The organism is Psychrobacillus psychrodurans (assembly GCF_050209195.1).
In the GTDB taxonomy this organism is placed as follows: domain Bacteria; phylum Bacillota; class Bacilli; order Bacillales_A; family Planococcaceae; genus Psychrobacillus; species Psychrobacillus psychrodurans.
In genome coordinates this window covers 2938779-3054121 of sequence record NZ_CP189791.1, presented here as the reverse complement: position 1 = coordinate 3054121, position 115343 = coordinate 2938779, and the positions used below count along the sequence as shown (strand labels likewise).

117 protein-coding genes (2 of these 117 cut by a window edge) are annotated in these 115343 nt (G+C 36.0%); 96 read left to right on the top strand and 21 right to left on the bottom strand.

What is annotated here, in order from left to right:
• The 7 genes from queG to ACQCPR_RS15010 all read left to right on the top strand — a co-directional run.
• Positions 1–141 carry the final stretch of a tRNA epoxyqueuosine(34) reductase QueG gene (gene queG, locus ACQCPR_RS15040; RefSeq protein ID WP_427137428.1) on the top strand. It extends 999 nt beyond the left edge of the window, so the window shows 141 of its 1140 coding nt (coding positions 1000–1140); the start codon falls outside the window, past its left edge; the stop codon is at positions 139–141.
• A gap of 12 nt (positions 142–153) precedes the next feature.
• The gene (trmL, locus tag ACQCPR_RS15035; RefSeq protein ID WP_090570269.1) at positions 154–627 is read left to right on the top strand and encodes a tRNA (uridine(34)/cytosine(34)/5-carboxymethylaminomethyluridine(34)-2'-O)-methyltransferase TrmL; all 474 of its coding nucleotides are present in this window, start codon (positions 154–156) and stop codon (positions 625–627) included.
• A 424-nt stretch (positions 628–1051) separates the two neighbouring features.
• Positions 1052–1234 carry a hypothetical protein gene (locus tag ACQCPR_RS15030; protein ID WP_090570266.1) on the top strand — a complete coding sequence of 61 codons (183 nt, stop codon included), beginning with the start codon at positions 1052–1054 and terminating at the stop codon, positions 1232–1234.
• Positions 1235–1265: 31 nt separating this feature from the next.
• Positions 1266–2105: an aldo/keto reductase gene (locus ACQCPR_RS15025; RefSeq protein WP_427137427.1), complete on the top strand. Its 840-nt coding sequence runs from the start codon at positions 1266–1268 to the stop codon at positions 2103–2105.
• A gap of 300 nt (positions 2106–2405) precedes the next feature.
• Positions 2406–2681 (top strand): hypothetical protein, encoded by a 276-nt coding sequence (locus ACQCPR_RS15020; RefSeq protein ID WP_090570260.1) that lies wholly within the window; start codon positions 2406–2408, stop codon positions 2679–2681.
• 66 nt (positions 2682–2747) lie between these two features.
• Positions 2748–3296 carry an NUDIX hydrolase gene (locus ACQCPR_RS15015; RefSeq protein ID WP_427137426.1) on the top strand — a complete coding sequence of 183 codons (549 nt, stop codon included), beginning with the start codon at positions 2748–2750 and terminating at the stop codon, positions 3294–3296.
• A 609-nt stretch (positions 3297–3905) separates the two neighbouring features.
• The gene (locus ACQCPR_RS15010; RefSeq protein WP_427137425.1) at positions 3906–4388 is read left to right on the top strand and encodes an NUDIX hydrolase; all 483 of its coding nucleotides are present in this window, start codon (positions 3906–3908) and stop codon (positions 4386–4388) included.
• A gap of 170 nt (positions 4389–4558) precedes the next feature.
• Here ACQCPR_RS15010 and ACQCPR_RS15005 read toward each other — a convergent pair whose 3' ends face one another.
• From ACQCPR_RS15005 to ACQCPR_RS14995, 3 genes are read right to left on the bottom strand one after another with little or no spacing between them, the layout of a single operon-like run.
• Complete coding sequence (locus ACQCPR_RS15005) at positions 4559–5407, bottom strand: RluA family pseudouridine synthase (protein ID WP_427137424.1); 849 nt, start codon at positions 5405–5407, stop codon at positions 4559–4561.
• A gap of 55 nt (positions 5408–5462) precedes the next feature.
• Positions 5463–5933, bottom strand: a complete 471-nt coding sequence (locus ACQCPR_RS15000; protein WP_427137423.1) for a thioredoxin family protein — start codon at positions 5931–5933, stop codon at positions 5463–5465.
• Between the two features lies 1 nt (position 5934).
• Entirely contained in the window at positions 5935–6360 is a 426-nt protein-coding gene (locus ACQCPR_RS14995) for a disulfide oxidoreductase (RefSeq protein WP_090570240.1), read from the bottom strand.
• Positions 6361–6489: 129 nt separating this feature from the next.
• Between ACQCPR_RS14995 and ACQCPR_RS14990 the strand changes: the two genes are divergently transcribed.
• The 4 genes from ACQCPR_RS14990 (at position 6490) to ACQCPR_RS14975 (ending at position 12100) form a co-directional block, all read left to right on the top strand.
• Entirely contained in the window at positions 6490–8031 is a 1542-nt protein-coding gene (locus ACQCPR_RS14990; RefSeq protein WP_090570238.1) for a carbon-nitrogen hydrolase family protein, read from the top strand.
• 21 nt (positions 8032–8052) lie between these two features.
• Positions 8053–9774 (top strand): phospho-sugar mutase, encoded by a 1722-nt coding sequence (locus ACQCPR_RS14985; protein WP_427137422.1) that lies wholly within the window; start codon positions 8053–8055, stop codon positions 9772–9774.
• 550 nt (positions 9775–10324) lie between these two features.
• Positions 10325–11440: a GAF domain-containing sensor histidine kinase gene (locus ACQCPR_RS14980; protein ID WP_090570232.1), complete on the top strand. Its 1116-nt coding sequence runs from the start codon at positions 10325–10327 to the stop codon at positions 11438–11440.
• 12 nt (positions 11441–11452) lie between these two features.
• Positions 11453–12100, top strand: coding sequence for a response regulator (locus ACQCPR_RS14975; protein WP_090570229.1), 648 nt, complete (start codon positions 11453–11455; stop codon positions 12098–12100).
• Positions 12101–12210: 110 nt separating this feature from the next.
• Here ACQCPR_RS14975 and ACQCPR_RS14970 read toward each other — a convergent pair whose 3' ends face one another.
• Both ACQCPR_RS14970 and ACQCPR_RS14965 read right to left on the bottom strand, forming a co-directional pair.
• The gene (locus tag ACQCPR_RS14970; protein WP_427137421.1) at positions 12211–13095 is read right to left on the bottom strand and encodes a cation diffusion facilitator family transporter; all 885 of its coding nucleotides are present in this window, start codon (positions 13093–13095) and stop codon (positions 12211–12213) included.
• Between the two features lie 84 nt (positions 13096–13179).
• The gene (locus tag ACQCPR_RS14965) at positions 13180–14514 is read right to left on the bottom strand and encodes a hemolysin family protein (RefSeq protein ID WP_241598949.1); all 1335 of its coding nucleotides are present in this window, start codon (positions 14512–14514) and stop codon (positions 13180–13182) included.
• Positions 14515–14734: 220 nt separating this feature from the next.
• Here ACQCPR_RS14965 and chrA point away from each other — a divergent pair, with 220 nt between their 5' ends.
• The 4 genes from chrA (at position 14735) to ACQCPR_RS14945 (ending at position 21181) form a co-directional block, all read left to right on the top strand.
• Complete coding sequence (chrA, locus tag ACQCPR_RS14960) at positions 14735–15892, top strand: chromate efflux transporter (RefSeq protein ID WP_427137420.1); 1158 nt, start codon at positions 14735–14737, stop codon at positions 15890–15892.
• Between the two features lie 378 nt (positions 15893–16270).
• Positions 16271–18013 carry an ABC transporter ATP-binding protein gene (locus ACQCPR_RS14955; protein ID WP_427137419.1) on the top strand — a complete coding sequence of 581 codons (1743 nt, stop codon included), beginning with the start codon at positions 16271–16273 and terminating at the stop codon, positions 18011–18013.
• Positions 18010–19749 (top strand): ABC transporter ATP-binding protein, encoded by a 1740-nt coding sequence (locus tag ACQCPR_RS14950; protein ID WP_090570218.1) that lies wholly within the window; start codon positions 18010–18012, stop codon positions 19747–19749. The genes ACQCPR_RS14955 and ACQCPR_RS14950 overlap by 4 nt, the downstream gene beginning before the upstream one ends.
• Before the next feature lie 166 nt (positions 19750–19915).
• Complete coding sequence (locus ACQCPR_RS14945; RefSeq protein ID WP_427137418.1) at positions 19916–21181, top strand: MFS transporter; 1266 nt, start codon at positions 19916–19918, stop codon at positions 21179–21181.
• Between the two features lie 58 nt (positions 21182–21239).
• Here ACQCPR_RS14945 and ACQCPR_RS14940 read toward each other — a convergent pair whose 3' ends face one another.
• Positions 21240–21443, bottom strand: coding sequence for a YheE family protein (locus ACQCPR_RS14940; RefSeq protein WP_090570212.1), 204 nt, complete (start codon positions 21441–21443; stop codon positions 21240–21242).
• Between the two features lie 72 nt (positions 21444–21515).
• Between ACQCPR_RS14940 and ACQCPR_RS14935 the strand changes: the two genes are divergently transcribed.
• The 6 genes from ACQCPR_RS14935 (at position 21516) to ACQCPR_RS14910 (ending at position 26060) form a co-directional block, all read left to right on the top strand.
• The gene (locus tag ACQCPR_RS14935) at positions 21516–21905 is read left to right on the top strand and encodes a ferritin-like domain-containing protein (protein WP_090570209.1); all 390 of its coding nucleotides are present in this window, start codon (positions 21516–21518) and stop codon (positions 21903–21905) included.
• A gap of 66 nt (positions 21906–21971) precedes the next feature.
• Entirely contained in the window at positions 21972–23114 is a 1143-nt protein-coding gene (locus tag ACQCPR_RS14930; protein WP_427137417.1) for a DUF445 domain-containing protein, read from the top strand.
• Between the two features lie 19 nt (positions 23115–23133).
• Positions 23134–23478: a YlbF family regulator gene (locus ACQCPR_RS14925; protein ID WP_090570206.1), complete on the top strand. Its 345-nt coding sequence runs from the start codon at positions 23134–23136 to the stop codon at positions 23476–23478.
• Between the two features lie 382 nt (positions 23479–23860).
• The gene (locus tag ACQCPR_RS14920; protein WP_427137416.1) at positions 23861–24022 is read left to right on the top strand and encodes a hypothetical protein; all 162 of its coding nucleotides are present in this window, start codon (positions 23861–23863) and stop codon (positions 24020–24022) included.
• A gap of 61 nt (positions 24023–24083) precedes the next feature.
• Positions 24084–24863: an enoyl-CoA hydratase gene (locus ACQCPR_RS14915; protein ID WP_427137415.1), complete on the top strand. Its 780-nt coding sequence runs from the start codon at positions 24084–24086 to the stop codon at positions 24861–24863.
• Between the two features lie 351 nt (positions 24864–25214).
• Positions 25215–26060 carry an MBL fold metallo-hydrolase gene (locus tag ACQCPR_RS14910; RefSeq protein WP_427137414.1) on the top strand — a complete coding sequence of 282 codons (846 nt, stop codon included), beginning with the start codon at positions 25215–25217 and terminating at the stop codon, positions 26058–26060.
• Positions 26061–26170: 110 nt separating this feature from the next.
• On the opposite strand, the gene ACQCPR_RS14905 is transcribed toward ACQCPR_RS14910, so the two are convergent.
• On the bottom strand, positions 26171–26356 hold the full coding sequence (locus tag ACQCPR_RS14905; RefSeq protein ID WP_090570186.1) for a YhzD family protein: 186 nt from the start codon (positions 26354–26356) through the stop codon (positions 26171–26173).
• Between the two features lie 134 nt (positions 26357–26490).
• Between ACQCPR_RS14905 and ACQCPR_RS14900 the strand changes: the two genes are divergently transcribed.
• The 6 genes from ACQCPR_RS14900 to yhaM all read left to right on the top strand — a co-directional run bounded on the left by ACQCPR_RS14900 (position 26491) and on the right by yhaM (position 32176).
• Positions 26491–26706 carry a helix-turn-helix transcriptional regulator gene (locus ACQCPR_RS14900; RefSeq protein ID WP_427137413.1) on the top strand — a complete coding sequence of 72 codons (216 nt, stop codon included), beginning with the start codon at positions 26491–26493 and terminating at the stop codon, positions 26704–26706.
• Positions 26699–27010, top strand: a complete 312-nt coding sequence (locus ACQCPR_RS14895) for a hypothetical protein (protein ID WP_427137412.1) — start codon at positions 26699–26701, stop codon at positions 27008–27010. The genes ACQCPR_RS14900 and ACQCPR_RS14895 overlap by 8 nt, the downstream gene beginning before the upstream one ends.
• A gap of 17 nt (positions 27011–27027) precedes the next feature.
• Positions 27028–27222, top strand: a complete 195-nt coding sequence (locus ACQCPR_RS14890) for a hypothetical protein (RefSeq protein WP_427137411.1) — start codon at positions 27028–27030, stop codon at positions 27220–27222.
• A gap of 96 nt (positions 27223–27318) precedes the next feature.
• Entirely contained in the window at positions 27319–28530 is a 1212-nt protein-coding gene (locus tag ACQCPR_RS14885) for a metallophosphoesterase family protein (RefSeq protein WP_427137410.1), read from the top strand.
• The gene (locus ACQCPR_RS14880) at positions 28527–31241 is read left to right on the top strand and encodes an AAA family ATPase (protein ID WP_427137409.1); all 2715 of its coding nucleotides are present in this window, start codon (positions 28527–28529) and stop codon (positions 31239–31241) included. Before ACQCPR_RS14885 ends, ACQCPR_RS14880 begins: the two co-directional genes overlap by 4 nt.
• On the top strand, positions 31238–32176 hold the full coding sequence (gene yhaM, locus ACQCPR_RS14875; protein ID WP_090570168.1) for a 3'-5' exoribonuclease YhaM: 939 nt from the start codon (positions 31238–31240) through the stop codon (positions 32174–32176). Before ACQCPR_RS14880 ends, yhaM begins: the two co-directional genes overlap by 4 nt.
• A 116-nt stretch (positions 32177–32292) precedes the next feature.
• On the opposite strand, the gene ACQCPR_RS14870 is transcribed toward yhaM, so the two are convergent.
• Positions 32293–33225, bottom strand: coding sequence for a peptidylprolyl isomerase (locus ACQCPR_RS14870; protein WP_090570165.1), 933 nt, complete (start codon positions 33223–33225; stop codon positions 32293–32295).
• 140 nt (positions 33226–33365) lie between these two features.
• Here ACQCPR_RS14870 and ACQCPR_RS14865 point away from each other — a divergent pair, with 140 nt between their 5' ends.
• A complete protein-coding gene (locus ACQCPR_RS14865) occupies positions 33366–33473 on the top strand; it encodes a YjcZ family sporulation protein (RefSeq protein WP_093496580.1) in 108 nt (35 codons plus the stop codon).
• A gap of 116 nt (positions 33474–33589) precedes the next feature.
• On the opposite strand, the gene ACQCPR_RS14860 is transcribed toward ACQCPR_RS14865, so the two are convergent.
• From ACQCPR_RS14860 to ACQCPR_RS14835, 6 genes are all read right to left on the bottom strand, one after another.
• Complete coding sequence (locus ACQCPR_RS14860; RefSeq protein WP_093496579.1) at positions 33590–33775, bottom strand: hypothetical protein; 186 nt, start codon at positions 33773–33775, stop codon at positions 33590–33592.
• Between the two features lie 70 nt (positions 33776–33845).
• The gene (locus ACQCPR_RS14855; RefSeq protein ID WP_090570157.1) at positions 33846–34391 is read right to left on the bottom strand and encodes a DUF3267 domain-containing protein; all 546 of its coding nucleotides are present in this window, start codon (positions 34389–34391) and stop codon (positions 33846–33848) included.
• Between the two features lie 114 nt (positions 34392–34505).
• On the bottom strand, positions 34506–35042 hold the full coding sequence (locus ACQCPR_RS14850; RefSeq protein ID WP_090570154.1) for an HTH-type transcriptional regulator Hpr: 537 nt from the start codon (positions 35040–35042) through the stop codon (positions 34506–34508).
• 935 nt (positions 35043–35977) lie between these two features.
• Positions 35978–36349: a YtxH domain-containing protein gene (locus ACQCPR_RS14845; RefSeq protein ID WP_090570151.1), complete on the bottom strand. Its 372-nt coding sequence runs from the start codon at positions 36347–36349 to the stop codon at positions 35978–35980.
• 111 nt (positions 36350–36460) lie between these two features.
• On the bottom strand, positions 36461–36985 hold the full coding sequence (locus tag ACQCPR_RS14840; protein ID WP_427137408.1) for a tryptophan transporter: 525 nt from the start codon (positions 36983–36985) through the stop codon (positions 36461–36463).
• A gap of 120 nt (positions 36986–37105) precedes the next feature.
• A complete protein-coding gene (locus tag ACQCPR_RS14835) occupies positions 37106–37531 on the bottom strand; it encodes an HIT family protein (protein ID WP_427137407.1) in 426 nt (141 codons plus the stop codon).
• Between the two features lie 122 nt (positions 37532–37653).
• Here ACQCPR_RS14835 and ACQCPR_RS14830 point away from each other — a divergent pair, with 122 nt between their 5' ends.
• Complete coding sequence (locus ACQCPR_RS14830) at positions 37654–38403, top strand: ABC transporter ATP-binding protein (protein WP_090570141.1); 750 nt, start codon at positions 37654–37656, stop codon at positions 38401–38403.
• On the top strand, positions 38387–39583 hold the full coding sequence (locus tag ACQCPR_RS14825) for an ABC transporter permease (protein WP_427137406.1): 1197 nt from the start codon (positions 38387–38389) through the stop codon (positions 39581–39583). Before ACQCPR_RS14830 ends, ACQCPR_RS14825 begins: the two co-directional genes overlap by 17 nt.
• A 19-nt stretch (positions 39584–39602) precedes the next feature.
• On the opposite strand, the gene ACQCPR_RS14820 is transcribed toward ACQCPR_RS14825, so the two are convergent.
• Positions 39603–40097 (bottom strand): antibiotic biosynthesis monooxygenase family protein, encoded by a 495-nt coding sequence (locus ACQCPR_RS14820; protein ID WP_427137405.1) that lies wholly within the window; start codon positions 40095–40097, stop codon positions 39603–39605.
• Between the two features lie 197 nt (positions 40098–40294).
• Between ACQCPR_RS14820 and hemE the strand changes: the two genes are divergently transcribed.
• The 20 genes from hemE to ACQCPR_RS14720 all read left to right on the top strand — a co-directional run bounded on the left by hemE (position 40295) and on the right by ACQCPR_RS14720 (position 59933).
• On the top strand, positions 40295–41347 hold the full coding sequence (gene hemE / locus ACQCPR_RS14815) for a uroporphyrinogen decarboxylase (RefSeq protein WP_090570133.1): 1053 nt from the start codon (positions 40295–40297) through the stop codon (positions 41345–41347).
• Positions 41348–41364: 17 nt separating this feature from the next.
• The gene (gene hemH, locus ACQCPR_RS14810; RefSeq protein WP_427137404.1) at positions 41365–42294 is read left to right on the top strand and encodes a ferrochelatase; all 930 of its coding nucleotides are present in this window, start codon (positions 41365–41367) and stop codon (positions 42292–42294) included.
• 771 nt (positions 42295–43065) lie between these two features.
• Positions 43066–44001 (top strand): YncE family protein, encoded by a 936-nt coding sequence (locus tag ACQCPR_RS14805; protein WP_427137403.1) that lies wholly within the window; start codon positions 43066–43068, stop codon positions 43999–44001.
• A complete protein-coding gene (locus ACQCPR_RS14800; protein WP_427137402.1) occupies positions 44001–44675 on the top strand; it encodes a response regulator transcription factor in 675 nt (224 codons plus the stop codon). The genes ACQCPR_RS14805 and ACQCPR_RS14800 overlap by 1 nt, the downstream gene beginning before the upstream one ends.
• Positions 44672–46066: a sensor histidine kinase gene (locus ACQCPR_RS14795; protein WP_427137401.1), complete on the top strand. Its 1395-nt coding sequence runs from the start codon at positions 44672–44674 to the stop codon at positions 46064–46066. The genes ACQCPR_RS14800 and ACQCPR_RS14795 overlap by 4 nt, the downstream gene beginning before the upstream one ends.
• A complete protein-coding gene (locus tag ACQCPR_RS14790) occupies positions 46063–46530 on the top strand; it encodes a FixH family protein (protein ID WP_427137400.1) in 468 nt (155 codons plus the stop codon). The genes ACQCPR_RS14795 and ACQCPR_RS14790 overlap by 4 nt, the downstream gene beginning before the upstream one ends.
• 91 nt (positions 46531–46621) lie before the next feature.
• A complete protein-coding gene (locus tag ACQCPR_RS14785) occupies positions 46622–47191 on the top strand; it encodes a TetR/AcrR family transcriptional regulator (RefSeq protein ID WP_090570117.1) in 570 nt (189 codons plus the stop codon).
• 66 nt (positions 47192–47257) lie between these two features.
• Entirely contained in the window at positions 47258–49447 is a 2190-nt protein-coding gene (locus ACQCPR_RS14780; protein WP_090570114.1) for a YhgE/Pip domain-containing protein, read from the top strand.
• Positions 49448–49956: 509 nt separating this feature from the next.
• Positions 49957–50517, top strand: coding sequence for an AAA family ATPase (locus tag ACQCPR_RS14775; protein ID WP_090570107.1), 561 nt, complete (start codon positions 49957–49959; stop codon positions 50515–50517).
• Between the two features lie 205 nt (positions 50518–50722).
• Positions 50723–51142, top strand: a complete 420-nt coding sequence (locus tag ACQCPR_RS14770; protein WP_090570104.1) for a hypothetical protein — start codon at positions 50723–50725, stop codon at positions 51140–51142.
• A 283-nt stretch (positions 51143–51425) separates the two neighbouring features.
• Positions 51426–51851, top strand: coding sequence for a 3-hydroxyacyl-ACP dehydratase FabZ (fabZ, locus tag ACQCPR_RS14765; protein ID WP_427137399.1), 426 nt, complete (start codon positions 51426–51428; stop codon positions 51849–51851).
• A gap of 158 nt (positions 51852–52009) precedes the next feature.
• A complete protein-coding gene (locus tag ACQCPR_RS14760; protein WP_427137398.1) occupies positions 52010–52447 on the top strand; it encodes a VOC family protein in 438 nt (145 codons plus the stop codon).
• Positions 52448–52662: 215 nt separating this feature from the next.
• Positions 52663–53535, top strand: a complete 873-nt coding sequence (locus tag ACQCPR_RS14755; protein WP_427137397.1) for an AraC family transcriptional regulator — start codon at positions 52663–52665, stop codon at positions 53533–53535.
• Between the two features lie 160 nt (positions 53536–53695).
• A complete protein-coding gene (locus ACQCPR_RS14750) occupies positions 53696–53980 on the top strand; it encodes a hypothetical protein (protein WP_427137396.1) in 285 nt (94 codons plus the stop codon).
• 564 nt (positions 53981–54544) lie between these two features.
• A complete protein-coding gene (gene ltrA, locus ACQCPR_RS14745) occupies positions 54545–55873 on the top strand; it encodes a group II intron reverse transcriptase/maturase (protein ID WP_427137395.1) in 1329 nt (442 codons plus the stop codon).
• A gap of 268 nt (positions 55874–56141) precedes the next feature.
• The gene (locus ACQCPR_RS14740; protein ID WP_427137394.1) at positions 56142–57005 is read left to right on the top strand and encodes a class I SAM-dependent methyltransferase; all 864 of its coding nucleotides are present in this window, start codon (positions 56142–56144) and stop codon (positions 57003–57005) included.
• Positions 57006–57161: 156 nt separating this feature from the next.
• Entirely contained in the window at positions 57162–58067 is a 906-nt protein-coding gene (locus ACQCPR_RS14735) for an NAD(P)/FAD-dependent oxidoreductase (RefSeq protein ID WP_427137393.1), read from the top strand.
• Positions 58068–58326: 259 nt separating this feature from the next.
• Positions 58327–58965 carry a nitroreductase family protein gene (locus ACQCPR_RS14730; protein ID WP_427137392.1) on the top strand — a complete coding sequence of 213 codons (639 nt, stop codon included), beginning with the start codon at positions 58327–58329 and terminating at the stop codon, positions 58963–58965.
• 163 nt (positions 58966–59128) lie between these two features.
• The gene (locus ACQCPR_RS14725) at positions 59129–59557 is read left to right on the top strand and encodes a MarR family winged helix-turn-helix transcriptional regulator (RefSeq protein WP_090566597.1); all 429 of its coding nucleotides are present in this window, start codon (positions 59129–59131) and stop codon (positions 59555–59557) included.
• A 79-nt stretch (positions 59558–59636) separates the two neighbouring features.
• Positions 59637–59933 (top strand): putative quinol monooxygenase, encoded by a 297-nt coding sequence (locus tag ACQCPR_RS14720; RefSeq protein WP_427137391.1) that lies wholly within the window; start codon positions 59637–59639, stop codon positions 59931–59933.
• A gap of 124 nt (positions 59934–60057) precedes the next feature.
• On the opposite strand, the gene yhfH is transcribed toward ACQCPR_RS14720, so the two are convergent.
• Positions 60058–60183, bottom strand: a complete 126-nt coding sequence (gene yhfH / locus ACQCPR_RS14715; RefSeq protein ID WP_093496558.1) for a protein YhfH — start codon at positions 60181–60183, stop codon at positions 60058–60060.
• 122 nt (positions 60184–60305) lie between these two features.
• On the opposite strand from yhfH, the gene ACQCPR_RS14710 reads away from it, so the two are divergent.
• The 7 genes from ACQCPR_RS14710 (at position 60306) to ACQCPR_RS14680 (ending at position 69682) form a co-directional block, all read left to right on the top strand.
• Positions 60306–61298: a lipoate--protein ligase gene (locus ACQCPR_RS14710; RefSeq protein WP_427137390.1), complete on the top strand. Its 993-nt coding sequence runs from the start codon at positions 60306–60308 to the stop codon at positions 61296–61298.
• Between the two features lie 81 nt (positions 61299–61379).
• Entirely contained in the window at positions 61380–62084 is a 705-nt protein-coding gene (locus ACQCPR_RS14705) for a response regulator (RefSeq protein WP_427137389.1), read from the top strand.
• A gap of 1 nt (position 62085) precedes the next feature.
• Complete coding sequence (locus tag ACQCPR_RS14700) at positions 62086–63132, top strand: sensor histidine kinase (protein ID WP_427137388.1); 1047 nt, start codon at positions 62086–62088, stop codon at positions 63130–63132.
• Entirely contained in the window at positions 63092–63862 is a 771-nt protein-coding gene (locus tag ACQCPR_RS14695) for an ABC transporter ATP-binding protein (protein ID WP_427137387.1), read from the top strand. The genes ACQCPR_RS14700 and ACQCPR_RS14695 overlap by 41 nt, the downstream gene beginning before the upstream one ends.
• Positions 63837–65768, top strand: a complete 1932-nt coding sequence (locus ACQCPR_RS14690) for an FtsX-like permease family protein (protein ID WP_241598980.1) — start codon at positions 63837–63839, stop codon at positions 65766–65768. The genes ACQCPR_RS14695 and ACQCPR_RS14690 overlap by 26 nt, the downstream gene beginning before the upstream one ends.
• A 254-nt stretch (positions 65769–66022) precedes the next feature.
• Complete coding sequence (locus ACQCPR_RS14685) at positions 66023–67570, top strand: fatty acid--CoA ligase family protein (RefSeq protein WP_427137386.1); 1548 nt, start codon at positions 66023–66025, stop codon at positions 67568–67570.
• A 132-nt stretch (positions 67571–67702) separates the two neighbouring features.
• Positions 67703–69682, top strand: coding sequence for a S9 family peptidase (locus tag ACQCPR_RS14680; RefSeq protein ID WP_427137385.1), 1980 nt, complete (start codon positions 67703–67705; stop codon positions 69680–69682).
• A gap of 90 nt (positions 69683–69772) precedes the next feature.
• Here ACQCPR_RS14680 and ACQCPR_RS14675 read toward each other — a convergent pair whose 3' ends face one another.
• Positions 69773–71125 (bottom strand): amino acid permease, encoded by a 1353-nt coding sequence (locus tag ACQCPR_RS14675; protein WP_427137384.1) that lies wholly within the window; start codon positions 71123–71125, stop codon positions 69773–69775.
• A gap of 133 nt (positions 71126–71258) precedes the next feature.
• Here ACQCPR_RS14675 and ACQCPR_RS14670 point away from each other — a divergent pair, with 133 nt between their 5' ends.
• From ACQCPR_RS14670 to ACQCPR_RS14585, 18 genes are all read left to right on the top strand, one after another.
• A complete protein-coding gene (locus ACQCPR_RS14670; protein WP_427137383.1) occupies positions 71259–71786 on the top strand; it encodes a GNAT family N-acetyltransferase in 528 nt (175 codons plus the stop codon).
• Positions 71783–72502 carry an ABC transporter ATP-binding protein gene (locus ACQCPR_RS14665; protein ID WP_427137382.1) on the top strand — a complete coding sequence of 240 codons (720 nt, stop codon included), beginning with the start codon at positions 71783–71785 and terminating at the stop codon, positions 72500–72502. The genes ACQCPR_RS14670 and ACQCPR_RS14665 overlap by 4 nt, the downstream gene beginning before the upstream one ends.
• On the top strand, positions 72499–73251 hold the full coding sequence (locus ACQCPR_RS14660) for an ABC transporter permease (protein ID WP_427137381.1): 753 nt from the start codon (positions 72499–72501) through the stop codon (positions 73249–73251). The genes ACQCPR_RS14665 and ACQCPR_RS14660 overlap by 4 nt, the downstream gene beginning before the upstream one ends.
• Before the next feature lie 6 nt (positions 73252–73257).
• A complete protein-coding gene (locus tag ACQCPR_RS14655) occupies positions 73258–74010 on the top strand; it encodes a hypothetical protein (protein WP_427137380.1) in 753 nt (250 codons plus the stop codon).
• Positions 74011–74572: 562 nt separating this feature from the next.
• Entirely contained in the window at positions 74573–75487 is a 915-nt protein-coding gene (locus ACQCPR_RS14650; protein ID WP_427137379.1) for a tetratricopeptide repeat protein, read from the top strand.
• A 132-nt stretch (positions 75488–75619) separates the two neighbouring features.
• Positions 75620–75976: a putative zinc-binding protein gene (locus ACQCPR_RS14645; protein ID WP_427137378.1), complete on the top strand. Its 357-nt coding sequence runs from the start codon at positions 75620–75622 to the stop codon at positions 75974–75976.
• A 389-nt stretch (positions 75977–76365) separates the two neighbouring features.
• Entirely contained in the window at positions 76366–76866 is a 501-nt protein-coding gene (locus ACQCPR_RS14640; RefSeq protein WP_427137377.1) for a GNAT family N-acetyltransferase, read from the top strand.
• A 133-nt stretch (positions 76867–76999) separates the two neighbouring features.
• Entirely contained in the window at positions 77000–78844 is a 1845-nt protein-coding gene (locus tag ACQCPR_RS14635) for an SLC13 family permease (RefSeq protein WP_427137376.1), read from the top strand.
• Positions 78845–79182: 338 nt separating this feature from the next.
• Positions 79183–80157: a DUF4822 domain-containing protein gene (locus tag ACQCPR_RS14630; protein ID WP_427137375.1), complete on the top strand. Its 975-nt coding sequence runs from the start codon at positions 79183–79185 to the stop codon at positions 80155–80157.
• Between the two features lie 113 nt (positions 80158–80270).
• Entirely contained in the window at positions 80271–81764 is a 1494-nt protein-coding gene (locus tag ACQCPR_RS14625; RefSeq protein WP_427137374.1) for an ATP-binding protein, read from the top strand.
• Positions 81742–82431, top strand: a complete 690-nt coding sequence (locus tag ACQCPR_RS14620) for a response regulator transcription factor (protein ID WP_241598999.1) — start codon at positions 81742–81744, stop codon at positions 82429–82431. The genes ACQCPR_RS14625 and ACQCPR_RS14620 overlap by 23 nt, the downstream gene beginning before the upstream one ends.
• A gap of 38 nt (positions 82432–82469) precedes the next feature.
• Positions 82470–83174, top strand: a complete 705-nt coding sequence (locus ACQCPR_RS14615; protein WP_427138956.1) for an ankyrin repeat domain-containing protein — start codon at positions 82470–82472, stop codon at positions 83172–83174.
• A 137-nt stretch (positions 83175–83311) separates the two neighbouring features.
• Positions 83312–84529 (top strand): amidohydrolase family protein, encoded by a 1218-nt coding sequence (locus tag ACQCPR_RS14610; RefSeq protein WP_427137373.1) that lies wholly within the window; start codon positions 83312–83314, stop codon positions 84527–84529.
• Positions 84530–84891: 362 nt separating this feature from the next.
• Entirely contained in the window at positions 84892–85530 is a 639-nt protein-coding gene (locus ACQCPR_RS14605) for a class I SAM-dependent DNA methyltransferase (protein WP_427137372.1), read from the top strand.
• 12 nt (positions 85531–85542) lie between these two features.
• On the top strand, positions 85543–86013 hold the full coding sequence (locus ACQCPR_RS14600) for an S-ribosylhomocysteine lyase (protein WP_090566672.1): 471 nt from the start codon (positions 85543–85545) through the stop codon (positions 86011–86013).
• The gene (locus ACQCPR_RS14595) at positions 86013–86942 is read left to right on the top strand and encodes a PLP-dependent cysteine synthase family protein (RefSeq protein WP_427137371.1); all 930 of its coding nucleotides are present in this window, start codon (positions 86013–86015) and stop codon (positions 86940–86942) included. Before ACQCPR_RS14600 ends, ACQCPR_RS14595 begins: the two co-directional genes overlap by 1 nt.
• Before the next feature lie 2 nt (positions 86943–86944).
• Positions 86945–88078, top strand: coding sequence for a bifunctional cystathionine gamma-lyase/homocysteine desulfhydrase (locus ACQCPR_RS14590; protein ID WP_427137370.1), 1134 nt, complete (start codon positions 86945–86947; stop codon positions 88076–88078).
• A gap of 634 nt (positions 88079–88712) precedes the next feature.
• Positions 88713–89552 (top strand): DUF2268 domain-containing protein, encoded by an 840-nt coding sequence (locus ACQCPR_RS14585; RefSeq protein ID WP_090566681.1) that lies wholly within the window; start codon positions 88713–88715, stop codon positions 89550–89552.
• Between the two features lie 98 nt (positions 89553–89650).
• Here the strand turns inward: ACQCPR_RS14585 and ACQCPR_RS14580 are convergent, their stop codons facing one another.
• Positions 89651–90529 (bottom strand): LysR family transcriptional regulator, encoded by an 879-nt coding sequence (locus ACQCPR_RS14580; protein WP_241599013.1) that lies wholly within the window; start codon positions 90527–90529, stop codon positions 89651–89653.
• Between the two features lie 132 nt (positions 90530–90661).
• Here ACQCPR_RS14580 and ACQCPR_RS14575 point away from each other — a divergent pair, with 132 nt between their 5' ends.
• The 4 genes from ACQCPR_RS14575 to ACQCPR_RS14560 all read left to right on the top strand — a co-directional run bounded on the left by ACQCPR_RS14575 (position 90662) and on the right by ACQCPR_RS14560 (position 93942).
• A complete protein-coding gene (locus tag ACQCPR_RS14575) occupies positions 90662–91630 on the top strand; it encodes a DMT family transporter (protein ID WP_427137369.1) in 969 nt (322 codons plus the stop codon).
• A 103-nt stretch (positions 91631–91733) separates the two neighbouring features.
• A complete protein-coding gene (locus tag ACQCPR_RS14570) occupies positions 91734–92615 on the top strand; it encodes a DMT family transporter (RefSeq protein WP_090566689.1) in 882 nt (293 codons plus the stop codon).
• Between the two features lie 280 nt (positions 92616–92895).
• Entirely contained in the window at positions 92896–93216 is a 321-nt protein-coding gene (locus ACQCPR_RS14565; RefSeq protein WP_090566692.1) for a DUF378 domain-containing protein, read from the top strand.
• Between the two features lie 564 nt (positions 93217–93780).
• A complete protein-coding gene (locus ACQCPR_RS14560) occupies positions 93781–93942 on the top strand; it encodes a putative holin-like toxin (RefSeq protein WP_416235946.1) in 162 nt (53 codons plus the stop codon).
• Between the two features lie 213 nt (positions 93943–94155).
• Here ACQCPR_RS14560 and ACQCPR_RS14555 read toward each other — a convergent pair whose 3' ends face one another.
• Positions 94156–94932 (bottom strand): enoyl-CoA hydratase-related protein, encoded by a 777-nt coding sequence (locus ACQCPR_RS14555; protein ID WP_241599018.1) that lies wholly within the window; start codon positions 94930–94932, stop codon positions 94156–94158.
• 158 nt (positions 94933–95090) lie between these two features.
• Between ACQCPR_RS14555 and ACQCPR_RS14550 the strand changes: the two genes are divergently transcribed.
• Together ACQCPR_RS14550 and ACQCPR_RS14545 are read left to right on the top strand one after the other, a co-directional pair.
• Positions 95091–96320: an EAL and HDOD domain-containing protein gene (locus ACQCPR_RS14550; RefSeq protein ID WP_427137368.1), complete on the top strand. Its 1230-nt coding sequence runs from the start codon at positions 95091–95093 to the stop codon at positions 96318–96320.
• A gap of 216 nt (positions 96321–96536) precedes the next feature.
• The gene (locus ACQCPR_RS14545; RefSeq protein ID WP_090566701.1) at positions 96537–96902 is read left to right on the top strand and encodes a hypothetical protein; all 366 of its coding nucleotides are present in this window, start codon (positions 96537–96539) and stop codon (positions 96900–96902) included.
• Here the strand turns inward: ACQCPR_RS14545 and ACQCPR_RS14540 are convergent.
• On the bottom strand, positions 96899–97438 hold the full coding sequence (locus tag ACQCPR_RS14540) for a competence protein ComK (RefSeq protein ID WP_241599022.1): 540 nt from the start codon (positions 97436–97438) through the stop codon (positions 96899–96901). The genes ACQCPR_RS14545 and ACQCPR_RS14540 overlap by 4 nt on opposite strands.
• Positions 97439–97616: 178 nt before the next feature.
• On the opposite strand from ACQCPR_RS14540, the gene ACQCPR_RS14535 reads away from it, so the two are divergent.
• The 5 genes from ACQCPR_RS14535 (at position 97617) to ACQCPR_RS14515 (ending at position 105764) form a co-directional block, all read left to right on the top strand.
• Positions 97617–97853 (top strand): IDEAL domain-containing protein, encoded by a 237-nt coding sequence (locus ACQCPR_RS14535; RefSeq protein ID WP_090566707.1) that lies wholly within the window; start codon positions 97617–97619, stop codon positions 97851–97853.
• A gap of 141 nt (positions 97854–97994) precedes the next feature.
• Positions 97995–99569, top strand: a complete 1575-nt coding sequence (locus ACQCPR_RS14530; protein ID WP_427137367.1) for a M14 family zinc carboxypeptidase — start codon at positions 97995–97997, stop codon at positions 99567–99569.
• Between the two features lie 128 nt (positions 99570–99697).
• Entirely contained in the window at positions 99698–101680 is a 1983-nt protein-coding gene (gene uvrB / locus ACQCPR_RS14525; protein ID WP_090566712.1) for an excinuclease ABC subunit UvrB, read from the top strand.
• Between the two features lie 6 nt (positions 101681–101686).
• On the top strand, positions 101687–104578 hold the full coding sequence (gene uvrA / locus ACQCPR_RS14520; RefSeq protein WP_090566715.1) for an excinuclease ABC subunit UvrA: 2892 nt from the start codon (positions 101687–101689) through the stop codon (positions 104576–104578).
• A gap of 82 nt (positions 104579–104660) precedes the next feature.
• On the top strand, positions 104661–105764 hold the full coding sequence (locus ACQCPR_RS14515) for a DUF4097 family beta strand repeat-containing protein (RefSeq protein WP_090566718.1): 1104 nt from the start codon (positions 104661–104663) through the stop codon (positions 105762–105764).
• Between the two features lie 537 nt (positions 105765–106301).
• Here the strand turns inward: ACQCPR_RS14515 and ACQCPR_RS14510 are convergent.
• A complete protein-coding gene (locus ACQCPR_RS14510; RefSeq protein WP_427137366.1) occupies positions 106302–106853 on the bottom strand; it encodes an N-acetylmuramoyl-L-alanine amidase in 552 nt (183 codons plus the stop codon).
• Between the two features lie 122 nt (positions 106854–106975).
• On the opposite strand from ACQCPR_RS14510, the gene hprK reads away from it, so the two are divergent.
• The 10 genes from hprK to hisA all read left to right on the top strand — a co-directional run.
• Positions 106976–107911: an HPr(Ser) kinase/phosphatase gene (gene hprK / locus ACQCPR_RS14505; RefSeq protein WP_093495018.1), complete on the top strand. Its 936-nt coding sequence runs from the start codon at positions 106976–106978 to the stop codon at positions 107909–107911.
• 23 nt (positions 107912–107934) lie between these two features.
• Positions 107935–108744, top strand: coding sequence for a prolipoprotein diacylglyceryl transferase (gene lgt, locus ACQCPR_RS14500; RefSeq protein ID WP_427137365.1), 810 nt, complete (start codon positions 107935–107937; stop codon positions 108742–108744).
• 15 nt (positions 108745–108759) lie between these two features.
• Positions 108760–109698 carry a nucleoside recognition domain-containing protein gene (locus tag ACQCPR_RS14495; protein ID WP_427137364.1) on the top strand — a complete coding sequence of 313 codons (939 nt, stop codon included), beginning with the start codon at positions 108760–108762 and terminating at the stop codon, positions 109696–109698.
• On the top strand, positions 109695–110345 hold the full coding sequence (ppaX, locus tag ACQCPR_RS14490) for a pyrophosphatase PpaX (protein WP_427137363.1): 651 nt from the start codon (positions 109695–109697) through the stop codon (positions 110343–110345). Before ACQCPR_RS14495 ends, ppaX begins: the two co-directional genes overlap by 4 nt.
• The gene (locus tag ACQCPR_RS14485) at positions 110342–110851 is read left to right on the top strand and encodes an acyltransferase (RefSeq protein ID WP_427137362.1); all 510 of its coding nucleotides are present in this window, start codon (positions 110342–110344) and stop codon (positions 110849–110851) included. The genes ppaX and ACQCPR_RS14485 overlap by 4 nt, the downstream gene beginning before the upstream one ends.
• 621 nt (positions 110852–111472) lie before the next feature.
• The gene (locus ACQCPR_RS14480; RefSeq protein WP_427137361.1) at positions 111473–112651 is read left to right on the top strand and encodes an ATP phosphoribosyltransferase regulatory subunit; all 1179 of its coding nucleotides are present in this window, start codon (positions 111473–111475) and stop codon (positions 112649–112651) included.
• Positions 112644–113273 (top strand): ATP phosphoribosyltransferase, encoded by a 630-nt coding sequence (gene hisG, locus ACQCPR_RS14475; protein WP_427137360.1) that lies wholly within the window; start codon positions 112644–112646, stop codon positions 113271–113273. The genes ACQCPR_RS14480 and hisG overlap by 8 nt, the downstream gene beginning before the upstream one ends.
• 8 nt (positions 113274–113281) lie before the next feature.
• The gene (hisD, locus tag ACQCPR_RS14470) at positions 113282–114565 is read left to right on the top strand and encodes a histidinol dehydrogenase (protein WP_090566743.1); all 1284 of its coding nucleotides are present in this window, start codon (positions 113282–113284) and stop codon (positions 114563–114565) included.
• Positions 114562–115158 (top strand): imidazoleglycerol-phosphate dehydratase HisB, encoded by a 597-nt coding sequence (gene hisB, locus ACQCPR_RS14465; RefSeq protein WP_090566745.1) that lies wholly within the window; start codon positions 114562–114564, stop codon positions 115156–115158. The genes hisD and hisB overlap by 4 nt, the downstream gene beginning before the upstream one ends.
• Positions 115159–115173: 15 nt before the next feature.
• Positions 115174–115343 carry the beginning of a 1-(5-phosphoribosyl)-5-[(5-phosphoribosylamino)methylideneamino]imidazole-4-carboxamide isomerase gene (gene hisA, locus ACQCPR_RS14460; protein WP_090566748.1) on the top strand. Its footprint extends 571 nt past the window's final position, so the window shows 170 of its 741 coding nt (coding positions 1–170); its start codon is at positions 115174–115176; its stop codon lies beyond the right edge, outside the window.

Sequence of the window (115343 nt, the reverse complement as noted above, 5' to 3'; positions counted from 1 at the left end):
GGTACAGCTGCATGGGCTATAGGTAAAATAAATTCAAAAGAAGGCTTACTTGCCCTTAAAAAAGCTGAACAGCATGAACAAGTTGAAGAAGTTTTAAAAGAGATTCGAAAAGGATTAGAGTACTATACAATTGAGAACTAGGAAGTGGAGTAATTGAGTATTAATGTTGTTTTATATCAACCAGAAATACCAGCTAATACTGGGAATATAGCTAGAACTTGTGCGGGAACAGGTGTTAAATTACATTTAATCCGACCTTTAGGCTTTTCAACAGATGATAAAATGCTAAAGAGAGCCGGACTAGATTATTGGGAACATGTAGATATTACCTATTATGATGGACTAGATGAATTTTTTGCTGCACATCCATCTGGAGAGTATTATTTAATCACTAAGTTTGGAGCTAAGCCACACACTACTTTCGACTTTAGTGATTCGGAAAAAGATCACTTCTTTATTTTTGGACGTGAGACAAAAGGTTTGCCACGTGAGTTTATCGACGCACACCCGGACCGTGCTTTACGTATTCCTATGAATGATAATATTCGTTCGCTAAATTTATCAAACACAGCTGCGATACTAATCTACGAGGCATTACGTCAACAGAATTATCCAAATTTACACTAGAAAAGCGCAAGTGCCTATGTTTTGGAAGTCAGTCTAAGATCTCGACATCGTGTCGCGACGACTGACTGTGCCTTTATCCGACATTCTGAAACGACTCGAGGGGCGAGGCACTGTAGCTAGACAGATAAAAAAACGGACGATGTCATAAAAGACTCGTCCGTTTTAAATAGATTATTTTTCAGATGCACCTGGTTTGTCGTCGTATCCAGCTTTGAAAATTGCAGCAAGGAACGAAATACAAACACCAAGAATAAGGATTAATTTCATATGGAGTGCCTCCTCTTTAGTATTCTGCACCTAGTATACCCTAAATTGTTTGAAAAAGAAATAATGCGAAAAAATGAAATTTGACAAAAATCGTTCAATTGAATGTTGCAACCTTTCGAATATTCTACTAACATTAAGAAAAGGAGTGATTTTTGGAATGAATGAATTCAAAAATGGTCCAGAGAACGGTTCAATGGCAACTAACATGGAAGAAGTAAAGCAATTAGGAAAACAGATGGATAGAATGAGGGACAATAAAGAGCTAGAAGAAGATAATCGTGTATCTGATCCTGCTCAATCTGAAGTCACTTCTTCCATGAAGAAAAGAGAAAACGACTGATTTATATCAGTCGTTTTCCTCATAAGAAAGGATGAGAAAATTGACTTTAAATATACATTCAACGAAACAATTAGCAAACGGAATTGAGATGCCAAGACTTGGTTTAGGTGTTTATAAAATGACAGAACCAGATATTGCTATTCAAGCAATTACAGCTGCATTGGATTATGGTTATCGTCATATTGATACGGCAAGTTTGTACGCCAACGAAAAAGAAGTAGGAGATGCCATCCGAGCATCAAATGTTCCGCGAAAAGACATATTCATTACAACAAAAGTATGGAACACAGATCAAGGTTACGATCAAACACTCAGAGCATTCGAAAAATCTTTAGAGTTATTAGGAATGGACTACGTAGATTTATATTTAACTCATTGGCCAGTAAAAGAAACTTTTGTAGATACATATCGCGCGATAGAACGTCTATATGATGAAAAGCTAATACGTGCTACTGGAGTAGCGAATCATCATGCACATCATTTAGAGGCAATTGCTGCAAAAGCAAACATTAAACCAATGGTCAACCAAATTGAATGTCATCCACGACTAACTCAGTTTGATCTACGTGAGTATTGTGAAGAGCAGGGAATCGCGATAACTTCGTGGTCACCACTAGCAAGAGGTCGAATACTAGAAGAGCCAACATTGAAACGGATTAGTACAAAACACAGTAAATCGACTGCTCAAACAATTATAAGATGGCATCTGCAACATGATTTAATCGTTATACCTAAATCAGAAAATCCATCTAGAATCGCTGAGAATATGGATGTATATGGCTTTGAGTTATCCTTCGAGGATATGAAAAATATTGATGCGCTGAATTTAAATGAGCGGACTGGTAAAGATCCAGATAATTTTAGTTTCTAATCCCGTTTCAGTGTGCGCTCTCCAGACACGTGACAGAACCTCCTTGAATTAGTAAACTACAGCTCACATATATAGCCTTTGTCCCAATGTATACTCCAAGCAGATTCGACTTTCTTGCTATTCCCACTACTCACAGCAACTAATAAATCAATAATCAACTAGCACGGTAGTTTTTCTTCCCTTAAGAAGGTAAACTATCGTGTTTTTTTATTATTGGAAAATATTACTCTTTAATGAAACCTATTACATATTTTGACGTATTAGTAATATAGTTTAATAAATATTAGATGAGGTCCCTTGATGAATATATTTTTTGAAAAGACTAATAAGAAAAAAAGTAGTACACCATTCATAATACTAAAACTGTTATTGCTAGGCTTGATGATTGCAATGTTAGTAATGGCCATTATAAACGGTATTGATATTTTCTATGTGAAGTTAGTGTTCGTGTTTGTAGGAATTAATTCCATCTTAGAAGGAATAGAAAGTTATCTACAGAAAGAAAGTAAGAAAATTATAGGAAGAGAAATAGTATTAGGGGTTTTGTATATCCTATTCGCAATTATTCTGCATTGATGAACGGCAATTGGTTAGGAATCATTTCTAACGAATGATGAAATAAAGCATTAGAAGGTGATAAATATGAAACAATGGAAAATGTTAAAGTCTGAATATGTTCATAAAAGCCCTTATGGAAATATTAGAAAAGATACATGTGAGCTCCCAAATGGGAATGTGATCAATGATTATTTTGTAAATGAATATTCCGATTGGGTGAATGCAGTTGTGCTTACAAAAGAAAACCAAATGGTGCTTGTCGAACAATATAGACATGCTGGAAATGATAATTACTTTGAAATTCCAGCAGGAAAAAAAGAAAACAATGAGACAGACGAAGAAGGCATTATTAGAGAAATTAAAGAAGAAACTGGCTATGTTTCACATCTGAAACCTATTTTGTTAGGTGAATTTATGATAAATCCCGCCACACAAAATAACAAAATTAAAACCTTTCTTTTACAAGATGCAGTTAAACAATATGAACAAGATTTAGATGAAACCGAACAGATAAATATAAAGCTGATTGATTTTGAGTTATTAGGATTGCTAATAAAAACGAATGAGATTAAAACGCAGTTGTTCACTGCTAGTGCTTATTTTATGGCCAAAAACTTTTTGTCCGAAAGCTGATAAGAGTTTGATTTTCAAGTGAAATAACTTTGAGGAGTGATTATTATTTCTAGTTCAACGATATTGATTTTTTGTGTAATTGCTGGTGTATGTATCTTTGTCAATATTGTTCTTTGGGTTGTTTATAAGAATGAACCTAAGACTGATAAGGGATTTGCATTTCCTTATTTTCAGTTGAGCTATAGAAGAAGAATGCTTCGCACGCTATGGTCACTTCCAATTTACATCGTATGTTTCTTTATTATATCCCGATATCCATTATGGCCCACTAATATAGTCATTGTATTCTTCAGCATTTGTATTATCGGAGAAGTTATCCAATTTTACTATAACTTCAATAAATGGAACAAATATGAGAGGCATGCCTCAAGAGAAGAATTATGATGGATGAACAGGATCGTTTTGAAGTCAGTTTTCGCAATCCCATTGTTCGTATGTGGTTTTATATTGTACTTCCAACAGGGATTATTTCAGCTGTTTTATTTTTAGTTTTACCAAGGGAAACGCATGACGTTATTAGAATTGGGGGTTACATTATACTATGTGGCTTTTATATTTGGACTTTCATTTATAAAAGAAAGGGCAGAAATAAAAAGGGGGGTAAGTAGAATGATAATGCCTACGCATATTGTAGCAGTTGGGGGAATTGTTGAAAATGAGCAAGGAGAAATTCTTTTAGTAAAAACGCAGCATGGAGGATGGGTCTATCCTGGTGGACAAGTGGAAGTTGGAGAAAATCTAATAGATGCGTTAGTTCGAGAAGTAAAAGAAGAAAGTGGAATTGATATTGAAGTAGGTCACTTAATAGGAACCTATTCAAATACAGGAATCTATAAATGGTATGACGAAGTTACAGATGTGCCTACTAAAGTAATGTTCGATTTTGTAGGTAAGCCTATTGGTGGAGTGTTAAGTACCTCCGAGGAAACTTCTGAGAGTTGTTGGGTTAAGAAGGAGAGAGTACTAGAATTCATTACTGCCCCTGCTGTTAGAGCACGATACGAGGCATATGAAAGCTTTAGTGGCAAGATAAAATATATGGAGTATGTAACAAATCCTAAGTTTGAAGTGAAAATGGATAAAAATATTTAGATTGATTGGTTAAAAAAAGCAGATGAGAAATTCTCATTTCTCATCTGTTTTTTTCGATTACGCAACATTCCACAAATTATCTGCAACGTTGAGAGGCTGTAACGCAACATTCAATAGCCTTTTTGCATTGTCCCACAAATAATCTTCCGTTATTCTATTCCTACTATCTTTTATCTTTTATCTTCGACAACTAGCACTTCGCCTGTTATTGGGTGGTTAAATTGAACTTTAAATGCATGTAGCTCATACATTTTAGTAGGTGTTTTTTTAGCTCCATATAGTTCGTCCCCTACAATTGGATGTCCTAAGTGAGCTAAGTGGACACGGATTTGGTGAGTCCGTCCAGTTTCTAAAATTGCATGTATTTTCGTGAACTGTTCATGCTTTCCTGCAACTTCATAATGAGTGATCGCATTTTGCCCAGATGGTGATACTCTTTTTCGAGTTGGATGGTGACGGTCGTTTCCAATAGCTGCTCGAATAGTACCATGCTGATTTTTTACTTGGCCTTCTACTATTGCTTCATAGGTGCGGACGATTGTTTTATTTTCCAACATTCGATCAAGCATACCTTTGACAAATGGATTTTTTGCAATGACGATTAATCCCTTAGTGCCTTCATCGATGCGATGTACATGTTCTCCGTAATGATGACCTTTACTGTGTAAATAATTTGTTACGGTGTTCATAAAGGTATGATTTTGACCTTCTTCGTTTGGATGCGTGGATACACCACGTGGTTTAGAGGCAATTAGTAAATACTCATCCTCATACGCCACATACAAAGGGATTTGATCGGAAAGAAGATAGTTAGAGGATTCTCCTTCCCATTTAATGACAAGTACATCCCCTTTTTTGTTCGGAAGTTTCCATTGAAGAAGTTCTTCGTTCTTATTGCTCACGGCCTTTTGCATACGTAGTTCATGTATTAACTTTTTACCTAGCTTCCACTTTTCTTGGAAAAGACTGTCGATCGTTAAACCATCCTCTTGGATAGTATAAGTGAATGTATGAATCATTAATTTTCCCGCTCCTTTAAAAAAAGGGCCTGTCTACTCGACATGACCCTTTTGGTTATTTTAAAACGACTTCATCAAAGAACTCTTGAATCTGTTCATTAGAAATGGCACCTTCTACTCTTACAACCTCTTTGCCATCTTCAAAATAAATCATTGTTGGTGTTGCTTGGATAAGGTAGTCATTCCATCCTTTTTCATATTCAAGTACATTATATTTGACGATTTCAATGTCATTTTTTTCAGCAAGTGGAGATAGACGTGGTGTCATTTCTTGGCAATGTACACATTCTGGGCTGAAGAAATAAGCTGTAACAGGTTCCCCCGTAGCAATCTTTTTCTCCAAGTCTTCTGGTAAAATAATGTTCTGATAGTTTGGGTCATCGATAAGATCGATGGTAGATTGCTTTAAGTTGTCGGTATCGTATGGGTTATTAGCTAACGCATCCTTGTTTTTCTGAGAGTTTAAAACAAAGATTAATACAAAGATTGCAATAATAACACCACCAAAAATAAGTAGTTTCTTCAAGTTATTTTTCCTCCTTGATGTTTCTCCATACAATAACACTTGTAATTGCGATTAAAATAAATGCAACTAGAGCTAAAAATGGAATTGTTATAAAGCCTGCATAGTTTATATATTCCCCTGTACAAGCAACTCTCCCACAAGCTGGTGCCGATTCTTGCATGAAAGTCAGTTTTTGAATGCTATAATGATAGGCAGAAATACATCCACCGATCACAGAGAATACAAGTGAGGTTACTGCGATTTTCGGATTCTTTTGAACGTATGCAACTCCTAATATTAGCACAAGTGGATACATGAGTATACGTTGGTACCAACATAGATCACAGGGTTCGTACCCTCTTATCTCTGAAAAATAGAGGGAACCTAACGTTGCAGTTAAAGCAACGGTCCACATAAATAATAGTAGATTTTCTATTTTTTTTGTCATATGAACTCCTTTAAATTACTTTGAACTCAAATTAAAGTATAAGGCTTCTTTAATTACATGTAAAATATTTTATCTGAAGTGAAAAGAGCTATATAATGAAAGTTACTTAATAAAAGAGGAGCCGATAAAATGACAGAGGAATTTGATTTATCTCAGTTTGAACAAAGCATGATTATAAGACAAATGTCTTTTTCTGATATAGAGTCAATTTTAGAAATTCAGCGTTTATGTTTTCCGGGTATGGATCCATGGAAAGTTGCCCATTTACGTAGTCACTTAACTATTTTCCCAGAAGGGCAGTTAGTTGCTGAGCTAGACGGAAAAGTAATTGGTTCTTGTTCAAGTCTTATTATTAATTTTGATGAGTATGATGACCGCCATTCCTGGTCGGATGTGACAGATGCAGGATATATTACAAACCATAATCCCGAAGGATATAACTTATACGGGATCGAGGTAATGGTACACCCAGAATATAGAAGAATGAAGGTTGGTCAACGTTTATATGAGGGTAGAAAAGATATTGCAAGACAATTCAATTTAAAATCAATAATTATTGGAGGGCGTATTCCAAACTATCATAAATTTGCGGATGAAATGTCACCAAGGGAATACGTGACGTCTGTTTCTCGCCATAAAATATATGATCCAGTTTTAACATTCCAATTAATGAATGGCTTTACATTGATGCGTATTAATCCTAATTATCTACCAGATGACAGAGCATCTGCCAAATATGCGACACTGATGGAGTGGAATAATGTTGATTATATCCCACTTTCGAAACGTCATTTCAAAACGAGCTATCCTGTAAGAATTTGTGCTGTGCAGTATATGATGCGTAAAATTAATTCATTTGAAGAGTTTGCTAACCAATGTGAATATTTTGTTGATGTGGCGTCCGATGCTCAATCTGATTTTGTTGTGTTTCCGGAAATCTTTACTACACAGCTAATGTCTTTCTTGAATGAACCATCACCAAGTCAGGCGGTTCGTAAATTGACGGAGTACACTCCGCAATATATGGAGTTGTTTTCAGATTTATCGATCCGTTACAACATTAATATTATTGCTGGCTCTCACTTTGTGGAAGAAGAAAATGAGGAAATATATAATATCGCTTATTTATTCCACCGAGATGGTGCAATTGATAAGCAATATAAAATCCATATTACACCGAACGAACGCAAATGGTGGGGAATTAGTGCAGGTGACTCCGTTCAAGTATTTGATACGGATTGTGGTAAAATTGCGATTCAAATTTGTTATGATATAGAGTTTCCAGAGCTTGCACGTATTGCAACAGATATGGGTGCGAATATTATTTTCTCACCATTTTGTACAGAGGATCGTCAAGGTTACCTGCGTGTTCGTTATTGTGCACAAGCACGGGCAATTGAAAATCAAATCTATACAGTTATTTCAGGGACAGTTGGAAACTTACCGCAAACAGAAAATATGGATATTCAATATGCACAATCTGCTATTTTCGCACCATCTGACTTTGAATTTGCCCGAGATGGCATCGTAGGGGAAACTGAGCCGAATGTAGAAATGGTTTTAATAGGAGATGTAGATTTAGAAATCTTACGACGTCAACGTCAAGACGGGACGGTCAAACAATTAAAAGATAGACGTCATGATATATATAGTGTCAATTATAAAAAATGATAGAGAGGGGTTAACAAGCGAATGCGATATAGACAACTATTTGACCAATGGAATAACTTCTCAGAGCTAGAGTCAAATTGGAAGGAGGATCTTCAACTCCTAACAAAAGATGAAAGAAAAATGGAAGATGCATTCTACCGCGACTTAGAGTTCGGAACTGGCGGGATGCGAGGGGAGATCGGTGCTGGTACTAATCGTATAAATACGTATACTGTTCGTAAAGCGACCACTGGACTTGCTTCTTATATTAAAGGGGCTGGAGCAGAAGCGATGGAGCGTGGAGTAGTTATTGCATATGATAGTCGTAGGTACTCTCCCGAATTTGCGCTGGAAGCAGCTAATACACTAGCATCTAATGGTATAAAAGCTTATCTATTCAATGAACCTAGAACTACACCCCAGCTTTCATTTTCAGTAAGACATTTACATGCATTCATGGGAATAGTCATTACTGCAAGTCATAATCCTCCTGAATATAATGGGTACAAGGTTTATGGCGAGGATGGAGCACAGTTAAATCTAGAAGACGCCGAAGTAGTTATCCAACACGTAAATGATGCGGGAGATGCAATCCATATCGATCAACGAAATCCAGATAAAAAATTAGTAATTCAGTTAGATGAGATAATGGATCAAGCATATATGGATGCGTTAAAAACAGTTCAGGAAAATGGAGAATTCGCATCATCTTCTGACTTGAAAGTAGTATTCACTCCTTTACATGGAGCATCTGGAAAAACGGTTAAGAGAATATTAAGTGAGGTTGGCTACGAGCATATCTCCTATGTAGAGGAACAAATGGAGCCAAATGGAGATTTCCCAACAGTGGAATCTCCAAATCCAGAAGAGCAAAGTGCTTTTGAATACGCTATTCAATATGGAGAGAAAAATGGTGCTGATATTCTAATAGCAGTCGATCCAGATGGTGATCGCGTAGGTATTGCTGTCAAAACTGCTTCTAATTATGAGCTTTTAACGGGCAATCAAACAGGGGCAATATTAATCGAATATCTCTTGTCACAGCGTAAAGCAAAAGGGAATATACCTGCTAATGGGCGGGTATTTAAAACCATTGTTACTTCTGATTTAGGACGGGTAATAGCCGAATATTACGGCGTTAGTACAGAAGATGTATTAACTGGTTTCAAATTTATCGGTGAAAAGATTAAGAAATATGAAGAGACCAAAGAGTTTGAGTTTTTATTTGGATATGAAGAAAGTTATGGTTATTTGATAAAAAACTTTGCACGTGACAAAGATGCAGTACAAAGTGTGCTTGCGATAATAGAAGCTGCTTCCTATTATAAAAAACAAGGTAAGACTCTACTCGACGTATTATCTCAGTTATATGAAAGACATGGTTTCTATTTGGAAGGACTCAGATCTGTTACGAAAAAAGGAGTAAGTGGAGCGAATTCAATTCAAAACTTACTTGAGCAGGTTCGTGTAAACAGAATTACGGAGGTTGCCGGAATTACTGTTCTTTCCCAAGAGGATTACTTGCACTCAGTTAGAACATTCACAGATGGCCGAGAAACAGAGGAAATATTCCTGCCAAAATCAAACGTTATTAAGTACTTCCTAGCAGACGGCTCATGGGTTTGTGTGAGACCAAGCGGAACAGAGCCAAAAGTTAAATATTATTTCGGAGTGCTTAGTGGGTCAGAAGCAGAAAGTTCCAAAAAACTAAAAGCTTTACAAGATGATTTTTCATTGAAGATGAATCGTTATTTAGAAGAATAATAGAGAAACAGGAAAAGTGAACTTGCTTTTCCTGTTTTTTTTCAAAAGAAAATATATATAAATGTAGAGTGAGCACTGGGTTCATGGGGCTTAAAGAACGAATAATCCTGTGATTTCCGTTTCATGTTTGTAAACTCTGTTGAATTGGTCATTCTAAATCCAACGCTAGATGAAGACAGTAAAAATTCTATGTACTAGAGTCCATTTCAACACTACTTATTTTCAAATAAATTATGAATTAGTAAATAATATTGTATTCAATTATCCGTTTACTTCAAGTGGACATTGTTAATTGGAGCGCAGGGCGGCGACTCCAGTGGGAAAGCGTTAGGTGAAGACCCCGCAGCGGAGCGAGGAGGCTGAGGCAACGCCCACGGAAAGCGTCCGCCCGGAGCGGAAATAGATGGCATTTCTAGATTTCTGTTCTTAAACGTACCGATGCTTTACTTTCCTGTTTTTTCGGTCAAAAGTATGATATCGAGACCCTACAGTGAATTGTGGATTAGTGATAATATGGAATTAGATGAATTACATACTTGGAGGAGTTTACATGCTATCAAATGAACTCTCGAACATTGAATTACTAAAAGAAATAGCAGAATTATTAAATGAAGAAACTGAAATGGAAAAAATGCTACAAGGTGCCTTGCATAAACTATTAGAAGGTACATTATTTGAAACGGGTTGGATATTTTTTATTGATGAAAAAGGTAAGCAACAGCTAATTGCACATGAAAATTTGCCGAATGCATTAAAGCAAAATGACTGTAGACATTTGCAGAAAGGTGGATGCTGGTGTGTTTCAAGATTTCAAAATGGGGAGCTAAAAAAGGCATCAAATATTATAGAGTGTAAAAGAATTGTCAACGCAAGAAAAATGAGTAATGAAGATAGTGGCGGTATTACTCATCATGCAACAGTTCCGTTACAATCAGGGCAAGAAAGCTTCGGGCTATTAAATGTAGCGACACCGAATACTATACGGTTCTCAGAGGGAGAGCTTGCGTTACTAGAATCTGTAGCCTTTCAAATCGGGTCAGCTATAAAGCGAATCTTCCTTACTAAACAGGAGCAGCAGGTAGCTCTTGTACAGGAGCGTAACAGACTTGCACGAGATTTACATGACTCGGTTAACCAATTGTTATTCTCTGTAACCCTGACTGCTCGCGGAGGAGTAGAAATGACGGAACAGCAGGAAATAAAAGATACCTTTAAAGAAATACAGTATTTAACGCAGGAAGCACTTACAGAAATGCGTGCACTCATATGGCAACTACGTCCAAAAGGATTGGAATCAGGTATTATCGAAGGTCTTAAAGGATATGGAGATATTTTAGGACTTTCATTGACAGTGAAGGTAAAGGGAGTTATTAATCTCCCTGCAATTATTGAAGAAACACTATTTCGAATTGCTCAGGAAGCACTTAATAATGTTCGAAAGCATTCTGGTGTACTTCAAGCAGAACTATATTTAACGGTTACTCCTACGGATGTTTTATTAGTTGTGAAAGATGAAGGGTGTGGTTTCCATATGAAAGAGCCTAAAAAACTACATTCAATCGGTTTACAAAGCATGAAAGATAGAGCAAATTTTGTTGATGGAACGGTTGATTGGGTAACGGAGTGGGAAAAAGGAACAGAAATATTAGTGCGGTTACCTTATTAGGAGGGAATAGTTATGATACGAGTACTAATTGCAGATGACCATCACGTTGTAAGAAGAGGATTAATGTTTTTTCTAAAAACGCAGAAGGATATGGATATTGTAGGCGAGGCTACAAACGGGAAAGAAGCTGTGCAGCTAACAGCAAATTTGAAGCCCGATGTCATATTGATGGATCTAGTCATGCCAGTAATGGACGGAATAGAAGCAACGAAACGCATTAAGGCTACAGACCCAGAGATTCAAATACTAATGCTTACTAGTTTCTCAGATAGAGATCATGTGATACCTGCCTTAAAAGCTGGAGCAGCGGGATATCAGCTAAAGGATATAGAACCAGATGACCTTGCCGATGCAATTCGAAAGCTAATGCGAGGTGAAAATACGTTACACCCGGAGGCAACAACGCAGTTAGAAAAAGAGTGGGAGCCAGTTGTACCTAATCCTCACGAGGAGCATCCGTTAACTCCTAGGGAGCAGGATGTATTATCTGAATTGACAAAAGGAAAAAGTAATAGAGAAATAGCATCCTCATTGTTTGTAACCGAAAAAACAGTTAAAACGCATATTTCCAATATATTCGCCAAACTGCATGTTCAGGATCGTACACAAGCCGCCCTTTATGCAGTAAAACATGGTTTAACAGAACCAAGCGGACAGTAAAAAACACGGAGAATCGCAATGACCATGCGATCCACCGTGTTTTTTTGTTAGTTCGATTCGTTGCGCATATATTACAGAAATTCGCGTGGAAATAAAACTCACAAATCTTCTTAACCATCACTAAGCCTGTCCATATTTGGTTCAATATGCACTAGGATAACGGAAAATGGCTTTACCTTCATTATACGTTGTTCTATTTCCTCTGTAATACGATGGCTATTCACAACATTTAAATTTGGATCTACTGTTACAGTGAGATCGACAAACATCAAATTTCCATGCATTCTCGCTTTAAAATCCGTTAGTTCATCAACACCCTCGACGAGTCTTACTATTGTAGACAAAGATTCGGCTTCCTCTACATTAAAGCCATCAGATAATGTGTAGGCAGCGTCATGAAAAATGGTATAGGCCGTATAGATAATGATTACTCCGACTAATAGGGCAGTTATTCCATCTAAAATTGGAAACCCTAAAATAGATCCGACTATACCAATGGTTGCACCGATACTAACTAATGCATCTGACCGATTGTCATAGGCTGCAGCTTTTAAAGCAGCACTGTTTATACGATTTCCTAGCTGTAAATTATATCTATAGACAACATACATAATAATGGCACTAACTAATCCAACAACAGCAGTTAGAAGTGAAGGAGTTTCTTCGATAGGGTTAGCAAGATGTTGAATTGCTTGAATAAGTACTTGGATTCCGATAAAAGCCATGATGAACGCAGCTACAAGCGAAGCAATAGTTTCAGCACGTAAATGTCCATATTGATGATGACTATCGGGTGGTTTTTGAGAAATACGCAGTCCGATTAATATAGCGACAGAGGCAATAATATCTGTAAAATTATTTAGGCCATCTGCTTTTAAGGCCTCTGAAGATCCGATGATACCAATGGTTAGCTTAAGTGTACTCAACAGTAGATAAATACTAATACTTATCCAGGCACCTTTTTCCCCTTCACGTAAGTTTGTATATAGCTCCACAAAGTTTCCTCTTTTCAACAATTATAGACATAGGAAAACGACCCTCAAATGAGAGTCGTTTTATTATGAGCTATAATGATTTTGTTATTCAACTATAGGTTCTAGTTCTTCAACTGGAGGAGCAGATTTAATAATCTCTAAGTATTGAATGTGGTGCCCGTCAACCTCTTTGATCATGAAATCATAGCCTTGTTCTTGAATTTTTTCACCTTTAATTGTTTCGTAGCTTTTCGTCATAAACCAACCACCGATAGTATCAATATCCTCTTCATCGATATCGATACCTAGTAGGTCATTAACATTTTCGATTAACATCTTGGCATCAACAATATAATGATTTTCTTCTAACTTTTGAACTTCTGGAAGTTCATCAGTATCAAATTCATCACGAATATCTCCAACGATTTCCTCGATAATATCTTCTATAGTCACAAGTCCAGAAGTACCGCCATATTCATCCATTAAGATTGCCATATGAATTCGTTCACGTTGTATCTTAAGTAATAAATCAGCAATTGGCATATTCTCAATAACCCGGATAATTGGTTGCATATAATCGCTTACGGGTGTTGTTGCATTTGTAGGATCTTTTATATATGCCGTTAATAGATTTTTCATATTAACAAGTCCAATAATATGATCTTTGTCCCCATCAGTTATTGGATATCTTGTATATTGTTCTACACCGATTAGCTGAAATACCTCATCTAACGTAAAATCTTTATCAATAGAAGTTATTTCCGTGCGTGGAACCATAATTTCTTTTGCAATGCGATCATCAAATTCGAAAATTTTATTTACGTATTTGTATTCGGCTTGATTGATCTCTCCGCCTTTAAAGCTATCAGAAAGTATCATACGAAGCTCTTCTTCGGAATGAGCAACCTCAGATTCTGAAACAGCATCTAAACCAAATACTTTAGTTGCTAGGAAACGTGCGGAGCCATTCATACCGTGAATAACTGGATACATAAGTTTATCAAAAATGATAAGCGGTTTTGCTACTGCTAATGTAATTTGTTCAGACCTTTGAATGGCAAAAGTCTTTGGTGTTAACTCTCCTACAACTACATGTATATACGTTACAAGAGAGAATGCAATAATAAATGAAAGTAAAGAGGCAACACTCTCTGGGAGCTCAAAATAATTAAATGCCGGATGTAGAATCCGTTCAATTGTCGGTTCTCCAAGCCACCCTAACCCTAAGGCTGTTATGGTGATTCCAAGCTGACAGGCAGATAGATATTCATCCAGATTGGAAACTACTTTTTTGGCATTTATCGCCTTAGTGTTCCCTTCAGCAATAAGCTGATCAATTCTTGTAGTTCTTACTTTTACAATTGCAAACTCACTCGCAACGAAAAATGCAGTGAATGCGATTAAGACAGCAAACGCTGTCAATCGTATGGCTATGTCCAAATAATTACTTTGTCCCTAACCCAAATGAGGGGTAAGACAAAGTGTACACCTCCTGTTTTCTAAAAAATAGTTTATACGTTTAATAATAAAATATAAAAAAAGAAATTACAAATCTTTCTACTCTATATAGAGATATTCTGTTAACAAAATTTACAAAAACTTAATATATATCATCTCATATATATTAGATAATAGAGATTAATATATTGAGGAGGTTCAGATGAAAAACAGATATATAGAAATACTAAAGGCATCAACAAAACTTGGTTTAACATCATTTGGAGGACCAGCTGCTCATATAGGATATTTTCGGGACGAGTACGTCGATAAAAGAAAATGGTTAGATGACAAATTGTATGCAGATATCGTTGCTTTGTGTCAGTTTTTACCGGGACCTGCTTCCTCTCAAGTAGGAATCTCTATTGGATTGATAAGAGGCGGATTACTGGGAGGCATTATTTCATGGATTGGATTTACTATGCCATCAGTAATACTATTAATGTTATTTGCTGCATTCATTTCAAGTTCAGGATCATTTGATAGTGGATGGATCCAAGGGTTAAAAATAGTGGCAGTTGCTGTTGTTGCACATGCCTTAATGGGCATGCAAAAATCATTAGCTCCAGATAATATAAGGATTACGATTGCAATAGGATGTGCAATACTCACGTTACTTTTTCCTACTGCAGTTGGACAAATAGCAATTATTCTTATTGCGGGCATTTTTGGTTATTTCTATTTCAAAAATGCTTCAATCGATTCCGCTCCTGAGATTAAGCTAAGCTTTGGGAAAAAGACTGGACTAATTAGTTGGATATTGTTTTTTATACTGCTTACTTTACTGCCTGTATTAAAGCCATTTGTACAATCTATATACTATACAATTTTTGATACTTATTACCGAGTTGGATCGATTGTATTTGGTGGTGGTCATGTTGTATTACCGATGCTACAAAGGGAAGTAGATGTGTCTGCGGATATGTTCCTTACTGGATATGGAGCAGCGCAAGCTGTACCTGGACCATTATTCACAATCGCTGGTTTTTTAGGACAAATAACTGCTGGTACAGGTGGAGCATTGATCGCAGTTTTTGCGATGTTCCTGCCATCATTTTTATTAGTCATTGGCACATTGCCATTTTGGTCAATTATTCGTTCTAAAAAAGGGATTCAAGCCGCTTTAAAGGGAGTTAATGCAGCTGTTGTTGGTATTCTTCTTGCAGCACTTTATGATCCGGTATTCACGAGCGCTGTGAATAGTCCTATTGATTTTGTTATTGTTTTAATTACTTTTACACTTTTAGTTGTGTTTAAATTAGCACCATACAAAGTGGTTCTCATAAGTGTTGTGTTAGGTGCAATTGTTCATTCATTATAAAAATTCGAAAAGTATTGACAATTAAAATTTCGGTATGCTACTGTTAATATACACAAAAAAATGGAAATGGAGGTATGACAAAATGATTCGTTTTAAAAATAGCGTTGTTGACTTAATAATTTTTTCATACCTACCATTAGACCGGAAATGATTTAATAGCAGACTTTTACGTATTGTATTGTCTATTATTAAGCGCATTACCTCTATATGGGTAATGCGCTTTTTTATGTCTTTTTACTTCCAATTTTTGGTGGAAAAATATGAAAAGGAGTGTTGAATATGAATATTCAACGGACAAAGCAAATTTTATTAAAGGAATCTCTTGAAGGTGGATAGCTATTAAGTAATGTGTAGAAAGAAGAAAAGAGGGGTTATACAATGTTTTCTGTTTTATTTAAATTGAAATGGTTTTTTAAAGATTATTGGAAGCGTTATACAGTAGCAGTTAGTTTGTTAATAATTGCTAGTGCATTTGAGGTTTTGCCACCTTGGTTAGTTGGTGAGGCGATCGATGCAATTACTATGGGAGAAATGACAAAAGAATCCTTAATGCAATATGTACTCTATTTTGTTGGAATAATTATTATAGGTTATGGACTTAACTTTGTTTGGCAATATCAATTATTTGGTGGTTCGATCACAATTGAGCGTATATTGCGTTCCAAGTTAAATTTAAAATTTTTGAATATGACTCCTACATTTTATGAAAAAAATCGTACGGGTGATTTAATGGCCCGTGCAACAAATGATTTGAATGCAGTAGCAACCACTGCAGGATTTGGGATTATGACATTAATTGATTCGACCATGTATATGGCTGCACTTATTCTTGCAATGGGCTTTCTAATTTCATGGAAACTTACTATTTTTGCAATATTACCAATACCTATTTTAGCTTTTATAATGCAATACCTTGGTAAGATTATTCACGAAAAATATATGGTTGCACAGGATGCGTTTGGGGATTTAAATGACCGTGTATTAGAATCGGTTGCTGGGGTTCGAGTAATTCGTGCTTATGTCCAAGAAAGAGCCGATGAACAGAACTTTGCTAATATGAGTGAAGAAGTTTATGAGAAAAATATGATTGTAGAACGAATTGATGCACTCTTTGGACCAATTACTAAAGTGGGAACTGGTATTAGTTATGTAGTTGCCCTAGGATATGGTGCTTATCTAGTATCAAAAGGTGAAATGACTGTTGGGAATTTAATCACTTTTAACGTGTACTTGGGAATGGCAATTTGGCCGATGTTTGCAATTGGTGAGTTAATCAATGTAATGCAACGTGGAAATGCATCGCTGGATCGTGTGCAAGAAACATTAAACTACGATCAAGACGTAAAAGACCCTATTTCACCAGTTCAGTTAAATAGTGTGGAATCAATTGGGTTTACGGATGTTGGATTCCAATACCCGTTGTCCCAGGTAAAAAACCTTCAAAACATTCGAGTGAAGCTACAGAAAGGTCAAACACTAGGGATTGTAGGCAAAACAGGTTCCGGTAAAACTACCTTTATGAAGCAGTTATTAAAAGAATATCCAATTGGAGCGGGGCAGCTAACAATAGGAGAAACTGCTATTTCAGCGCAAACGAAAGATCAGGTTCTCGAATGGATAGGATATGTTCCACAGGATCATGTTTTGTTTTCTAGAACGATTCGTCAAAACATTCTTTTTGGTAAAGAGGATGCGACGGAAGAAGAGTTAGAAGAAGCGATTCGTCTAGCACATTTCCAAAAGGATCTAATGAATTTACCGATGGGCTTAGAAACGTTAGTGGGAGAAAAAGGTGTATCCTTATCTGGTGGACAAAAACAACGTGTATCCATTGCTCGTGCCCTTATTAAAAATCCAGAAATTTTACTGTTAGATGATTCTCTATCTGCAGTAGATGCAAAGACGGAAGCTAAAATTATCGAAAATATTCAAAATGAACGTAGTGGAAAGACAACTATTATTACAACGCATCGATTATCGGGAATCCAACATGCTGACCATATAATCGTTTTGGATGAAGGTCTTATTGTGGAAGAAGGATCTCATGAAGAACTTTTGACACAAAATGGTTGGTACAAAGAGCAATACGATCGTCAACAGCTAGAGGGGGTGTCGTCATGAGTACAGGAAAACGACTCTACCATTATGCGTTATTTTACAAAAAGCCAATTATTCTCGGTATCCTTTTTTTAACTATTGCGGTGTTTGCTGATTTAACAGGTCCATTTATAGCTAAGAAAATTATCGATGACCATATTACTGAAGGAGCTATTAATCTTCAGCCTATATTAATGTTACTGGCAGTCTATTTTGGTTTAGCAATTGTAACAGCGGTTTTTAGATATTTTATGTTTATCAATTTACAGATTGGTGCAAATCGAGTTGTTCAGAAGCTCCGAAATGATGTTTTCGGGCATATTCAAACGTTGCCAATACAGTATTTTGACAACTTGCCTGCTGGAAAAGTTGTAGCACGTGTAACAAACGATACAGAAGCAATTCGTAATTTATATGTGCAAGTATTATCTCAATTTGCGACTAGTATTATTTCTATTGCAGGGGTTTATGTTGCTCTGTTCATCTTAAATGTACAAATGGCTTTAATGGCACTATTCGTAGTTCCAATTGTGTATATTTGGATGATCGCTTATCGAAAGTATGCCTCTAAATACAATCATGTAGTTCGTACAAAGATTGCCGATTTAAATGCTATGTTGAATGAATCTATTCAAGGGATGTCTATTATCCAAGCATTTAAACGCGAGAAGCAAATGGAACGTGAATTTGAGGAGATGAATGAGGAACATTATAGCTATCAGAAAAAGTTACTTACTTTAGACTCAGCAACTTCATTTAACTTAGTAAGTGTACTCCGTACGATTATGTTTGTTATGTTCATCTGGTATTTCGGAAGCATATCTATGGAGCCGAATGCAATCATTTCAGCTGGTATGCTTTATGCATTCGTAGATTATACGACTCGATTATTTAATCCTATTACAGGGATTGTTAACCAGTTCGCTCAGTTAGAAAGATCATTGGTTGCTGGAACCCGTGTGTTCCAATTACTTGATGAAACAGGGGAAGAAGTAAAAGATGAACGTATGAAACGATATGAAGGAAATGTGGAGTTTCAAAATGTTTCTTTTGCATATAAAGCAGATGAATATGTCTTGAAAAATTTGAACTTTGTTGCGAATAAAGGGGAAACAGTAGCGCTTGTTGGTCATACAGGATCAGGTAAAAGTTCTATTATGAACTTGTTGTTCCGCTTTTATGATCCTTCAAAAGGGAGAATCTTAATAGATGGTACAGATATAACGACATTACCAAGACAAACAATTCGAGATCATATGGGTATAGTTTTACAGGATCCTTATTTGTTTTCAGGAACGATAGAGTCAAATGTCAGCTTAAGTGATCCGCGTATTACTCGAGAGACGGTTGAGGCCGCTTTAGAGGCTGTCGGAGGAGAACGGGTGTTGAAAAATCTAGAAAAAGGCTTGGATGAACCCGTTATAGAAAAGGGGAGCACGTTATCTTCTGGTCAACGTCAGCTCGTTTCTTTCGCTAGAGCCCTTGCATTTGATCCGGCTATTTTAATTTTGGATGAAGCGACATCTAATATTGATACGGAAACGGAAGAAATTATTCAACATGCAATGGATGTATTGAAAAAAGGAAGAACTACTTTTATCATCGCTCATCGACTTTCTACTATTAAGAATGCTGATCGCATTTTAGTACTAGACCGTGGAGAAATTGTTGAAAGTGGATCTCACGACGAGTTAATACAGCTACAAGGTCGCTATGAACAAATGTATAAATTACAAGCAGGAATATCTCAGCATGTATAACACATGCGGGGATATTCCCTTTTTTGTTTAATTGGTTATCCACCAGAAAAACCAAGCCATGCGCCCAAGCGAACTGTTTATAAGTCCGGGTCAACAATTATATATTGAAATTTTCTAACGATAATCGTATATTTAGTGTATCGAAATAAAACAGAAGAGGTACAATATGATGGATTGGTTTGCAGGTTGGAAAAAAAGCATCACATCATTCAATAGAAACATCAAAATGTTCATGCTTGCAAATATACTCATTCAAGTAGGAATGGGTGTATTTTTAGTTATGTACAATTTATATATAAAGGAACTTGGGTTTCCCGAAACACTGAACGGTAAAATTATCTCTATGACATCTCTTGCTTCGGCAATAATGTTAATCCCTGCTGGATATCTAAGTGACCGGCTAGGTAGAAAAGGAATTATTATTACAGGTGCTATAGTTGCGGCTGGTACCTTATTTTACAGAAGTTTAGTTACGGGGGAACAATCACTAATTTATGCTGCATTTTTTACTGGTTTGTTTATGGCATTAGTGCAAGTGTCTGGTGTTCCTTTTCTCGCTGAAAACTCGAAAGCCAGTGAACGAATGCATCTTTTTAGTATTCATTTTTCATTTATGACCATAGCAAGTGTTGTTGGTAGTCTAGGTGGAGGAGTGTTAGCAGATGCACTTCATATAATTGGTAATATTTCTACTGTAGATTCTATTATGTACGTACTAATTATTGGAGCAATTATTTTTACGATTGGAATAGTTCCATTATTTCAGTTGAAACCAATACAAATAGAGATGGATTCGGATGAACATACAGAAGAATCAGGTGGAAATACTCCAAGTGGTTTTAGAAAAAATCTAAAGATTATTGTGTTATTTGGAGTTGCGAATCTATTAATTGGAACAGGTTCCGGTCTTGTTATCCCTTACTTGAACTTGTACTTTTCGAATAGATTCGATGCATCGAACACATATATTGGATTAATCTTGTCGTTAGGGTCTGCGATGGCTGCAGTTGCGATGCTACTTGGGCCGGCCCTTGTAAAGAAGGTAGGGAAAGTAAAGGCATTAGTGATTTTCCAGCTGCTCTCGATACCATTTTTGTTTATCACGGGTTATACCAATTCTTTAATCATTGCTTCTGTTGCCTTTTTAATGCGCCAGGCTCTCATGAATGCAGGTAATCCTATTCAAAGTGCAATTGCAATGGACTTAGTACAGGACAAATATAAGGGGCTTGCCAATTCAGTAAATCAAATGGTTTTTAATGTGGGATGGGCAAGTACTGGGGCTATATCAACGGGACTTGTCATGACATTTGGCTTTTACTGGGGATATGCTTATACATTTACGATTACAGGGATTCTTTATATTATTGCATCAACCTATTTTTATATTTTATTTGGACGAAAAAGTACCCTGGGTAAGAAACAAACATGAAAAAAGAAACATTCACGTTTGTTCTGATAAACGTGAATGTTTCTTACACAGGGACACATCAGTCATACACATGAAAAAGCATTAGTTCATGTATCATTTTTTTCACTGTTTCTTCATCTGCTGGTGTTTCACCGAGCCACTTAATCGTTCCATCCGGTTCATATTCTGCGGCGTATCTTTGTTGTTTATAAAAAAAAGATACAGACCAACCTGGAAGTTGTTTGTTTTCATAGAGTGGTTTAAAGCTAAAGTGTTGTAGCAAGGATATCAACCTTTCATGTGAGTGAATTTGTTCGCATACACTAATATAAATGATTAGTGAAGGAGCATCGAATTGTTTAATGAACAGTTAAGGCAAGCCATACTTAATGAATATCAAGATTATCATTTTTATCGTTCTATGTATAAATTGACTGATGATCCGTATTTTCAAGGTTTTATCGAACATATTTATGAGGATGAAAAAAGTCATTACGAAATGTTCCAACAACTCTATTATATGCTGACCGGTACATTTGTACAAAACTTTCCGGAACCTGTTTTATGTACAGATTTGAATGATTGCTTAAAAAATGCGATTAAAGATGAATTAGAAGCAGCGGAGCTTTATAAGGAGATGGTCTTGCAAATACCAATTCAACAAGCCTATGCACCCTTATTTGTTGCGATGCATGACGAGACCGAACATGCAATACGTCTGACTACCTTGCTGCATTTATTGTAAATTCTTTTAGTGTTTGCCTATCCTCTGCTATAATAATCTATAAGCTAGAGGAAAAAGGTGAAATTGATGGATTTTTTATGGACAATCACATTCATGGCAGTAGTCGGAGCAGCTATTGGATCAGTAACTAATCACTTTGCTATTAAGATGTTATTTAGACCACATGAGGCAAAATATATAGGCTCGTGGCGCATCCCATTCACACCTGGTCTGATCCCTAAAAGACGTGATGAGCTTGCAAAACAACTGGGTAATACTGTTATCCAGCATTTATTAACGCCTGATATCTTTAAGAAAAAATATTTTAATGAAGAAATGAAAAATAAAGCAGCTCATTTCTTAACGGAGCAACTGAACGATAAAATCTTCCAATCGGACAAAACGATAAATGATTGGTTGAAACTTGCTGGACTAGAAAGCGTGCCTACTATTGTAAAGGGTAAAATAGAAGAACAGGTGGACGTGCAATTTAGTCAATTAAAAACTAGATTTGAAAAAGAAACAATACGTCAACTTGCACCAATTGATTGGCAACAAAAAGCGGATACTAAAGTTGGGGAAATCGTTTCGTACATTCTACTTAAAGGTGAAGGTTTCTTCGAATCGGATGAAGGTAAGCAAACAGTAAAAAATCTTATTGATGATTTTCTGTCTACAAAAGGGACATTAGGTAATATGATTCAAATGTTCATGGGTGAATCTTCATCACTTGCTGGAAAAGTTCAACCGGAAATATTAAAATTCCTAAGAGCGCCAGGAACGAAAAATATGCTAGAAAAAATAGTAAGAAGTGAATGGGAGAAATTAAAGGATCGCCCACTTAATGAAATGATGGAAGGCTTTGACTTTGAGCCTATTGTTAAAAATGTTAAAGTGTATTTGACAGAGCAGTTGGCAATCGAAGAAAGATTGAATTATGGTTTCATTCATTACTTCCCAGGAGTAACTGGATGGACCGAGTCATATCTTATTCCGAAAGTGACGACATTTGCTTTCCAGGAAGCAGAAACAAAGCTAGAAGAAGTCTTGCGTAAAATGAAATTAGAAGATATGGTAAAAGAGCAGGTAGATACTTTCCCAGTATCTCGCCTAGAAGAAATTGTTCTTGGTATTTCAAAGAGAGAGTTCAAAATGATTACCATTTTAGGTGGTGTTCTTGGTGGACTTATCGGTATTATTCAAGGACTAATTGTATTCTTTACTACTTAAACTAAAGGAGCTTACTAACATGATTAACATTTATGATGACATTAACAAATTAGAAAAAACTCTACGCCAAACAGATGAATTTTCCAATGTACAGACTGCAGTAGAATCTGTAAAAGCGGATGAAGAGGCTCTAGCTTTATTCCAAAGTTTCCGTAAGGTTCAATTGTCATTACAAGAGAAGCAAATGAATGGAGAAGAAATTTCCGGAGAAGAGATTGAGTATGCACAAAAAACAGCTCAGCTCGCGCAAGGAAACGAAAAAATATTCCACATGCTTCAAGCAGAGATGGCTCTAAGTCAACTAATTGAAGAGGTAAATCGTGTTTTGATCAAGCCTGTTCAAGAACTTTATGAAGGCATCTAAGAAATAAACAAACGTAAAGAACTTTTCCTATAACAGGAGAGGTTCTTTTTTTGTTTTTTAATAAAGTATACTCAAAAGTACGTGTACACTAAGTTGTTGATAATTAATGATACCGCTATGATTTTCACTTCAGTCGGACGCTTTCCGCGGGCGTTGCCCCAGCCTCCTCGCTAAGCGGGGTTCTTCGCCTAACGCTAATCCCGCTGGAGTCGCCGACTTCCGCTACAATCAATCAAATAATATGCTGCCTTTGTGATGAACACGATGAATAAGAAAGCAGGATTAGTCATATATACTTTTCATTGCAGTCGACCTACTAATTAGAAAAAGAACTTTAAGTAGCTCTATTCTACACATTTAGGCTTTGAATTAGTAAATTACTATGGTAATTTTATCCGTTCCTCAAGTAAATCGCTATCTAGCAGAAGTAACTGGGGAAGAAGCACAAGTTAACTACAGAGTAAAGCAAGTAAAAACAGTAGAGGAGCAAGTAACCGCCATGTCAACGCAAGTAAATAGTTTTTACTTTTCAGCAGGACTTTAAAAGTTTAATGGCGAATCTAATAGAAGAATGAATGACTATTCACTTACAAAGGGGAATGTATATGTATAATACTTTATTGTTAGAAAAAGAAGGCCGTATTGCGACTTTAACAATGAATCGTCCAGAAGCAATGAATTCGATGAATGGAGTGATGATGAGAGAGTTGGCAGAAAGCCTAGAATCTCTTCAATCAGACACATCTGTTCAAGTACTAGTTATTAAAGGAGAGGGGCGCGCATTTTCTGCAGGTGGAGACATTAAAGCGATGCTAGATAAAGAGAATCCTTTTGATATTGATGAAGCGATGACTTACCTCACTCGAATTGCGAAAACTTTATATATGTTACCACAGATTACTATTGCATCAGTACACGGGGCAGCAGCGGGATTAGGATTTAGTATGGTGTTAGGCTGCGATATTATCATTGCGGAAGAAAACAGCAAGCTTGCTATGAACTTTATCGGAATTGGGCTAGTTCCGGATGGGGGTGGTCATTTCTTTCTAAAAGAAAGAGTGGGTATCCCAAAAGCAAAACAGCTTATGTGGAGCGGACAGCTTTTCACTGGAATAGAAGCACAAAAAATCGGACTTGTGGATGAAGTTGCTTCAGATGGTTTAGGATCTGCAACTGCAGCTTCCTATGCACAAAAGTTAATCCAGTCACCAATTGCTGCCATGATTGCATCAAAAGAAATTTTACACGCAACAAAATTAAAAGAACTGCAATCCGTTCTAGAAAGAGAAGCTGTTGCACAATCAGCAATGCGAAAAACGGAAGATCATCAAGAAGGTATTCGGGCTTTTGTTGAAAAGCGAAAACCAGAGTTTAAAGGTAAATAAGTAAACAAAAGTGAGAAGGTCATTAAATTGATCTTCTTTTTTTGTCAAATTTGAAATTTATCTGAGCTTGTGTCGTCTGAAGGTGTAGTTGTAGGTTATGAAGAAAAAAGGATTGAATTGGAAGTCTGTTATACCCTCTACTCTAATTATTAAAAACTGAGTTTGAAAATGTTTTTAAAATATTCTTAATATATAATTTACTATGTTATACTTTTCTTAGTAATACAAGGAGGTTTACGTCCAATGGTAAAAAAATAAGATGAGGAAATCTTAAATTATTTTATTAATTTTAGAATAAGCATGTAGATTTTCTCTTTCATAGAATTATATCTAGAATAGAGGAGAAAGAACATGTTAAATAAATTCAGTGATACTATTTATTATTTACCTAATAAAGATGATAATGAAAGACCAACATTAGGGCTTTTATGTGGTGACCAATATAGCTTAATAATAGATTCGGGTAATTCTACCCAGCATGCTAAAGACTTTTTACGAGAAATCGAAAAACTAAATGTACCACCAATTAAATATATGGTCATTACCCATGCACATTGGGATCATATCTTAGGCATGAATGAATTTGATGCAATTGTTATAACTAATAGCCTAACAAGCGAGAAGATAAAAGAATGGAATAGTTATACTTATGACGATATTTCACTTCAAAACAATGTAAATAATAACCAAATTAGTGCTATGTGTATGAAAATCATTCAAACTGACATGCCGAACAGAGACAACTGTATGTTAAAATCTCCTGAGATAGTCTTTGAAAATACACTAACTATTGATTTGGGTAATAAAGTTTGTATACTTGAAAAAATCAACAGTACTCATACAGATGACTCCACCATTATTTATATTCCTGATGAAAAGTTTATCTTTTTAGGTGATTGTGCATATGGTACAACTACAAAATCTTTATTTCATTACAAGCAATCTATATTATTAAGTATGATTAAAGACATTCAAAAATATGATGCTGAAATGTTCCTCCTTGGTCACGAATCTATTTGCGATTTAAAGGAAATGAACATCTATTGGGAAGAGTTATCAGCATCTAGTGAAGCTGTTAAATCGCCTTCTCTAGAAAATGCTTTAGAATTCTTTAGGGTAGAAAACAATAGGGAGCCAAATGAGAATGAATTGTTTTTCATAAAAGCATTTGTGAATGATCATGTGATTCAAAAATAATAATTCTATAGAACTTATAGAACCATAAAATGTAAACAAAAGCCACCTCATTTAAATCCAATGAGGTGGCTTTTTTTAGATGTTTGAAAATATGAATATGATGATCATTTTTATACATGAAATAATACTAGTTTTCCAGAGCTATTTACAAGGCGATGTGTTTTATTGGAAAATCCTTTTTCTTCAATAATTGCTTCCCCTTTTTGTTTTGCTTCATCATCATTTTCGTATTCCCAAGTTTCTTCTATAATTAGTTCACCTGTTGGTTCAAACGCAGTAAATTTGTATGGTTTCATGACCAAAACACCCCTTTATTATTCTACTATATATTATACACAAAAGATTATGAAAATAAAATGTAAAGTAAGCTTGACAATACAAAATGGAGTAAAGTATACTTTACGTAAAGTTAACTTTACAGAGAAGGAGGATGAAATTGAAAAACTACGTTCGAGATAAACGGATGTCATTTGGAATGACACAGGATGAACTCTCAGAGAAACTTGAAGTGTCTAGACAAACAATCATATCTTTAGAAAAAGGAAAATATAATCCTTCTATTAATTTGGCATTTAAGCTATCAAAACTTTTCAAATGTACGATCGAGGATATATTTATTTATGAGGAGGATGAAAAGGATGTATGAAGAATTTGATTTGTTTACATTTTTGATTGGTTTGCCACTAGGAATTATTATTACGGGTATTGTTTTTATGATCAATCGGAAAATTGGAAAGAAAAAGAGATGGTTTGATGAACGATACAATAGAATTCATGGAAGAGCGCGGTCCTATTCATGGGTAGCGACGACTATTGCAATCCTAGTTGTGTGGATGATTGTTATAGTAAAGGAAGGTCCTGGATTGACCTTTTTCCTCCTAACAGGCCTATGGGTAGTTCATATGGTTTCCTATTCAATTGGAGCAATTATTGCTAATCAAGAAAACTAAATAAGGGGGAATATAAAATGCAAAATACGAAAGTTGCACTAATTGTTTCATTATGCGCTTTAATTGTAATTCCAGGATTATTTTTGATTGTTTCGTTGATTACAGGCCAATGGAAGTTTTTCCTATTTAGTGTTCCTCCTGCTCTGTTTGCCGGATTAACTGGACTAAACTTAACTATACGGCAAATAAAAATAGAACGTAAAAGTGTATAATGATAAAGTAGGGGACTGTATACATTTAGTTGTATACAGTCTTTTCTTTATGATAAAATAAGAACAAATATTCTATTTTTGAATGGAGGGTACTTGATGGCAAGAATACGATTTCTACATGTGGCAGATTTACATTTGGATAGCCCTTTTAAAGGTATTTCCTCTATCGCTAAAAACAGATGGAAAGATATACGAGAAAGTACTTTCCAAGCATTTCAAAACATCATTAAATATGCGATTGAAAGTAAGCCAGATTTTGTTTTAATAGTCGGTGATATTTATGATGGAGAAAACCGTAGTCTTCGTGCGCAGCATTTATTTCAAAAAGGAATGGAAGCATTGGAAGCAGATAATATTCCAGTGTTTATCTGCTATGGAAACCATGATCACTTAAGTGGTAATTGGGCTCGTTTTCAATTGCCGTCAAATGTATATGTGTTCGATGAGAAAGTTGAAACCAGAACTCTACAGTTAACTGATGGATTAGTACATATCACAGGGTTTAGCTATAAAGAGCGTCATATTCAGGAACCTATGCATAGCTTCTATCCTGTTGCAAAACCAGGTGAGATTCATATAGGGATGCTCCATGGTAGTGTAGAAGGTAATAATGAGCATGATGTATATGCGCCGTTTAGAAAAAATGATTTGCTAGAGAAAGGCTATCATTATTGGGCGCTAGGTCATATCCATAAGCGCCAACTTATCCATTCAGAACCACCAATTGTTTATCCTGGAAATACCCAAAGCAGGCATCGAAATGAAAAAGGAGTGAAAGGATTTTACGATGTGTCATTGCTAAACAATCAGGCAGATCTTCAATTTATTCCTTCATCTGCTTTCATTTATGAAGAGCTTTCTATTGATTGTAGCGACATGATCCACGCTAATGAATTGATCGAATTTATTCAAAATGAGTTGATAAGGTATAGTCAAATACATGGCTCTGCGATTATAGAGCTTACTTTAAATGGGATAACAGAGGATACGATTGAACTACTACAGTCAACTAATATTGCCGACTGGCTATCATTGATACAAGAGAGCCTAGAACTTGCTAACATCTTTTTAATAGTAAAGGATTTACACATAACTTCTCCAATTGAGCAGAGCACGGAATCTGCAATGCTACTATCTGCTCTAAGTAATTGGGATACATCTGAATGGAAGCTCGCTTTAAAAGAACTTTATCAGCATACAAAAGGAAGCCGTTATCTACAGCCAATCGATCATAACTTTATCGAGGAAGTTCTAAAAGAAGCCGATTTATTAGTTTCCAGGGCTATTACAAGGGGGAATAACAATTGAAACTTGTAAAACTTCATATATATGGCTTTGGAAAACATGAGAATGTAGAAGTTGATCTGAACAATGGCATAAACGTGTTTTTTGGTGAAAATGAAGCTGGAAAGACTACCATCCAACAATTCATCTTGCATATATTTTTTGGATTTCCACAAAGGAATGCACAGTTACTTCGATATGAGCCGAAAAGTAACGCGTCCTATGGAGGTAAAATTCAAATCATAGATGATCACGGACAACCTGTAACTATTGAGAGAGTAAAGGGCAAAGCGAGTGGAGACGTTACTGTATATTATTCAGATGGTAGTCGGGGAGGAGAAAAGGAACTAGGTAATATTCTGCACTCGTATTCCCGCGCAGATTTTGAAGCTATATTCTCTTTTTCCTTACTCCAGCTACAAGGCTTCGAGAAGATGACAGAAGAAGAGTTAACGAGAACGTTGTTATCATCTGGAACGACAGGAATCGATACATTAACAATCGTCGAGAATCAGTTTTTAAAAGATATGGGCGAGCTATTTAAACCATCAGGTAGAAAGCCTCATATCAATCAAAAAATTGAAGAGCTTCGTGAATTAGAAACAACCTACAAGCATCAGTTAGAGGAAGTAGAAAAATATGAACCTTCTATTAAACGTCTTAACGAACTTGAAACAATTATTGAGGAACTAAATCAACAAGAGTTAGAGATTTCTAAGCAGTTACAAAGATATTTGGAATGGAAACAACTGAAACCATTGAAAGAAAAAGAAACCAAATTAAATCACGAGCTAGAATTAGTAAAGCATCAGCTTTTTCCCTCTGGCGGCATCCGTAGATTTGAGTTAATAAAAGATAAATTGACTCAAAATCATGTAGATATGGAGCAGTTGAAAAAAGAGGTGGATTCTTTAACAATCCAGGAAGCTAACTTAACCACTCAGCAATTAGAGGATTTACTGTCCTTTCTAAATCGAGAAGCAGAATGGCATCAGCTTCGTTCCAAAAGAATACAAATAGAAGAAGAACAAAGTAAAATATTACAAAACCAAATGCAACAGCTAGCTTTGGTAGGAGTTGACTGGGAAAAAAGCTTATCACATATAGTACAAGCAGATGTTTCAATCCAACAAGAGGACAAGCTAGTTACGATTCTTCAAACAGAAAAAAACTTGGAACTCGAGCTACAGCAGGAAATACGATTATTACAAATGAAGGAACAGGATCTTCTACAACAACAGCAAAGAGCAACAGAGTCAAAAAGAGTAAATAAAACCTCTTCGAACAAAACAGCTTATAGAATAATGTTATGCATTATTGCTGCCATTTTCTTAATCGGAATAGTTATAGGGGTTACACAATCGAACTGGATGGTTGCTCTCACTGCAATTATTATTAGTGGAATTGTATATGTAGGCTTCAGCTTGATGATGAATTCGTTAAAACAACCAAATGATGTACAAACGTATGCCGAGTTATTGAAAAAGGAGCAGGAGTCTTTACAGCAAGCCATTTCTACGTTAAAGCAAAAGGTTAAAGAAATAGAACGCAAGAAGCTGGATGTAACACAAAAAGTATCCGTTTTTTTAACTAGTTATCATATTAATGAACAATTATCACCAAGTCTATTGCCTGAACTTTTTAAGCGGCTACGGATGATTCAGGAGCAACAAATGCAACTAGACCAAATGGAAACAAAGCTCTATGAAGTACGTTTACAATTACAGGACCTGTACGAACAAGCACAGATAAAAGTCCATACTAAACTAGTTGAAGATATGCTATTTCACCAATTAAGAGAGTCCTATTTAGAAGAAAAGAAAAAATCAGAAGACCAGGAGTATAAAGAGAAAAAGATAACAGAACTCCAAAAGAGGCAGCAGGAGTTATCATTCCAACAGCAATCATTTACCGAACAAATCCACACTTTGTATAATGAGGCTAATGTAGAAACCGAAAGCGATTATTATATGGCCTATTCTATTTATGAACAAAAAGTAGAGCTAGAAAAGGAATTACATCATATTCACTTGCAGTTAGCTGGAAAACAAGTAAATCTAGATGAATTTGAAGATGTATTTGAGGACGAGTGTAAGGGGAGATTACTTCATCTTCAGCAAAAAAGAAATGTCTACAATGATGAAAAAGCTAATTTATCCTATCAAACGAAGAAATTATTAGAAGATGAAGAGCAGAGTGAACAATTACAATTAATAGAACAGAAAAAAGCAGAACTACATGAACTTGTGAAAAAATGGGCTGCTCAAAAAGTAGTCGTTGAATCGATTAAACAAATGATGAGCCAGTTAAAAGAAGAGCGACTCCCAGAAGTATTAGAAAATGCACAGTATTATTTTCAACTGCTTACAAACAAATCGTATGAACAATTGATCCTATCACCAGAAGAAAGCTTTGAAGCCGTTAAAACTTCTGGACAGCGATTTAAAATTGCAGAGCTAAGCCAAGCGACAAAAGAGCAAGCGTATATATCCTTACGTGTTGCACTAGCAGTCTCTTTACAAAGTAAAGCACCCTTTCCAATAATAATGGATGATCCATTTGTACATTTCGATCGTGTCAGACTTCAACAAGTGGTACAATTAATGGCAGAGTTACAAAAAGAACATCAACTATTGTATTTTACATGTCATGACAATATGCAGTTTGTATGGGAAGATGCATTAGTCATACAAGTAGCGACATTATTACCCAGAAAGGTAGGGATTGTGAAATGAAAGGCATTACACAATTACGAGTAGGCGATCCAGTAGATCATTACTTACTTATCAAGCAATCAACAAAAGGTGTAACAACCGTTGGGAAACCGTTTATGTCACTAATATTACAAGATAAGAGCGGAGATATTGAAGCAAAACTTTGGGATACGAACGACGAGCATGAAAAACTTTATGGTGCTAGTCAAATTGTTCGGGTTGGCGGGGAAATACAGGATTACCGTGGAAAGTTCCAATTGCGTGTAAAAAGTATTCGACCGGTAAAATCAGAAGAGCCCATTGCGATAAATGATTTAGTACCATCCTCTGAAAAACCAAAAGAAGAATTGATGGAGGAGCTTTTACAATACTTCTTTGAGATGAAAAATCCATTGATTCAACGTATTACAAGACATCTTATGAAAAAACATCAGACAGAGTTTATGACATTTCCAGCAGCGACAAAAAACCATCATGATTATGCTTCTGGACTAATCGATCATGTAGTTTCTATGTTAAAGCTAGGTAAAGCATTGTGTGATCTATATCCAACGTTAAACAAAGACCTTCTATACGCTGGAATCATCTTACACGATATTGGTAAGGTCATAGAGCTTTCCGGCCCTGTAGCAACGACGTACACAATTGAAGGGAATTTACTTGGACATATTACGATTATGGTCAACGAAATTTCTAAAGCAGCAGAAGAGTTAGAAATAGAAGGAGAAGAAGTAATGTTGTTACAACATATGGTTCTCTCTCACCACGGTAAAGAAGAGTGGGGTAGTCCAAAACGTCCTGCACTTCGGGAAGCTGAAATGCTGCATTATATAGATAATATTGATGCAAAGATGAATATGCTCAATCGTGCATTAGATAAAACAAACCCAGGTGAATTCTCTGAGCGTTTATTTCCACTTGAAAACCGTTCCTTTTATAAGCCTACATTTGAATAAGAGTAAAAAGCGTAAAGGTATAACTGCCTTTGCGCTTTTCCTTTTTGTAAGAAACTCAGTAAATAAAAAAAGTCGGTCATGACCGAAGTCACGACCAACTATTATGCTTGTCTTAATTATTTTTCATCTTCAGTTGCATCTGTTTTAGCTTCCGCATCTTCTGCAGGTGCTTCTGTGTCAGCTGCTGCTAAAAATTCATCTAATGCTGTTTTTAAATCTTTGTCTTTAATATCGATTTTAGCATCTTTCATCATTTTAGCTACTTTTGGCAACAGTGTAGTTTGGTCTGCTTTTTCTAGCTTTAATTCTTTTTCAATTTGTGCTTTTTTATCTTCATATGATTCTTCGATTGTACGTTTATCAGTTACTTCAATGATATGGTAACCAAAGCTGGATTTAATAGGTTCACTGATGACGTTTTTCTCTAAAGCAAATGCTCCCTTTAAGAAATCCTCATCCATTTGAGATGCTTTTGTAATCCAACCAAGTTCTCCACCCGTCGTTTGAGCTGGCTCTTCAATGGAGTATTCTTTTGCAACTTCTGCAAAGTCTTTACCAGAGTCAATTTCAGCTTTAACTTTTTTAGCTGTTTCTTCGTCTTTCACTACAACGTGACGAACGTTAATTTCATCTTTGGTATTTTCATATTTAGCTTTAATTTCGTCTTCTGTTACTTTAACGTCTTCTATTAAAGCTTTTTCTTGCAATAGGTTTAGTTCTAAGTATTTTTTGTATGAGTCTTCTGTATAGCCCTGTTGAGCGATCATCGCTTCAAAGTTTTCACCTAACTGTTTTTTATCAGCTTCTAATTGAGTGTTTACTTCATCTTTAGTAACTTCGTACTTATCTGCAAGTACTTTTTCAATCATTAGCAATTGGAACGCTTGATCACCGATAGATGATTTCATTTCCTCATACAAGTCATTCTGTGTAATATCTCCAACTTTTGATGTTGCAATTACTTCACTTTTGTCCGCTGAATCCTCGCTACAAGCTCCTAAAGCAAGAACAGATGCTGCAAGTGTTAATGTTAATACAGTTTTTTTCATGAAATTTTCTCTCCTAACTTCTTTGTGTTGCCAGTTGTTACTATAACATAAACGATATAAAAACAAAAATAGTTCCCGTTCATTTGCCTACCGATTATTAAAATTACCGCATAGGATACATGGAAAAGGAGGTGTTTTAAATGAGCGGACAATATAACGGTGGCGGATATAGCGGTGGATCTGGTTTTGCTTTGATCGTTGTTTTATTCATTTTATTGATCATTGTAGGCGCAGCGTTTATCTACTAATTTGACAAGTGAAACTAAGATCGCCTAAAAATCGATCTTGGTTTCACTTAATTGGTAGTGTGAAAAAAAGAAATGACCCTAAATCATGCATATGATTTGGGTCCACTTTTTTTCTCTTAAACTGTATAAACTAGCTCAACATAAAAGGAAACAAGAAGAATCGTGATCAAAATATTGATCGTGCGAAAAATCTTCGGATGTTTCTCTTCCGGAATTTCTTTTGACATTACTAAAGCATATGTCATTCGGTTAATTTGTAGCAAATAAAATGCTGAGAATAGAACTAACGTGAATATAATCATGTCTAGACTCCCTTCATATACTAACTAAGCATAACAAACAATGAGGGGGATATACAAGTGTTACATATTGTTAATAGTTTGGTTCCGCTATTAAAATTTCGTACCCTGCATCTGTTTCTTCGATTAAAGCGCGCTTTGGTGATTTACTTAAATTTTTCGCATAAATTAGATCAATTAAGCAAATTCCACAATGATAAGCAAATAAAATAGTAAAATAGTGTGCAAAAATGGGAATTGTTAAAGCTCCGATAATAAGTAATACATTAACAAATATAAATGGAGCCATTAAAATAAAAAGAAATCTACTCTTACAAATTGGTTCTATAATCCGTAAATGTAAAGTAGGGATATATCTAAATTGTTTAATAACGATGAATTTTATTTTATCACGATGACGAAACATTGGGATAAAGTGAAATAACTTATGAATTGGATAGAGTCCTAAAAATGCTATTACAAATATCCAAAAGTAATCATCTGATTTATGAGAGTTATTAATAATTCCTAATAAGGCATATGCAAATGAAAAAACTATTATAACTACTAAAGAGGATAGTATAAACAATCTCTCCAAACCATATTGTTTTCTCACATTAATTGTTTTCCAGCAGTGCAAGGTATGCAACTCCTATATATATAAATTTGATTTAGATACATAAGATAATCCTTTTTATACTAAAAAGCAACCTCTTTATTTGTAAATATTTATTAAACGCTTTCAAACCATAGATTATTCGCTTTTGGAACTGAATGTATCCTCGATATTTTTTAAAGATCTTTCGAAGATATCCATGAAATCATCCCCGTAAATATTGCGAATAACTGCAGTTACATCCATGAAATCAGGAAATTTCCCATATAGTTCTTTTATAGGAAGGGATCCTTCCAACACAGCATGCTGTGTAACATGATAATTTTCGTACATCTCTTCTAAAAGTATTTTTCCTTTTTTTGTAACGTCTACATACGTATTACGTTTATCTGTATCTCTTTTAGAGAAAGAAAGTAGACCGCGTTCTTCCAATTTTTTTGAAAAGTTAAAAGCAGTCGAGACATGCATTACTCCAAACTTTGCAATATCTGAAATAGTTGCACCTTGTAGGTGATATGATATCCATAAAATATGATGCTCATTAATATTTAAGTCATAAGGTTTTATCCATGTTTGCCAATCTTTTTCTACTGCTTTCCAAAGTGCTTTAGATAGTTGAGCTATTCGCTGACTATACAGCATTGCTTCTTTCATCGTATAAAATTGATCTGCCATGTAAACCCTGCTTTCTGTATTTAATTCTTTCAAACATTATAGCAAGAAAGTATGTTAGTGAATACCAGTTTAAATAATATTATTATATTTATAATAAAAAGTACTACTAGTCACATTGTATTGGAGAATAGAATCTTTACAATGATACTGCTGAATTTCGTTTCAGGCGGACGCTTTCCGCGGGGGGAGTGATAAGCCATCACCGTCGCTTTGCGTCGTTTGTGATGTCTTATCTGTCTCACTCATTCCGCTGGAGTCGCAGCCTTCCACTCCAATCAATTAAGTGAGTAGTACTCAATAATAAGATTTAGCATAGCTTATCGCTTAGATGATAAGAGTAGTCGAAGTTCATAAAGTGATAAAATCGACTGTTGAATTAGGGGTCTTATTCTAAAATGAAGGATGAATAAGGTGATTTCCTTTTATACTAGTGGAAATACAGCGAAATAGTAAGTGTTCACAAAATAAAGAAGAGAAATAGCGAACGAAATTGCATCTTCGAGAGCTTTCTCTAGGAATAAGAAGGTATCTTTTCTCTAGTTATCCAAAAACGTACGAACCTATTTCTAAAAGTTGAAGGTGGGTGACGGACAGAAAAAGTGAAAGTTCAATCAGTGGGGGGGGGTTAACCCCACTGATTGAAAATTGAACTCAGGCAAATAACGCTGCATCGTGCGGTAATGCCTGAGTGACCAACATCCTGTTGGCCCGAACCATTCGGGCTTTTACGGGCAGTTTTCTACTGCCAGTTTAATGCGGGGCAAACGCCATAAGATTACCGAAAAAAAGGGATGCTGGTTGGTTGTGACGTCCGTCACAACCAACCAGCATCCCTAAAAATTCACTCGTTAATCATATTAACAATAAGTCTGTCCAAAGCCCACCGAAAACGATAGAAACAGGTTTAGACCTTTAGACCGCTTGCGAATTTCGTATTAAACAGTTGCTTCTTGTTTCTTTGGTAACTTTTTTTCTAGTTCTGCCATTGCTTCTTGAATAGATGAAATTTCTGCTTGAAGCTGCGTTTGTAAAGGTGCAGTTTCATTTTTCCATTGAGCAATACTAGATTTAAGGTCTTCAATTGTACTTGGAATTACTTCTTTTGAAGAATTCGTAAGGTTGTTTATCGAATTTTTCACACTTGCTAGTTGAAGCTTTATGTCTGAGAGCTTGTCCCGAAAATCGTTGGAGGAAGCCTTAAAGGAAGATCGAACTTCCATACCTGATTTTGGAGTGGTCATAAGTACAGTAGAAGCCCCAACTAGTAGACCAGTTGCAAGACCGTAAAATAATGGTGCTAGTTTCATAAAATTCACTCCTTTGCTTATATGTATTATTCCTTGCCTTGTAATAATTAAAACATATTATTTTAGACAAAAAAAGCTTTCCTTCGAAAAGGAAAGCAGATAGTTTTTTATTTAAGCAGTAAGCGCTGTGTCAAAATTAGTCCGTTTAATCAAACTTCCAATAACCGGATAGATGATAAAGAATGCTATCGCATTGATAGCAATAGCCGGAAGTACTACAATAACGAATAATTCTTGGAAAATAGCACCTGCACCAAAAACAAAAATGGCAGTTGATAGGAAAACCGTACCAGATATGAGTGTTCCAATTCCTGTAAGGATTACTCCGACTGCTACCTTATTGGCTAATTTGTTTAATATCAATACAAGTCCTAGAAAAACAAATGCAGTTACAGCTTTATCTATGATATTTGGAACGAAACCTCCTGGAAAAGTAGAAAACAGTCCTGAAATAACTCCTGTTGTAATACCAAGCAAGAAAGTACTTTTTACATTAGGGAATAATAGTATCCCTATAAACATCATCGTAAGCATAAAATCTGGTTTCATCCCACCATTAATTCCTGGGATAATAATGTAAAGAACTGCTCCAACACCTACTAAAAGGGCCATTAAAACTAAATTCTTCGTATTCATTTTCTCATCTCTCCTCAGCTATTCTAAGCTCTGTTTTTTGTTTTCTTCTAACGTATCCTCATGATCGTTAGCAAGAAACTTATTTATGATTGTACGTTCTCTGGATCATAAAAGCAAGAACTACTTCTTCAATTTTTCATATAATTCTGCTGCTAAATTTTGAATGATCTCAGGGGTAAATGTTTTCTCTTTCGTAATCCAAGTTGGACGGAAGCCATCGGTTTGATCGTAGCGTGGGATAAAGTGTAAATGGAAATGGAATACGCTTTGCCCTGCAGGGGCACCGTTGTTGTTTAATAGGTTCATGCCTACTGGACCGAAGCTTTCTTTAAGTACGCTCGCAACTTTTGGGACAACCTTGAATAAGTTGCTGGCTTCTTCTTCGGATAAATCATAGATATTTTCTTTGTGATTTTTAGGAATAATTAGCGTGTGCCCCTTTGTTAGCGGCATTATATCCATAAAAGCATAAACATGGTCGTCTTCATAGATTTTTGCACTTGGGATAGAACCATCGACTATTTTACAAAAAATACATTCACTCATCATATACCCTCCAAATTCATCGTTATGAAAAGTTTAACATATAATAGGACAGGCTGTTGGATCATAGAAGATTTTTTGAAATTATTTTGGTAAACTTATAAATAAGAAGTGAGGTGCTAGAAATGACTGTATTAGAGGTCAAAGATGTAACAGGGGGCTATACTAGAAAGCCTGTTTTACATGATTTAAACTTTTCGATTGAAAAGGGAGAACTAGTAGGATTAATCGGATTGAATGGTGCAGGTAAAAGTACGACCATCAAACATATTATCGGGACAATGAACGCGTTGAAGGGTGAGATACTTCTAAATGGTAAAACGTTAAAAGAGGATCCAGCACAATACCGTACATCCTTTTCGTACATTCCCGAAACACCAGTCCTATATGATGAGTTGACCTTAAAGGAACATCTGGAACTAACAGCTATGGCATACAATTTAGATGAATCTGTTTTTGAAGCGAGAAAAGAGGCTCTTTTAAAAGAATTTCGTATGGAAAAAAGGTTGAATTGGTTTCCAGCTCACTTTTCTAAAGGAATGAGACAAAAGGTGATGATAATGTGTGCATTCCTTGTGAATCCAGCGTTATTCATTATCGATGAACCATTTGTAGGGCTCGATCCATTAGGTATCCAATCATTACTGGATCAAATGAAGTCAAGAAAAGATGAGGGAGCATCCGTATTAATGTCCACTCATATATTGACTACTGCGGAAAAATACTGCGATCGTATTCTTCTATTGCATAACGGGAAAATTCGTGCACAAGGGACAATGGATGATCTACGGGCGGCATTTCAAATGCCTGATGCGACACTGGATGATCTTTATATCGAAATGACGAAGGAACAGCAAAATGAACAATTTGCGTGAAGTATGGAGTAAACGTTTTTTATTTTATATAAATGAACTGCAAAAATACTTAAAGTATATTATTTCAGGGCATATTGCAATTGTTATTGTATTCGTAATAGGTGCTGCAGGGTATACGTATAGTGAATGGTTAAATACAGCTCCAAAGGATTTTCCCGCCTTTTTAGTTGTTTCCTTCATAGTCAGTATTTTAATAGCGTTAAGTACGCCAGTTACGTTGATGAAAAAAGCGGATAGTGTTTACTTTCTTCCATTAGAAACTAAACTAGGCGAATATTTGAAACATGCTCTAACTTGGACTTTCTTTTCTTCTATTGTTGTTCCGTTAGCAGCGTTAGTTGTTTCGATACCATTATTAACAAGAGTAGCGGGTTCCACATCAGGGGAAATTTTGTACTTCTTCGGTGCAATACTTATATGGAAGTATTGGAGTATACAAACTGAGTTCCAATATCGATGGGCATCCAATGGAAAAAATGTTTGGGTAGATTATTTCATGCGAATGATTTTACTCTTTGCAGGTTTGTATTTCTTGCTAAACGGTAGTTATCTATTTTTACTTGCAGTTGTTATTATTCAAGTGCTGTATTTAATAGCTTGGAAAAGGAAAAAAGCAGAAGTGCCATTTCCTTTTGATCATTTCATTGAAGTGGAGCAGGCACGTATGATGCGTTTTTATCGTTTCGCAAATTATTTTACGGATGTTCCGCATATCCAAGGTATGACGAAACGAAGAAAATGGCTTGATATTCTATACAAACTTGCACCTTATGAACAAAAAAATACACAATTTTATTTGGTTTTGCGTACGTTTATCCGTACGAATGATTATTTTTATCTGTGGATTCGTCTTACAGCGCTAGCTATTGTTGGAGCAATTTTCATACCTTTTCCAATAGTTGCGATTATTTTTACTAGTGCACTTTCATTTGCTACAGTAATACAGCTACGTCAGTCTTTATCATCAGGGTACGAGTTCCGTATGGATCTGTTGTTCCCTATCAATGAAGGAGCTCGGAAAAAAGCAATTAACCGCTTAATCCGAATTATCCAATTGATTCAGGCTATCCTTGTACTGGTCGTAATCTTAGTACAAGCTGGGGTTATAATGGATTTAATTCTTATTCCGATCATGATGATAATTGTTTCTGAATTGACTTTACGAGTTAGTAAGTTATAGCAAGAAAAAAGAGGGAGCTTTAAATAGCTTCCTCTTCTTGTGTGGATTGATAAGTGGAGATATACGGTGCGCTTGTGAATAGATTTTGCTTATCCGCAACCATACTAAAGTCTAGGTTGACTGATTTTTCCCATACTTCGTAGCTGCTTGGTCCAGACCATTCCGACAAAATAATATATGTATCGGATTTGATAGGTTTAAGAACTCTAAGAGCGATAAACCCAGGGTCATCTTGAGCGGTTGTACTTAAATTTGTATATTTATATTCAAATATGGATTTCCCTTCGTCTGAAAGGGGTATATTGTGAAGGACGAAGTAACCTTTATGAGAGAACTGACCAGCAGACTCTAGAATTTCGTATTTTCTTGGCACTTGAAAAATGGTCTTGCTAGATGTTTCATGGATAAGGATGGAGTTACCAGTCCCATGTAATAAGAAGAGCTCTTCTTTCTGGTATTTCTTTTTTATGGATTGCATAAACTCCGGTGTACCGGATGTCATATATAAATTCATTTGGATACCTCCCCTTTTCTTTTTACTATATCATTCCCATAATAGCTCTTTAAGAAACATATTACCTACCTAACTACACTGAAACAGGACAATTTTATGACAAATACACTATATGGCTATACTTTAGAAATAAGAACGTCTATAGTTGAAACGTATAGAAAATAGTACGTTTATATAATGAGAGGCAGGTTCCTTTAATGACTAAATTTAACGATACACTCCTTCGTGCAGCACGAGGAGAGCAAGTAGATCACACGCCAGTTTGGTTTATGAGGCAAGCTGGAAGATCACAACCTGAATATAGAAAAATAAAAGAAAAATACTCTTTAGAACAAATTACGCATGAACCTGAATTATGTGCTTATGTTACACGTTTACCAGTAGAAAATTATAACGTTGATGCAGCAATTCTGTATAAAGATATAGTAACACCGCTTGTTGGAATAGGCGTTGATGTAAAGATTAAAAATGGAGTTGGGCCTGTAATTTCAAATCCGATTCGTACAGTTCAAGATGTAGCAAATCTAGGTGATTTATCACCCGAAGATGATGTGCCATTTGTTTTGGATACGATAAAATTATTGACGACAGAGCAGCTGAATGTTCCATTAATCGGATTTGCAGGGGCACCATTCACTCTTGCTAGCTATATGATTGAGGGGGGACCTTCTAAAAGCTATAACAAAACGAAAGCATTCATGGTTTCTGAACCACAGGCTTGGTTTGCACTAATGGACAAGCTTGCTGATATGATTATCGTATACATCAAAGCGCAGGTTAAAGCTGGTGCGAAGGCTATTCAAATTTTTGATTCGTGGGTTGGAGCGTTAAATGTAGCGGATTACCGTATTTTCATTAAACCAGTAATGACACGTATTTTCACGGAGCTTCGTGAAACAGGCGTTCCGCTTATTACATTCGGTGTTGGAGCTAGCCACTTAGCAATGGAATGGCATGATCTTCCTGTTGATGTGGTTGGGATTGACTGGCGTTTATCAATAGAAGAAGCTCGTGCAAAAGGATTGACGAAGCCGTTGATGGGGAACTTAGATCCATCCTATCTTATTGGTGATTGGGCAGAGATTGAGAAGCGTGCGAAAATTATCGTTGAGCAGGGTGTGGCACAGCCGGGGCATATCTTTAACCTTGGTCATGGTGTGTTCCCAGAGGTTGATCCCGATACACTAAAACGTTTAACTTCATTTGTACATGACTATAGTAAAGAACTAATAGCAGCAAAATCAAACTAAATTTTTATGAGGTGAATATGATGAAAAAAACAATGGGATTATTAGTTATGGCTTACGGAACCCCATATTCAGAAGCGGATATTGAACGATACTATACACATATCAGACATGGTCGTAAACCAAGTGATGAGCAGCTAGCCGATTTAACTGGTCGTTACGAAGCAATAGGTGGGATTTCACCGCTTGCTAAAATTACTGAAAGCCAAGCAAGAGGATTATGCGACCGTTTAAATGAATTACAAGATGAAATTGAATTCAAGTTATATATAGGTTTAAAGCATATAGAACCTTTCTTAGAAGATGCAGTCGCAGAAATGCATAAAGATGGTATTACAGAAGCGGTATCTATGGTATTAGCACCACACTTCTCTACTTTCTCTATTAAATCATATAATGGTCGTATTAAAGAAGAAGCAGAAAAGCTTGGTAACCTAAAAATAACTTCTATTGAAAGCTGGTATGATGAACCGAAATTCATCCAATACTGGGGTGATAAAGTAAGTGCAGCATTCGCAGAAATGACAGAGGAGCAACGCGAAAAAGCATGCTTAATCGTATCTGCTCACTCACTTCCAGAAAAGATTAAAGAACTTGGTGATCCATATCCAGACCAATTGCAAGAAACAGCAGACTTAATTGCCAGGGCAGCAGGTGTGAAAAACTATGCAGTGGGCTGGCAAAGTGCTGGACAAACTCCTGAACCTTGGATTGGTCCAGACGTACAAGATTTAACTCGTGAATTACACGAAGAAAAAGGATATACTACATTTGTTTATACTCCAGTAGGATTCGTAGCAGAGCATTTAGAAGTTCTTTATGACAACGATTATGAATGTAAAGTAGTATGTGATGATATCGGAGCGACATATGTACGTCCTGAAATGCCAAATGCACAGGCCCAATTCATCGACGCTATGGCTGATGTTGTTTTGAAACACTTAAAATAATATATAATAAAATCAATTTTATATTGAAGTAATTAGTAGTAAAATCCGAGCACAGTTGATTTCCGCTTCAGGCGGACGCGTTCCGTGGGTACGGCTTCAATCTCCTCGTTACTGCGTTCCTGCGGGGCTTTCAGCTCGTACTGCTCCCACTGGAGTCGCCGCCTTGCGCTTCAATCAACGAGATCCACCTTAAATAAACGGGTAATATTAAAAAAATTTGTACTTTATGATGAAATAAGTAATCATTAAATAAATTGACTCAATACTAGTTAGGTTAAATGTCTTAAACATCTTTCGGTGTTTAGGACATTTTTTTAATAATCTTGTGGTGAATGCTGTCAGTCATACCCCTGGAACTGTAAGAAAAAGATTAAGAAGCTTTTCTGATAACTAGCGAAAAAACTCTTTCATATTCGTAAAGAAAGTTTAGGAAGGACAATTTTGGGATCTCTAGCGCTACTCTATAGAATAGATGTTATCTAATTTTATGTCTGCTACTCTGTTACTAATTCTAACTATAGAGTACTACTCTTTCATTGATTGAAGAGAAAGTTGGCGACTCCAGCGGGAAATGCGTTAGGTGAAGACCCGCAGCGAAGCGAGGAGGCTGAGGCAACGTCCGCGGAAAGCGTCCACCTGAAAACGGAAATCAGCACGCACTTACGTTTGTCTAGTGGAGCTATACTCGCTTGGTGAAACTCAAAAAATTGAAATCTATTTCAAACTTTTTTCACATGTTCTAGTTATAATGGAAGAAATGGGGGTGGATAGGTGAAGAAGTTATATATACTTTTGTTACTTTGCATTATTGGAGGTTGTTCAGAGGGAAGCTTTCCAGCCATCCCCTCAGATACTGATTTTGTTGCTAGCTTGAATACTCTAGGTGGAAGCATTAATTTTATATCCAAAGACGCTGAAATACTGGAGACTTGGGAGCTAGAGGAGGCTTATACTGGTTTTACATTAGTGACAGATGATTTACTTCTAGTTTATGGATATGGCGTTGAGAAAGCAGCGCTAATTGAATTGTCTACAGGTAAACAGATTGCTTCGATTGCTGTAGGTGAAGGTACTACCTACGCGTATGTATATGAAGAAAAAATTTATATAGCAAATGGCCAGAGTAATACAGTTTCTCTCTACAATACCAAAGGAAAAAAACTGCAGACTAGTTCCACTGGTAATTATCCAATGGCGATGATTTCTGATGGAAGTAATATTTTTGTTGTTAACTTTAAAGATGAGTTCCTATCTGTACTGACTATGGATTTGGAGCAAGTGGATGAATGGATGATTCCGACATCTTCTCATGGCCTTTTTTTACAGGACAATGAGCTTTGGCTAGGTGGTCATGGTGCAGGAAGTAGTCCCAATCGCACCATTAAGAGGATTAACATAAAAACCGGTGAGCTTATTGGTGAAATTGAAACTCCATTAATGCCTATCAATATGGCAAGAGCACCAAATAGGCACATTTTCAGTGTAAGTCATGGAAGTAGCATGGTATATGAAATATCAGAAACCGGTGAAGTTCTAAACTCCATGAAAGTTGGAGCAAACCCGTTTTGGATAAGTTCATTTGGAGATAATATGGTGCTTGCTGGCTATGATGATCATCAATTATATTTTATCCAATCTAATGAAATTATAAAGGAAATACAGGTCGGGAAAGGCCCATTCCAATTAATAGTAAGGGAGGTTAAATGATGCCGACAATATTAGTCGTAGATGATGAACGGGAAATGCGTAAGCTAGTTGAACTTCATCTACATCAAGCTGGTCATCATGTACTCCATGCAGATAATGGCGAAGTCGCAATAGAAATAGTGCAAACCTCTCAAGTGGATCTAATACTCCTAGATGTGATGATGCCGGGCATGAGTGGCTTTGAAGTTTGTAAGGAGATACGTATATTTTCCTCCGTACCGATTATCTTTCTAACAGCATTAGATGCTAAAACAGACTTAGTCAAAGGGTTGAAGCTTGGAGGGGATGATTATGTCATTAAACCTTTCACTGCTATCGAATTAATGGCTCGTATAAATGCTATATTTCGTAGGGCAGGTATTTATACTAAAACTGATCAATATAAAGCAGGTATTATTGAACATGATCTAATAGGTAGACAAATTTTAGTTAATCATGCAAAAATTCAATTAACATTAAAGGAATACGAACTCCTCTATATTTTTATGAAGCATGAAGGAAAAGTTTTTTCTAGGGAGCAGCTATTAGAACGAATTTGGGGACTAGATTATGAAGGTGGAACTCGTACTGTTGATACACATATTAAGACACTGCGGCTAAAGCTAGGAGAACAAGCAGCTAAATATATTGAGACTGTGTGGGGTATTGGATATCGCTTTGAGGTTTTGGAATGAAAAAGTTATCCGTAAAAATTTGGATGCTACTTCTTTTATTCATAGCAATCACGATAGTGTTCTTAGTAATATTCACTAATTTTCTATATGAGGAGCTTTATGTAGAGGATAAGGAAACTTCGATGGTAGAGATTGCAGAAAACTTGCAAAACACGTATAAGGGTGGAGCGGTTACAAATGAGTTCATCAAACAGACAGAAGACTTCAATCGTTTTTCTGACGTAGAGGTTTTTACAGTTCGGAATCCTCGGGAACTTAGCGCTTGCTTGCCATTTGATGTAGACTACGAGACCTTAATTGGACATGAGGAACGTGCCCAGCTGATTGAAGGCGAGGCGGTTATTAAGCGAGGCTATGAGAAGAGGTTTAATAGAGAAGTTGTATCCGTTATTTATCCATTAGTTGATGAAAATAGGCTAGAAGGAATTATTTATGTATATGTACCATTAACGAAAATGACGGAAATGGCTTCGAAGGATGTAATTTTTTTATTGTTAACAGTATCTTTTCTTCTACTTATTATGGCATGGGCCAGTTTGAAGACATTGCAAAAAGTGCTTGTTCCGTTAGATAAGCTTAAATTAGCAGCCAATGAAATGACAGCAGGAAAATACGAGACGCGAGTTGACATAAAATCCTCTGATGAAATTGGAGAACTCGCCAAAACCTTTAACCAAATGGCAACGTCTATTCAAGAAGAGGACGAGAAAAAAAGAGATTTCTTATCTATTGTCTCTCATGAGCTACGGACTCCAATTAGTTATATAAAAGGGTATGGGGAAGCATTTGAACAGGAGCTCGTTCCAGAGGAAAAGAATAAAGAGATTTACACACTTATTGTGCAAGAGGCAAATCGAATGCAGAAACTGACAAATGATTTACTTACTTTAGCACGTTCTGAACAGCATCAAGAAATGGACATAACACCATTAGTATTATCGGAGGTTGTACGCGAGGTATTGCAACTCGTAAAAACATTGGCTGACAAGAAGCAAATCTCTTTTACTGTTACAATAGATGAGGAAACAATTCTAAGAGCAGATGAGCAAATGACTAAACAAATATTGATCAATATTTTAGAAAATGCTATTCATTATTCTCCTGTTTCATCCACCATCGAGATAGGAAATGAAATGACAATGAGCGATACAACAATTTTTATAAAAGATCAAGGCTGTGGAATTGCACCAGAGCATTTGGCGCATATTACCGAAAGATTTTATCGTGTGAATAAGGCCAGAAGTCGTATAGATGGGGGAACTGGACTTGGCTTATCCATTGCCTCTCAACTTATCGAAATGCAAAAAGGAAAGCTAGTATTCACAAGTCAAGTAGAAAAAGGAACAACTGTTTATATAACATTACCAACTTGGGGGGATTCATTTTTATGAAGAAAACAGCATTAGCAGTTCTTGTATTTGCAACTATGACACTAGTAGGTTGTGGAGATAAAGAAGCAACTGAAGGGGCATCATCAAATCATAATGAAGGTACATTAGAAGAAGTAGTAGTAGACATTCAAACGGCTAAAACATTATCTGTAGAAGAAGTTGTATTATCTGCAAAAGTAAGCCAATCGGATGAAGCAGTAGATGATGCTACTGTTGAATTTGAGGTATGGGAATCAGGCTTACGTGAGGAAGGTCATATGGTAGAGGGAAATTTAACCGAGGATGGCGTGTATGAAGCGAATTTTTCATTTGATCATGATGGAGTCTATTATATGTTTGCACATACAAATGCAAGGGGACTTCATGTTATGCCGAAGCAGGAACTGATTGTTGGAGAACCGGATATGAGTAAAGTGATTCCGGATGAAAGTGATGATTCAATGAGTCATATGAATCATGAATAAAAGCTTGCCAAAGAAATAAGATGAGTGTATTATAATGACTAGATGACCGAAACGGTTTTCTAGTCATTTTTTTTATAGGAGTTGAATATGAATGGATCGTAGGCAGGAAATATTAGAGGCTGCGACAAAATCTTTTTCTCTTTTTGGCTATAAAGCTACTACAATGGAGCAAATAGCTAAAATAGCGAATGTTGGTAAAGGGACAATCTACACTTTTTTTGAAAATAAAGAAGTCCTTTTTCAAGAAATTGTCCTTCGTATTATTGCTGAGATGAAACAAGAAGCGACAAAAGTGATTAAAGAAGATGCTTCTTTCCAAGAAAATGCGTATGCAGCCTTGATGAAAATGCTAGAATTCCGGGATACTCATCAATTGTTTGCTAAAATTATTGCGGAAGAACAGGAATGGAGAACGCCAGCGGTAAAGCAGGTGAAGGCGCAAATAGAACAAGCCATTGTTTCTTTTATCAAACAGAAGATTGATAAGTATATGAATCTAGGAGAAGTTCGCCAGGTAAATAGTGAACTAGTTGCATATTTACTATTAAAAGGGTATTTGGCGTTTGTTAACGACTGGAATTTAACTCACGAAAAACCTTTAACAGAACAGGAAATTACAGACTTTTTTCAAGACACTATTTTCCATAGTCTCATTATTTGAGACTAATTTTTTGGAGTGAAGTGACTAATTGAACGAATTGGTCATACAGTATTAGGAGGAATATTAATGATTAAATCAGAATGGAAAAGTATTTTCACAAATAGAAAGCTACTCATTCCCATAATTGCAGTATTGTTTATACCTGTAATGTATGCAGGAATGTTCCTATGGGCATTTTGGGATCCCTATGCAAATTTAAGTGATTTACCGGTAGCAGTAGTAAATGCCGATGAGGGTGCTGAGTATAACGATACTAGTTTAACTTTAGGGGATGACCTATCAGAGAAGTTAAAAGAAAGTGGACAGTTTAAGTTTGTTTCAGTTTCAAAGGAAGAAGCAGATAAAGGATTAGTAAATGAGGATTATTATTTATTAATTGAAATTCCAGAAAACTTTTCTCAACATGCAACAACATTATTAGACGAAGAACCTCAAAAAATGGTCATTACGTATAAAGCTAATGAAGGATATAATTTCTTATCCTCTCAAATAGGGGAAACCGCAATGGACCGAATTCGTGCGGAAGTAAATAAGCAAGTTTCAGCAACTTATGCGGAACAATTATTTGATTCTATTACGAAATTGGGTGACGGATTTGCTGAGGCATCGGATGGAGCAGGCGCATTAAAAGATGGAGCAGTAGAAATAAATACTGGCGCATCTGATTTAAAAGGCTACTTAGAACAGTTGGCAAGTAGTACAATCGAACTTCGAGATGGCACTAGTACAGTTGTGGATGGTATTCAGAAAGCCGCAACTGGTTCAACCGATCTAAATAGTGGTTTATCCACACTTACAGATGGAACAAAACAATTAGCAGACGGTGTCAATCAAACTGCTACAGGTGCAGAACAATTGAACAGTGGGATTCAAACGTATACAAGTGGAGTAGCTAAACTAAATGAAAGCTATCAATTGCTAAGTGAAAAAGAAAAAGAATTAATAAATTCCTTAGCTACATTACAATCAAGTAGTGTAACTATAAATAATAGTGCAAATCAGTTATCCGAGGGTTCTACTCAGGTAACTGCTGGAATTCAAGCATTATCACAACAATTAAACCAGCTATCAGCGTCATTACCAGCTGAACAGGCAGCACAACTAACAGAAACGATGAAACAGCTAGAAACTGGTAGTTCTTCAGTATCATCAGGTTTAGAAAAGCTGGCTAATGGTACAGCAGCCCTATCAAAAGGAACTACTCAAGTAAGTAGTGGAGCAGGGCAGATTAGTGAGGGTTATAAACAAGCACAGCAGGGAATATCGCAATTGAATAATTCTTCAGGTGCATTAAAGGAAGGTTCAGCAAGCTTAGCAACAGGAACTAGTACTCTAGCTTCTAAGATGAACGAATTAGCAACAGGTGTGCAACAAGCATATGTAGGCTCCAACAATTTAGTAGCAGGTCTAAACGAATTAGCCGCTGGCTCAAGTCAGTTAAAAACAGGTACAGGAACATTAGCAGATAAATCTGGAGAGTTAGCAGATGGTTCATCTAAACTAACAGAAGGAACAGAACAATTAGCAGAAGGAACGGAAACTTTACAATCCAGCTTAATGGATGCTAGTGAGCAATCAAAAGAGGTTTCAGCAAATGATTCAACCTATGACATGGTAGCGTCACCAGTTGACGTGGAAGTTGAAGGAGTGAACGAAGTACCGAACTATGGTACAGGATTTACACCCTACTTCTTATCACTTGGATTATTTGTAGGTGCATTACTTATATCTATTGTATTTCCATTTGTCCAGTCGGCGATTAAGCCTACAGGTGGTGCATCTTGGTTTATAAGTAAGGTATCGGTATTAGGGATAGTTGGGATTATTCAATCTTTAGTAGTTGTAGCTATTGCTTTGTTTGCCTTGAAATTGGAGACACAAAGTGTAGGATTATTTATATTATCAACAATTATTACAAGTTTTACTTATCTAGCTATAGTCCAATTACTTGTAACGGTACTTGGTGATCCAGGTCGCTTTGTTGCAATTGTTATATTAATACTTCAATTGACAACTAGTGCTGGTACGTTCCCATTGGAACTAATACCACAGCCATTGCAAATCTTTAATAAGTTCTTACCGATGACTTATTCGGTGCAAAGCTTTAAAGCTTCCATTTCGACTGGAGACATAAGCCATTTCTGGTCAACTAACGGCGTGTTATTAGGATTTATGTTTGTGTGTCTTGCTCTAACTTTGGGGTATTTCATGCTAGTGTTCAAAAAACGTCACTCTAAAGAAACAGTTGAAGCATAATAATTTGAAGAGGCTGGGACAGAATCCCAAAACAGCATTTTTCTCTGTGAGAAAAATGCTGTTTTTTTGCTGTGCACAAAATTGATTTCCATTCCAGGGACGCTTTCCACGGGGGTGGCCTGAGCCTGTAGTCTCAGGCGTCACGCTATTCCCGTAGGAGTCGCCCACCATTCCAATCAATTTTATTAAATATCCATTATTTAGTAAAGATTTCTTCTTATCCAATAAAATTTCTATTTCTGTCCCAGCATCTTTTCAAAGAACAACTGGCAGTTTGGAAATCAACAATGTTTTTTTAGTTATCACTATCAAATAAATCCCAGGTTTAATAACATTGAGGCATGCGTAGAATGTGCTCCTCCTATAACACTGGATATTTATGTTAAAATAAATATAAGATTGGAAAAATGTTCACTTAAACTAACTAAAGCTTTATTAAAAAAAGTATGATTTTTATTGAACTATAGAAGGAATTATTGAGTTTATGTCGATCATTTGGAGGGAATACGTTGGAGAAATTTGTTTTTATATTTGGACCACAAGCTGTTGGGAAGATGACTGTTGGACAAGAATTATCCGCCATAACAGGTTTAAAACTCTTTCATAACCATATGACCATTGATTTATTAGAACCTCTTTATGGATTTAGTCCTGAAATGTGGCGTCTTACACGCTTATTTCGAAGAGAAATATTTCAATCCTTTTCAAAAATCGATCAATACGGAATGATATTTACTAAAATATGGTATTTTGATCAAAAAGAAGATTGGGACGAAATTGAATACATGTGTAATATTTTTAGTTCTCAAGGGGTTGAGATATATTTCGTAGAATTGGAAGCGGATGTAGAAGAAAGGCTTATTCGAAATAAAACAACTCAACGGCTTGAACATAAGCCAACCAAGCGAAATGTTGAACAATCTGAACAACATTTACTTAGCACATTAGAAAATAGAAGGCTGAATTCAATAGATGGTGAAATTAAAACAAAAAACTACTTGCGAATCAACAATACAAAATTGGATGCAATGGAAGTAGCACATATGATAAAAAAAGAATTTAGCTTCTAGATAAAAAATTATGTAATACTTTATTTAGTAGTAAACACTCAGCTGACAAGTGATAAGGGTTATATTTACTTTTGTCGAATTACCTGAAGCAGGGTAATACCGATGGAGGAGAAAAGGCTGTTATCAAGTGATTACTCTTACTAGGGACACATTTCTTTTGTTCAATAATCAAGTGCGGTAAAACAAACAAAGGAGTTGCGGTAATTTGAAGCGAATATTATTACTTATCTTAATAGTTTGTGGCATTCTAACTGGATGTGAGGGAAATAAAGTTACCATTTCAGAAATTAATATGGAAAAGGTAAATGATAATGTGACAAACTATATTAATATTATAGATAATGATGAAAAAAGTACAGGAACTGGTGTTTATATGTACAACGATTCTAAAAATCAACGCTATTTGTATCTTAATCAAGACTTCTTGAACGATGGAAGAGATTTTGGAGATATAGATATTAAACTAGATGAAAATTCGATTAACATTTATCTGAACGACATTTCAATTTCTGGGGGGGAAGTAGACACATATAAGTTATATAAAATCAATTTAAAAGGGGACTATGAGTACCTGAAAGTTTTTAAAAATGGTGAGGAAACCCATTTTGATGGGATTGGGGCTTAGTAGGTGTTCTGGGCATGATTGTTTTAATATGCGGCATGTCCTAGCAAAATGCGACCATTATTAGATGGTCTATTTTTATATCCAAAACATTAAGGTGATCTCAGATAAGAATTGTGAAATTTTACACTTACACGCTGCATTTTAGTTTAAGAAGGAAAAACTAATTATTTTCTAGAACAGCGGTAGTTTTGTTAAAGAAGCTTAATTTTATAGTATCAACTATTAATACCTAGTGATAAAATTAATTAATAGTCTTAATAATATTGATATGGGGGATTAAATGATGTTAGATACTCAAAAAATTAAGGAAATAATTAGGCATCGATATCCATTTCTATTAGTTGATAAGATTTTGGAATTAGAAGAAGGAAAAAGAGCGGTTGGTATAAAAAATGTGACAGCAAATGAGGAATTTTTTAACGGGCATTTTCCCAACTACCCTGTTATGCCAGGTGTATTAATTGTTGAGGCATTAGCTCAAGTAAGTGCAGTTGTGATGTTAACTAAAGAAGAAAACCAAGGTCGATTAGGGTTATTAGTAGGAATAGATAAATGTCGTTTTAAACAGCAAGTAAAACCAGGAGACCAACTTCGTCTTGAGATTGAAATCACTCGATTAAAAGGACCTATTGGAAAAGGCACAGGTATAGCTACGGTTGACGGGACATTAGTTTGCGAAACAGAAATAACATTTGCGTTTGGTGATTAAAATCACGAGCAATATATGGGTAAATTCGTTTTTCTTATTGAATTAACGGTGCAAGTTAGTTGAATAAGGATATTTCCTATTTTAAGCGAATAATAATTTCAAACATCTTAACACGAATACATGTATTGAAAATAACAGGAGCATAGGAGGTATCAGATATGAAAATCAATAGAATAGATCATGTGAGTATAAACGTAAATGATCTTGCAGAGGCTAAAGCATTTTTTCTTGAGTTAGGACTTGAAGTGCATGCGGAATGGGAATTAGATGGTAAGCAGTTGGATAGAATAATTGGACTAAATGATGTTAAAACGGCATGTGTAGGAATGGGGATGCCAGGTGGTCAAACATGGATAGAGCTAGTCAAATTTTGTACGCAATCAGACGAAAAAGACCTTGAGCTACCCTTTGCAAATACACTGGGTATCCGACATATTTGCTTTGCTGTTGAAGATATTGAAGCTGTTGTTGCAAAATTGAAAAAGAGGGGTACGGAAATCTTTAGTGAGATACAGCAATATGAAGAAACTTATAAGTTATGTTACGTTCGTGGTCCAGAGGGTATTATTTTAGAGTTGGCGGAGAAACTTGGGTAAATATTCAATGGACTTAAAACAATTTATATTTCAAACTTTAAAGATCTCTTATTAAATTATCGGATGCTTTACTTCAAGAAGGAGTAAAGCATTTTTTTCCTATTGAACTAATGCGGCAGTTTAGTAGAAGATGAGTAATCCTACAAAACGGTGCACAGAATGTCGGATGAATACATACAATTCCTGTTATTCTATTGATGAAAGGAGGTCGTATAATGGATTCTCTTAAAAACATGAACGATGCAATGAAGTATATTGAGGAAAACTTAACTAATGAAATAGACTTCAAGATGGTGGCTATGCTGGCTCATTGTTCCGAATATCATTTCAAAAGAATGTTTTCTTTCCTTGCAGGAATTACATTGTCAGAATATATTCGCCGTAGACGACTAAGTTTAGCAGCATTTGAGCTAAATATCAGTAACATAAAAATTATAGATATTGCGATTAAATACGGATACAATTCACCGGACTCTTTTACTAGAGCTTTTCAACATTTACACGGTGTAACACCATCTGAAGCAAGAAACAATGGACAGCAGTTAAAGGCCTATCCACTAATGACCTTTCAATTATCAATTAGAGGAGGAAGAGAAATGAATTATAGGATTGAGCAAAAAGAAGCATTTAACATAGTCGGTATCATGAAAAGAGTTCCTATTATCTTTGAAGGAGAAAACCAGGGAATTACAGAAATGTGGAAGTCTTTGACCATGGAAAAAATAGATCAACTAAAAAAACTCTCTAATGTTGAACCTTTAGGGATGATTCAAGCATCTACAAATTTTTCTGAAGGCCGCATGGAAGAAAAAGGGGAGGTTGATCAGTATATAGGAGTTGCAACTACACAAGAATTCCCCGAACAACTTTCAAAACTAGAAGTTCCTGCTTTAACATGGGTGATATTTGAATCAACAGGACCTTTTCCTAGTACGCTACAGGAAACTTGGGGAATGATTTATTCCGAGTGGTTTCCGTCTTCCAGTTATCAAGTAACAGTAGGACCCGAGATATTGTCGATTAAAACCAAAGATCTAACTTCACCGTCTGTGAAGAGCGAAATTTGGATTCCAGTTTTGAAAAAATAAATTTAATTTTAGATCAATGAGCTGTTTTGGCAGCTCTTTTTTTAATAGATGGGATGATTGAAAGTATGCACTTAAACTAATGCGGAAGGTTAGTGTAACTCTAAAACAAGGGGTGCAGGTTAGTGAAGAAAATTAAAATAACTTAAAAAGGAGTTATTGAATGAAGAAAAAGATTAACATAGGTTCATTTATCTTATCAATAATTTGTATTTTATTATTTCTCCTTGTTTCATTTTCAGGTCTGATTGATTATTCCTTTATGGGTACACACCCTTTAACTCTGGTTTTATATATTACATTGCTAACTTTAATTTTAGGAGTATTAGGTTTTTCAGGTATTCATGATTGGAAGGGAATGGCGAGGAGTGTAACTACAATAATTATTACATTAGGGTTATCAGCGTTTTTGACTTTCGTTATATTTTTTGGAAGTTTATTAAGATAACGAGATGCTTTATTTCATGAAGGAGTAAATGCTTATTTATTGAACTAAAGAGGTAGGTGTGCGGCCGAGCCTAGGTCGTATCATATAGCGGGTGGGATTCCCGTCGAGAAAGAACTAGCCATTCACTCGTAGCGAGTCTTGGAGGGCTAATGGTAACAGTAGCCTTTAAGCGTAGACAGTTAGGTGGCGGGCCGAAAGCCAAATGGTTGAAGGGATTGAGCCCCATAATGTTAGTAAATCGAGAGGGTTGATGCCTTACCTGCGGCAGAAAACTACATTTTATTCTTCGGTAAAGGCAAGAAGGATAAAACCTCTCTGGGGTCAGAGACCTTGGCACGTCACACATGGATATGATACGGCAACTCGGGAGACCCTACCGGTCTCTTCTTAATTGAAGAGTATGGTGTACAAGTGATAATAAGCAAGGAAACCAAATGCCGTTTAGGGAGTCGGATAGCAGCGTAGTACCAATGAAGTTGGGTAATGCTGATGGAGGAAAGGCTGCTACCAAGTTATCACCCTTACTAGGGACACATTTACTACACGCGGAGGTAGGAATACTAAATGGAAACAAAACTATTAAGGATAGCAGAATTAGCAAAATCTGATCCGAAAATGAAATTTACATCTATTGTACATTTACTAAATAAGGAATCTCTAGTTCAATGTCATCTTGAATTACCTAATAAGAAGGCAACGGGGATTAATGGCACAACTAAAGAGCAATACAGTGAAACACTAGAGGAAAATATAGAGGATTTAGTAAGTAGGCTTAAAAGTAAAAGTTATCATCCTGTTCCCGTAAGGAGAATGTATATCCCTAAGCTAAACTCCAATAAGAAAAGACCATTGGGGATACCGGAACACGAAGATAAGATTGTACAGAAAGGCATTACCAAAATACTAAATGCCATCTATGAAAATGATTTTCTAGACTGCTCTTTTGGGTTCCGCCCAAATCGTAACTGCCACGATGCTTTGAAAATATTAAATCATTATATTGAAAAGAAATCAGTAAATTATATAGTAGATGTAGATATTAAAGGGTTCTTTGACAACGTTGACCACATATGGATGATGAAGTTCTTAAAACTGCGAATTGCTGACCCTAACTTACTAAGAATAATTGGTAGGTTTCTTAAAGGTGGATACATGGAGGAAGGAAAGAAATACAAGACAGATAAAGGCACACCGCAAGGTGGAGTCATATCTCCGGTCCTTGCCAATCTGTACCTCCATTATGTCCTGGACCTGTGGTTTGATAAGGAAGTTAGAAAACAGTGTAAAGGAGAAGCATACATAGTTCGTTATGCAGATGATTTTGTTTGTTGCTTCCAATATAAGAGCGAAGCTCAGGAGTTCTATCAATCATTGAAGCTGAGATTACAGAAGTTTAATTTAGAAATAGCGGAGGATAAAACCAAAATAATTCCCTTCGGGAGATTTGCGGAGAAAGATGCAAAACTAAAGGGAAATGGAAAACCTGACACCTTTGATTTCCTAGGTTTTACACACTATTGTGGAAAGAGTAAATCTGGATACTTTCGTGTGAAACGGAAATCAAGCAGGAAAAAGCTACAAGGTAAACTAAAGGAATCGAAGGAATGGATAAAGAATAACCGAAATACTGATATTCATATGATTATGGATAGATTTAAACGCTCTCTTATAGGTTATTACAACTACTATTGCATCACGGATAACACTCCAAGTGTTCACCGCTTTAAAGACAAAATCCAATATTTACTGTTTAGATGGCTCAACAGAAGAAGTCAAAGAAAATCCTTTACCTGGGATAAATTCAATCTCTTTCTTCATAAATATCCGTTACCTTCACCAAGAATTAAGGTGAATATATACAACTTAAGAAAAGAGATTAGCTACATTTTGTGAATGGTGACTAGGAAGAGCCGTGTGCGTAAATAGCGCAAGCACGGTTCTGTGAGGGGGGAGGAACACAATCTACCGTGAGGTAGAGAGGTTCTCTTCTACTCGACTAGTTGAGCAACAAATTATATGCTTATTGTTTGTTTTGAGAATAAAGTACCTTTAACTTGACAATAAAAATACCTAAATTATAATGGATATTACAGACTCCTTAAGTCTTTAATTTTGAGAGAGGATGAAACATATTGCAATCAAATTAAGGAGGGATTTTTTTATGGAAAAGAATTTATTTAAACATCAAGTCTGGAAGTCTGCTTGGGATAATGATCCAAACACTTCTTTAAGAATTATGCAAAGACTAGGTCAGGGTAATTTTCAAACAGAAGAGTTCAAAAAATGGGCGATATCATATGATAAAAATTCCTTTAGCCATGAAGGTAGACAACGTAGTAATAGAATCTTGACATGGATTGAAGATCAAGTTGTTTCCTTTAAGGATCTTTCTGTTTTAGACATTGGTGCCGCATCTGGTGTATTCAGTATTCCTTTTGCAGAAAAAGGAGCAAATGTTACTGCGATAGAACCTTCTCCTGAACTATCTATTATGCTAGAAAAAAACTCTATGAACTACTCAGTTCAAGTGAATATTATACAAAAACCATTTGAAGAAATATCAACAGATAAACATAATCAATCATACGATCTTGTTTTTGCATCAATGTGTCCAGCTATGAAGGATTGGGAGATGGTGGAGAAAGCATTAAGTTTTGCCAAGAAATTTTGCTATATAAGCATGATGGGTGGACCAAAAGAAAACCACTTAATGGATGAACTTTTACCGATTATAGATTTAGAACCAAGGGAAATAGGTTCCTCTGATATGGCATATCTTTTACAATTACTCTATGTTAACGGTTATTCATATCAAACGTTAATTGAAAAACAAATGAAAACTATAAAAATAGATATAGATAGCGCTGTAGATAATTTAACAGAGTGGTTCATTGAATATGGGATTCCAGTAGAAGAAAAGTTACTTAAAAAATCTGAAAAATATTTACGTGAAACTTATGAAGATGAAATCTCGTTAAAGATGGGCGGAAGGTTCGGAAAAGTTCTTGTTCATTTGGACGATTAAGAAATCAATACTATTTGATAAAATATAATGCTTATCATTATGAAAATTAGCATTGTATAGATATAGATTAATAAATGATGTATATAACATTTTTTTACTTTAATTATAGATATAAAAGATCTCTTATGGTTGTTATAAAAATAGGGAGGTAATAAAATGAACGTATTTGATTGTATCGTTATTGGTGGGGGCCCATCTGGTTTAAGTGCTAGTTTAACTTTAGGTAGGGCTAGGAGAAAAATTGCATTATTTGACGATGGAACGAATAGGAATAGAGTCACACATGAGTCACATGGATTTATTACTCGAGATAGGATAAAACCGCAAGAGTTCAAAGAAATAGGCCTAAAAGAATTGGAGAGGTATCCATCCATATCATATTTTAAAGCAACAATTACTGAAATAATTAAGGATATAGATAATGATAGATTTATTGTCAAAACACATGATGGTCAGGAATGTGTTACAGAAAAGATTATGTTGGCTACAGGTATTCAAGAGGTATTTTCTATTCAAAGTGTAAGAGATTATTATGGGAAAAGCCTTTTTAGTTGTCCTTATTGTGATGGTTGGGAGCTAAGGGATAAGCCATTAATTATAATGGCAGAAAAAGAAGAGCATGCACTGCATATGGCTAAATTAATTTATAACTGGTCCCAGGATTTAGTTGTCTTAACGAACGGAGTTCAGCTATCTAAAGATGGAGTTACAGAGTTACAAAAACGCAATATCAAAATTAAATCAGAGCCGATTAAAAACTTAATAGGTAATAATGGTTATCTACAAAAAATTGAATTTGTAACAGGAGAAACGATATTTAGATCAGGTGGGTTTGTTGTTCCATCTTTTTATCGTCCAAATAAATTTGCTGAGATACTAGAGTGTGAAATTCAAGAAAATGGTACAGTTGTAACAGATGGTGTTGGTAGAACTACACAAAAGAACATTTATATTGCGGGAGAAACTGAAAAATCGGGACCCTCCTCATTAATTATTTCTGCGGCCGACGGCAATAAAGCTGCTGTTTCCGTTAATACCGATTTAACTATGGAACGTTTTTGATAAAGTAAAAATGTCCTCCCTTTAGTCAAACCGAGTGATTTTTAAAAAATGACATCAAAATACAATGAGTTGGAGATGCACTTTCCAGCTCATTTTAATGTGCATTTTGAATCAACCTTATCTTTAGCATAGACCTTTTATTATTAAAATTAGAGTAATAGAATCTTAAGTATTGCATATTTCATCAATTTATATTATATTAATTGATGCATCAATAATTGACGCGTCAATTAATATGATAAAAAGGAGTAAATACAATATGCTAAAATATCAAAAAACAAATGATTTTAATGAAATTGTATACGGTCGTCGTTCCATTAAGGTATATGACCCCTCGGTTAAAATCAGCCGTGAAGAAATGACCGAAATTATAGCTCAAGCTTCAAAAGCTCCATCTTCTATTAATTTTCAGCCTTGGAGATTTGTAGTCGTTGACAGTGAAGAAGGAAAAGCAAAGCTTGCAACACTTGCCAAATTCAACAAGGATAAAGTATTAAGTTCGTCTGCGGTGATCGCTGTCTTCGGTGACCGAAATAATTTTGATTATGCCGAAGAGATATTTAGCAAAGCGGTTCAACTTGGATATATGCCTCAAGAAGTTAAAGAAGCACAATTAAATTATTTTAAACCGTTTTATGAAAATATGTCCGATGAGCAAATGAAAGATATAGTTATGCTGGATGCAGGTCTTGTTTCCATGCAACTTATGCTAGTAGCTCGTTCATTCGGGTATGATACGAATCCTATCGGTGGATATGAGAAAGACAAGATTGCTGAAGCTTATGGTCTGGACAAAGAACGTTATATACCGATTATGTTAATTTCCATTGGTAAAGCCATTAATGAAGGTTATCAATCATATCGTCTGCCTGTCGATACAACTACGATCTGGAAATAAGATAGAACCTTTTGAATATAAATTGGTGGATAAGTTACCATTTCGAGTTGTACTTTAAAAAAAATTATATTATATTTTATTGACAGGTCAATAATTGAGGATTCAATAAAGTAGTAGACACTCGTATATGTTGGCCACATAAAACTATTTAGGAGGTCAAATGATGCGTTGTTCACTATCTAATCATGAACAAATCTTACATCTGCTTAAAGGGCTTAATAATCAAATTAGCCCTAAATTTGAACGGTGCACAGGCATTAGCTCTTCACGCTATGAATTGCTACACCAGCTGTATGAAACAGATGAAATCAATCAGTCCACCTTGCAAAAAGCTGTTAATATAGATAGTGCTGCTATTACTCGTCATCTAAAACAACTTGAGGCAAACGGAATGGTCGCTAGACGAAGAAATCCTAACGATAATAGAGTGATATTTGTTCGTCTTACAGAGGAAGGGCGCAAACAAATTGTTGGTTACAAAAAAGAAAAGGTTAATTTCGTAAACCAAATGCTTCATGATTTTAACGAAGAAGAATTGGAATCCCTATCTGACATGCTTAATCGTATGCAAAATAACATAAGTGAATACTAGAATTTTCAACTTCAATTGAATAGGATCTTATCAATTGTAAGTCTTAAGTATAAATAATCTAACATAAAGGATGATAACTATGATTATAATTCATGCACATCTCCAGGTAAAAATGGATCAAGAACAAGCATTCTTGGAAGAAGCAAAAACACTTCTTGCAGCAACAAGAGCTGAAAAAGGTAATATTAGCTACGATTTGATGAAATCTACTGACCAAGATTATCATTATACAATGATTGAACTTTGGGAAGATGTAGAGGCTACTAAAGTCCATAATACGAGTGAACATTTCACAGCTTTCATTCAAAAAGCTCCGTCTTTTATGGCCGCATCGATGGACCTAAAAGTATTTGACGGAGAACTTGTACAAGCATAAATTTTATATTAAATACCAAACACCTCAAGGATTAAATCCTTGGGGTGTTTGTTTTTGATCATATTTTATTTGATAAAAAATCCCACTAGTCAGGGGAGAATTTAGTGGGCAGTTCTTTCAATTATTAAAGTGTCGTGCATTTATCACAGTGGTTCCCGTAGCATTCATGTTGTTCTTCTATTGTTTCACCACATGTTGCACATTTCTTAGCGGGCAGGTTACGGAAAAATTCAATTACGTTTTCTAACATAGTTGTTCCACCTCCATCTGTTATATAACTGCTTTAATTGTTTTCATTGTAGTATAACACAGTTCGATTTGTCAACATATTAACTGAACTTTTGATAAAATAATTATAAAGGAGAGATGAACATGTATTTTATTGATAATAAAGGAATTACAGATCCACGTATTAACTTAGCAATTGAGGAGTACGCATTAAACACAATGGACGTTGAAAAGGATTCTTTTCTTCTGTTTTACATAAATCAGCCTTCTATTATTATTGGGAGAAACCAAAATACAATTGAAGAAATAAATACTGATTTTGTAGAGAAAAATGGCATTATCCCAGTTCGTAGACTTTCTGGTGGGGGTGCTGTGTACCATGATTTAGGAAACCTGAATTATAGCTTTTTAACAAAGGATGACGGAGAGAGCTTCCGTAACTTTAAAAAGTTCACACAGCCTGTTATAGATGCACTTGCAAAAATGGGTGTAAATGCAGAGTTGTCTGGAAGAAACGATATTTTGGCTGAAGGGAAAAAAATCTCTGGGAATGCTCAATACTCTACTCGTGGACGTATGTTCAGCCATGGAACATTGATGTTCGATACAGAAATAGATGCTGTTGTATCTGCCTTAAAGGTAAGCAAAGAAAAAATTGAATCTAAAGGTATTAAATCAATTCGTAGTCGTGTTACGAATATAATCGAGCTATTAGAAAATCCAATGACAGTCGAAGAATTCCGTTTAGAACTTCTCGCTTCCATTTTTGAAGGGGAAGAAAATATACAATATTGGGAGCTAACAGAGCAGGACTGGGAGAATATCCATAAGCTTTCAGAAGAGCGTTATCAACAATGGGATTGGAACTACGGTAAATCACCTAAATTCAATATGAAGCATTCGCACCGCTTCCCAGTTGGAGGCGTAGATGTTCGTTTAGATGTAAATAAAGGAATGATTGAAGAAGTGAAAATCTTCGGAGATTTCTTCGGTGTAGGTGATATGGCTGAAGTAGAACAGCTTCTAACTGGAAAACCGTACAGCAAAGAAGGAATCGAAACTGCATTAACAAACATAGACGTCCCTAAATACTTCGGTGGTATTACAAAAGAAGAGCTTGTACAATTAATTTATTAATAAATGGAAGAGAGTCTGACGTATGTTGGGCTCTTTTTTGATATGATAAAGTAAGAACTGTTTTTGTGGAGGAGGATTATTGTGACAACGCATCGTGTGTTAGTTGTAGAGGATGATCGAAAGATAGCATCTCTACTTGCAGATACTTTAAGGAAATATCATTACGAGGTGCATACTATAGAGGATTTTGAACAAATAGTGGAGGAGTTTACTGCGTTTGATCCTCATATTGTGTTGCTGGATGTAAATTTACCATCGTATGATGGATATTATTGGTGTCGCCAATTGCGCCAATTAACTACTTGCCCGATTATATTCGTTTCTGCGAGATCTGGTGAAATGGATCAAATATTTGCGCTAGAAAATGGTGGAGATGATTTTATCACGAAGCCTTTTCATTATGAAATCGTCCTAGCTAAAATAAGAAGTCATTTGAGAAGAACGTATGGTGAATATGCCGCGAAGCAGGAAGAAAGAGTTATCAAGGTTGGCAGGTTACAGCTTTATATGGAACGAATGGAGTTACATACCGTACATGGTGAAATTCCGCTTCAGAAGAAAGAGTGTACGATATTGGAATTATTGTTAAAAAGCCATCCGAAGCTAGTGACTAGGGAGCAGCTATTAGAGGAGCTTTGGGATGACCAGTCATTCGTTGATGAGAATACATTAAATGTAAATATGACAAGAGTTCGAAAAAAGTTAAGTGACTATAATATTTTGTCTACTATTGAGACTGTTAGAGGAGCAGGATACAGATTAATCCTGAGCCCGGAGGAGTCATAATATGATTCGATTGTTTATAAAGGAGCATTTAGTTTTTTTAGTTTTTCAGGTTTTATTAGTATTATTTGTAATGCTGCTATATTGGCTGGATGGTTTCCGAAATGTAGATACTGCGGTGTATTCCATTGTTATTACTAGTATATTGACCTTGACCTTTTTAGGGACATTATTTGTAAAAAAGTATGCATTCTATAAAAAGATCCTATCTGTGCCTACTAAGATTGAGGTTGTTTTGCAACGAGAGGCGCAGTCCCCGGAGATAAAACAAATCGAGAAGTATTTGCAGCATATTTATCGTTTGTATCAAAAGGAAGTACAACTTCTATATGCTAGGCAAAATAGACATTTACAATTTATGAATAGCTGGGTACATCAGATGAAAACACCTATTTCGGTTATAGAGCTGATGACTCAAGGGAATGATCAAGTAGATGCAGCTGGTGTTTCTGAAGAAATGGATCGACTGAAGCGTGGTCTGGATGCAGTTCTGATGAATGCTCGGTTAGATACATTTGAAGAAGATATGCAAATTGAACAAATTGATATAAAACAGCTTGTTATGGAAGTGGTATCTAGTAACAAGCGATTATTTATAGGAAGTCATGTATTTCCGGTTATTTCTATAGAAGAAAATTGTATGGTTACTTCAGATTCGAAGTGGTTACGGTTTGTAATAGCTCAATTTTTAACAAATGCGATTAAATATACTTTTGAGGAAAACAAAAAGGTTTACTTTGAAACTACGTTTGAACATAATCAGGTCATTTTATCCGTAAGAGATGAAGGAATTGGCATACCTGTCTCAGATATGAAAAGAGTGACAAGAGCTTTTTTCACTGGAGAAAATGGCAGGAAAACTGGTGAATCTACTGGAATGGGATTATATTTGGCACAGGAAATTTGTCATAGATTAGGACATGAGATGAAAATAATATCAACAGTGGGAGAAGGAACGACAGTATCGATTGTATTTGAACAACAAGAAACTTCAGAACGAGGTGAGCTCGATGTCGATATTAACACTGGAAGAAATAACGAAGGTATATGAGGGGAAAGTCGCGCATCTAGCGATAAATCAACTAAGCTTCGAGGTAGAAAAGGGAGAATTCCTTGCAGTTATGGGCCCATCAGGTAGTGGGAAAACAACTCTACTCAATTTGATATCAACAGTCGATAACCCAACTTCAGGAGATATGACGATTAATGGCTTAGATCCTATGAAATTGAAAAGCAATGATTTGTCATTATTCCGGAGAAGACAGCTTGGCTTTGTTTTTCAGGACTTTAATCTACTTTCAGCATTAACTGTGGAAGAGAATATGGTATTGCCATTAACATTAGATGAACAGCCGATAAATGTGATGAAACAAAAAGTTAATAGCATAGCGGAACAGCTTGATATTACCTCTATTTTAGAAAAAAGACCATTTGAAATTTCAGGGGGACAAGCGCAAAGAACAGCAATTGGACGCGCTTTAATACATGAACCTTCTATTATACTGGCAGATGAGCCAACCGGAAATCTGGATTCAAAAGCTGCAAAAGATGTGTTAGAACTGTTATCTAATGTCAATAAAAGAAGTAATACGACCATTATTATGGTGACACATGATCCGATTGCTGCAAGCTATTGTGATCGTGTTTTGTTTATAAAGGATGGCGAGTATTTTAATGAAATATATAAAGATGACCGAAGACAAACGTTCTTTCAACGTATTTTAAATGTCTTATCTTTACTGGGTGGAAATGTAAATGACCTTTCGACAATTCGCTTATAATAATGTCATTCGAAATGCACGCGTATATGCTGCATTCTTATTGGCGAGTATTTTTTCAGTTCTAGTATTTTTCGTCTATTCAATGTTAATGTTTCATCCCAATATTGAAGATCAATTTTTACAGAATATCGCTTTTGGCGGAATGTTCATTGCACAGGTTATTTTAATAATATTCACTTTGTCTTTTTTATTTTATTCGATGAGTGCTTTTCTAGAGGCTCGTTCACAGGAATTTGGAGTCCTATTAAATTTAGGGATGGACAAGCGTCAGCTTAATCGGATGATTTTCTTAGAAACGATGATATTAGGGTTTATATCAACAACTGTAGGTATCTTTTTTGGATTTGCTTTTTCTAAGTTTTTCTTTATGGTTATTCGAGAGATGTTTTTACTTGATAATCTACCGTTATATTTGTCATGGAAGCCTTTTACATTGACTATTCTTGTATTTTTATCATTGTATATCATTATTTCCTTTGGTAGCTCAGTATTTATTCGTAAAAAGAATATAATTCAGCTTCTAAAAGGATATGGTAAACAAAATGAACAAGAGGCTTACAGTAAGGGAAGGGCAGTGTTAGGATTATTACTGCTTTTCACTGCTTATAGTTTAGTTTTATTATCTCTTTTTCAAATTAAAGTATATATGAGCTTTATCATTATTTTCCTGGCATTGGTTGGCACTTATCTGTTCTATACAGATAGTGTTTTGTATTTGTTAGGGATTATTCGAAAGCGTAAGAATTTGTACTGGCATTCATTTCGATTGATAGCATTTGCAGAAGGTTCTATTAAAATAAGAGAAAATGCTCGAATGTTTTTCATAGTAACGGTTGTGTCGACAATAGCTTTTCTTTCAGTAGGTGTTGTAACTTCGTTTACTTCTTTTACAGCGCAATATAGGGAAATGAATCCGGTCAGTATTTTCTATTCAAGTAATTGGGATAATCCTTTTGAGGAAGAGCATGTGATGAAACTATCTCAGGAGCTTCAAAGGGAGGGGTTGTCTTATGACTTAGTTAAGCTCTCTGTAAAAAAACAAACTTCTTCTAATTTACGTAGCCAAGTAAATCTTATAAAAGAATCGGAAGTAAATAGTTTAGCGGTTGCATTGAAAATTCCTTTGATCGACCTGCAAAATGGGGAAGCAATGATCATACCGAATAGACGTGAAGACTACGAAGGCTTAAGGATTGAAGACGAGCAAACGGTGCTAGAGGAAAGCAGTGTACCTATTCAGATTAAAGGGGTCTATGATCGCTTGATCTTCCCATCCATTGCCCTTAAAAATAGATCGTTAATCATTAGTGATGAGGATTACGAACTTATTACTGAGCCTTTATATGGATATGGCTTAAGGGAGTCAAACATAACATTTTATGCTTTTCATGTTTCCGAGTGGCTTCGCACGAAGGATGTTGGCACTGACTTAGACAGAATTATGACACAAACCATGGGAACTTCAGATATAAATCCCAATGCTTACTATTTCTTTAATCCTGGCTTAAATTATTCTATCATCCGTGCTACATTCTCTTTATTGTTATTTACAGGTTTACTTGTAGCAGCAGTATTACTGCTTGCAGCCGGGAGTTTTGTATACTTTAAGCTTTATACAGATTTAGAGCGCGATAAAAAACAATATGATGTACTTCGTAGAATGGGCGTTACGGATCGAGAGTTAGTGAAAATAGTAAATCGCCAGTTAATTCCTCAGTTTTTCCTGCCTTGGGGATTGGCTATGGTGCATAGTACGTTTTCGTTTATGTTTTTACAAGCATTTTGGGTCGACTTAGCAGCAGTTTCCATAGCAATGGAAATGTTACTTGTATTAATAGCATTCACTATTATTCAAGTTTCTTATTTCTTTTTGATTCGTTGGAGATACATTTCCCATATACAATAGTGAAAAGAAGGTTACAGGAGTAGCCTTCTTTTTTGGGTATAAGAACTTTTTAATACGGCAACAGAACTAGTAACAATTTTATTCAGCAACTCTTAAAGTATGAAATTAAAGTATTTAGAAATAAAATATCAAATCAAATTAGCGCAAGTAATGTGCATATTCTAGTTTTTCTTGAATTGTCAAAACTTTTCTTATATAATGAATACGGGGATAATGAATGGTCATTCATTCAAAAAAAGATGGGAGACGAGAGTATGAGTTTAGTTTCACGTGTTCAACAGATTGCTAGTGAGCATCCGGAGAAGGTTGCCTATCATTTTATGGGGAAAGATACTACATACGAAGAATTCGATCAGTCAGTTGAGCTATTTGCAGGGGCATTAAAGTCAATTGGTGTGGAAAAAGGCGATAATATTGGTTTTTTACTAGGGAACTCACCACATTTTTTAATTTCTTTATATGCTACTATGCGAATTGGTGCGACGGCAGTTCCGATTAATCCAATTTATTCGCCAGATGAAATCAGTTACATTGTAAAAAACAGTGATGCTAAGGTAATTATTGCTCTAGATGCATTATTGCCTTTAGTAGAGAAAGCCGCTGGAGTTTTCACTTCGGTTAAAAATTACATTATTTGTGAAACGCAGCCAGATACTGTTCAAAAACTAGCTGATTTACCAGAAGAATTGAAGACAAAAGTGAAACCGTTTTCAATGATGATTTCTTCATCTATACTGGGTACTTCTGCAGTGGATACAGACCCAGATGATATTGCTGTAATCTTATATACTTCTGGAACTACTGGTCATCCAAAGGGTGCAATGTTAACATACAATAATATTTACTCTAATGCTCGTGATGTTGCAGAATACTTGAAGATTAATACAGAAGATCGTGTAATAACAACTTTACCTGTATTTCATGTGTTTGCACTAACAGTAGTTGTGAATGCGCCATTACTAATGGGGGCAACCCTTCTATTAATTCCAAGATTTACCCCACAAGAAGTGTTTAGTGTGGCAAAAGAGCATCAAGCAACAGTATTTGCAGGTGTTCCAACCATGTATAATTTCTTGTATCAATTTCCGGAAGCCAATGTAGAAGATTTTTCAAGTATTCGCTTAGCAATTTCGGGTGGATCTTCATTGCCAGTTGCACTGTTACATAACTTTGAAAACAAGTTCAATGTTCGTGTATCAGAAGGATATGGTTTGTCGGAGGCATCACCGGTAACATGCTTTAACCCAATAGACCGTGATCGTAAGCCAGGTTCAATCGGAACAAATATCGTAAATGTGGAAAATAAAATCGTCAATGAACTTGGAGAAGAAGTTCCAATAGGTGAGGTAGGAGAACTGATCGTTCGCGGACCTAACGTCATGAAGGGTTACTACAAGATGCCGGAAGAAACAGAAAGTGCAATCCGCGATGGCTGGTTATATACTGGAGATCTTGCAAGACAAGACGAGGAAGGCTATTTCTTTATCGTTGACCGAAAAAAGGATATGATTATCGTTGGTGGCTATAATGTATATCCACGTGAAGTAGAGGAAGTGCTATTTACACATTCTAGTATAGTTGAGGCAGCAGTTGTCGGAATTCCTGATCCAAACTTTGGAGAGGAAGTGCTTGCATTTGTTGTTAAAAAAGATCCTACGTTGACAGAACAACAGTTACAAGACTATTGTGCAGAAAAACTAGCAAAATATAAAGTGCCTAAGAAGTTTGAATTCTTAGAGGAACTTCCTAAGAATACAACGGGTAAAATCCTACGACGCTCTTTAAAAGCACAAACAGTTTAAAAGATAAATTTATCGCTCCTCATGTAATCCTGAGGAGCTTTTTTTATAGACTTTCATAGAAACTAGAAGGAAAAAGATTTCGAATGTCGAAATAAATAGTGAGAGTAGATTTAAATAGAGGGGGATTTTTAAATGATTAAAAGAAAACTAGAAGCAACCGATTTATTTGCAATACAATCGATAACAAATCCTGTGATTTCACCAAACGGAAATGAGGCAGTTTTCATTCGTACGGAAATGCACAAAGAGGATAATAAATACTATGCTTATTTATATCACGTAGATATCGAAACGGATGAAATAACTCAATGGACCCATTCGAAAGAAAAAGTGTCATCCCCTAAATGGTCAGCAGATGGGAAACAACTAGCATTTCTTTCAAATCGTGATAAGAAAAATCAGATTTATATTATGTCAGCTAGAGGTGGAGAAGCAAAACGGCTTACAAAATTTAAAGAAGGTGTTTCTAGTTTTATTTGGTCTCCTTGTAGTAAAAAGATTTGGTTCTCTGCTTCCTTTAAAGATGGGGAAAGTTGGACGGACGATGCTGAAAAGGAAGATAAGAAACTACCGGAAGCTTATATTGTTGAAAAAATGAAATATCATAGTGATGGTGTAGGTTTGTTACCTAAAGATACAAACCGACAAATTGGATCTATCGTTATAGCATCTGGAGAAGTTAAAGCTTTTACAGATGGTACATTTAATCATAGTCTTCAGGCAATTTCTCATGATGGAAAAAAACTAGTAATCGGTGTGAATCGTGATGAAAATCAAGATTTTTCATTCCGTGAGCCTATATTATTAATCGATGTTGAAACGAAAAAAGAAACGGTAATTATTGAAGAAAGCGGATATTTTGGAGGAGCAACATTCTCAGCAGATGATCAATATATTGCCTTTGGAGGAATGCTCCACACATTTAAAAATGCAACACATGCAGAGGTGTATGTATATGAAGTGAGAACTGGCAAACTTCAAATACTTACTGAAGGTATTGATGCTCCAGTTGGCGATTATGCAGGAGCAGATATTCAACAAGGAGCAAGTGCACCCGATGTTGTTTGGACAGAGCAGAATCACCTCTATTTCCAACTATCCACAATGGGGGATGTACGTTTGTATTTCGCGTCTCTTGAAGGGGAGATTTACCCAGCAACACCGGAAAACGAGCATGTATATGGATACGATATTGCAGGTAATGGAACCTTTGCTCTTGCGACAATAAGTAATGCAATATTTCCCGGGGAATTATTTAAACTAAATTTGGCGACTGGTGAAAGAATTGCTCTCACTAAATTTAACGAAGAGTTGTTAAATGAAGTAGAGCTTGTCGAACCAGAAGCCATTGTGTATAAAGGCCTTAATGATTGGGATGTCCACGGTTGGTTAATGAAACCAACAGGCTACCAGGACGGAAATAAGTATCCACTTATTGTAGAAGTTCATGGTGGACCTCATACGATGTATGCGAATACATTTTTCCATGAGCTACAACTATTAGCGGCGCAAGGATATGGAGTTTTATATGTAAATCCACGTGGAAGTCATTCATATAGTCAACAATTTGTTGACGCTGTGCGCGGAGATTATGGTGGTGGTGACTATGAAGATATCATGGCTGGAGTAGATTATGTGTTGAAGGAAAATGATTGGATTGACAAAGACCGCTTAGGTGTAACCGGTGGGAGCTACGGTGGGTTTATGACAAACTGGATTGTAGGGCATACAAATCGCTTTAAAGCAGCGGTTACGCAACGTTCGATTTCAAATTGGATCAGTTTTTATGGAGTTTCTGATATTGGATACTACTTCACACCATGGCAGATTGGTACCGATATGACGGATATTGATAAACTATGGGATGCGTCTCCGCTCAAATACGCAGCTAACGTAGAAACACCTTTATTGATATTGCATAGCGAAAATGACTATCGTTGTCCTATCGAACAAGGGCAACAGCTATATATTACGTTAAAAGCTATGGGGAAAGAGACAAGTTTCGTGCGTTTCCCGCAATCTGATCATAATTTATCTCGAGTAGGACTGCCTAATTTAAGACAAATACGACTAGATCAAATCACGAGCTGGTTTGCCAAATATATTGGTTAACAGAAAAGACCCCGTCATTTCGATAATGAAATGACGGGGTTTTGTTGTATTGGATGATCCCGCCAAATAATTGGCCGAATCCAACCTAAATTACTTTTTATGAAATCCTTTTTTATAATAGACAATCACTAATCCGATTATCCATATGGGACCTACTATTAGGGCGATACGTGTATCGGGGAAGTAAGCCATGAGACCAAGTACCAATACTAAAAAAGCTAGTGCTAAATAGGATCCTACTGGATAGAACAAAGCCTTATAGGAAAGCCTTGATACTTCTCCTTTTGTAAGTGTTTTACGGAATTTTAATTGAGATAATAATATAATTCCCCATGTCCAAACGGCTCCGAATGTCGAAATACTCGTTACCCAGATGAATACTTTTTCAGGAACTAAGTAATTTAATACAACCCCGACTAACAATAAAAACGCTGAAAATATAATAGCTTTTGAAGGTACTCCCGATCTGCTGATTTTAGAAAATGAATTAGGAGCTTGTTTCTGCTGAGCCAAATTAAATAACATACGCCCAGTGCTAAAAATACCACTATTACAACTAGATAGTGCAGCTGTAAGGACTACAAAGTTAATAATACCTGCTGCTGGACCGATACCAATTTTCTCGAACATTAAAACGAAAGGACTTCCGTTAGCTCCTATCTCGTTCCATGGATAAATAGACATTATTACAAACAGTGCCCCAACATAGAACAGTAAAATACGCCAAAACACCGTATCGATTGCTCGTGGTATCACTGTTTTAGGATTTTTTGCTTCTCCAGCAGTTACACCGATCATTTCCACACCTAAATACGCAAACATGACCATCTGTAGGGACATGAATATTCCAGTAATGCCATTTGGAGCAAATCCACCGTTCGACCATAAATTACTTATGCCAACTGCTATTCCATCATTACCGAGACCAAAAAGAATAACCCCCAACCCTACAAAAATCATTGCTAAGATGGCAATAATTTTAATAAGCGCAAACCAAAACTCAAACTCCCCATAAGCTTTAACGGCTATTAAGTTAACAAGTGTCATAATAACTAATGCGCCTAATGCCCATATCCATGGAGCTGTGTCTGGATACCACATTTGCATATATACTCCTACAGCTGTAATCTCTGCCATACAGGTAACTACCCATAAAAACCAATAATTCCATCCTGTTATGTATCCAGCAAGAGGACCTAAATAATCCTTTGCATACCGACTAAATGAACCCGAAACAGGATTATGAACAGCCATTTCTCCAAGCGCTCGCATGATGATAAAAATAGCCATTCCCCCGACGATATAGGAAATCAGAATAGCTGGTCCTGCAAGTTGTATTGCCGTTGCTGAACCTAAAAATAGCCCAACTCCGATTGCTGCTCCTAATGACATCAAGGTGATATGTCGTTGTTCTAAACCTCGTTGTAATTGATTTCCACCCAAGCTATGTCACTCCTCGTTATTTAATACTGTAAGATAAAACTTTATCACAATAATGTGCATATTGGGAACAGTCTATCATACTGATATTGTGGTAAAATTATGTATACAAAGCATGATAGAATGGAGTTAAATGATGAAAGATGTAACGATTCGTCCTATTATCGAAGGAGAGCTTTTTAGACTATGGGAATTAAGTGCAAAGGAAGAAGCACCTGAGTGGAAAAAATGGGATGCACCTTATTATCCGCATATTCCTACAACATTAGAGAATTTCTTAGAAAAGAAAGATCAATTGATCCAGCAAGATGATATGTGGGGTATTTATGTAAATGGAGAATTGGTCGGTTCACTCTGTTACTACTGGGAGCACGAGGAATCCCTCTGGTTAGAAATGGGGATTGTCATTTATGAAGACAATTTTTGGAGTGGTGGAATAGGCACAGAGGCACTTCGAATGTGGATTAATCATTTATTTAAAGAATTACCACTTGTTCGTGTTGGTTATACAACTTGGTCTGGTAATGAACGCATGATTAAAGTTGGTGAAAAGTTGGGTATGACAATGGAAGCAAGACTACGAAAATGTCGTTTCTATAACGGAGTATATTATGACTCTATTCGAATGGGTTTATTAAGAGAAGAATGGGAAGAACGTGTATGACACCATTAGTTGAATTAAAGCAACTGATGAAAAAGCATTGGGATGCTCAGAAAAAAAGTGAATTATTTTCTGATGTAACTACTACTATCGAACAACCAGAACGTATTGCCTTACTCGGTAAATCTGGGCAAGGTAAGAGTACGCTCCTACGCATTCTAGCAAAATTAGAATCTGTTGATAGTGGAACGATTTACTTCAACGGTCAATTAATGAGTGAAGTAGATAGTAGAATATGGCGTATGAACATATGCTATGTTGCCCAACAAGCTATAATGCTTCCAGGGACCATATTGGATAATTTAATGATCAGCAGTAAAATACATAATCGTACTTTTGAAGAAAGTTACGCAAGACAGTTGATAAAAGCAGTAGGGTTAGATCATTTAGACTGGGGGAAGCATGCAGGAGATTTATCTGGTGGGGAAAAACAGCGTATTGCTTTAGTTCGCTCGTTGCTATTACGACCGAAAATATTACTTCTTGATGAAATTACGGCTTCTCTTGACCAACAGAGTAAGGAATTAGTAGAACAGCTACTATTCAAACTCCATCAAAAAGAGAAGATAGGATTTATTTGGGTGACACATGATATGGAGCAAGCCAAAAATGTTAGTGAACGTATTTGGTATATGGAAGATGGGACACTTGCAAGTGATGTAAAGACGTCTGTGTTTTTAGACGACCAAGCGGGCTCTCCAACACAGGTGAAACTATGAGCCTGCTAGCGTTAAGTTTTACTTTACTGTTTGTCATTATTACGATGCTAGTATCGGTTTGGCAAAAGCTTGACTTAGAGAAGGACATTGCAATCGGAACTGTTAGAGCGGCAATACAGTTACTTGCTGTTGGGTATGTTTTGCAGTTTGTATTCCAGTCAGAAAATATTCTATTCATTATCCTAATCATTTGCGTCATGATTGTTGTCGCAGCATTTAATGCAGCAAAACGGGCAAAAGGAATGGAAGGAGTGGTATGGAGAATTATTCTCTCTATTGCTACGATGGAAATCCTAATGATGGGACTATTACTAAGCTTGCAAATCATAGAAGCAACACCACAGTACATCATCCCGCTAAGTGGAATGACTATTGGTAATGCAATGGTTGCGTGTGGATTGTTTCTAACACAACTAAAGCGAGAGACGGAAAGCTCTAAAGGAGAAATTGAAACCTTACTTTCACTCGGTGCAACTAGTCGCCAGGCTGTGCAAGTTGTGTTAAAACGCTCCGTCAAATACAGTATGATTCCGACAATTGATGCGATGAAAACAGTGGGACTTGTCCAATTGCCGGGGATGATGACAGGAATGATTATTGCTGGAGCAGACCCAGTCGAAGCAGTTCGTTATCAAATATTGATCATTTTTGTATTTACTAGTTCCTCAGCAATTACAAGTATGATGCTAAGTGTACTTTGTTATAAAAAATTATTTACAAAGGATCTACAATTGAAGGATTGGAGATAAAAAATAATGAAGCCAATACTAATTGAAGAAGCACCAATTAAAGTAATTGTTAAATATGATTCTATCCCTTTTGAATTACCATTAAATATAAGAGAACAACATCAACAGTTTTGGAATGAGCAAGTAAAGATAAATCCTCATTTTCGTAATGGAGAAGTTTTTACTACTACCGAAATTTATAAATCTCCTAATGTATTACAGATCACGGTAGTAAAAACAGACTATAAACACTACTTATATACGATTCGTCAGGAAGATACTGATTTTCCGTGTAAAGTAATTTTTACTTGTGCGGCTGTTATAACAAATGACCATTACATTGCATTCGGAAAAATGAACAAACAAACTTCAACACCAGGTCGCTTACAATTTACTGGCGGTGGTTTAGACGAGTCGGATTTAGATGGTTCGTTATTTAATTTGGAGAAAAGTATCGAAAAAGAATTGATTGAAGAAATGGGCATATCAATTAATGAGTCTTATACAAAATCTTTTAGACCAAAATTTATAAAGCGCGGAGGGAAAAATGATTTTTGGGCTATCATATTTGAATTAAAGGTTGATTTAACTGCGGATGAATTACAAGTATTATTAGATAAACATAATAAGAGTATATTAGAAAAAGGTGACTTGCCAGAATTTAACGAGTTTCTGTTAGTTTCATTAGATAAAGAGAGTATTCATTCCTTTTTACAAAATGATCTTTCTTTAAAAGAGGAATACCTAGAGCCAATTTTGAAGAAATATATTAGTAATTAACTTCTATAATTGATGGTAAAGTGAGAGTAAGTAGATTGTATGTAAGAATGAGCAGGAATAGAAAGCGTATCAATAAAAGCGAAACGAATTCTCGTTTTGCTTTTTGGTTGTTACACTGTTTTAATTTTTGTGAGCATTGAAATAGCTGTGCCATTAAGCGCACCTATTGTAATACAAATAAATACAAAGAAGAAACTCATTGATGCCAAATCGTCTAACTTAAAAAAGCTTATGACAGCGATTATAAATGATATTCCTATAAGAAGAACACTAGGTATCCAATAATTGTGGTAACTCTTTTTTCGAAGTATTGAAGATAATATGGTAACTATGATGATTGTAGCTATAGTTATATGTAAAAAAAATTCAATCCCTTCGTTGGATTTATTACTTTATTATATCTGAAAATTCATTCAATAATGCGGAGTGTTTAGCAATATATATACTAATTAAACTCTTTTTTGTGACTTGATACTTAAGAGGAAATATACCATAATCAAAAAAATCTAATGTAAAATAATCTACTACGACTTGGTGTGCTTTGAAGGATGGAGGGAAATAAATGAGTACTAACCAAAAGGCTCTTGAACTATTTGAACAAAATGAATATGAAAAGGCATTAGAACTTTTTCGACAAGCGGTAGAGGAATCAAGAAATATCCAATCATTAAATAATTTAGCTTGGATGTACAGTTACGAAGAAGAAGATGATCAAAAAGCACTTGAATTATTGAAAGAAGTAATAGAAATGAAGCCTGCTTCTTATTTTCCATACAATTTATTAGGGGAAATTAACCTTAGACAAAAACATTGGAAACTCGCATCGGATGCACTTTCAGAGTCAATTTCGATTCAACCATCCAAGGAAGCTTATCAGAATTTAGCAGTTGCAAAATATTATTTAAAAGAATTAGAGGAAGCATCTGATTATTTCTTGCGTGTGGCAGGAAATTCGGATGTTGTTATGTTCAATCATATTAAATGTCTAATCGAGCTTGATAAGAAAACGGAAGCAAAAGAAAAACTAGATACTTTTAGTGAAGATGCAGATGACTTTATAGGAGAGGTGGAAGTTGCCGATTTGTATGTTGAGTTAGGCTGTTTTAAAGAAGCAATTCAGTGGTTTGAAAAGGGGTGGGAAGAATACTGGAAGACCCCTAATTGGGTAAGCCGATTTGTCTACGCTCTATTTAAAACTAAAAATAATCTCCGCATCAATGAGGTAATTCAAGAGTCTATTTTACATAAAGCTGAAGAAATCAAATCTGCTCATGAAGAAGAGTGTGATGATAATTGGACAGAAAGCGATAAGGAAGCACATATGAAAGAATTACTAGAAGAAAAGAATGAATATGAGAATATGGTTAACCGAATGTCATCTGGATATATTCCCTTAATAGAATTTGATCCTGCAACTACTGGGGCATGTTATTTGTTTGGATGCAAGAGACATAACCACCCTGATTATCAAGAATAGGTTAAATATATCGTTATAGACACAAGTGATGCTTATCACTGCTGATAAAAAGTACTTGTATTAAACTAAACACTATAAAAGTATGTCGGGTAAGGCCAGATTTTGCTCGACTAAGTAAGGGGTAGTGTTAAGATGAAAAAATCGGATTTACCAATTGTTTATTCATGTTCTGGGTGTTCCTCTGCAGCACAAACAGCTAACTTAATCGCTATAAGAATGGAGCGCGAGAATATTGCAGAAATGTCTTGTATTGCAGGTGTTGGGGGAGATGTTAAGCCGTTAGTTCGGACTGCAAAATCAGGAAGAGAAATAATTGCTATAGATGGTTGTCCACTAGCCTGTTGCAAGCATTCTCTTGCAAGACATGATGTTCAACCGACTCATCATTTTTTACTAAACAACTTTGATGTTCCTAAAAAAATAGGTGCAGACCCAGACCCTAATCTATTTGAAAGTGCATACGCGAAAATATTAGAGTTTAGTCATTAATTTTCACTGCATCATAAGAAGACTAAGAAAAGAAGTAACTATTCAGGAAACAGTGGGTAGATACTTCTTTTAGTGTTGTGTAAGATCAGGAAAAAATGTATTAATATGAATATTCTATATATATTTAAGCCTATTTATAATATCATAATAAATGAGTCAATTTCATAATTAGTAGGTTTAATTAAGAACAAAAATTATTACTTTATTATTCGATTTAAAAGTTGAACCTACTGACTGATGCGGGAAGCGTACGCCTGTTTCTCTACGGTTTAGCTAGCATCGAGACACGAAAGTGCGTTGGAGATTCCAATGTTTTTCGGATTTCACTTTTTAATATTTTTTTGAAATTGACTCAAATAGAGATATATATGGAAATGGGGAATATATAAATGGTTTGGAAAGCAGATATTGAGTTTGTTAGTAAAGATGGTTTTTATATAAGTACAGACAAAAAATACCTGGATATTGATATTATTTATAATTTTTTAAGTCAAGAATCCTATTGGTTAAAAGGAACTTCAAAAGAACTAGTAGAAGCATCAATTGAGAACTCTATTCTATGCTATGGTGTTTATGATGGCGATCCAACTAAGGGTTCTCCAAAACAAATTGGTTTTGCTCGTGTTGTATCAGATCTTGTGCGATATTCTTGGTTAGGAGATGTCTTTATACTTCCCGAGTATAGGGGGAATGGTCTTAGCAAATGGTTAATGACTATTATTACGGAAAACCCGAAATTGAAAGGCACTAGTTTTCATTTGGCGACAAGAGATGCTCATACACTTTACGAACAATTTGGTTTCAAGTCTGTGGAGAAAAGTGAAGTAAGTATGTCAAGACCACTTGATTGGGATTCTATTAATGCAATTTATAATAAGGAAATGGTTTAAATCACTTATGTACAACATGCAAAATCTATTTCTTCCCTAAGAATGCCATTATACCTGTGCCTTTGCTTAGGAACTTTCCACATACTTCTTATATAATGAGGGGAGAATTATGTAAGAAAGGATTCGCTCTATTATGCAATTAACTATAACTTTTGTCGTTTTGGCGATAAGTATTGTTTTATTTATTAGTAACCGGGTGCGCGCGGATCTTGTAGCGATACTTGCGTTACTGGCTTTTGTTATTTCAGGTGTGTTAGAGCCGACAGAGGCACTCGTTGGTTTTTCTAATCCGGTAGTCATTATGATTGCAGGACTATTTGTTGTGGGTGCTGGGATTGTTCGAACAGGTCTTGCACAGTCTGCAGGGAATTTATTGTTAAGATGGTCAGGGAAAAGCGAGAAAAAATTATTTGTTTTGTTACTTATCATTACAGGTAGTGTTGGCTCATTTATGAGTAATACAGGGGTAGTTGCTTTAATGCTACCAATTGTTATTAGCATTGCAATCAGTATTAATAGCAGTCCATCTAAATATTTGATACCGCTATCTTATATTAGTAGTTTATCGGGTCTGATGACGCTAATTGCAACTCCGGCCAATCTGATTGTCAGCCAGGTCCTTGTAGATAATGGTTTTGAGAAACTTAGTTTTTTCGAAATTACTCCACTTGGGATCATTGGAATAACTACAGGGATTTTGTATTTTCTTTTTGTTAGAAAATATGTGCTGCCAAATGATAAAAGAAAAAACAATGCTGGTGAAGGACATAAGTTATCCCCGAAGCAACTGGCGTTAGATTATGAGTTAGGTGGTAACTTGCATCGCATTCGTGTAGTAGAAGATTCCTCAATTATTGGAAAACAGCTTGCAGAATTAAAACTTCCTGCAAAATATCATTTAGCAATTTTAAAAATTGATCGTAAATCGATGGAAGGGATGAATATTCTGCCCATTCGATATCAGGAAATGGCTGGTCCGACGAGTGTGATTGAGGCGAAGGATCTTCTATACGTGCAAGGTCCACTGGAGAATACTTTGCAGTTTGTGAAAGATTTTCACTTAGAGGTAGATGATGAGGAATCGAATGCAGAGGAGCTCGTTTCTAAACAATTAGGTATTGCAGAAGTACTATTAACTCCGCATTCGAATTTGATAAATGAAACGGTTGGTAGCATTAGTTTCCGCGAAAAATATAATTTAAATATACTAGGTATTAATCGCAAAGGGGAATACGTACTAACTGAAATGGCTGATGTACGATTGAGATTTGGAGATGCGCTGTTGGTCCAAGGTGCATGGGAAGAGATTGAGCTTTTATCCAGGGCAGTAAAAGATGTTGTGATTATAGGTCAGCCAAAAGAGCATGCCAGTATGGCTGCTGCCAGTGGAAAAGCACCAGTTGCTGGAGCTATTATGTTATTTATGATTGGGTTAATGGTTTTCGAAGTGTTTCCAGCAGTCATTTCTGTTCTTTTAGCCGCTACTTTAATGGTGATGACTGGTTGTCTTCGTAATATGGATGATGCCTATGGAAAGATGAACTGGGAGAGTATTATTTTAATCGCTGCCATGCTTCCAATGGCAACTGCTCTTGAAAAAACGGGTGGAATGGTTATCTTATCCGAGGGAATTGTTAATCTCCTTGGTGGATTCGGAGCAGTGGGTGTGTTGGCTGGTATTTACTTCGTAACAATGGTATTTGGTCAATTTATTAGCAATACGGCGACAGCAGTTTTATTTGCACCTATAGCGATGACCGCTGCCATTAGTTTAGATGCAAATCCGTATACGTTTTTAATCGCAATTGCTGTTTCATCGAGCATGGCATTTGCAACTCCTGTAGCATCTCCAACCAATGCGTTAGTAATGACCGCAGGAGGGTATAAATTCTTTGATTTTATCAAGGCGGGGATTCCCTTACAAATAGTTATGTTCATCATCATGATGATTGCAATTCCAATTTTTTTCCCATTGTAATTCGAAAGGAGTTTCTCTTTAAGAGAGGCTCTTTTTAATCAATAAAGACATCTTGAGTATTTGTGTATAACATTAGGTACAATATTCATCAAACTGACTACAAATGCTGGAAGTTTGTTATTCAAATAATGTAAGGAGTTGCTGCGGCAATTCCTTTTTTTTTATTCTTAAGAAAAACACATTTTGTAAATAATATTCTTTCTTAATTAACATTTAATACTTTCTTAAGACTTTGTTTTCAGGGAGTTAAGTATTAAAGGATACAATATAATTACGTCGACGAATAATAAGTGTAAATTGATAACAGTAGAAATGCTGGATAATTTGGAGGAATTAAGATGAAAAAGCTATTAATATTACTTATTGCAAGTATAGGCCTACTTGGAGCCTGTCAATCAAAAACAAACGAGAATGAAAATGCTATAAAAGAGGGAGAAACGCAAAGTAATGAAATTAAAACTGCAGAAGAGGAGAACAAGTCAGAAAATAAGGTAACAAATGGGCAAGAAATGGCTAGTATTCTTAGTGACACAAATTGGCAAGGAACAAAGGTTTATGATAAAAATAATAAGGACTTAACAAAAGAAAACACAAACTTCATCGGTCTTGCTAAATATGATTTGAAAACAGGAAGATATGAATTTTTTGATGCTATGACAAGTGAAAGTCGTGGTGATAAAGGAACTTTCTTTATCACTAATGATGGAACGAAGAGAATATTAATATCAGAGTCGATGAATTACCAGGCTGTTGTTGATATAACAGAGTTAAATGAAGATGTTTTTACTTATAAAAGAATGGGAAAAGATGCTAACGGCAGTGACGTAGAGGTATTCGTTGAACATGTTCCTTATAAAGAGAAAGAACTTTCTTTTACTGATCCTGACAAGCAGTTGAACACTACTACTGGAGATATTGTTAAAGACGTTGATGGGGATAAAGTTTTAGGTAGTACACTTTGGAACGGAACAAAGGTATTAGATGAAGAGGGCAATGATGTAACAGAATATAATTTGATGTTTATAAGTCTGGCAAAATTCGATGACAAAACAAATAAATATGAGTTTTTCAACATTGAAACAGGAAAAAGTCGTGGTGATTATGGCTACTTCGATATTGTAAACGAAAATAAAGTTAGAGCTCATGTTTCAGTTGGAGATAATAAGTATGGTGCCACTCTTGAAATTACCGAACTAAATAATAATAAGTTTACGTATAAAAGAATTGGTAAAGACAAAGATGGCAAGGATATAACCGTATTCGTTGAGCATGAATCTTATAAAGGTGACCTTAAACCAACATTTACTATATAGTTAAAGTGGAACGGTGATTTCCGTTCCCTTTTTAGGTTGGCACAGGAAGTTGCCACAAAACTTGAATAATTTTTCCTATCAATACGACTATTTTTACTCTTAGGAGGGATTGCATGTCAATCCGTATGAGAATGTTATTATCCTATACAGCCATGTTAGTTGTAACAATGGGGCTTTTTATAATTAGTGGATTGTTGATGATTTTAGCGATTACAGGGGATATAGGTAGTGTAAAACACTTATTTGCAAATCATTACACGCATAAGCCGATAACAGCACAAGAAGAAAATGTGTTTTTGGACTTAAAATATCTAGCGAAAAAACAACCAAATCAATTATTAAATGAAGGTCCTTTAAAGTTATATGATGAGATGTTAAAAGATGTACCAGCTGGTCTTATTATCCGTAAAGGTGATGAAATGATTTATAAGACAGATACGCTAATCTCAATAACAAGTGCAAATGACCTTCCCTCCTTTGAGCCTTCCAATATAAATGTTAGAGATACAATCAGTTTTGGAAAATATTATTTTTCTTATGTTAAATTTGACTTTTATTATCAAGATAAAGAAGAAGGTAGCATATTTGTCATAAAAAAAGTTAGCCCATATGCAGCATTATCAAAGAATCTATTTCCTATATTAGCTGGTGTTTTACTCCTTTTATTAATTGTAACTAATGGAATACTTAATTACTTGGTTACTAGAAGTATCGTAAAACCTTTAGATTCATTGAAATTTGCGACAGAAGAAATAAGTGAAGGAAATTTAAACTTTAAAATGACTGCAATTACAAAGGATGAAATTGGACAGCTTAGTATGGCTTTTGAAGAAATGCGTCAAAAATTAAAAGAATCAGTAGACATGCAGTTAAAATACGAAGAAAACCGTAAGGAACTTATTTCAAATATTTCTCATGATTTGAGAACTCCAATTACGGCCATAAAAGGATATGTAGAGGGAATTAAAGATGGGGTTGCTGATACTCCCGAAAAAATGGACAAATATCTTTCAACGATTTACAGAAGAGCGTCTGATATGGATTCCCTAATTGATGATTTATTTCTTTTTTCAAAGCTTGATCTAAGAAAGATCCAATTTAACTTTGAAGAAATTAATATTGTTCGTTATATCGAGCACTTCATTGAAGAACTAAGCTGGGATCTTGAAGAACATGGTATCCAAGTACAATTTAATGTTTATTTGGATAATTTTCAAGAATTGGTGATAGCTGATAGGGAAAAATTAAGGCGTGTATTAGCCAATATTATTCAAAATTCCATAAAACATATGAAAAGCGAAGAAAGGATTTTACGAATTTCTGTAACCCATAAAGGAAATATGGAGATTAAAATTAGTGACAACGGCAATGGGATTGAACCTACAGCTCTTCCGTATATTTTTGATCGATTTTATCGCGAGGATAATGCGCGAAATGTTACAACAGGTGGAAGTGGGCTTGGTTTAGCCATAGCAAAACAAATTATTTGTGAGCACGGTGGAGAAATTTGGGCAACGAGTGAATTAGGTAAAGGAACGGACATTTACTTCACACTTAAATATGTCAAAAAAAGAGGTGAACGGATTGAAAAAAATTTTAATTATTGAGGATGACCCTAGCATTGGAGAATTACAAAGAGATTATCTTGTCATTAATGATTATGAGGTTAACCTAGTTGACTCAGGAAAGGTGGGTCTCGAACAAGCGCTTACGGTTGAATATGATTTGATAATTATTGATCTTATGTTACCCCATGTAGATGGTTTTGAAATTTGTAGACAAGTACGGGAAGTAAAGGATATACCGATTCTAATCGTTTCAGCTAAAAAAGAAGATATCGATAAAATTAGAGGTCTCGGTCTTGGGGCAGATGATTATGTGATTAAACCATTCAGTCCAAGTGAGCTTGTTGCTAGAGTAAAGGCTCACTTGGCGCGCTATGACCGTTTAAGTGGTAATAAGCAACAAGATAAACAAGAAATATGTATCAGAGGATTAAGAATTGATGAGACATCACGTAGAGTTTATGTAAATAATAGTGAAGTCAATTTAACCGGTAAAGAATTTGATCTACTTGCATTTCTTGCGAAGCGTCCAAACCGTGTTTTTAGTAAGGAAGAACTTTTTGAGTTAATATGGGGACTTGAATTAACGGGAGATACTACGACTGTAACTGTCCATATCCGAAAAATACGAGGAAAAATTGAAATTGATCCTGCAAATCCTCAGTTTATTGAAACTGTATGGGGTGCAGGTTATCGATTTTCTGTGTAAATATGAAAAATACCTTGTAGGAAGAGGAGAAAAAGGTGATTTTGAAAAAAGTATTACTTCTATTCATAATTCCATTCTTTTTAATAGGGTGTCAAAACACGAAAGAATCGAATGAAATTGACAATACTCCAGAGGTAAATGGGGACAAAATGAATGAACAATTTTTTCAAGCAGCAGAACATGGAGATGTCCCTAAGATTATGAGTCTATTGGAGTCAGGGATAGATATAAATATTATTGACAATAAGGGTAGAACTGCAGTCATGATTGCTACTTATGCAAACGATCCTGAAACAGTTAAAGTCTTAATCGATTATGGTGCAGATATAGACATTCAAGATGATATGAAAAACAATCCTTTTTTATATGCGGGAGCAGAGGGCTACTTAGAAATTTTAAGGATGACAATTGACGCGGGTGCTAATCCAAATCTTTTAAATAGATACGGTGGCACAGCACTTATTCCTGCTTCAGAACATGGCTATGTGGAGGTAGTAAAGGGACTTCTAGAGAACACCGATATCGATGTGAATCTTGTTAATAATTTAGGTTGGACTGCCATGATGGAAGCGATTGTTCTAAGCGATGGGGGTAAAATACACCAGGAAACAATAAAGTTATTAATTGAACATGGTGCAGATGTGAACATATCCGACTCAAAAGGAGTCACTCCACTTCAAAATGCGAAAGATAGAGGTTTTGAAGAAATCGAAGAAATACTTCTGCATGCTGGAGCGGAGTGATGGAGTTTTTGTAGCTTTTATATTAAATAGGTCTTTAACTGTTGCAAATACGGTTTTGTAGACGCAGTCTGCTCTAGTGGAGTTATTGTAATTTTTGGGTAATTTTATTACAAATGCTTAATGGATAGGAGAAGAATATGGAAAACTATTGGATAAAAAACGTTCGACTAGAAAAATGTTATAAATATGAAAATGGTGTAATTTCAAGCACTTTAACAGAAATCTGTCATATTCTAATGGAAGATGGCAAGATTAAGAATATTGTTCCTTTCGACACGAATATGAATGACGATCTAATAAAATATGATGCAAACCAAATGCTAATGCTACCAACGTTTAAGGAAATGCACATACATATCGATAAAACTTATTACGGTGGTCCATGGAAGGCAATACAACCAGCAACAAGTATTTTTGATAAATTCGATGAGGAAAAAGAACTACTGCCAAAACTTTTACCAACTGCCCAGTACAGAGCAGAAAAAATATTGGAGACTTTACTTGGTTTTGGTTCGACACATGTACGTACTCACTGTAACATAGACCCGGTTATTGGATTGTCAAATCTAGAAGCAACAATGCAAGCACTAGAGAATTTTTCAGGAAAGCTTTCCCATGAAATTGTGGCTTTTCCCCAACATGGACTTTTACGCTCTAATTCTGTTGCCCAAGTTAGACAAGCATTAAAGCAAGGAGCAACAATAGTTGGTGGTGTTGATCCAGGGAGTGTTGATGATAATATCGAAAAATCATTACAAACAATCATGGATATTGCAGTAGAAGCAAATGCAGGTATAGATATCCACCTCCATGACAGGGACACGTTAGGAATGTTAGCTATGAACCGTCTTGCAGATCTCACAGAAGAGGCGAAATGGCATGGAAAAGTAACCGTAAGTCATGCCTTTGGTTTTGCTGGAGAGTCGAGTGAAGGTTCTGCAGAACTTGCTGAACGCTTTGCTAAGCTAGGTATATCAATTACCTCATCAGTACCTATAGGAAATCTTATTATGCCAATTCCAATGCTTCGAGAAAAAGGTGTGAAAGTTGAACTAGGAACAGATAGCCTCACAGATCACTGGTCTCCATTTGGCAATGGGGATAATTTAGAGAAGGCTGGACGTTTAGCTGAACTTTACCACCATGTTGACGAATTATCTCTATCTCAATCGTTAGGCTATATCACGGGAGGTATAACTCCTTTAGATAAGGAAGGAAATCAAGTTTGGCCACAAGTCGGCGATAAGGCAAGCGTTGTATTTGTTGATGCCAGCTGTTCAGCAGAAGCTGTCGCTAGAAGGTCGAAAAAACGAGTTGTTCTTTTCAATGGGAATATTGTTTCAGGATCATTTTAAAAAACCTTGTTAACCAAATTAGTATAAGTGGTTCATGTTAAAGAAATCTTCTCTATTGGTCTTATGTGCAATCCATAGATTTTTAATCACTAAACAAACTTTACTCCCACTGCGGCTCATTGGCAATAACTCACCAAAATGACTCGCAGTTGGACAGGAACTTCTTTGCTATAAATTGTGTTCTTCATCTAAATACGTGCAATTCCTATTTTTATCCCAGTGTAATAAGAAAAGAGTTTCTCTATATATTAGAGAGGCTTTTTTTATTTGACAATTTGCTGGAATATGATATAACTAATACTATTAAGCCTAATACAAAGTATGCAGGTAGGAATAATATGTTTCAAAAAGGGGTTCTAAAAATGGGAAGAGAATTTGTCAATATTTTTGATGGTTGGGCAGACTCTTACGATGCATCCGTTTCTGGTAAAGATCCGGAATATCGTGATGTATTTAATGGCTATGAAACAATTTTAAATGAGGTAGCTCAACGTGTGTCTGGTACTATTATTGAATTTGGAACAGGTACTGGAAATTTAACTGCGAAGCTAGTGGAAGCAGGCTTTTCGGTTATTGGTATCGAACCTAATATTAAGATGCTTGAGGTAACCGCTAAACGTTTTCCCTCTATTCAAGTAATTGATGGGGATTTACTTGAATTTAAAGTAGTAAATGAACATATAGATGCAATTGTAAGTACGTATGTGTTCCATCATTTAACAGATGAAGAAAAGGGTTTAGCGCTAAAAAAATATGCGAATCTGCTACCGAAAAATGGAAAGTTAGTTTTTGCAGATACTGTTTTTCTTACAGAGGCAGCTAAACAAGCACAGATTTCTAAAGAAAGAAACCGTGGCTTTTTAAATGTAGTAGAAGACCTAGAAAGAGAATACTATACGACTATACCTATATTAGAAGAATTATTTACTGAAGCAGGGTTTCAAGTAGAATTTGTGAAAATGAATGATTATGTTTGGTTAATGGACGCAACGAAAAAATAAGGAGTGATACTCATGAAAAAAATGAATGTAGAAAGCTTTAACTTAGATCACACAAAAGTAGCAGCACCATTTGTACGCCTTGCAGGAACTAAAGTAGGAAACAATGGGGATGAAATCCTTAAATACGATATTCGTTTTAAACAACCAAATAAAGAGCATATGGAAATGCCAGGCCTCCACTCTTTAGAGCATTTAATGGCTGAGAATATCCGCAACCACACAGATCAAGTAGTAGATATTAGTCCTATGGGTTGCCAAACTGGTTTTTATTTGTCTGTCATCAATCATGACGATTTTGATGAAATCCTTGAAATTTTAGAAAAAACATTACAGGATGTTTTAAATGCAATAGAGGTTCCAGCTTGCAATGAAGTCCAATGTGGTTGGGCTGCAAGTCACAGCTTAGATGGTGCGAAAGAAATAGCTTCTGAAATGCTAGCTAAAAAAGATGAATGGCGTCAAATTTATATAGAGGAAGCATAATGAACATATTTAGTAGTGTGCAAGATTTAATAGGCAACACCCCCGTAGTGGAAATAAAACATATACCAATTCCTAATAATTGCCGAATTTTCGCCAAGTTAGAATATCTTAATCCAGGAGGCAGTGTAAAGGATCGATTAGGCTTGTCTTTGATTGAAGATGGAGAAAAGTCAGGCAAACTTTTGCCAGGTGGGACAATAATTGAACCAACTGCAGGTAATACAGGGATTGGAGTTGCTTTGGCTGCTATTGGCAAAGGATATAAGGTTATTTTTGTTGTTCCACAGAAATTTAGTGTGGAAAAGCAAACACTGATGCGTGCATTGGGGGCTGAGATTGTAAATACAGATACAGCGTTAGGCATGCAGGGTGCTATAAAAAAAGCGGCAGAACTAGTAGCAGAAACACCAAATGCTTTCTCTCCTTCTCAATTCTCTAATCCTGCAAATCCAGCTACGTATACGAAGACATTAGGACCGGAATTATGGCGTGATTTAAATGGTGAAATTGACGTCTTTGTTGCTGGTGCTGGATCTGGTGGAACTTTTATGGGTACTTCAACATATCTAAAAAAGCAAAAAGAATCGATTAAAACTGTTATTGTTGAGCCGGTTGGATCTATATTAAATGGTGGAGAATCAGGTTCTCATGAGACAGAAGGAATTGGAATGGAGTTTCTACCGGAATTCATGGATACTTCGTATTTTAATGCAATCCATACCGTAAGCGACGAGGAAGCATTTCAACAATTAAGGGCACTATCAAAAAGTGAAGGTTTACTAGTCGGAAGCTCTTCTGGAGCTGCTTTTCATGCTGCAATGAAGGAAGCAGAGATAGCGAAAGAAGGAAGTCATATTGTGACGATTTTTCCAGATTCAAGCGAACGGTATTTAAGTCAGAAGGTTTATGAACTATTCAAGGAGGAATAAAGATGCGCGCTAAAACGAAATTAATACATGCAGGAATTGTAGGAGACGAAACAACTGGAGCAGTATCGACACCGATTTATCAAGTGAGTACGTATAAACAAGAGGCAGTAGGTAAATTCAAGGGCTATGAATATTCACGTACTGGAAATCCTACTCGTCATGCATTAGAAGTATTGATCAGCGAGCTAGAAGGAGGAGTTGCAGGGTTTGCTTTCGCATCGGGAATGGCGGCAACTAGCTCTGTTATGATGCTTTTTGGCAAAGGTGACCATGTGATATTAACAGATGATGTATATGGCGGGACTTTCCGTGTTATTTCCAAAGTATTGAATCGCTTTGGCATTGAAGCGACATTTGTGGATACTGGAGATATTTCGAATGTAGAAGCAGAGATTAAAGAAAATACAAAAGCGATATTCTTGGAAACACCTACAAACCCACTATTAAAAGTCACTGATATTGAGGGAATTGCGAAGCTTGGGAAAGAAAAAGGACTATTAACAATAGTAGACAATACTTTCATGACGCCATACTTCCAACAACCGATTGCACTCGGCGCTGACATTGTCGTACATAGTGCGACCAAATATTTGGGGGGTCATAGTGATGTTGTAGCTGGTCTTGTTGTTGTAAACTCTGACCAGTTAGCTACAGATTTGCATTTTGTGCAAAACTCTGTAGGAGCAGTACTTGGGCCACAGGATTCTTGGCTACTAATGCGTGGTATTAAAACACTGGGGATACGTATGGAAGAGCATAATGTAAATGCACAACGAATTGCAGAGTTTTTGAATAATCATGAAGCTGTTTCTAATGTATTTTATCCGGGAATAGCGACTCATCCTGGACATGAGTTGATGAAAAAACAGACAACAGGCTTCGGGGGAATGATTTCCTTTGACGTTGGAAGTGCTGAGAAAGCAGATGAGCTTTTAGCGAAGCTTCGATTCTTTACACTTGCAGAAAGCTTAGGTGCAGTGGAGAGTTTAATCTCAGTTCCTGCTCGAATGACCCATGCATCTATCCCAAGTGTGCGTCGTGCAGAGCTGGGCATAACAGATGGGCTTGTCCGAATTTCAGTGGGAATTGAAGATGTAGAAGATTTATTGGACGATTTAACGCAAGCACTAGCATAATTTAAAGCATACTAACAGAAGTAGAAATTTTATTGGATAAGGAGAAAGCTTTACTAAATAATGGATATTTAATGAAATTGATTGGAATGGAGGGGCGACTCCTACGGGAATAGCGTGTCGCCTGAGACTACAGGCTCAGGCCACGCCCGTGGAAAGCGTCCCTTGAATGGAAATCAATTTTGTGCACAGCAAAAAAACAGCATTTTTCTCACAGAGAAAAATGCTGTTTTGGGGTTCTTGTCCCAGCCTCTTTTTAAAAATATGTATACAATGTCTTTCCAGTAGGGCTTTCAGCTCGTACTGTCCCCGCTGGAGTCGCCACATTACACTTCAATCTACTAAATGAGTAGTACTCCACAAGAAGATGGACCAGCATCTCCAAAACACCATATTTCTACTAACTCTTGTAACTTCATTGAGATGTAAGCGACCTTCTCAATCCACAATTCTTACCCTTTTTCTATGATATTTGCAACAGAGATTATATAGTTCATTTTGATTCATTTATAAGACCTTCTTTCTACAAAACTACAGTTTGTGTTGGCAATGAGGGCTTACTAAAGACAGTTGTCTATATTTCTGTGACTAAAAAAAAATAGAAACATATGCTATAAGACGAAAAAGGAGAGGGTTCATGTCGGTCAAAGAAACGAGAAACATGCTGATTACATTTGCGGAAAGATGCGAAGATCAAGATGGGAGAGGCGTAGAGACATTACAACGAGAGATTATATGCGATCCAGTTATGAAGTTTTTTCCGGAGGTAAATTCTGAGGTCATCCAATATGAACTTTTAAAAAATGGTTTATTTGACCCAACTGAATGGAAATCTTTAAAGAAAATCTTGAGAGAATTAGATTCCAAAAGTATTTGGGATATCGTAAAACAAGAATATAAATATTTGCGAGAATTATGGGATGGTCCAAAGGTTTCTATTTATATTTTCCCTATTAGAAAAGAGGGTACTAAACGGCGTAAGGACTCCCCACGTAAAAACGGCATTGCCTATAAAAGAGTACTTTTTCTTTTCGTATCTTCTGATCTTACCAAAGAAGAGATTAAGGCATTAGTAGCACATGAGTATAATCATGTATGTAGATTACAATTTTTAGATTCTCTTCCTGCAGCCATTCCCTTAGATGATTCATTAATTATTGAAGGACTTGGAGAGTTTGCGGTAAAGCAATTGTATGGTAAAAAGTGGATAGCACCTTGGACGAATATGTATCGTTTAGAAGAGGTAAGTGAAATATGGCAAAGACATTTTGTTCCTGCCTTACAGATAAAAGGGGTTAAAAATCATCAACTCTACTTATTTGGAAACCCTAACACACCGTTTTCTAAATGGATTGGATATCATATTGGCTATCAAATTGTGTATTCATATAACAAAAATTGCGGCCCTTTTGTTATGGCAGAATTGCTCCGTAAATCCTCCGATGAAATCATAGCAGGCTCTGACTTTGCAATATGAGTTAAGTTATATATTTTATAAAAAAGCGTCATCTCTATATTTTGGTAGATGACGCTTCGTTTTTACTTTAGGCTTTACATATGTCATCCTGCTCATTATTAAAATGATAATAGTTCAGAGGTTTCTCCTATGCTCAATTCAATAGTTTCGATAAATTTTTCGACTGTCGTTGTTAAGTAAGTATTCGACCGCCTAATAAATACGGTTTTAATTTCACTATATTTGGTCGGTAAAAAATGACATTGGATAAGTCCACGGGCTTCTAAGTGAGAAACTGCTGATTTAGGGATTAGGGTAATTCCCAAACCTGCGACGACACTGCTTAAAATTGTTTCTAACGTTCCGAACTCCATTACCTTACTAGGAACTATATTTTCATCTTTATACCAAGCTTCTAATCTTGCTCTATATCCACAACCTTTGTTAAAGCATAAAAATGGTTCGTTTTTCAGCAGTTCCAAGGAAGTTGTGTCTTTATTGGATATTAAAACTAGCTCCTCTTGAAAAACATCATGAGAGACAAGTTCTGGGTGAGGAATAGTTTCAGTGACAAATGCTCCGTCTAATCGATGATTTAATACTTCCTCTTGTAGCTTCTCTGTTACACCTGAGAAAAGAGACAGGTCTACTTCCTTATACTTTTTAGTAAAGGAAGATAAAATGATCGGTAGTTTAATAACAGTTTCGACTGTCCCAATTTCTAATTTACCAGACGGCTGTTCTTTATTTTGTACTACTTTTTTCATTTCCTTAGTTAGTGATAAGATTTGCTCGCAATATACTAATAACTTCTTTCCTTCAGGAGTTAAGCTCATGCCTCTATTATGACGATTAAATAATGGTGTGTTTAGTTCTGCTTCAAGTTTTTTTATACGTGCCGTAATATTTGACTGAACATAACTAAGTTCTTTCGCAACCTCTGTGACAGTTCCTTTTTGAGCAACAAGTTGAAATATTTCTAAGTCCCTAAGCTCCATCTTGTAACCCCTCCTTTGTATATTATATGGTATCACTAAAAGTGATATATAACATCAAAAAAAATCATTTTACATGATAGGTACTTTTGACGTTTAATAAGTAAGGGAATACGAGAAGGAGATTACTTATTTATGAAAAACAATATTTTTTTAGGAGCTTTTCTATGTTTTATCGCAAGTGTATCGTGGGGGGCAATGTTTCCAGTTGCACATCATGCTTTTACATATATTGATCCGTTTTACTTTACCATTTTCCGATATGGAGCAGTGGCGATTATTTTGGTCTTGTTTTTATTATGGAAGGAAGGACCAAAGGCATTTCGCATGGAGGGGAAAGGAATGCTATTATGGTTTTTCGGCACAATGGCATTTACCGTCTATAATTTACTAATTTTCTGGGGTGAGGATATACTTGGAGAACCAGGTGTAATGGTTGCATCTATTATGGAATCATTGATGCCTATGATCTCAATTATAATCGTTTGGTTATTTTATAGACGTCGTCCTTATTCATTTACATTATTATGTGTTGTTATTTCTTTCGTTGGAGCGATACTTGTTATCACGAAAGGGAATATAGGAGCGTTTCTTTCTGCAACTAATAATATTATTCCATCCTTATTTATATTAGTCGCAGTAGTAGGGTGGGTTGTGTATACGATGGGAGGAGACAAATTTAGAGGTTGGTCTGTCCTTCGTTACTCGACATTAAGCTGTTTGCTAGGTACGCTTTCAGCAATAATCATTGTAGGAATAGCGACAATGATAGGTTACGTCTCTATACCGACAGTTGATACGGTTCAAGCAGTTACTCCTCATCTACTATTCATGATTATCTTTCCAGGAGTTATTGCCTTAGTAGGTTGGAATGTTGGAGTTAGTATTCTATCACCTTTAAATGCTTTGTTATTTATTAATTTTGTTCCTGTAACGACGCTTGTTATTTCGAGTATTCAAGGAAACCACATATCTGCCTTTGAAATTATAGGAGTAGGATTTATCATACTGTCCCTTCTTGCTAATAATATTTTTGTACGGTTAATTCAAAAGAAAGAAACATTGCAAAGTGTAAAACAAAGTTTACAAGAAAGTATTTCCTAAATAAAAAGCGTCTTTTCCTACAACAAAAATATTGTAGAAGAAGGCGCTTTTTTTTGAATTCTTGCGATATACTAGTTTTAGTGAAAAAAGGTTGGTGGAAATAATGTTTAAATACATCGGAGAAATATTGCTAGTTCTTACAGCGATAATTTGGGGGAGTGGGTTTGTAGCCAGTGCAGTGGCTTTGGAACACTATACGCCTTACCAGATTTTAGCTGGTAGGTTTTTAGTGGGAGCAGTTATATTAAGCCTTATATTCTTCAAGAAGCTGAATAAATTAAAGAAAAGTACGCTAATTAAAGGAGCATTATTAGGTATATTTTTATACATAGCTTTTGCTCTTCAAACAGTGGGTTTACAATTCACAACACCATCAAAAAATGCTTTTTTAACAGCTGTGAACGTGGTAATCGTACCTTTTATAGGATTTCTTTTATATAAAAGAAAAATAGATATGTACGAACTTTCAGGGGCTCTTCTGGCTATTGTTGGTATTGCTATACTTTCTTTAAAATTATCTTCTGACGTGAATGTAGGAGATTTATTGACTTTAGGCTGTGCGGTAGGTTTTGCTTTTCATATTTTTTACACAGCTAAGTTTGTTAAGACAGAGGATCCTGTTGTGCTAACTATTGTACAAATGGTTACTGCCGCAGTAATTGGTTGTATCGTCGTGATATTTAGAGGAGAGACGAGCTTTTCTATGGAATCTGAGGGTATGATGAATCTGTTATACTTAGGAATTTTCTCCACAACCATTGCTTTTCTAATGCAAACAGTTGCTCAAAAATACATAACAGAAACAAAGGCAGCAATTATTTTAGCTACTGAATCTTTTTGGGGCATGCTCTTTTCCGTTATCATCCTGAGCGAGATTATGACGAGCAGAATGATTATCGGCGCCTTGATTATTCTATTAGCTATTCTTATTTCAGAAACAAAAATGGAATTTATGAAAAAGGATAAAATAAAAACTGTCCCTTAACATTGTATTTTACAATATCTATAAGTACAGATGAGTCAATATTATATTATAATTACGCGTTTCAATAAATGATAAATATCTGCTTGATATCACAATTTTTTATTCATTAAAATCGTACTCGTTGCTTTCAGCAGTAATCATGGATTTTTCGGATTTTGATTTCTCTTCATGTATGAATCGTTACTTCTGGTAAAAGATAAGAGCGAATCTTAGTTGTTTACGATATGTTATCCCATATCGTCGCTATCATTCATACAACTAATGAAGGAGGAGTTAATCAGTGGGATTTATACATCGGCTTGCTTTAGCCCTCGTTATAATTGGTGCTATTAACTGGGGATTGATCGGCTTTTTTGAATTCGATTTAGTTGCATCTATTTTCGGTGGGCAGACTGCACTATTTTCTAAAGTGATCTATGCATTGGTTGGCATTAGCGGCTTAATCTGCATTCCACTTTTATTTAGAACGTCCGAAGAAGAAGAGTTTGGGACGAGCAGACAAAGTTCTCGAAATCTTCAATATGGAACTGAATTTGGGGAGGAACCTGAATTTAAGGACATAAATGAAGACACATCGAAAGAGAACGAGCTGAATAAGTAGCTAAAAAAGGATAGATAACTGCTGTAAATTTTTGCAGATTATCTGTCCTTTTTTATTTATAAGAAAATATGTAAAAATGTTCCGTGAACACTGGTGGTTCCTGTGAATTCTGAGTTCATGATTTTCGTTGCAGATGGACGCTTTCCGCGGGGGGAGCGATGAGCTATCACCGTCGATGTAGTGTGTAGTACTCCAATAGAAGATTTAGCATAGCTTATTGCTTAGATGATAAGATTGGTCAAATTTTAGAGAGGTATCAAATTATTTGTAATCGATTTTGCATTAGAAATGCGATAATCCAATGAGTGAATTGAATAGCAAACGAAATTGCATCCTCGTGAGCTTACTCTAGGAACATTAGTCATGACCAGCATCTCTAAAAACATTGGCCAATCATATTAGCGATAAGTGGTAAGTCTGTCTAAAGCACTTCTAAACGTTAGACTATTAGGACTGGCGACTTTTTGTCTGGTTTTTCTTTAGGAATTTTTATTGATATATCTGTTAATTCTGATATTAAGGAATATGTGTGTGGTATACTAGAGGAAATAGATTGATAAACTCATGGGTGGTTGGCACCTGCTTTGTTCTTTCTGTCAAAGAGTTATAGACAGAGAGGGGGTGCTGCTTTTGACTGTTTTCGAATCGCTTGTAATAATGATTAGTTTTTCTTCGCTACTTGTAGCTCTTATTACACTTAGCTTTTCAATGACACGAAAAAAGTAATCCACCTATGAGTTAGCGCTCGGTTGGATTACTTTTGTCTGTCGTGCCATCCCCCTTGCAGGGAATCATTCTATTTGGCCGCTTAGATGGTTGCACATCTTAGCGGTTTTTATATTGTATCTGTTTTATGCATTTAGTATACCAACTTTTACACAGAGTAGCAAAGAAATCAAAAAATCTAAACCCTATCATTAGTACTTATAATGGATAAATTTATTTCCCTTTAAAAACAGGTTTTCTTTTTTCTACGAAGGCTTGAAGTGCTTCTATACGATCTTCTGTAGGAATAGTTATTTCATATGCTTTTCTTTCGATATTTAAACCAGTTTGTAGGTCCACATTCATCCCATGCTTTACAGCAAACTTAGCTTGTTGTAAGGCAATAGGTCCATTTGCAAGCATCAGTGCAGCAAATGCTTCGGTTTCTTCCTGCAGTGTTCCTCTCGTTGTTACCTTTGTTACCAACCCATAGGAGAGTGCTTCTTCTGATTTTAGCCTTTTAGCAGTTAAAATTAGTTCTAATGCTTTTGATTCTCCGATAAGTCTTGGTAGACGTTGTGTCCCACCAGCTCCTGGTATTATTGCCAAACTTGTTTCAGTTAAACCAAGCTGAATATCATCAGAGGCAATTCTAAAATCACAGGCAAGTGCTAATTCTGTTCCACCCCCAAATGCATAGCCGTTTAGCATAGCTATTGTTGGTTGTGGAAGGTTTTCAATTGCAGTAAATACTTCTCCGATTTTGTATATATTACGTTTTACTTGTTGATCAGTTAATGTTTTTCGTTCCTTTAAGTCTGCACCTACACTAAATGACTTTTCTCCTGCCCCTGTGAAAATAACTACACGGATGTCTGGATTAATGCGAATAGATTCTGCAATATCTCCAAGTTCACGAAGCATCTCATAGTTAAATGCATTTAATGAGTCTGGTCTGTTTAAAGTGACATATGCTAAATTACCCTGTTGATTATAACGGATGTATTCCATGAATATTTCTCCCCTTTCGACTTTCTCTCCCCATTATCAAACATATCATGTTCCAAGTTTTCTGTCATCCATAGGAAATAAATAGAAAATATATCGATTTTCATGGAAAGATTTGTTATAATAGAAATACTGAATATTTATGGATTTGAGGAGTTTGTATGGATATTTTTGTGGCGAGACAACCTATCTTTACAAAAAAAGAGCATATTTTTGCTTTTGAATTATTGTATCGTGATAGTAGTACGAATGCTTTTCCTGTTATAGATGGCGATTTAGCAACTTTAGAGGTATTAACCCATTCATTTTTAACGATAGGTATAAATAATCTTGCGGGAGAAAAGTTGTGTTTTATTAATTTTACTGAAAATTTATTAGATAATACATTATTTGATAAACTTCCACCTAAACGTATAGTTGTGGAAGTTTTAGAGGATATTCCAATTACCCCTTCTTTAATTCAAAAGCTTAAATACATAAAAAAGTTAGGTTTTTTACTTGCTTTAGATGACTTTATTTTACATAAAAATATAAACTTATATGATGAGTTATTTAGTTTAGTTAATTTTATCAAAGTTGATTTTATTTTGAGTAAGCCTTCTGAGAGAAAAGTTATTGAAGAAATTGTGAAGAAAAATTATCCTCATATTGTACTTTTAGCTGAAAAAGTAGAGACGCGTGAAGAATTTTATGATGCCAAAGAGGCAGGATACGGATTGTTCCAAGGCTACTTCTTTGCCAAACCTGAAATTATTAAAGGGACTGATATTCCTGCTAATATGGCACAGTATTTCCGCATTATTAGTTTGCTTCGTAACCAAGTTTCCTCTATTGAGCAAATAGCAGAAGAAATCGAGCGTGATGTGTCCATTTCCTTTAAAGTTTTAAAAATCATTAACTCACCAGCCGCTAGAAAAAAATCTAAAATTCGTTCCATTAAACAAGCGGTAGTGATGTTGGGATTAGAAGAATTGAATCACTGGATATATGTATTAATGTTAAGAGAGTCGAAAGCAAATTCTAATGGAGATGGAATGGCTCTTATTGAAGCATCCTTATTCCGGGCCAAGTTTTGTGAGTTACTGGCTAAAAGACAGTTTTTACAAAACTCCTCTGAATATTTCCTAGTAGGTATGTTTTCTTTAATCGACACATTACTACATCGGAAGATGAGTCATTTACTTCAAGAACTTCCGCTTACGGATGAGGTAGTAGAAACGCTTTCTGGGAAAGCTACCGATATGACTCCTTATCTAGAGCTTTCCGTAGCTTGTGATGAAGTAAGATGGGATGACATAATTGCAGGTGCAGAGGCTATCGATATTAATCACGCTACATTAAACAAATATTATTTAGAAGCCCGTAGTTGGGCTATGGATATAATAGGTTAAGAACAACTGCCATTTTATAGATGGCAGTTGTTCTTTTTTAGTGATTGTTTTTGTAGTTAAGGTGGAAGATTTCCTGAAAATTTCTTTATTCCTATCCACTATTATAATTTTTTTGTAATTGTTTCATTTATATACCAATGACTCGATTGTTGCATTTTTTGATAAAAGTAGTAAAATAAAAATCAGAACACACGTTCCCAATGAGGAGGAGTAGTTATGCCATTAATACCGGAAGAGGCAATTCCATATTTTGAAAACATGATTTATCTTCCAATGGTCCTGACTATCTTAGAAAAAGATCGAACTATTTTTGAAAAGGCTCCATTTAAATTGAAGCGTCCATACATCATTTTAGTGGAAGAAGCAGGAAAGCAAGTTCAGAAAGAACTAAAACAGACGCATATGTATATGAAGCGTCACAGTATGAAAGTTCTTCGAGGAGAAGGAGATGATATGTTCACAGAGTATGTATTTTTTCATGGAGGTTATGAAGAACATCGTCGTTACCTAAACGTTCGTCTCCGCAACAGAGTCGAAGAACTACTATCTATATATTTGGCTGTAGTAGAAAAACTTCGTTAGTACTGTGAGTCTTTTTGAAATTGTGGAATTTTAGTAATATAACCAGTATTTATCAGATGGCTCATCCGTTTTAGCAAATGCATATTTAGTATATTAGCAAATCCAACCTGTCTACTTATTGTCTGAGGAGATGAAGGCACAGTTATTTTTTGGCCATTTGTTAAAACGACTATACAACCATCTTTAGAAGGATAAAATGATTCTATTGCTCTAAAAGAGAACCAAACATTTAAATCCGATTTAGGAGAGAGTATTGGTATGAATATACACGGATTTCCAAAGTCATGAGCTATGAGAATCGGTAGCTTTAAATAGTTTCCAATCGCATCTCTCGATAATTGAGCAGTGTGTTGGAACGAAGAACCGTAAAAAGAGCAAGAGTGGCGAACGATATCAAAAGGCTTTTTACCTATTATATTTGATTCACCTGAAAAATTAGTTACTTTTGTAAATATCGTATTATTCACTACAATAGGTTGAAGTACAGCGGTTTCAAATGAAATAAAAAAAGATTTTTCTTCTACTTTTTTCGACATAAAAATCCACCCCTTTGTATTATATACCTCAATTATAGTTAATTTTGGAAGTAAATCAAGCATATATAACGAATTTTTAAAATATTCCTTATTTACTATCTAGTTGTAATTTTCTCAAAATGATTGCAAGTAGTTCGTTGCTTTTATATAATAGAAAAAAGACATCGGGGTGATGGAGATGGACAAACAATATTCATATGCAGATTTCTTAAAAGCAATGGGTCAAACGGGGAATGAAAGCTCTGCCGAAAAATTGTTAAACGAAATATATCTTGATATGTTTTTGAACATTATCCACCGGGAACAAAGTAGTAATCGTCTCTTTGCTTTAATAGACGAAGCACTAGATCGAAAAGATATGGACGCATTTTTAGAGTATACAACAGCACTTCATCAACTAAACAGTCCTAGATAACAAAGTACTGCGTAAAAAACCACTTTCATTAGGAAGTGGTTTTTTTATATCACAAAATTCTATTTCTTTTGACAAAAAACTACGATAAGCTAGAGAAGTAAAGGTTTTCCACTATATGAGATAACAAGGGAGGAACAATAAATGAAACGTTATACGCTACTAGCATTATTCTTACTATTGCTTCTACCAACTATTGTCCAAGCAGAAGATAAGTGGAATATTAAAACGCTCGATAGCTATCAAGTATTATCAGATACCTCCAATGAATCTTCTATATTATTAGAAGGAACAACAGCGGAAGTATACGAAACGACAGGCTTAGTGGCTGGGTATTATCAAATTGATTTTAATGGAGTTCCAGGATTTATCTATAGTGATCAAGCGAGTGTTTTATTTGAACAGGAACAAATGAGTTTTAAGGTAGTCGATGAGCAAATCCCATACTATGTTATGAAAAAAGGGAAGCTTGTGCAAAAGGGCATAATATTAAAAGACGCAGTTTTAACTCGTACAAAAACTTCCTCAGTCTATCATTTAGTAGAAGTAGGTAAAGATGTCTTTTATATTCCTCTGGAGGGTACAATTCCTACTTTGAGTCCTTCTAATGATGCTATAAAAAAAGCGACATATCCGATGAAACTATATAATCGTGTGGAGGTACCTGTTTACAATACACAGTCTATCGAAATTGGGACACTAGCAGCCAATCAATCTGTGGATTTAATAGGAGTAGAGAAGAGTAGAGGAATTATCTATTTTCTAGGACAAGAGGCAAGAATAAATATGAATGATTTTGTCCACATGGATTTATTGCAACCGAAAAAAGTACTGAAGTATGAAGAAATGACATATCTACTTAATGTAATTGCAGCGTTATATCCTGAATTTACGAGGCTAGAGCAAATAGGTAAATCAGTAGAAGGTACTCCTCTGTATGCGATGAAAATTGGAAACGGAAAAAAGGAAGTACTGCTTGATGGTTCCTTACATGCTCGTGAGCATATGACGACAAATGTGGTAGCAGAAATGATTGATACATATAGTATTCATTACGAAAATAAATCTGTTTATGGTGGATATAATGTTCGTCAGGCTTTAGACCAAACTGCTATTTGGTTTATCCCTATGATGAACCCAGATGGTGTAAAACTTGTTCAATCAGGACCAACATCTATGAAGAATGGCGCACTTGCTACAAAAATTAATGGAAACTCTAATTTTAATAGATGGAAATCGAATATACGCGGGGTAGATTTAAACGATAACTTTGCCTCTGGTTGGGATAAGATCAAAGGTGGACATAAGCAACCAGCATATATGGCGTATAAAGGACCGAGTGCTTTTAGTGAACCGGAGTCAAAGGCGTTTCGAGATTTCGTCAAGAAACATAAGTTTAAAACGTATATTTCTTATCACTCTTCGGGACAAATAATGTACTGGTTTAACTATCAAAAGACAGCAGAATCTAAGCGCGATCAAGCGCTGGCAAAAACATTATCGAAACTTACCGGTTATAAAGTAATGCCGCCTCAATATTTGCCAGGCTCTGGAGCATCTGCTGATTGGTTTATCCAGGAAACGAAAATGCCTGGTATTACACTAGAAATTTCTCCATATATTGGAGAGCAACCTGTACCTCTATCGAAGTGGGATGCGATTTGGAGACAAAACCATAAGGTAGGATTATATTTAGCACAAGAAGCATCGAAAAGATAATAATGAAGTCGAAAGTCACTGGTATCAGTGGCTTTTTATTATATTAAAAAAACATATGTTCGTTTTAGTAGGAATCAAAAAAAGAGTATGTTAAACTGAAATTATTCAAAAAAATGGGAGGCTTATGTATGGAACAAACTTTTGACTTGCAAGCTCCGTATGAGCCAGCGGGAGATCAAATAGAAGCAATTAAAGAACTAGTAGAAGGGGTTAATGAAGGGAAAAGATATCAAACCTTACTAGGTGCGACAGGCACAGGTAAAACATATACTATTTCAAATGTAATTCAACAGATAAACAAACCGACATTAGTGATGGCACATAACAAAACACTAGCGGGTCAATTATATAATGAGTTTAAAGAGTTTTTTCCGAACAATGCGGTCGAGTACTTCGTTAGTTACTATGATTATTTTCAACCAGAAGCATATGTTCCATCAACCGATACATTTATAGAAAAAGATTCTAGTATTAACGAGGAGATAGATAAGCTCCGACATTCTGCTACTTCTTCTTTATTTGAAAGAAAAGATGTCATTATTATCGCATCAGTATCCTGTATTTACGGTTTAGGTAATCCTGAGGAATATAAAGAGATGGTCTTATCATTAAGAACCGGAATGGAAATAGATCGTAATCAGCTATTACGTAAACTCGTCGATATTCAATATGAACGAAACGATTTGAACTTCGTACGCGGAAAATTCCGTGTTCGTGGAGATGTAGTAGAAATTTTTCCGGCTTCACGTGATGAAAAGTGTCTTCGTGTGGAGTTCTTTGGAGATGAGATTGATCGTATTCGTGAAGTTAATGCGCTTACTGGAGAAATTTTAGGAGAACGTGACCACGTAGCTATATTCCCTGCGTCCCACTTCGTTACCCGTGAAGAAAAGATGAAGCTGGCCATAGCAAATATTGAAAAAGAACTAGAAGAACAGCTTGCGTATTTGAGGAGCGAGGATAAGCTTTTAGAGGCTCAGCGATTGGAGCAACGAACTAGGTATGATTTAGAAATGATGGAGGAAATGGGATTTTGTTCAGGCATTGAAAACTACTCTAGACATTTAACATTAAGAGAAGCTGGAGCGGTTCCTTACACATTACTTGATTATTTTCCAGAAGACTTTTTACTCGTAGTAGATGAAAGTCACGTTTCATTACCTCAAGTAAGAGGAATGTATAATGGTGACCAAGCGAGGAAATCTGTGCTAGTAAATTACGGATTCCGATTGCCATCTGCTCTAGATAATCGCCCCCTTACATTTACTGAATATGAAAAACATATTAACCAAGCTATATTTGTTTCAGCAACACCTGGCCCTTATGAGCTAGAGCATACACCGGAAATGGTGGAACAAATTATCCGTCCTACAGGACTATTGGACCCAGTCATAACAGTGAAGCCTATTGAAGGTCAAATAGATGATTTAATCAATGAAATACATGAAAGATCGGCTAAAAATGAGCGTGTTTTAATTACGACGTTAACGAAAAAAATGTCGGAGGATTTAACGGACTACTTAAAGGAAATCGGTATAAAGGTACAGTATTTACATTCAGAAGTAAAGACACTAGAGCGTACTGAAATTATTCGGGAACTTCGTTTAGGTACCTACGATGTACTAATAGGAATTAACTTGTTGCGAGAAGGAATAGATATACCAGAGGTGTCTCTAGTAGCAATATTAGATGCCGATAAAGAAGGGTTTTTACGTTCTGAACGTTCATTAATCCAGACTATTGGTCGTGCTGCACGTAATTCTAATGGAGAAGTTATTATGTATGCGGATAAAATGACAGACTCTATGCGAAAAGCAATTGATGAAACGAAACGTCGCCGAACAATTCAATTGGAATATAACGAAAAACATGGCATCACACCAAAAACAATTCAAAAGAAAATAGGCGATGTTATCCGTGCATCACAGGTTGCAGAAGAGGAAGAAACATATGCACAACGCTTAATAAGCGGAAAACCATTAACGAAAGAAGAAAAGGCAACACTTCTAGAAAATCTAGAAAAAGAAATGAAAGATGCAGCTAAAGCACTTAATTTTGAACGAGCTGCAGAATTACGCGATGCAATTTTGGAACTGAAGCTGGAAGGGTGATAGAAGTTGAAAAATCAAGAAATCGTGATTCAAGGTGCACGTGCAAATAATTTAAAAAATGTAAGCTTGAAAATACCAAGAGATAAGCTAGTAGTCATGACTGGCCTTTCTGGCTCTGGTAAATCCTCCTTAGCTTTCGATACAATTTACGCGGAGGGACAACGTCGATATGTAGAGTCATTATCAGCCTATGCACGACAATTTTTGGGGCAAATGGAAAAGCCAGATGTCGACGTCATTGAGGGACTATCACCAGCTATTTCTATCGATCAAAAAACAACTAGTAAAAACCCACGCTCTACAGTAGCTACTGTGACGGAGATTTATGACTATATGCGACTATTGTATGCTCGAGTTGGAAAACCAATATGTCCAAATCATGGTATTGAAATTTCATCTCAAACGATTGAACAGATGGTTGATCGCTTAAGTGAATATCCAGAAAAAACCAAGATGCAAGTGCTGGCACCAATTGTTTCAGGACGTAAAGGGACTCATGTAAAGCTTTTGGAAGAGATGAAAAAAGAAGGTTTCGTTCGTGTACGTATTAATGGAGAGTTAATCGATTTAGACGATGATATCAACCTAGATAAAAATAAAAAACATAATATTGAAGTTGTCATCGACAGAATTATTATGAAAGAAGGAGTTGCTGCAAGGCTTAGTGATTCTCTAGAGTCAGCTCTAAGAATTGCAGATGGCAAAGTTTTAATAGATGTTATGGAACACGAAGAAATTCTATTTAGTGAGCATCACGCCTGTCCGATATGTGGATTTTCTATAGGAGAATTAGAACCACGAATGTTTTCTTTTAATAGTCCATTTGGTGCTTGTACTGATTGTGATGGACTTGGTACAAGGTTAGAGGTGGATCCCGATTTAGTTGTTCCAGACAAAAGCGTCACTCTAGCAGACGGAGCCATTGTTGCATGGCAGCCAACGAGCTCTCAGTATTATCCGAAACTCTTAGAGGCAGTATGTAAGCATTACAAAATAAAAATGAATGTTCCAGTTGAAAAATTGCCGATTGATCAATGGAACAAAATTATGTATGGGTCAGACAATGATAAATTCCGTTTTCGATATGAAAATGAGTTTGGACAAGTTCGAGATAGCATGATTTCATTTGAAGGAGTTCTTGCGAATATAGAGCGGAGATATAAAGATACGTCGTCCGATTATATTCGTGAGCAAATGGAAAAATATATGGAGCAGCATGACTGTCCTACATGTAATGGCTATCGCCTAAAAGAAGAAACACTTGCAGTTAAGATAAATTCCCTACATATTGGGGAAATTACAAAGTACTCCATTGAAGAAGCAAATAAGTTTTTCAATGAACTGAGCTTATCTGAAAAAGATATGCAAATTGCTCGACTTGTGCTGAGAGAGATTAATGAACGTTTAGGTTTTCTGGATAATGTTGGACTAGATTATTTAACATTAAACCGTGCTTCTGGAACGTTATCAGGTGGGGAAGCGCAACGTATTCGTCTGGCAACTCAAATTGGCTCAAGACTGACAGGGGTATTATATATTTTGGATGAACCCTCTATAGGGTTACATCAACGAGATAATGATCGATTGATCGAAACATTAAAAAATATGCGAGATATTGGGAACACCTTAATAGTTGTAGAGCATGATGAAGATACAATGATGGCGGCAGACTATTTAATAGACGTGGGACCAGGTGCAGGAGTGCATGGCGGAGAAATAATCGCTGCAGGAACTCCTGAACAAGTGATGAAAAATAAAAAGTCTTTAACCGGACAATATTTAAGTGGTCAAAAGTTTATTCCACTTCCTGTGGATAGAAGAAAACCAGATGGTCGCTTTATCAAAATAAAAGGCGCTTCAGAAAACAACTTGAAAAACGTGAGTGTAGATATTCCATTAGGTGTATTTACAGCTGTTACAGGAGTTTCAGGATCAGGGAAAAGTACATTAGTAAATGAAATATTATATAAATCATTAGCCCAGAAGTTAAACCGCTCAAGAGTGAAACCCGGCGTCAATAAAGGTGTCGAAGGTATGGAAATGCTAGAAAAAGTTATTGAGATTGATCAGTCTCCAATCGGTCGTACCCCGAGATCTAACCCAGCTACCTATACAGGAGTTTTTGATGATATTCGTGACCTTTTTGCAACGACAAATGAAGCAAAAGTAAGAGGATACAAAAAAGGTAGATTCAGTTTCAATGTAAAAGGCGGACGTTGTGAGGCCTGTCGCGGAGATGGGATTCTCAAAATTGAAATGCACTTCCTACCTGATGTCTATGTACCATGTGAAGTCTGCCATGGAAAAAGATATAATCGTGAGACTTTGGAAGTGCAATACAAGGGCAAGAATATTGCGGATGTCCTAAAAATGACTGCAGAAGACGGCTATGCCTTTTTCGAAAACCACCCGAAAATCAGTCGGAAGATAAAAACAATTGTAGATGTGGGACTTGGATATATGGAATTAGGGCAACCAGCAACGACTCTATCTGGTGGTGAGGCGCAGCGAGTGAAGCTAGCATCTGAATTACACAAGCGTTCTAACGGGAAGTCTTTTTATATTTTGGATGAACCTACTACAGGTCTTCATGTAGACGATATCGCAAGATTGCTAATAGTACTTCAACGTTTAGTAGATAACGGAGATAGCGTATTAGTGATTGAGCATAATCTGGATGTCATTAAAACAGCAGATTATATGATTGATCTAGGACCAGAAGGTGGAGATAAAGGAGGAACAATCGTTGCAGTAGGTACACCAGAGAAAATTATTGCATCGAAAGATTCATATACAGGGAAGTACTTGAAAACCATTTTAGAAAGAGATAGACAACGGATGGATCAAGTAGTAACAAAAGCGACTAAAAAGAAAAAAAGTCCCGTATCGACTACATGATGAAACTTTTTGATTTTTCAATCGTATATAGTAATGTAAGTAAAATGATTTATAGTATAAATTCATGAGGAGGCCTTTCACTATGCAAGAAGAACGAAAACGTATTTTAGATATGGTTGAAAATGGCACGATTACTGCACAAGAAGCTTTGGCATTACTAGAAGAGCTAGGAAAACAAACTACACCTGCAACACCGTTTGTACCTGAGGAAAAAGAATATAAAAAGTCACAAAACAATAATACCGATTTCGTGGAAGATTTGAAGCGCGACTTTAGCGTAATGGGTGAGCGATTCATGCAGTTCATGCAAGGCACAGTCGACAAAATGAAAGATTTTGAAATGCCATTCGGAGACCCAGTTACTTTTGAAGAACAATTCATCAAAGAGGATGTAAATTTTACAGATATCTCTATTAATATTGCGAATGGTAAAGTTGAAGTTCACTCTACGGAAGAAGAGCATGTACGTGCTTCTGTTAAAGTGAAAACTTTTAGAAATTCAACAGAAGAAGAAGCAAAGGCACGTTTCCATGAAGAATTTATCTTCTCAACAGAAGGAAACAAATTACGCGTATATAGTGATATGAAAACAACTTCTGTCCAAGTAACGTTATATGTTCCAAAGAAAGAGTATAATTATATTTCTGCACGATTATTTAATGGTGAGTTCATCGCTAAAAATTTAGAGGCAAACTCATTCAAAGTGAAAACAACAAATGGTAAAGTGGAATTAGATGAATTGAAGTTTGAAAGAGCTGATATCGAAACGGTTAATGGATCGGTTCAAGTTCAGCAGGTTGAAGGAGAAACGATTGAAGTAGAAACGATGAATGGTCGTATTTACGTAGATGGTAAGCTCAAGGAAATAGAAGGTTCATCGGTAAGTGGACATGTTATTTTAACAACAAAAGATAAAGCAGCCCGCAAAATAGAAGGAACAGCAGTAGCCGGAACGGTCGAACTGTATATTCCAAAAGATGTTTCGATAAAAGGAGAAGCTACTTCTCAAATTGGTAAAATAGATGTTCAATTGGCTGATGTCACTCATCTGAACCAATCAGAGCAACTATTAAACAAAAAAGTAGGATTCACAAAAATAGTGGATTCAGAAGCTGTGCCTTTACGAGTATACGGTGATGCAAAAACAGGATCTGTTGTTGTTCGATATACAGTAGAAGGCGAATAAATAAATTATTACTTCCATCATTTAGGATTTCTTCATCCCAATGGTGGATAGTTAAACCAATAAAAAGTGGAGTGGGATATTATTCCCCTCCACTTTTTTATTTTGAAAAATAAGCATATATAAATAAACCGGCCTCCACGCTTCGCCTAACTCTGTTCCCGCAGGAGGCGCTGACTTTCACTACATGTGCACATATCGAGTGTAAATCAACAATAAACTTTGGAAAAATTATCCGTTTCGCAAGTAAAAGGAAGAGTACCGCAAGTAAATATAGACGTAGAGCAAGTAAAGCGTCGTCGACTGCAGGTAAGTAACAAGTGATAGCAAGTAAACAATAGATGAGAGCAAGTAAAGATAAAATAGGGCATCTTATAGGATCGTGTACATACAAAATCATTACACCAGGCTCTCTGAATAATATAGATTGCATGTTAAATGTAAGAAGGCTATCCAAAACCAACAGAAAACGATAGGAACAGGTTTTGCATCAAAAACCGGATTTTGGTTTTATAATATGCTTTCAAGTTTTTCCCTCGATTAACGCTTTTGCTGAATCCAACATAGGATCGCAAAAACAAGGGCTTTCGCACAGCGCTTTCTATATTCTATAGAGTGTAATAATTTTGCTTCATTTTTATTCGTCATGTATCCACATTCCACTAATACTGCAGGCATTCGAGTATCTCGAACAACTGCAAAATCTGCCTTTTTTACTCCTCGGTTTGATCTTCCTGTAATAGAGCATAGAGAGGTTTGGATTAACGACGCAAGAATAATTGATTGCTCGGAAGGCTTCGTATAGGTAAATGTTTCAATTCCACTTACGCTATTCCATGTGGTGCCATACGCGTTGGCATGGATAGAGATAAACGCGTCAACTCCCATTTTGTTAGCTAAATTGCTTCTCTCTTCAAGTGGAACATCTCTCTCCCTGTTATGACTATTCATAACTACCAGGCCAAAAGTAGTGAGTTCATTTTTTACATACTGAGCAACCACCTCATTAAATTCAAACTCTTTCATTTTCCCATCTGGTGTTTGTTTTCCGATAGTGTCAGGTCCATGGCCTGCATCTAGCATAATTTTCATCGAAAAAACCTCCTTTCTTCTTTTAAATAGAGAAGGAAAAGTTAAATGGATACAATTTAAGTTGTTAATCATGATAAAATAGATATTAGGTTTAATTTGTAGGACGAAGGGAGTTTAGGGGTATGTCTCATGTGACGACAAAGGATATTAAAGAACATTTGAATCTCACACTGATAAGTGGGAAAGAAGGCATCGGGCGTCATATTTCCGTAAGCGATATTTCTAGACCGGGAATTGAAATTGCAGGATATTTTACACATTATCCTTCAAATCGTATACAGCTTTTAGGGAAGACAGAGATTTCTTTTTTTGCTTTACTACAGCCAAAAGAAAAAAGTGAACGTATGAGAAAACTTTGTGCTCAGGATACACCGGTAATTATTGTTTCTCATGGAATGGAAGTGCCTCAGGAGTTAATCGATGCATCCAATGAAAGTTCAGTTCCTGTATTAACGACTAGTTTGCCTACAACAAGATTTTCAAGTATGCTTACAAACTTTTTAGAAAGTAGGTTAGCACCTTCTACTGCTGTACATGGTGTACTTGTAGATATTTATGGGGTTGGTGTGCTAATCACTGGAAAAAGTGGAGTCGGAAAAAGCGAAACGGCATTAGAGTTAGTGAAAAGGGGGCACCGTTTAGTAGCGGATGATTGTGTGGAAATTAGACAAGAGGGAGAGGATACGTTAGTTGGGAGTGCCCCACAGCTAATTGAGCATCTCTTAGAAATTCGCGGATTAGGCATTATTGATATAATGACATTATTCGGGGCCAGTGCCATTCGAAGCTATAAACGTATTACGCTTGTCATCGAATTAGAAATTTGGGATGAGAAAAAGACATATGACCGTCTAGGTCTCGAAGAAGAGAAAATGGAAATTATTAATACTGCAATTACAAAGCTAACTGTTCCAGTTCGTCCGGGTAGAAATATAGCAGTAATTATTGAAGTAGCAGCAATGAATCATCGATTAAAAAAGATGGGGGTAAATGCTGCAGAAGATTTCGCCAAGCGTTTAAATGATGTTATAGAACAAAATGCAGAAGTAGATTATTAATAAATGTCTGAAGGGAGTTACATATGAGTTTATTACAAATAATTGATCCGGTAGCTTTTTCTCTAGGGCCGTTAGAGGTACGTTGGTATGGAGTAATAATTGCACTGGGTATAGTATTAGCATTTTTCGTGGCACAAAAAGAAATGGTAAAGAGAGGTTTCCATCCAGATTATTTAACAGATTTACTCATTTGGGCAGTTCCAATCGCTATTATTAGTGCACGTATTTACTATGTTATTTTTAAATGGGATTTTTATAGTCAAAATCCAGGGAAGATTATTGAAATTTGGAATGGCGGAATTGCGATTCACGGGGCATTGATTGGATCATTTATCACGGCCTATATTTTCACTAAAAAACGTGGCTCATCTTTTTGGAAGGTTGCCGATATAGTAGCACCAAGTATTTTAATCGGACAGACTATAGGACGTTGGGGAAATTTCATCAACCAAGAAGCTCATGGCGGAGAAGTAACGAGAACTTTTTTAGAAAATTTAATGCTTCCAAACTGGATTATCGAGCAAATGTATATAGATGGGAAGTATTATCACCCGACATTTTTATATGAATCCATCTGGAACTTTGTAGGCGTTGTTATTCTAATATTACTTCGTAAAATGAATTTGCGTCGAGGTGAAATGGTGTTATTCTACGCAGCATGGTACTCTATCGGAAGATTTTTCATCGAAGGGATGCGTACTGACAGTCTCTATTTAATAGGAGAATTACGAACTGCACAAGTCGTTTCTATTGTGACTATTGTAGTTGCTATTATTGTCTTTATATATAGAAGAGTGAAGGTAAAACCCGTTATTCATTATCAAGATAAGTAAGAAAGCTGGGATAAGATGGGGACGTTGAAAAATGGACTGTTTGCTGGTCTTAAAACGACATGGACATTAAGCAAAGTAATTTTCCCAATTACATTAATCGTTGTGATTTTGCAATATACTCCTGTTCTACCTTGGATTATTGATATCATCTCCCCATTTATGGGGCTATTAGGACTTCGGGGAGAGGCTGCAATTCCTTTAGTGCTAGGTAATGCATTAAATTTATATGCAGGGATAGCAGGGATACTATCTCTGGAATTGACAGTTAAGGAAGTTTTCATACTAGCGACGATGTTATCCTTTTCTCATAATATTTTCATTGAAACTGGAGTCGCCCTTCGAGTTGGAGTGAAATTATGGGTTGTATTGGTTGTTCGCTTTGGTTTGGCAATTATGTCTGCTATCATTATTAACCTCGTGTGGCAAGGTGGAGGAGAGGTAGCGAAATATGGTGCGCTACAAGTAAGTCAGCAAGTTCCTGATGGATGGGGAGAAATTATTTTGTTTGGCTTACAAAAGGCGACGTTCGGCGTTATACAATTAGCGGTAATTGTCATACCGTTGATGGTAATTATTCAGTTTTTAAAAGACCGGAATTATTTACAAAAGTTTTCAGAAAAACTAGCTCCTTTTACGAAAATTATTGGTGTAAAACCAAACGCTTCCCTAACGCTTGTAGCTGGTCTAGTGATTGGACTTGCATATGGAGCAGGTGTAATGATTCAAGCAGTGCAAGAGGATGGAGTAAGTAAAAAGGATGCGACATTAGCATTTATTTTCTTAGTGGCATGTCACGCCGTGGTCGAGGATACTTTAATCTTCGTTCCGTTAGGAATCCCAATCTGGCCATTATTATTAATACGATTGCTAACTGCTTTCATATTAACGATAGTAGTTGCTTATGTTTGGAGGAAAGCGGAGCAAAGTAAACATAAGGAAGTGGTAATCCCGTGAAAAACTATAAAGCACTACTTTTTGATTTAGATGGAACATTATTAGATACGAACGAACTAATTATTGAATCTTTTTTACATGTTTTAGGCGAAACATTTCCGGGGAAATATAGTCGGGAGACTGTCCTCCCGTTTTTAGGACCACCATTATTTGAAACATTTGATGCGATAGACCCAACTTTAACGGAGACTTTAACTGCTTCCTATCGTAAATGGAATCTGGAACGCCATGACCAAATGGTAGCTCCATTTGATGGAGTCGTAGAAACATTACGACAACTAAAAAAGGAGGGCTATAAACTGGCAATTGTTTCTACTAAAAGACGGGAAATGATCGATAGAGGTCTAAAAATAATGGAATGTGAAACATTATTTGATACAATTGTTGGCTTTGACGATGTTACATATACAAAGCCTAATCCTGAGCCTATTCAAATAGCATTACAAAGAATTGGAGCTAATAAGGAAGAGGCGCTTATGATTGGCGACAATTTTCATGATATCGTAGGTGGGCAAAGAGCTGGAGTTGATACAGCTGCTGTAGCTTGGTCCATCAAAGGAGAAGCATTCTTGTCTACTTATAATCCTACTTATATGCTACATCAAATGAGTGACTTACTTGATATAGCAAAAGGGCAGCGTGTATGAGGAGAACAGAACGGTATCCTGTAAAAGGGGCAAACTCGCTTTGGCATGTGTATGATACTGTTCCATTTTGGAAAGTTATGAAGAACTTTATCTTTATTCAAGCCGCTAGATATTCCCCTTTTTTAAGCTGGAAAAATTTTTTCTATCGTGTTTTTCTGAAAATGGAAGTTGGCAAAGAAACGTCTTTTGCCTTAATGGTAATGGTAGATGTAATGTTCCCAGAGCGTATTAAAGTAGGTGACAATTCCATTATCGGATACAACACGACGATTCTTGCGCATGAATATTTGATCGATGAGTATCGTATTGGAGATGTCATTATCGGTAATCGAGTACTGATAGGGGCAAATACGACAATTTTGCCAGGTATTACGATTGGGAATGATGCCATTGTTTCTGCAGCAACACTCGTCAATGCAGACGTTCCAGAAGGATGCTTTGTTGGAGGAAATCCAATGCGTATTATTTATACGAAGGAACAAATGCTAGAACGAAATAATAAATAATGAAAAGCTATTCTACTTAGTGTTGAACTAAGAAGGATAGCTTTTTTGAAAGAGCACAATTTTTCGTTTCATAAATCCAGTGGTCTAGGTATTTTGAAGAATAAGATTTGTCCTTAAATCCTGCTAATTTCCGTTTCAGGCGGACGCTTTCCGCGGGGTGAGCGATGGGCCATCACCGTTGTGATGTCCCATCTGTCTCACTTATCCCGCAGGAGTCGCCACCTTCCACTACAATAATGAAGTAAGTAGTACCCCCAAAAGGTTTAACATAGCTAGTCGCTAAGACGATTGGATTATTCTAAGTCAATAAAGATAATAGTAACCTGTAATCTTTGTTATTACCTATACTAGTTGATTGGAGAGCAGGCGGCGACTTCTGCGGGAATAGCATGAGCTGAAGACCCCGCAGGAACATAGTGACGAGGAGACTGTAGCCATGCCCGCGAAAAGCGTCCGCCGTAGCGGAAATCAACGGTAATACTTAACGGTCATTGACTAAGACTGTCTTTCTCGTATAGAGGAAAAACCGACATGTTGACGAAAAGGTAAAAATAGTATAAAATTCTATTAATTCATCTTATTAGTTCTCTAGTGTGTTAAAGTAATGTAAGGGGTGTTCAAATGAGCAAAATTCAAATGTTCGAGAAGCCACTTGGAATGAGAGATTCATTTCCTGAAGTAAACGAACAAAAAGAATCTATACGATCGATTGCAAGGGATTTTATACGTACAAAAGGGTATGACTTTATAAAAACGCCTTCCGTGGAGTATTTTGAAACAATCGGAAAGGCTTCTGCTATTGATGAGTCTTCTTTGTTTAAATTAGTAGACAATCAAGGCGAGATGCTTGTATTGCGTCCTGATATGACGACTCCGATTGCTAGAATAGCAGCTTCTAAGTTATTAAAGGAAAAAAATCCGTTACGATTAGCGTACTATGCAGATGTATTTCGTGCACAACAACGAGAAGGTGGGAGACCGGCAGAGTTTGAGCAGCTAGGACTTGAACTTGTTGGGGATTTTAGCCCATACGCAGATAGTGAAATAATATATACTGCGATAGAACTATTGAAGGCTTTAGGGGTAGAAAGCTTCCAAATTACAATTGGACATGCTGAGATCCTAACTGCTTTCTTAACAAACAACACAGATAATACGAAACAGGTAGAAATGCTAAGACAATTATTAGTAGAGAAAAATTTAGTAGGTTTCTCACAAAAGTTAGAAAGCATGAACTTATTAGAAGAACAAAAAGAACGTCTTATGAAAATAATAGATTACACAATAGAGTCTAATACATTTACGGATTTCCGACAGTTCCTTAATGACGACCAACAATACCTAATTAATCAGGTGGAAGAACTTCAAAATTTATTAGAATTCCAATTGAATGACTTTTCAATTGTATCGTTCGATTTTTCATTAGCGAGTCATATGAGCTATTACACTGGTATGCTGTTTGAAATTCACGCTGCAGGAAGTGGATTCTCCATTGGGAATGGTGGACGATACGATGAGCTATTTAAAAAATTCGATGAAAAAGTTGGTGCTACTGGATTTGGAATTAGAGTAGATAGATTATTGGAGGTATTACCGAAACAAATAATAAAGGAAAAACATACACTTCTTTTATTTGATAAAGGATCCTTTTCTAAAGCGAATGTATTAGCGGAAGCTAGAAGAAATGCATCGGAATACGTGACATTGCAATACATAGAAAGTGTAAATGATCTAGAAGCGTTTAAACAAATATTCGATGAAGTGGTTATCGTGTCCGAAGGTGGTTCTTTACGTGAATGAGTTAACAATTGCAATGCCAAAAGGTCGTATTTTTGAAGAAGCATATAAATTATTTGTGCAAGCTGGATTTAACTTGCCTGCAGAGATTAGTGATTCGAGAAAGTTAATCGTTGAGGCTCCATATGAACGCATTCAATTCATATTGGCAAAACCGATGGATGTTCCTGTATATGTTGAACATGGTGTAGCGGACATCGGTATTGCGGGTAAGGATGTTTTATTGGAGCAGCACCGCGATGTCCATGAGTTATTGGATCTACATATTAGTAATTGTTATATAGCAACTGCTGGCATTCCGAACACGAAAATGAATGAGATTGCTCCACGTGTTGCAACAAAGTATCCAAGAATTGCTACAAACTTCTACAAGGAAAAAGGAGAGCAAGTGGAAATCATTGAGTTGAATGGCTCAATTGAACTCGCACCAATGATTGGTCTTGCAGATCGTATTGTAGATATTGTTTCCACTGGACAGACACTTAAGGAAAATGGCTTAGTTGAATATGAAAAGATTGTTTCTATCTCATCTCGATTGATCGTCAATCCTGTAAGCTATCGAGTGAAAAGTGAGCGAATCAATGTTTTCGTTGCACAATTAAAAAATGAATTGAACAAAAGGTAGGGAATCCTATGAAAATAGAAAAGCTTACAGATACAATTTCATTACTGCGTTCCGTTGAACAACCAGATCCAGATTATTTAATGACTGTTCGTGAGGTAATTGCGGATGTACGCCAGAACGGAGATGAAGCCCTTCTTCGTTACACGGAAAAATGGGATGGTGCCAAACTGGAGTCACTTAAAGTATCCAAAGAAGAAGTGGATGAAGCATACGCTAAGTTTGATAAACAATTGATAGGAGATTTAGAAGAGGCTGCAGCTAATATTAGAGCATTTCATACAGAGCAGGCTCGCAGTCAAATAGACTTCCCATTAGCTAAAAACTCATATATTCAATATAAAATTTCACCACTAGATGCGGTAGGTTTATATGTACCGGGTGGAACAGCGGCTTATCCCTCTTCAGTATTAATGAACGCTATTCCTGCAATTGTAGCTGGAGTAGAAAGAGTGGTCATCGTATCACCGCCAAATTTGGAAGGGAATCTACCTGATTCTGTATTAGTAGCAGCACGTATTGCGGGCATTACAGAAATATATAAGGTTGGTGGAGCACAAGCAATTGCGGCTCTTGCCTACGGTACTGAAACTATTAAAGCGGTAGATAAAATAACAGGACCAGGTAATAGTTTTGTAGCACTTGCCAAAAGAGAAGTATTTGGCAGGGTAGCAATCGATATGATAGCAGGTCCTAGTGAAATAGCGATTATTGCAGATGATACAGCCTATGCGGATGAACTAGCGGCAGATCTTCTTGCTCAAGCAGAGCATGATCGATTTGCAAGTTCGGTATTAATCACAACGAGTACATCCCTTGCAGAACAAGTGTCAAAAGAAGTAGAAAAGCAATTAAAGCTTCTTCCTAGAGAAGATATTGCTCGCAGTTCGATCGAAAACTTTGGGTGTATTTATATCGCTGAATCAATGGAGCAAGCGGTAGCTGCAGTGAATGAGCTAGCACCAGAACATTTGGAAATTATTACAGAGCAACCCGAAGAACTAAGTCAAAAGATTAAGCATGCAGGAGCTATTTTCATTGGGAGATTCAGTAGTGAACCAGTAGGAGATTACTTTGCTGGTACGAATCATGTACTACCGACAAATAGCACGGCAAGATTTTCAAGTGGGTTAAGTGTGGACGATTTCGTGAAGAAAACAAGTATCGTCTATTATTCAGAAGAAATGTGGAAAGAACAATATCCTAAAATTGCCCGCTTAGCTAGACTAGAGCAATTAGAAGGACATGCTAGGTCTGTAGAGTCGAGGAGCTGGAAAAAGGAGGATTCAAAATGACAAATAAGAGAGCAGCGAAAATAGAAAGAATGACGAATGAAACAAAAGTATGGGTTGAAATAGACTTAGATGGTGAAGGAAAAGCGGAAATAGATACAGGTGTCCCTTTTATGGATCATATGCTGGACTTATTTACTAAGCATGGTTTATTTGATGCTTCTATTAAAGCTAAGGGAGATACATATATCGATGATCACCATACGACTGAAGACATCGGAATTGTTCTAGGGCAAGCAGTGAAACAAGCATTAGGAGATAAAATAGGTATTAAACGCTACGGAAATGCTTTTGTACCAATGGATGATGCACTAGCGCAAGTGGTAATAGATATTTCAAATCGTCCGCATTTAGAGTTCCGTGCACAATTCCCAACTCAAAAAGTTGGTAATTTTGATACTGAGCTTGTACATGAGTTCCTTTGGAAATTTGCATTGGAAGCACGTATGAATGTCCATGTCATCGTTCATTATGGAGCAAACACACATCATATGATCGAAGCGATCTTCAAAGCGTTAGCTCGAGCGATTGATGAAGCTATTACAAAAGACGATCGAGTGAAGGGCGTTCCTTCTACAAAAGGTCTACTTACATAAGAAGGAGAGAATAATATGACGTCCATTCAAGTTTACCCAGCAATCGATATGAAAGATGGGAAATGCGTCCGCCTGTATCAAGGGGATTATGAGCAAGAAACCGTTTATGGCGATTCTCCATTCGAGATGGCTAAAAAATTTGCGGATGAAGGGGCAACTTGGATACATCTAGTAGATTTAGACGG

What these genes read in the sequence shown, in the direction of transcription:
- ACQCPR_RS14780 (WP_090570114.1), top strand. Translation starts at nt 47,258, where the DNA reads ATGATTAAATCAGAATGGAAAAGTATTTTCACAAATAGAAAGCTACTC.
- ACQCPR_RS14515 (WP_090566718.1), top strand. Translation starts at nt 104,661, where the DNA reads ATGCAAGAAGAACGAAAACGTATTTTAGATATGGTTGAAAATGGCACG.
- ACQCPR_RS14730 (WP_427137392.1), top strand. Translation starts at nt 58,327, where the DNA reads ATGCTAAAATATCAAAAAACAAATGATTTTAATGAAATTGTATACGGT.
- ACQCPR_RS14945 (WP_427137418.1), top strand. Translation starts at nt 19,916, where the DNA reads ATGATGGATTGGTTTGCAGGTTGGAAAAAAAGCATCACATCATTCAAT.
- ACQCPR_RS14535 (WP_090566707.1), top strand. Translation starts at nt 97,617, where the DNA reads ATGGACAAACAATATTCATATGCAGATTTCTTAAAAGCAATGGGTCAA.
- ACQCPR_RS14545 (WP_090566701.1), top strand. Translation starts at nt 96,537, where the DNA reads ATGCCATTAATACCGGAAGAGGCAATTCCATATTTTGAAAACATGATT.
- ACQCPR_RS14845 (WP_090570151.1), bottom strand. Translation starts at nt 36,349, where the DNA reads ATGAAACTAGCACCATTATTTTACGGTCTTGCAACTGGTCTACTAGTT.
- ACQCPR_RS14710 (WP_427137390.1), top strand. Translation starts at nt 60,306, where the DNA reads ATGTATTTTATTGATAATAAAGGAATTACAGATCCACGTATTAACTTA.
- ACQCPR_RS14665 (WP_427137382.1), top strand. Translation starts at nt 71,783, where the DNA reads ATGACACCATTAGTTGAATTAAAGCAACTGATGAAAAAGCATTGGGAT.
- ACQCPR_RS14825 (WP_427137406.1), top strand. Translation starts at nt 38,387, where the DNA reads ATGAACAATTTGCGTGAAGTATGGAGTAAACGTTTTTTATTTTATATA.
- ACQCPR_RS14740 (WP_427137394.1), top strand. Translation starts at nt 56,142, where the DNA reads ATGGAAAAGAATTTATTTAAACATCAAGTCTGGAAGTCTGCTTGGGAT.
- ACQCPR_RS14700 (WP_427137388.1), top strand. Translation starts at nt 62,086, where the DNA reads ATGATTCGATTGTTTATAAAGGAGCATTTAGTTTTTTTAGTTTTTCAG.
- ACQCPR_RS14670 (WP_427137383.1), top strand. Translation starts at nt 71,259, where the DNA reads ATGAAAGATGTAACGATTCGTCCTATTATCGAAGGAGAGCTTTTTAGA.
- ACQCPR_RS14585 (WP_090566681.1), top strand. Translation starts at nt 88,713, where the DNA reads ATGTCGGTCAAAGAAACGAGAAACATGCTGATTACATTTGCGGAAAGA.
- ACQCPR_RS14900 (WP_427137413.1), top strand. Translation starts at nt 26,491, where the DNA reads ATGAAATTGAAAAACTACGTTCGAGATAAACGGATGTCATTTGGAATG.
- ACQCPR_RS14685 (WP_427137386.1), top strand. Translation starts at nt 66,023, where the DNA reads ATGAGTTTAGTTTCACGTGTTCAACAGATTGCTAGTGAGCATCCGGAG.
- ACQCPR_RS14760 (WP_427137398.1), top strand. Translation starts at nt 52,010, where the DNA reads ATGAAAATCAATAGAATAGATCATGTGAGTATAAACGTAAATGATCTT.
- ACQCPR_RS14870 (WP_090570165.1), bottom strand. Translation starts at nt 33,225, where the DNA reads ATGAAAAAAACTGTATTAACATTAACACTTGCAGCATCTGTTCTTGCT.
- hisD (WP_090566743.1), top strand. Translation starts at nt 113,282, where the DNA reads ATGAAAATAGAAAAGCTTACAGATACAATTTCATTACTGCGTTCCGTT.
- ACQCPR_RS14925 (WP_090570206.1), top strand. Translation starts at nt 23,134, where the DNA reads ATGATTAACATTTATGATGACATTAACAAATTAGAAAAAACTCTACGC.
- ACQCPR_RS14950 (WP_090570218.1), top strand. Translation starts at nt 18,010, where the DNA reads ATGAGTACAGGAAAACGACTCTACCATTATGCGTTATTTTACAAAAAG.
- ACQCPR_RS14895 (WP_427137412.1), top strand. Translation starts at nt 26,699, where the DNA reads ATGTATGAAGAATTTGATTTGTTTACATTTTTGATTGGTTTGCCACTA.
- hprK (WP_093495018.1), top strand. Translation starts at nt 106,976, where the DNA reads ATGTCTCATGTGACGACAAAGGATATTAAAGAACATTTGAATCTCACA.
- ACQCPR_RS14915 (WP_427137415.1), top strand. Translation starts at nt 24,084, where the DNA reads ATGTATAATACTTTATTGTTAGAAAAAGAAGGCCGTATTGCGACTTTA.
- uvrB (WP_090566712.1), top strand. Translation starts at nt 99,698, where the DNA reads ATGGAACAAACTTTTGACTTGCAAGCTCCGTATGAGCCAGCGGGAGAT.
- ACQCPR_RS14785 (WP_090570117.1), top strand. Translation starts at nt 46,622, where the DNA reads ATGGATCGTAGGCAGGAAATATTAGAGGCTGCGACAAAATCTTTTTCT.
- ACQCPR_RS14910 (WP_427137414.1), top strand. Translation starts at nt 25,215, where the DNA reads ATGTTAAATAAATTCAGTGATACTATTTATTATTTACCTAATAAAGAT.
- ACQCPR_RS14555 (WP_241599018.1), bottom strand. Translation starts at nt 94,932, where the DNA reads ATGGAATACATCCGTTATAATCAACAGGGTAATTTAGCATATGTCACT.
- ACQCPR_RS15020 (WP_090570260.1), top strand. Translation starts at nt 2,406, where the DNA reads ATGAATATATTTTTTGAAAAGACTAATAAGAAAAAAAGTAGTACACCA.
- ACQCPR_RS14995 (WP_090570240.1), bottom strand. Translation starts at nt 6,360, where the DNA reads ATGACAAAAAAAATAGAAAATCTACTATTATTTATGTGGACCGTTGCT.
- ACQCPR_RS14820 (WP_427137405.1), bottom strand. Translation starts at nt 40,097, where the DNA reads ATGAATTTATATATGACATCCGGTACACCGGAGTTTATGCAATCCATA.
- ACQCPR_RS14890 (WP_427137411.1), top strand. Translation starts at nt 27,028, where the DNA reads ATGCAAAATACGAAAGTTGCACTAATTGTTTCATTATGCGCTTTAATT.
- hemH (WP_427137404.1), top strand. Translation starts at nt 41,365, where the DNA reads ATGATGAAAAAAACAATGGGATTATTAGTTATGGCTTACGGAACCCCA.
- ACQCPR_RS14930 (WP_427137417.1), top strand. Translation starts at nt 21,972, where the DNA reads ATGGATTTTTTATGGACAATCACATTCATGGCAGTAGTCGGAGCAGCT.
- ACQCPR_RS14510 (WP_427137366.1), bottom strand. Translation starts at nt 106,853, where the DNA reads ATGAAAATTATGCTAGATGCAGGCCATGGACCTGACACTATCGGAAAA.
- ACQCPR_RS14790 (WP_427137400.1), top strand. Translation starts at nt 46,063, where the DNA reads ATGAAGAAAACAGCATTAGCAGTTCTTGTATTTGCAACTATGACACTA.
- hemE (WP_090570133.1), top strand. Translation starts at nt 40,295, where the DNA reads ATGACTAAATTTAACGATACACTCCTTCGTGCAGCACGAGGAGAGCAA.
- yhaM (WP_090570168.1), top strand. Translation starts at nt 31,238, where the DNA reads ATGAAAGGCATTACACAATTACGAGTAGGCGATCCAGTAGATCATTAC.
- ACQCPR_RS14625 (WP_427137374.1), top strand. Translation starts at nt 80,271, where the DNA reads ATGTCAATCCGTATGAGAATGTTATTATCCTATACAGCCATGTTAGTT.
- ACQCPR_RS14955 (WP_427137419.1), top strand. Translation starts at nt 16,271, where the DNA reads ATGTTTTCTGTTTTATTTAAATTGAAATGGTTTTTTAAAGATTATTGG.
- ACQCPR_RS15005 (WP_427137424.1), bottom strand. Translation starts at nt 5,407, where the DNA reads ATGATTCATACATTCACTTATACTATCCAAGAGGATGGTTTAACGATC.
- ACQCPR_RS14920 (WP_427137416.1), top strand. Translation starts at nt 23,861, where the DNA reads ATGGTAATTTTATCCGTTCCTCAAGTAAATCGCTATCTAGCAGAAGTA.
- ACQCPR_RS14650 (WP_427137379.1), top strand. Translation starts at nt 74,573, where the DNA reads ATGAGTACTAACCAAAAGGCTCTTGAACTATTTGAACAAAATGAATAT.
- ACQCPR_RS14865 (WP_093496580.1), top strand. Translation starts at nt 33,366, where the DNA reads ATGAGCGGACAATATAACGGTGGCGGATATAGCGGTGGATCTGGTTTT.
- ACQCPR_RS14750 (WP_427137396.1), top strand. Translation starts at nt 53,696, where the DNA reads ATGAAGAAAAAGATTAACATAGGTTCATTTATCTTATCAATAATTTGT.
- ACQCPR_RS14725 (WP_090566597.1), top strand. Translation starts at nt 59,129, where the DNA reads ATGCGTTGTTCACTATCTAATCATGAACAAATCTTACATCTGCTTAAA.
- ACQCPR_RS14550 (WP_427137368.1), top strand. Translation starts at nt 95,091, where the DNA reads ATGGATATTTTTGTGGCGAGACAACCTATCTTTACAAAAAAAGAGCAT.
- ACQCPR_RS14640 (WP_427137377.1), top strand. Translation starts at nt 76,366, where the DNA reads ATGGTTTGGAAAGCAGATATTGAGTTTGTTAGTAAAGATGGTTTTTAT.
- ACQCPR_RS14560 (WP_416235946.1), top strand. Translation starts at nt 93,781, where the DNA reads ATGGGTGGTTGGCACCTGCTTTGTTCTTTCTGTCAAAGAGTTATAGAC.
- ACQCPR_RS14630 (WP_427137375.1), top strand. Translation starts at nt 79,183, where the DNA reads ATGAAAAAGCTATTAATATTACTTATTGCAAGTATAGGCCTACTTGGA.
- ACQCPR_RS14655 (WP_427137380.1), top strand. Translation starts at nt 73,258, where the DNA reads ATGAAGCCAATACTAATTGAAGAAGCACCAATTAAAGTAATTGTTAAA.
- hisB (WP_090566745.1), top strand. Translation starts at nt 114,562, where the DNA reads ATGACAAATAAGAGAGCAGCGAAAATAGAAAGAATGACGAATGAAACA.
- ACQCPR_RS14720 (WP_427137391.1), top strand. Translation starts at nt 59,637, where the DNA reads ATGATTATAATTCATGCACATCTCCAGGTAAAAATGGATCAAGAACAA.
- ltrA (WP_427137395.1), top strand. Translation starts at nt 54,545, where the DNA reads ATGGAAACAAAACTATTAAGGATAGCAGAATTAGCAAAATCTGATCCG.
- ACQCPR_RS14645 (WP_427137378.1), top strand. Translation starts at nt 75,620, where the DNA reads ATGAAAAAATCGGATTTACCAATTGTTTATTCATGTTCTGGGTGTTCC.
- ACQCPR_RS14605 (WP_427137372.1), top strand. Translation starts at nt 84,892, where the DNA reads ATGGGAAGAGAATTTGTCAATATTTTTGATGGTTGGGCAGACTCTTAC.
- ACQCPR_RS14600 (WP_090566672.1), top strand. Translation starts at nt 85,543, where the DNA reads ATGAAAAAAATGAATGTAGAAAGCTTTAACTTAGATCACACAAAAGTA.
- ACQCPR_RS14990 (WP_090570238.1), top strand. Translation starts at nt 6,490, where the DNA reads ATGACAGAGGAATTTGATTTATCTCAGTTTGAACAAAGCATGATTATA.
- ACQCPR_RS14985 (WP_427137422.1), top strand. Translation starts at nt 8,053, where the DNA reads ATGCGATATAGACAACTATTTGACCAATGGAATAACTTCTCAGAGCTA.
- ACQCPR_RS14595 (WP_427137371.1), top strand. Translation starts at nt 86,013, where the DNA reads ATGAACATATTTAGTAGTGTGCAAGATTTAATAGGCAACACCCCCGTA.
- ACQCPR_RS15010 (WP_427137425.1), top strand. Translation starts at nt 3,906, where the DNA reads ATGATAATGCCTACGCATATTGTAGCAGTTGGGGGAATTGTTGAAAAT.
- yhfH (WP_093496558.1), bottom strand. Translation starts at nt 60,183, where the DNA reads ATGTTAGAAAACGTAATTGAATTTTTCCGTAACCTGCCCGCTAAGAAA.
- fabZ (WP_427137399.1), top strand. Translation starts at nt 51,426, where the DNA reads ATGTTAGATACTCAAAAAATTAAGGAAATAATTAGGCATCGATATCCA.
- ACQCPR_RS14680 (WP_427137385.1), top strand. Translation starts at nt 67,703, where the DNA reads ATGATTAAAAGAAAACTAGAAGCAACCGATTTATTTGCAATACAATCG.
- ACQCPR_RS15015 (WP_427137426.1), top strand. Translation starts at nt 2,748, where the DNA reads ATGAAACAATGGAAAATGTTAAAGTCTGAATATGTTCATAAAAGCCCT.
- ACQCPR_RS14570 (WP_090566689.1), top strand. Translation starts at nt 91,734, where the DNA reads ATGTTTAAATACATCGGAGAAATATTGCTAGTTCTTACAGCGATAATT.
- ACQCPR_RS14530 (WP_427137367.1), top strand. Translation starts at nt 97,995, where the DNA reads ATGAAACGTTATACGCTACTAGCATTATTCTTACTATTGCTTCTACCA.
- ACQCPR_RS15030 (WP_090570266.1), top strand. Translation starts at nt 1,052, where the DNA reads ATGAATGAATTCAAAAATGGTCCAGAGAACGGTTCAATGGCAACTAAC.
- ACQCPR_RS14800 (WP_427137402.1), top strand. Translation starts at nt 44,001, where the DNA reads ATGCCGACAATATTAGTCGTAGATGATGAACGGGAAATGCGTAAGCTA.
- ACQCPR_RS14795 (WP_427137401.1), top strand. Translation starts at nt 44,672, where the DNA reads ATGAAAAAGTTATCCGTAAAAATTTGGATGCTACTTCTTTTATTCATA.
- ACQCPR_RS14905 (WP_090570186.1), bottom strand. Translation starts at nt 26,356, where the DNA reads ATGAAACCATACAAATTTACTGCGTTTGAACCAACAGGTGAACTAATT.
- ACQCPR_RS14590 (WP_427137370.1), top strand. Translation starts at nt 86,945, where the DNA reads ATGCGCGCTAAAACGAAATTAATACATGCAGGAATTGTAGGAGACGAA.
- ACQCPR_RS14635 (WP_427137376.1), top strand. Translation starts at nt 77,000, where the DNA reads ATGCAATTAACTATAACTTTTGTCGTTTTGGCGATAAGTATTGTTTTA.
- ACQCPR_RS14840 (WP_427137408.1), bottom strand. Translation starts at nt 36,985, where the DNA reads ATGAATACGAAGAATTTAGTTTTAATGGCCCTTTTAGTAGGTGTTGGA.
- ACQCPR_RS14835 (WP_427137407.1), bottom strand. Translation starts at nt 37,531, where the DNA reads ATGAGTGAATGTATTTTTTGTAAAATAGTCGATGGTTCTATCCCAAGT.
- ACQCPR_RS14480 (WP_427137361.1), top strand. Translation starts at nt 111,473, where the DNA reads ATGAGCAAAATTCAAATGTTCGAGAAGCCACTTGGAATGAGAGATTCA.
- ACQCPR_RS14830 (WP_090570141.1), top strand. Translation starts at nt 37,654, where the DNA reads ATGACTGTATTAGAGGTCAAAGATGTAACAGGGGGCTATACTAGAAAG.
- ACQCPR_RS14495 (WP_427137364.1), top strand. Translation starts at nt 108,760, where the DNA reads ATGGGGACGTTGAAAAATGGACTGTTTGCTGGTCTTAAAACGACATGG.
- ACQCPR_RS14980 (WP_090570232.1), top strand. Translation starts at nt 10,325, where the DNA reads ATGCTATCAAATGAACTCTCGAACATTGAATTACTAAAAGAAATAGCA.
- ACQCPR_RS14975 (WP_090570229.1), top strand. Translation starts at nt 11,453, where the DNA reads ATGATACGAGTACTAATTGCAGATGACCATCACGTTGTAAGAAGAGGA.
- ACQCPR_RS15025 (WP_427137427.1), top strand. Translation starts at nt 1,266, where the DNA reads ATGAGAAAATTGACTTTAAATATACATTCAACGAAACAATTAGCAAAC.
- ACQCPR_RS14885 (WP_427137410.1), top strand. Translation starts at nt 27,319, where the DNA reads ATGGCAAGAATACGATTTCTACATGTGGCAGATTTACATTTGGATAGC.
- ACQCPR_RS14850 (WP_090570154.1), bottom strand. Translation starts at nt 35,042, where the DNA reads ATGGCAGATCAATTTTATACGATGAAAGAAGCAATGCTGTATAGTCAG.
- ACQCPR_RS14540 (WP_241599022.1), bottom strand. Translation starts at nt 97,438, where the DNA reads ATGTCGAAAAAAGTAGAAGAAAAATCTTTTTTTATTTCATTTGAAACC.
- chrA (WP_427137420.1), top strand. Translation starts at nt 14,735, where the DNA reads ATGAAAAACAGATATATAGAAATACTAAAGGCATCAACAAAACTTGGT.
- ACQCPR_RS14695 (WP_427137387.1), top strand. Translation starts at nt 63,092, where the DNA reads ATGTCGATATTAACACTGGAAGAAATAACGAAGGTATATGAGGGGAAA.
- ACQCPR_RS14485 (WP_427137362.1), top strand. Translation starts at nt 110,342, where the DNA reads ATGAGGAGAACAGAACGGTATCCTGTAAAAGGGGCAAACTCGCTTTGG.
- ACQCPR_RS14580 (WP_241599013.1), bottom strand. Translation starts at nt 90,529, where the DNA reads ATGGAGCTTAGGGACTTAGAAATATTTCAACTTGTTGCTCAAAAAGGA.
- ACQCPR_RS14735 (WP_427137393.1), top strand. Translation starts at nt 57,162, where the DNA reads ATGAACGTATTTGATTGTATCGTTATTGGTGGGGGCCCATCTGGTTTA.
- ACQCPR_RS14755 (WP_427137397.1), top strand. Translation starts at nt 52,663, where the DNA reads ATGGATTCTCTTAAAAACATGAACGATGCAATGAAGTATATTGAGGAA.
- lgt (WP_427137365.1), top strand. Translation starts at nt 107,935, where the DNA reads ATGAGTTTATTACAAATAATTGATCCGGTAGCTTTTTCTCTAGGGCCG.
- ACQCPR_RS14660 (WP_427137381.1), top strand. Translation starts at nt 72,499, where the DNA reads ATGAGCCTGCTAGCGTTAAGTTTTACTTTACTGTTTGTCATTATTACG.
- ACQCPR_RS14690 (WP_241598980.1), top strand. Translation starts at nt 63,837, where the DNA reads ATGACCTTTCGACAATTCGCTTATAATAATGTCATTCGAAATGCACGC.
- ACQCPR_RS14575 (WP_427137369.1), top strand. Translation starts at nt 90,662, where the DNA reads ATGAAAAACAATATTTTTTTAGGAGCTTTTCTATGTTTTATCGCAAGT.
- ACQCPR_RS14610 (WP_427137373.1), top strand. Translation starts at nt 83,312, where the DNA reads ATGGAAAACTATTGGATAAAAAACGTTCGACTAGAAAAATGTTATAAA.
- ACQCPR_RS14860 (WP_093496579.1), bottom strand. Translation starts at nt 33,775, where the DNA reads ATGATTATATTCACGTTAGTTCTATTCTCAGCATTTTATTTGCTACAA.